This is a genomic window from Caproicibacterium sp. XB2 (assembly GCF_044880635.1).
In the GTDB taxonomy this organism is placed as follows: Bacteria; Bacillota; Clostridia; order Oscillospirales; family Acutalibacteraceae; genus Caproicibacterium; species Caproicibacterium lactatifermentans.
The window spans coordinates 415,515-530,857 of the sequence record NZ_CP173227.1 but is presented as its reverse complement, the minus strand read 5'-3'; the positions used below and the strand labels follow the sequence as shown (position 1 = coordinate 530,857).

The 115,343-nt window shown below is 50.5% G+C and carries 100 protein-coding genes, 5 tRNA genes, 2 pseudogenes and 2 riboswitches (2 of these 109 cut by a window edge); of the genes and pseudogenes, 34 read left to right on the top strand and 73 right to left on the bottom strand.

The window, feature by feature from the left end; translation table 11 throughout:
- From holA to thyX, 12 genes are all read right to left on the bottom strand, one after another.
- Positions 1 to 1,008 carry the 5' portion of a DNA polymerase III subunit delta gene (gene holA, locus ACIHKT_RS02440; protein ID WP_174193418.1) on the bottom strand. 45 nt of this gene lie to the left of the window's left edge, so the window shows 1,008 of its 1,053 coding nt (coding positions 1-1,008); its start codon is at positions 1,006 to 1,008; its stop codon lies beyond the left edge, outside the window.
- The gene (locus ACIHKT_RS02435; RefSeq protein WP_086035329.1) at positions 1,008 to 3,227 is read right to left on the bottom strand and encodes a ComEC/Rec2 family competence protein; all 2,220 of its coding nucleotides are present in this window, start codon (positions 3,225 to 3,227) and stop codon (positions 1,008 to 1,010) included. Before ACIHKT_RS02435 ends, holA begins: the two co-directional genes overlap by 1 nt.
- A 14-nt stretch (positions 3,228 to 3,241) precedes the next feature.
- Complete coding sequence (locus ACIHKT_RS02430; RefSeq protein ID WP_086036814.1) at positions 3,242 to 3,769, bottom strand: phosphoribosyltransferase family protein; 528 nt, start codon at positions 3,767 to 3,769, stop codon at positions 3,242 to 3,244.
- A 101-nt stretch (positions 3,770 to 3,870) separates the two neighbouring features.
- Positions 3,871 to 4,209 (bottom strand): histidine triad nucleotide-binding protein, encoded by a 339-nt coding sequence (locus ACIHKT_RS02425; protein ID WP_086035328.1) that lies wholly within the window; start codon positions 4,207 to 4,209, stop codon positions 3,871 to 3,873.
- Between the two features lie 118 nt (positions 4,210 to 4,327).
- Entirely contained in the window at positions 4,328 to 6,958 is a 2,631-nt protein-coding gene (gene alaS / locus ACIHKT_RS02420; RefSeq protein ID WP_404352685.1) for an alanine--tRNA ligase, read from the bottom strand.
- 310 nt (positions 6,959 to 7,268) lie between these two features.
- Positions 7,269 to 8,876 (bottom strand): penicillin-binding protein 2, encoded by a 1,608-nt coding sequence (locus ACIHKT_RS02415; protein ID WP_086035326.1) that lies wholly within the window; start codon positions 8,874 to 8,876, stop codon positions 7,269 to 7,271.
- Positions 8,877 to 8,954: 78 nt separating this feature from the next.
- Positions 8,955 to 10,184 carry a peptidase U32 family protein gene (locus ACIHKT_RS02410; RefSeq protein WP_086035325.1) on the bottom strand — a complete coding sequence of 410 codons (1,230 nt, stop codon included), beginning with the start codon at positions 10,182 to 10,184 and terminating at the stop codon, positions 8,955 to 8,957.
- Entirely contained in the window at positions 10,181 to 11,461 is a 1,281-nt protein-coding gene (gene mltG / locus ACIHKT_RS02405) for an endolytic transglycosylase MltG (RefSeq protein ID WP_086035324.1), read from the bottom strand. The genes ACIHKT_RS02410 and mltG overlap by 4 nt, the downstream gene beginning before the upstream one ends.
- Positions 11,454 to 12,086, bottom strand: coding sequence for a 5-formyltetrahydrofolate cyclo-ligase (locus tag ACIHKT_RS02400; RefSeq protein ID WP_086035323.1), 633 nt, complete (start codon positions 12,084 to 12,086; stop codon positions 11,454 to 11,456). Before ACIHKT_RS02400 ends, mltG begins: the two co-directional genes overlap by 8 nt.
- Complete coding sequence (locus ACIHKT_RS02395; RefSeq protein ID WP_086035322.1) at positions 12,077 to 12,619, bottom strand: DJ-1 family glyoxalase III; 543 nt, start codon at positions 12,617 to 12,619, stop codon at positions 12,077 to 12,079. Before ACIHKT_RS02395 ends, ACIHKT_RS02400 begins: the two co-directional genes overlap by 10 nt.
- Positions 12,620 to 12,647: 28 nt before the next feature.
- Positions 12,648 to 13,316: a dTMP kinase gene (locus ACIHKT_RS02390; RefSeq protein ID WP_086035321.1), complete on the bottom strand. Its 669-nt coding sequence runs from the start codon at positions 13,314 to 13,316 to the stop codon at positions 12,648 to 12,650.
- The gene (gene thyX, locus ACIHKT_RS02385) at positions 13,309 to 14,088 is read right to left on the bottom strand and encodes an FAD-dependent thymidylate synthase (protein ID WP_086035320.1); all 780 of its coding nucleotides are present in this window, start codon (positions 14,086 to 14,088) and stop codon (positions 13,309 to 13,311) included. Before thyX ends, ACIHKT_RS02390 begins: the two co-directional genes overlap by 8 nt.
- 185 nt (positions 14,089 to 14,273) lie before the next feature.
- Here thyX and ACIHKT_RS02380 point away from each other — a divergent pair, with 185 nt between their 5' ends.
- The gene (locus ACIHKT_RS02380) at positions 14,274 to 15,080 is read left to right on the top strand and encodes a hypothetical protein (RefSeq protein ID WP_236849671.1); all 807 of its coding nucleotides are present in this window, start codon (positions 14,274 to 14,276) and stop codon (positions 15,078 to 15,080) included.
- 42 nt (positions 15,081 to 15,122) lie between these two features.
- Here the strand turns inward: ACIHKT_RS02380 and ACIHKT_RS02375 are convergent, their stop codons facing one another.
- The gene (locus tag ACIHKT_RS02375) at positions 15,123 to 17,507 is read right to left on the bottom strand and encodes an ATP-dependent helicase (protein ID WP_086035319.1); all 2,385 of its coding nucleotides are present in this window, start codon (positions 17,505 to 17,507) and stop codon (positions 15,123 to 15,125) included.
- 327 nt (positions 17,508 to 17,834) lie between these two features.
- Here ACIHKT_RS02375 and ACIHKT_RS02370 point away from each other — a divergent pair, with 327 nt between their 5' ends.
- Together ACIHKT_RS02370 and ACIHKT_RS02365 are read left to right on the top strand one after the other, a co-directional pair.
- Positions 17,835 to 18,671 (top strand): AraC family transcriptional regulator, encoded by an 837-nt coding sequence (locus ACIHKT_RS02370; RefSeq protein ID WP_404352681.1) that lies wholly within the window; start codon positions 17,835 to 17,837, stop codon positions 18,669 to 18,671.
- 261 nt (positions 18,672 to 18,932) lie between these two features.
- Complete coding sequence (locus ACIHKT_RS02365; RefSeq protein ID WP_174193422.1) at positions 18,933 to 20,429, top strand: radical SAM protein; 1,497 nt, start codon at positions 18,933 to 18,935, stop codon at positions 20,427 to 20,429.
- A gap of 455 nt (positions 20,430 to 20,884) precedes the next feature.
- Here the strand turns inward: ACIHKT_RS02365 and ACIHKT_RS02360 are convergent.
- From ACIHKT_RS02360 to ACIHKT_RS02340, 5 genes are all read right to left on the bottom strand, one after another.
- Positions 20,885 to 20,959 (bottom strand) — tRNA-Gln (locus ACIHKT_RS02360).
- Between the two features lie 64 nt (positions 20,960 to 21,023).
- A tRNA-His gene (locus ACIHKT_RS02355) sits at positions 21,024 to 21,100 on the bottom strand.
- Between the two features lie 4 nt (positions 21,101 to 21,104).
- Positions 21,105 to 21,181 (bottom strand) — tRNA-Arg (locus ACIHKT_RS02350).
- A gap of 12 nt (positions 21,182 to 21,193) precedes the next feature.
- Positions 21,194 to 21,267, bottom strand: a tRNA-Gly gene (locus ACIHKT_RS02345).
- 98 nt (positions 21,268 to 21,365) lie between these two features.
- On the bottom strand, positions 21,366 to 22,421 hold the full coding sequence (locus tag ACIHKT_RS02340; protein ID WP_157658895.1) for a hypothetical protein: 1,056 nt from the start codon (positions 22,419 to 22,421) through the stop codon (positions 21,366 to 21,368).
- Between the two features lie 315 nt (positions 22,422 to 22,736).
- On the opposite strand from ACIHKT_RS02340, the gene ACIHKT_RS02335 reads away from it, so the two are divergent.
- The gene (locus ACIHKT_RS02335; protein WP_086035314.1) at positions 22,737 to 23,630 is read left to right on the top strand and encodes a DegV family protein; all 894 of its coding nucleotides are present in this window, start codon (positions 22,737 to 22,739) and stop codon (positions 23,628 to 23,630) included.
- Between the two features lie 89 nt (positions 23,631 to 23,719).
- Here ACIHKT_RS02335 and ACIHKT_RS02330 read toward each other — a convergent pair whose 3' ends face one another.
- The 13 genes from ACIHKT_RS02330 to ruvC form a co-directional block, all read right to left on the bottom strand.
- Positions 23,720 to 26,020, bottom strand: coding sequence for an ATP-dependent Clp protease ATP-binding subunit (locus ACIHKT_RS02330; RefSeq protein WP_086035313.1), 2,301 nt, complete (start codon positions 26,018 to 26,020; stop codon positions 23,720 to 23,722).
- Between the two features lie 171 nt (positions 26,021 to 26,191).
- Positions 26,192 to 26,818, bottom strand: a complete 627-nt coding sequence (locus ACIHKT_RS02325; RefSeq protein WP_086035312.1) for a CDP-alcohol phosphatidyltransferase family protein — start codon at positions 26,816 to 26,818, stop codon at positions 26,192 to 26,194.
- Complete coding sequence (locus ACIHKT_RS02320) at positions 26,808 to 27,440, bottom strand: CvpA family protein (RefSeq protein ID WP_086035311.1); 633 nt, start codon at positions 27,438 to 27,440, stop codon at positions 26,808 to 26,810. The genes ACIHKT_RS02325 and ACIHKT_RS02320 overlap by 11 nt, the downstream gene beginning before the upstream one ends.
- A gap of 78 nt (positions 27,441 to 27,518) precedes the next feature.
- Positions 27,519 to 28,751 carry a DUF5711 family protein gene (locus ACIHKT_RS02315; protein WP_404352677.1) on the bottom strand — a complete coding sequence of 411 codons (1,233 nt, stop codon included), beginning with the start codon at positions 28,749 to 28,751 and terminating at the stop codon, positions 27,519 to 27,521.
- Complete coding sequence (truA, locus tag ACIHKT_RS02310) at positions 28,723 to 29,502, bottom strand: tRNA pseudouridine(38-40) synthase TruA (RefSeq protein ID WP_174193426.1); 780 nt, start codon at positions 29,500 to 29,502, stop codon at positions 28,723 to 28,725. Before truA ends, ACIHKT_RS02315 begins: the two co-directional genes overlap by 29 nt.
- A 45-nt stretch (positions 29,503 to 29,547) precedes the next feature.
- Positions 29,548 to 30,363: an energy-coupling factor transporter transmembrane protein EcfT gene (locus tag ACIHKT_RS02305; RefSeq protein ID WP_086035308.1), complete on the bottom strand. Its 816-nt coding sequence runs from the start codon at positions 30,361 to 30,363 to the stop codon at positions 29,548 to 29,550.
- Entirely contained in the window at positions 30,360 to 31,229 is an 870-nt protein-coding gene (locus tag ACIHKT_RS02300; protein ID WP_086035307.1) for an energy-coupling factor transporter ATPase, read from the bottom strand. The genes ACIHKT_RS02305 and ACIHKT_RS02300 overlap by 4 nt, the downstream gene beginning before the upstream one ends.
- On the bottom strand, positions 31,226 to 32,098 hold the full coding sequence (locus ACIHKT_RS02295; RefSeq protein WP_174193428.1) for an energy-coupling factor transporter ATPase: 873 nt from the start codon (positions 32,096 to 32,098) through the stop codon (positions 31,226 to 31,228). Before ACIHKT_RS02295 ends, ACIHKT_RS02300 begins: the two co-directional genes overlap by 4 nt.
- 131 nt (positions 32,099 to 32,229) lie before the next feature.
- Entirely contained in the window at positions 32,230 to 33,093 is an 864-nt protein-coding gene (locus ACIHKT_RS02290) for a class I SAM-dependent methyltransferase (protein WP_086035305.1), read from the bottom strand.
- 58 nt (positions 33,094 to 33,151) lie between these two features.
- Positions 33,152 to 34,501 (bottom strand): phosphoglucosamine mutase, encoded by a 1,350-nt coding sequence (gene glmM, locus ACIHKT_RS02285; RefSeq protein WP_086035304.1) that lies wholly within the window; start codon positions 34,499 to 34,501, stop codon positions 33,152 to 33,154.
- 73 nt (positions 34,502 to 34,574) lie between these two features.
- Positions 34,575 to 35,594 (bottom strand): Holliday junction branch migration DNA helicase RuvB, encoded by a 1,020-nt coding sequence (ruvB, locus tag ACIHKT_RS02280; RefSeq protein ID WP_174193698.1) that lies wholly within the window; start codon positions 35,592 to 35,594, stop codon positions 34,575 to 34,577.
- Between the two features lie 85 nt (positions 35,595 to 35,679).
- Positions 35,680 to 36,285, bottom strand: a complete 606-nt coding sequence (ruvA, locus tag ACIHKT_RS02275) for a Holliday junction branch migration protein RuvA (RefSeq protein ID WP_086035302.1) — start codon at positions 36,283 to 36,285, stop codon at positions 35,680 to 35,682.
- Positions 36,286 to 36,295: 10 nt separating this feature from the next.
- Positions 36,296 to 36,805: a crossover junction endodeoxyribonuclease RuvC gene (gene ruvC, locus ACIHKT_RS02270; RefSeq protein WP_086036812.1), complete on the bottom strand. Its 510-nt coding sequence runs from the start codon at positions 36,803 to 36,805 to the stop codon at positions 36,296 to 36,298.
- 255 nt (positions 36,806 to 37,060) lie between these two features.
- Between ruvC and pap the strand changes: the two genes are divergently transcribed.
- On the top strand, positions 37,061 to 38,575 hold the full coding sequence (gene pap / locus ACIHKT_RS02265) for a polyphosphate:AMP phosphotransferase (RefSeq protein WP_086035301.1): 1,515 nt from the start codon (positions 37,061 to 37,063) through the stop codon (positions 38,573 to 38,575).
- An 82-nt stretch (positions 38,576 to 38,657) separates the two neighbouring features.
- Here the strand turns inward: pap and ACIHKT_RS02260 are convergent, their stop codons facing one another.
- From ACIHKT_RS02260 to ACIHKT_RS02200, 13 genes are all read right to left on the bottom strand, one after another.
- Entirely contained in the window at positions 38,658 to 39,134 is a 477-nt protein-coding gene (locus ACIHKT_RS02260) for a threonine/serine exporter family protein (RefSeq protein ID WP_086035300.1), read from the bottom strand.
- A gap of 3 nt (positions 39,135 to 39,137) precedes the next feature.
- Positions 39,138 to 39,902 carry a threonine/serine exporter family protein gene (locus tag ACIHKT_RS02255; protein ID WP_086035299.1) on the bottom strand — a complete coding sequence of 255 codons (765 nt, stop codon included), beginning with the start codon at positions 39,900 to 39,902 and terminating at the stop codon, positions 39,138 to 39,140.
- Positions 39,903 to 39,923: 21 nt separating this feature from the next.
- The gene (locus tag ACIHKT_RS02250; RefSeq protein WP_086035298.1) at positions 39,924 to 40,583 is read right to left on the bottom strand and encodes a DUF6320 domain-containing protein; all 660 of its coding nucleotides are present in this window, start codon (positions 40,581 to 40,583) and stop codon (positions 39,924 to 39,926) included.
- Between the two features lie 14 nt (positions 40,584 to 40,597).
- Positions 40,598 to 41,863 carry a hypothetical protein gene (locus tag ACIHKT_RS02245; RefSeq protein ID WP_086035297.1) on the bottom strand — a complete coding sequence of 422 codons (1,266 nt, stop codon included), beginning with the start codon at positions 41,861 to 41,863 and terminating at the stop codon, positions 40,598 to 40,600.
- Between the two features lie 54 nt (positions 41,864 to 41,917).
- On the bottom strand, positions 41,918 to 42,892 hold the full coding sequence (locus ACIHKT_RS02240; protein ID WP_086035296.1) for an alpha/beta hydrolase: 975 nt from the start codon (positions 42,890 to 42,892) through the stop codon (positions 41,918 to 41,920).
- 46 nt (positions 42,893 to 42,938) lie between these two features.
- A complete protein-coding gene (locus ACIHKT_RS02235) occupies positions 42,939 to 44,456 on the bottom strand; it encodes a DEAD/DEAH box helicase (RefSeq protein ID WP_086036811.1) in 1,518 nt (505 codons plus the stop codon).
- Positions 44,457 to 44,673: 217 nt separating this feature from the next.
- Entirely contained in the window at positions 44,674 to 45,999 is a 1,326-nt protein-coding gene (locus ACIHKT_RS02230; RefSeq protein ID WP_174193432.1) for a pyrimidine-nucleoside phosphorylase, read from the bottom strand.
- Between the two features lie 30 nt (positions 46,000 to 46,029).
- Entirely contained in the window at positions 46,030 to 46,692 is a 663-nt protein-coding gene (gene deoC, locus ACIHKT_RS02225) for a deoxyribose-phosphate aldolase (RefSeq protein WP_086035295.1), read from the bottom strand.
- Positions 46,693 to 46,774: 82 nt separating this feature from the next.
- Positions 46,775 to 47,695 (bottom strand): ABC transporter permease, encoded by a 921-nt coding sequence (locus tag ACIHKT_RS02220; protein WP_086035294.1) that lies wholly within the window; start codon positions 47,693 to 47,695, stop codon positions 46,775 to 46,777.
- Positions 47,685 to 48,812 (bottom strand): ABC transporter permease, encoded by a 1,128-nt coding sequence (locus ACIHKT_RS02215; RefSeq protein ID WP_086035293.1) that lies wholly within the window; start codon positions 48,810 to 48,812, stop codon positions 47,685 to 47,687. The genes ACIHKT_RS02220 and ACIHKT_RS02215 overlap by 11 nt, the downstream gene beginning before the upstream one ends.
- Positions 48,805 to 50,337: an ABC transporter ATP-binding protein gene (locus ACIHKT_RS02210; protein ID WP_086035292.1), complete on the bottom strand. Its 1,533-nt coding sequence runs from the start codon at positions 50,335 to 50,337 to the stop codon at positions 48,805 to 48,807. The genes ACIHKT_RS02215 and ACIHKT_RS02210 overlap by 8 nt, the downstream gene beginning before the upstream one ends.
- Positions 50,338 to 50,448: 111 nt before the next feature.
- Positions 50,449 to 51,549, bottom strand: a complete 1,101-nt coding sequence (locus ACIHKT_RS02205) for a BMP family protein (protein WP_086035291.1) — start codon at positions 51,547 to 51,549, stop codon at positions 50,449 to 50,451.
- Positions 51,550 to 51,659: 110 nt separating this feature from the next.
- Entirely contained in the window at positions 51,660 to 52,826 is a 1,167-nt protein-coding gene (locus ACIHKT_RS02200) for a phosphopentomutase (RefSeq protein WP_086035290.1), read from the bottom strand.
- A 540-nt stretch (positions 52,827 to 53,366) separates the two neighbouring features.
- Here ACIHKT_RS02200 and ACIHKT_RS02195 point away from each other — a divergent pair.
- From ACIHKT_RS02195 to ACIHKT_RS02175, 5 genes are all read left to right on the top strand, one after another.
- A complete protein-coding gene (locus ACIHKT_RS02195) occupies positions 53,367 to 55,103 on the top strand; it encodes a peptide ABC transporter substrate-binding protein (protein ID WP_404352669.1) in 1,737 nt (578 codons plus the stop codon).
- Positions 55,104 to 55,820: 717 nt separating this feature from the next.
- Complete coding sequence (locus ACIHKT_RS02190) at positions 55,821 to 56,774, top strand: ABC transporter permease (protein ID WP_236849672.1); 954 nt, start codon at positions 55,821 to 55,823, stop codon at positions 56,772 to 56,774.
- A 10-nt stretch (positions 56,775 to 56,784) separates the two neighbouring features.
- Entirely contained in the window at positions 56,785 to 57,777 is a 993-nt protein-coding gene (locus ACIHKT_RS02185) for an ABC transporter permease (protein ID WP_086035286.1), read from the top strand.
- Between the two features lie 4 nt (positions 57,778 to 57,781).
- On the top strand, positions 57,782 to 58,828 hold the full coding sequence (locus ACIHKT_RS02180) for an ABC transporter ATP-binding protein (protein WP_086035285.1): 1,047 nt from the start codon (positions 57,782 to 57,784) through the stop codon (positions 58,826 to 58,828).
- Positions 58,828 to 59,793, top strand: coding sequence for an ABC transporter ATP-binding protein (locus ACIHKT_RS02175; RefSeq protein ID WP_086035284.1), 966 nt, complete (start codon positions 58,828 to 58,830; stop codon positions 59,791 to 59,793). Before ACIHKT_RS02180 ends, ACIHKT_RS02175 begins: the two co-directional genes overlap by 1 nt.
- A 109-nt stretch (positions 59,794 to 59,902) precedes the next feature.
- Here the strand turns inward: ACIHKT_RS02175 and proC are convergent, their stop codons facing one another.
- Positions 59,903 to 60,697: a pyrroline-5-carboxylate reductase gene (proC, locus tag ACIHKT_RS02170; protein ID WP_086035283.1), complete on the bottom strand. Its 795-nt coding sequence runs from the start codon at positions 60,695 to 60,697 to the stop codon at positions 59,903 to 59,905.
- 176 nt (positions 60,698 to 60,873) lie between these two features.
- On the opposite strand from proC, the gene ACIHKT_RS02165 reads away from it, so the two are divergent.
- The 4 genes from ACIHKT_RS02165 to ACIHKT_RS02150 all read left to right on the top strand — a co-directional run bounded on the left by ACIHKT_RS02165 (position 60,874) and on the right by ACIHKT_RS02150 (position 65,452).
- On the top strand, positions 60,874 to 61,548 hold the full coding sequence (locus tag ACIHKT_RS02165) for a response regulator transcription factor (protein WP_086035282.1): 675 nt from the start codon (positions 60,874 to 60,876) through the stop codon (positions 61,546 to 61,548).
- A complete protein-coding gene (locus ACIHKT_RS02160; protein ID WP_086035281.1) occupies positions 61,545 to 62,534 on the top strand; it encodes a HAMP domain-containing sensor histidine kinase in 990 nt (329 codons plus the stop codon). The genes ACIHKT_RS02165 and ACIHKT_RS02160 overlap by 4 nt, the downstream gene beginning before the upstream one ends.
- 133 nt (positions 62,535 to 62,667) lie before the next feature.
- Positions 62,668 to 63,435, top strand: a complete 768-nt coding sequence (locus ACIHKT_RS02155; RefSeq protein WP_086035280.1) for an ABC transporter ATP-binding protein — start codon at positions 62,668 to 62,670, stop codon at positions 63,433 to 63,435.
- Positions 63,428 to 65,452, top strand: a complete 2,025-nt coding sequence (locus ACIHKT_RS02150) for an FtsX-like permease family protein (protein WP_086035279.1) — start codon at positions 63,428 to 63,430, stop codon at positions 65,450 to 65,452. Before ACIHKT_RS02155 ends, ACIHKT_RS02150 begins: the two co-directional genes overlap by 8 nt.
- Before the next feature lie 71 nt (positions 65,453 to 65,523).
- Here the strand turns inward: ACIHKT_RS02150 and ACIHKT_RS02145 are convergent, their stop codons facing one another.
- Both ACIHKT_RS02145 and ACIHKT_RS02140 read right to left on the bottom strand, forming a co-directional pair.
- Positions 65,524 to 66,345, bottom strand: coding sequence for a type III pantothenate kinase (locus ACIHKT_RS02145; RefSeq protein WP_086036808.1), 822 nt, complete (start codon positions 66,343 to 66,345; stop codon positions 65,524 to 65,526).
- A gap of 89 nt (positions 66,346 to 66,434) precedes the next feature.
- A complete protein-coding gene (locus ACIHKT_RS02140) occupies positions 66,435 to 67,106 on the bottom strand; it encodes an ECF transporter S component (RefSeq protein WP_086035278.1) in 672 nt (223 codons plus the stop codon).
- A 238-nt stretch (positions 67,107 to 67,344) separates the two neighbouring features.
- Between ACIHKT_RS02140 and coaBC the strand changes: the two genes are divergently transcribed.
- On the top strand, positions 67,345 to 68,544 hold the full coding sequence (gene coaBC, locus ACIHKT_RS02135) for a bifunctional phosphopantothenoylcysteine decarboxylase/phosphopantothenate--cysteine ligase CoaBC (protein ID WP_086036807.1): 1,200 nt from the start codon (positions 67,345 to 67,347) through the stop codon (positions 68,542 to 68,544).
- A 56-nt stretch (positions 68,545 to 68,600) separates the two neighbouring features.
- Positions 68,601 to 68,930, top strand: coding sequence for a DUF1540 domain-containing protein (locus ACIHKT_RS02130; protein ID WP_086035277.1), 330 nt, complete (start codon positions 68,601 to 68,603; stop codon positions 68,928 to 68,930).
- A gap of 85 nt (positions 68,931 to 69,015) precedes the next feature.
- Here ACIHKT_RS02130 and ACIHKT_RS02125 read toward each other — a convergent pair whose 3' ends face one another.
- Positions 69,016 to 69,735, bottom strand: coding sequence for an NAD-dependent protein deacylase (locus ACIHKT_RS02125; RefSeq protein ID WP_086035276.1), 720 nt, complete (start codon positions 69,733 to 69,735; stop codon positions 69,016 to 69,018).
- Between the two features lie 363 nt (positions 69,736 to 70,098).
- On the opposite strand from ACIHKT_RS02125, the gene ACIHKT_RS02120 reads away from it, so the two are divergent.
- On the top strand, positions 70,099 to 72,045 hold the full coding sequence (locus tag ACIHKT_RS02120) for an acyl-CoA dehydrogenase family protein (RefSeq protein WP_086036806.1): 1,947 nt from the start codon (positions 70,099 to 70,101) through the stop codon (positions 72,043 to 72,045).
- Positions 72,046 to 72,075: 30 nt separating this feature from the next.
- On the top strand, positions 72,076 to 73,281 hold the full coding sequence (locus tag ACIHKT_RS02115) for an FprA family A-type flavoprotein (protein ID WP_086035275.1): 1,206 nt from the start codon (positions 72,076 to 72,078) through the stop codon (positions 73,279 to 73,281).
- A gap of 67 nt (positions 73,282 to 73,348) precedes the next feature.
- Here ACIHKT_RS02115 and ACIHKT_RS02110 read toward each other — a convergent pair whose 3' ends face one another.
- The 7 genes from ACIHKT_RS02110 to larE all read right to left on the bottom strand — a co-directional run bounded on the left by ACIHKT_RS02110 (position 73,349) and on the right by larE (position 80,087).
- Positions 73,349 to 73,924, bottom strand: a complete 576-nt coding sequence (locus tag ACIHKT_RS02110) for a uracil-DNA glycosylase family protein (RefSeq protein WP_086035274.1) — start codon at positions 73,922 to 73,924, stop codon at positions 73,349 to 73,351.
- 160 nt (positions 73,925 to 74,084) lie between these two features.
- Positions 74,085 to 75,269 (bottom strand): iron-containing alcohol dehydrogenase, encoded by a 1,185-nt coding sequence (locus ACIHKT_RS02105; protein ID WP_086035273.1) that lies wholly within the window; start codon positions 75,267 to 75,269, stop codon positions 74,085 to 74,087.
- 156 nt (positions 75,270 to 75,425) lie between these two features.
- Positions 75,426 to 75,860, bottom strand: coding sequence for an RrF2 family transcriptional regulator (locus ACIHKT_RS02100; RefSeq protein WP_086035272.1), 435 nt, complete (start codon positions 75,858 to 75,860; stop codon positions 75,426 to 75,428).
- A 91-nt stretch (positions 75,861 to 75,951) separates the two neighbouring features.
- The gene (locus tag ACIHKT_RS02095; protein ID WP_086035271.1) at positions 75,952 to 77,151 is read right to left on the bottom strand and encodes an MFS transporter; all 1,200 of its coding nucleotides are present in this window, start codon (positions 77,149 to 77,151) and stop codon (positions 75,952 to 75,954) included.
- A gap of 178 nt (positions 77,152 to 77,329) precedes the next feature.
- Entirely contained in the window at positions 77,330 to 78,544 is a 1,215-nt protein-coding gene (gene larC / locus ACIHKT_RS02090) for a nickel pincer cofactor biosynthesis protein LarC (RefSeq protein WP_086035270.1), read from the bottom strand.
- Positions 78,541 to 79,248, bottom strand: a complete 708-nt coding sequence (gene larB, locus ACIHKT_RS02085; RefSeq protein WP_404352878.1) for a nickel pincer cofactor biosynthesis protein LarB — start codon at positions 79,246 to 79,248, stop codon at positions 78,541 to 78,543. Before larB ends, larC begins: the two co-directional genes overlap by 4 nt.
- Positions 79,249 to 79,304: 56 nt before the next feature.
- Positions 79,305 to 80,087, bottom strand: coding sequence for an ATP-dependent sacrificial sulfur transferase LarE (larE, locus tag ACIHKT_RS02080; protein ID WP_086035268.1), 783 nt, complete (start codon positions 80,085 to 80,087; stop codon positions 79,305 to 79,307).
- 493 nt (positions 80,088 to 80,580) lie between these two features.
- On the opposite strand from larE, the gene hydE reads away from it, so the two are divergent.
- The 12 genes and pseudogenes from hydE to ACIHKT_RS02020 all read left to right on the top strand — a co-directional run bounded on the left by hydE (position 80,581) and on the right by ACIHKT_RS02020 (position 90,752).
- Positions 80,581 to 81,627: a [FeFe] hydrogenase H-cluster radical SAM maturase HydE gene (gene hydE / locus ACIHKT_RS02075; protein WP_086035266.1), complete on the top strand. Its 1,047-nt coding sequence runs from the start codon at positions 80,581 to 80,583 to the stop codon at positions 81,625 to 81,627.
- A 151-nt stretch (positions 81,628 to 81,778) separates the two neighbouring features.
- Positions 81,779 to 81,997: pseudogene (locus ACIHKT_RS02070) on the top strand (DNA recombinase); the annotation flags it as partial.
- 284 nt (positions 81,998 to 82,281) lie between these two features.
- Entirely contained in the window at positions 82,282 to 82,839 is a 558-nt protein-coding gene (locus ACIHKT_RS02065) for a TetR/AcrR family transcriptional regulator (protein ID WP_086035265.1), read from the top strand.
- Between the two features lie 944 nt (positions 82,840 to 83,783).
- On the top strand, positions 83,784 to 83,984 hold the full coding sequence (locus ACIHKT_RS02060) for a hypothetical protein (protein ID WP_174193455.1): 201 nt from the start codon (positions 83,784 to 83,786) through the stop codon (positions 83,982 to 83,984).
- 336 nt (positions 83,985 to 84,320) lie between these two features.
- Positions 84,321 to 85,553, top strand: coding sequence for an AsnC family transcriptional regulator (locus ACIHKT_RS02055; RefSeq protein ID WP_086035263.1), 1,233 nt, complete (start codon positions 84,321 to 84,323; stop codon positions 85,551 to 85,553).
- The gene (locus tag ACIHKT_RS02050; protein ID WP_086035262.1) at positions 85,554 to 86,975 is read left to right on the top strand and encodes an acetate--CoA ligase family protein; all 1,422 of its coding nucleotides are present in this window, start codon (positions 85,554 to 85,556) and stop codon (positions 86,973 to 86,975) included.
- 228 nt (positions 86,976 to 87,203) lie between these two features.
- Positions 87,204 to 87,831 (top strand): annotated as a pseudogene (locus tag ACIHKT_RS02045) (type IV secretory system conjugative DNA transfer family protein); the annotation flags it as partial.
- 195 nt (positions 87,832 to 88,026) lie between these two features.
- Complete coding sequence (locus ACIHKT_RS02040; protein WP_086035261.1) at positions 88,027 to 88,356, top strand: PadR family transcriptional regulator; 330 nt, start codon at positions 88,027 to 88,029, stop codon at positions 88,354 to 88,356.
- A gap of 1 nt (position 88,357) precedes the next feature.
- Positions 88,358 to 89,056: a hypothetical protein gene (locus ACIHKT_RS02035; protein WP_404352658.1), complete on the top strand. Its 699-nt coding sequence runs from the start codon at positions 88,358 to 88,360 to the stop codon at positions 89,054 to 89,056.
- 391 nt (positions 89,057 to 89,447) lie between these two features.
- Positions 89,448 to 89,798: a DUF1648 domain-containing protein gene (locus ACIHKT_RS02030; protein WP_086035258.1), complete on the top strand. Its 351-nt coding sequence runs from the start codon at positions 89,448 to 89,450 to the stop codon at positions 89,796 to 89,798.
- 188 nt (positions 89,799 to 89,986) lie between these two features.
- Entirely contained in the window at positions 89,987 to 90,250 is a 264-nt protein-coding gene (locus tag ACIHKT_RS02025) for a hypothetical protein (RefSeq protein WP_174193457.1), read from the top strand.
- A 49-nt stretch (positions 90,251 to 90,299) separates the two neighbouring features.
- The gene (locus ACIHKT_RS02020) at positions 90,300 to 90,752 is read left to right on the top strand and encodes a GNAT family N-acetyltransferase (RefSeq protein WP_404352656.1); all 453 of its coding nucleotides are present in this window, start codon (positions 90,300 to 90,302) and stop codon (positions 90,750 to 90,752) included.
- A 604-nt stretch (positions 90,753 to 91,356) separates the two neighbouring features.
- Here the strand turns inward: ACIHKT_RS02020 and ACIHKT_RS02015 are convergent.
- A tRNA-Leu gene (locus ACIHKT_RS02015) sits at positions 91,357 to 91,443 on the bottom strand.
- A gap of 293 nt (positions 91,444 to 91,736) precedes the next feature.
- On the opposite strand from ACIHKT_RS02015, the gene ACIHKT_RS02010 reads away from it, so the two are divergent.
- The 3 genes from ACIHKT_RS02010 (at position 91,737) to ACIHKT_RS02000 (ending at position 93,442) form a co-directional block, all read left to right on the top strand.
- Complete coding sequence (locus ACIHKT_RS02010) at positions 91,737 to 91,955, top strand: cold-shock protein (RefSeq protein ID WP_086035256.1); 219 nt, start codon at positions 91,737 to 91,739, stop codon at positions 91,953 to 91,955.
- A 162-nt stretch (positions 91,956 to 92,117) separates the two neighbouring features.
- Complete coding sequence (locus ACIHKT_RS02005) at positions 92,118 to 92,939, top strand: ADP-ribosylglycohydrolase family protein (RefSeq protein WP_174193466.1); 822 nt, start codon at positions 92,118 to 92,120, stop codon at positions 92,937 to 92,939.
- Entirely contained in the window at positions 92,936 to 93,442 is a 507-nt protein-coding gene (locus ACIHKT_RS02000; protein WP_174193469.1) for a hypothetical protein, read from the top strand. Before ACIHKT_RS02005 ends, ACIHKT_RS02000 begins: the two co-directional genes overlap by 4 nt.
- A gap of 164 nt (positions 93,443 to 93,606) precedes the next feature.
- On the opposite strand, the gene tsf is transcribed toward ACIHKT_RS02000, so the two are convergent.
- The 4 genes from tsf to ACIHKT_RS01980 all read right to left on the bottom strand — a co-directional run bounded on the left by tsf (position 93,607) and on the right by ACIHKT_RS01980 (position 97,045).
- Positions 93,607 to 94,521, bottom strand: coding sequence for a translation elongation factor Ts (tsf, locus tag ACIHKT_RS01995; protein ID WP_174193471.1), 915 nt, complete (start codon positions 94,519 to 94,521; stop codon positions 93,607 to 93,609).
- 55 nt (positions 94,522 to 94,576) lie between these two features.
- The gene (rpsB, locus tag ACIHKT_RS01990; RefSeq protein WP_086035253.1) at positions 94,577 to 95,323 is read right to left on the bottom strand and encodes a 30S ribosomal protein S2; all 747 of its coding nucleotides are present in this window, start codon (positions 95,321 to 95,323) and stop codon (positions 94,577 to 94,579) included.
- A 250-nt stretch (positions 95,324 to 95,573) separates the two neighbouring features.
- Positions 95,574 to 96,173, bottom strand: coding sequence for a dipicolinate synthase subunit B (locus ACIHKT_RS01985; RefSeq protein ID WP_274379838.1), 600 nt, complete (start codon positions 96,171 to 96,173; stop codon positions 95,574 to 95,576).
- Positions 96,174 to 96,178: 5 nt separating this feature from the next.
- The gene (locus tag ACIHKT_RS01980) at positions 96,179 to 97,045 is read right to left on the bottom strand and encodes a dipicolinate synthase subunit DpsA (RefSeq protein ID WP_236849673.1); all 867 of its coding nucleotides are present in this window, start codon (positions 97,043 to 97,045) and stop codon (positions 96,179 to 96,181) included.
- A gap of 197 nt (positions 97,046 to 97,242) precedes the next feature.
- Here ACIHKT_RS01980 and murC point away from each other — a divergent pair, with 197 nt between their 5' ends.
- Complete coding sequence (murC, locus tag ACIHKT_RS01975) at positions 97,243 to 98,640, top strand: UDP-N-acetylmuramate--L-alanine ligase (RefSeq protein WP_086035251.1); 1,398 nt, start codon at positions 97,243 to 97,245, stop codon at positions 98,638 to 98,640.
- A 50-nt stretch (positions 98,641 to 98,690) separates the two neighbouring features.
- On the opposite strand, the gene ACIHKT_RS01970 is transcribed toward murC, so the two are convergent.
- The 13 genes from ACIHKT_RS01970 to rpoB all read right to left on the bottom strand — a co-directional run.
- The gene (locus tag ACIHKT_RS01970; protein ID WP_086035250.1) at positions 98,691 to 99,728 is read right to left on the bottom strand and encodes a rod shape-determining protein; all 1,038 of its coding nucleotides are present in this window, start codon (positions 99,726 to 99,728) and stop codon (positions 98,691 to 98,693) included.
- Positions 99,729 to 99,863: 135 nt separating this feature from the next.
- Positions 99,864 to 100,517 carry a ComF family protein gene (locus ACIHKT_RS01965; protein WP_086035249.1) on the bottom strand — a complete coding sequence of 218 codons (654 nt, stop codon included), beginning with the start codon at positions 100,515 to 100,517 and terminating at the stop codon, positions 99,864 to 99,866.
- On the bottom strand, positions 100,504 to 102,726 hold the full coding sequence (locus ACIHKT_RS01960) for an ATP-dependent RecD-like DNA helicase (RefSeq protein WP_086035248.1): 2,223 nt from the start codon (positions 102,724 to 102,726) through the stop codon (positions 100,504 to 100,506). Before ACIHKT_RS01960 ends, ACIHKT_RS01965 begins: the two co-directional genes overlap by 14 nt.
- A gap of 35 nt (positions 102,727 to 102,761) precedes the next feature.
- On the bottom strand, positions 102,762 to 103,115 hold the full coding sequence (locus ACIHKT_RS01955) for a hypothetical protein (protein WP_086035247.1): 354 nt from the start codon (positions 103,113 to 103,115) through the stop codon (positions 102,762 to 102,764).
- A 91-nt stretch (positions 103,116 to 103,206) separates the two neighbouring features.
- Entirely contained in the window at positions 103,207 to 104,388 is a 1,182-nt protein-coding gene (gene metK / locus ACIHKT_RS01950; protein ID WP_086035246.1) for a methionine adenosyltransferase, read from the bottom strand.
- Between the two features lie 93 nt (positions 104,389 to 104,481).
- Positions 104,482 to 104,591, bottom strand: a riboswitch (SAM riboswitch).
- Positions 104,592 to 104,720: 129 nt separating this feature from the next.
- Complete coding sequence (locus tag ACIHKT_RS01945) at positions 104,721 to 105,362, bottom strand: ECF transporter S component (protein WP_086035245.1); 642 nt, start codon at positions 105,360 to 105,362, stop codon at positions 104,721 to 104,723.
- 76 nt (positions 105,363 to 105,438) lie between these two features.
- Positions 105,439 to 105,576: riboswitch (FMN riboswitch) on the bottom strand.
- 40 nt (positions 105,577 to 105,616) lie between these two features.
- Entirely contained in the window at positions 105,617 to 106,873 is a 1,257-nt protein-coding gene (locus ACIHKT_RS01940) for a CapA family protein (protein ID WP_157658893.1), read from the bottom strand.
- 108 nt (positions 106,874 to 106,981) lie between these two features.
- Positions 106,982 to 108,184 (bottom strand): elongation factor Tu, encoded by a 1,203-nt coding sequence (tuf, locus tag ACIHKT_RS01935; RefSeq protein ID WP_174193475.1) that lies wholly within the window; start codon positions 108,182 to 108,184, stop codon positions 106,982 to 106,984.
- A 95-nt stretch (positions 108,185 to 108,279) separates the two neighbouring features.
- Positions 108,280 to 110,397 (bottom strand): elongation factor G, encoded by a 2,118-nt coding sequence (gene fusA / locus ACIHKT_RS01930; RefSeq protein ID WP_174193477.1) that lies wholly within the window; start codon positions 110,395 to 110,397, stop codon positions 108,280 to 108,282.
- Positions 110,398 to 110,433: 36 nt separating this feature from the next.
- The gene (gene rpsG, locus ACIHKT_RS01925; RefSeq protein WP_086035241.1) at positions 110,434 to 110,904 is read right to left on the bottom strand and encodes a 30S ribosomal protein S7; all 471 of its coding nucleotides are present in this window, start codon (positions 110,902 to 110,904) and stop codon (positions 110,434 to 110,436) included.
- 160 nt (positions 110,905 to 111,064) lie between these two features.
- Entirely contained in the window at positions 111,065 to 111,493 is a 429-nt protein-coding gene (gene rpsL, locus ACIHKT_RS01920) for a 30S ribosomal protein S12 (protein ID WP_174193479.1), read from the bottom strand.
- Positions 111,494 to 111,675: 182 nt separating this feature from the next.
- Positions 111,676 to 115,230 carry a DNA-directed RNA polymerase subunit beta' gene (gene rpoC, locus ACIHKT_RS01915; RefSeq protein ID WP_086035239.1) on the bottom strand — a complete coding sequence of 1,185 codons (3,555 nt, stop codon included), beginning with the start codon at positions 115,228 to 115,230 and terminating at the stop codon, positions 111,676 to 111,678.
- A gap of 17 nt (positions 115,231 to 115,247) precedes the next feature.
- A protein-coding gene (gene rpoB, locus ACIHKT_RS01910; protein WP_174193481.1) for a DNA-directed RNA polymerase subunit beta crosses the window boundary here: on the bottom strand, positions 115,248 to 115,343 show its 3' portion. Its footprint extends 3,651 nt past the window's final position; only the last 96 of its 3,747 coding nucleotides appear in the window; the start codon falls outside the window, past its right edge — the gene reads right to left on this strand; the stop codon is at positions 115,248 to 115,250.

The following is a 115,343-nucleotide window of genomic DNA, read 5'->3' as shown; positions in this document are numbered from 1 at the left end:
CGCCTTTTCCAAAATTAGCTGTTCCGCCGTGTGGGAACCTTTCAGGTCGAGGTCCGCCGCCAGCAGAATGTCCAGACTGGCACGCAGCCTTTGTGTGGAAAGACCGTGCGCGTCCCGCTCCGCATTGGTCAAACGGAACTGGCGATTTTTGTACTCCGGAAAATACTTGGCTGGTTCCATGGCGCTTTCGCCGCTCTGCAAGGCAGTACGCACACGGTATAAATCAACATAAGCACCCGTCAGCACCGCCAGAATGCGAACCGGCGGCTCGTTCTGCTCCAGCAGCTGATTTAAAATCCGGTACGCCTGCCCGCTGTGTCCCGCCAGCAAGGCACGACTTAGATTGTACACACGTGCCTCCAAATTGCGCGTAACCAATAGGTCAATGGTTTTGGGCGCAATCGGTCCGCTGCCGGTGTAGGCACAGACTTTTTCCAGCTCGCCGTGCAGTGCGGTCAGGTCGTCACCGACATAGCGCACCATCTTCCCCGCGTCCACCCGCTGCAGCACACAGCCGCGGCGGTTTGCAGCCGCCACCAGCGTTTTTTCCAGCTCCGGCCGGCTGTGTTTCCGGCAGGCAACGCACGTTCCGGATTTACTGCATTCTGTATATAACTTTTTCCACTTTTTGTCCTTCTGAAACGGCGGGTCACTCGCCGCAAAGGACAGAACCAGTACCGTTGTGTCCGGCACATCCGCAAAAAGCTGCAGCAGCTTTTTGTTTTCAGACGGCGTGCGGCCGTCCAGTGACAAATCAGACACCGCCACACACTTGCGCGACGCCATAAACGGCAGCGCCTGCACCGCATCGTCCAGTGCGTCCGCGGCGGCGTCACCAGAAAAACACTGTAGATTAAAGTCCAGAAACGTTTTACCCGCCGCTTTTTTTATCAGCCGCTTTGCCCAGTAGGCGACCATATACTTTTCGTCCCCGTACAGGACATACAGCCCGGTTAGCGTGTTCGCTTCTATCTGCTTTTTTAGGTCGCTTTCCCTGCATTCTGGCATCAGTCATTCCTCCTAAACTGCACCGCGCCGGTCTGTTCCGGCAGCAGCACCAGGTCCTCTTCCCCGCCCAGCACAACCGGCAGTCCCCGCTGGGCGGGCGCATAGGCCTTGTATGTATTGGGAGCACCACATAAAATAGTCATATTCGACGGCAGCTGTGCCGCACCCTTTGGCAGACTGCTGCACACCAAAATCTGCGTACCGACAAAGCCGGCCGCCGCAGGGTTGGCGCTGTCCCCGCAAAAAAGGATGCTCAGCCGCCCCATACGAAGCTGTGTCACGCCGTCTGCGTATGTCAGCAGTACAGAATTCCATAGGGAGGCCTCTGACCTGCTGCCGGAAAAACAGCGGCAGTGAATTGCTGCCAGCGTTTGCTCCAACAGGCCATCCAAGACGGGACCCGGCGGCAAAACAACCTGCGGTGGGTTCCACTCTGAAATGACCGCTGTTGCCTGCTGGCTTTCCCTATTAGACTGGCTCAAAAGAACAACCATGTCCAGCTGCCTAACCTGCTCCCGCCGCAAAATGCGCTCTATGGCATAGCTGCCCGCCCCAAAACCGACAACCGCGCCATGCCTGCCATACGTTAAGATTGCGCTGACGCCCTCACTGCTGGCCGCAATCGTAATTTTATACTTTTGATAATTCGTCAGCTGCCAAATGTACCCGTTTGCAAACAACAATACCGCCGCAAGCAATGCGGTCAAACGCAACGGCAGCTCCTTCCGGCGGCAGCACAGCAGACAGGCCGCCCCAAAAAGCAACAGTGCGGCACCCAACCATAGCCGCACAAACCGATATCCGGTCGGCACCTGCGCAAACGGCAGGGATGCACACCATGCCGTACTTGCAATTAGGTAATGTGCCAGCCATTCAGTCAGCTTCCACAAAACAGCGGCTGCTCCGCCGAGCACCGGACAGGCACCCACCAGCACGGCCAGCAGTCCTGTATAAATCATTAGACTGGAGGGCGTGAGCACCAGCAGATTTGCCAGCGGTGAAACCAAAGAAAGTTCCTCAAATGCAAGCAATGACACCGGAAGCGTAAATAATGTGGCGGCCAGTGACATCATAAGGGTGCCCAGAAAATAATTCAACAGTTTCTTTTGTACTTTATTTTTGCTGTATGTCCTTACAAATTTCTGTACCGGACCTGTCCACAGCAAAATCCCCAAAGTTGCCGAAAAGCTAAGCAGCAGGCTGCAGTCAGCCGCAGCGAATGGGCTAAAGAGGCACAGCAGCAGTACCGCAAAGCCAAGGGAATTAAGGCTGTCCGCACGGCGGTAAAAGCACCTGCCGCACAGCATGATTAGGTACATAATACCACTGCGCACAACAGAAGGCGTAAAACAGGTGACGCCCATAAATAAAATGACACCGGCTGCGGCCAAAACGCTGCGCCCTCTGCGGGAAAGTGGAAGCAGCGACAAAAACAACAGGAGAAGCTGTGCTGCGGCCGCCATATGCAGCCCAGAAACGCTTAGCAGATGGGATACTCCCGCGCCGCGGAAGGCTTCTTCCACTGCATCCGGTATCGCTTGTTTTTCGCCGGCCAATATGCCGCTGACCAATGCATTTTCCGGTGACGGCAAATTCCATGCAACACTGTCCAAAAGGTACCGGCGGGCACTGTAAAACACACGCTTCCAAACCGGCGGAGAACCGGTATTCAGGGTATATGGTTCTCCCGTCTGGATATACCCCTGCAGCACCGTTTTGTGGGCCAGCAGTCGGTTGCGGTTGGAAAAATATCCGCTGCCGCCCGACCGATACAAATGTACTGTCCCCCGAAAATCATCAAATGTTTCCGCCGAAAACGACTCATTCGCCGACAGACGCAGCTCTTTCCCAGCCAGCGGTGTCTGCCGACTGCCACCGCAGCTAGTAACCGTCAGCGTATAAAACGCCTTTCCGGAAGAATAGTCCGGTTCTTCGGACACCATTCCCTTTACCAACACATTTCTGCCCGCATATTGCTGTACTGCCTGCTCATATGAAAAGCTCATCCAGCAAAAGAGCAGACAGGCAGCGGCCGCCGTAAAAGCCGCCGCAGGCAGAACACAATCCTGCCCTGTCCGTTTTTTGCGCAACAGCAACAGCAGCAGCCCGGCTAATAGACAGGCAGCACCCAAGATACCTGCCGCCTGTCTTCCCAGAAAAATAGAAACCGCCTGTGTCAGCAGATATGTAAAACCTACCAACGCAAGCGGTCGTTTCATTTGGAATCTCCTAATTATTTCTCATGTGAAAACATCGGCAGCGGCTCCAGATAAATAATATCCTTGCGGTCCTTTGCGTCCCCTTCCGCCAAAACAGAAGCACGGCCGACAATGTTGCCGTCAAAGCGCTCAACCAGTTTTTCCATAGCGGCCAGTGACTCGCCGGTGCTGATAACGTCGTCCACAATCAGCACCCGTTTGTCCTTCAGACCTTTATAGTCGTCCTCCGCCAGATACAGTTCCTGCATATGGTCGGTCGTAATGGAATTGACCTCCACATGAATCGGGTTGCGCATATACGCCTTGACGCTCTTGCGTGCAACGATGTAACGGCCGCAGCCCTGACGGGCCATTTCATAAGCCAGCGGAATGCCCTTTGTTTCCGCTGTGACCACCACGTCATGTTCCGGGCAGCACTTCAGCAGTGCAGCAGCACTTGCCTTTGTGATTTCCACATCACCCAGCATAACGAATCCGGCAATGTCCATGGTATCGCTGATGGGGCAGATTGGCAAATCGCGCTCACAGCCCGCGATGGTCATATGGTAATATTTTAAGCCATTGATTGTAACAATTTGATTCACAGGTAACCGGCCTTTCTCATCTTATAAGTATAAAATTCTGCTTGCTGACCTTCAGCCAGTCAGCCGGGCGGCCACGCCATTGGGCGCCCTCCTAACAGATGAAAATGCAGGTGTTTAACGGACTGACCGCCTTCTTCACCAACATTGCTGACAATACGCCAGCCGCGGTCCAAATGGTTTTCTTTCGCCAGCTTGGCTGCTACCTCAAAAATATGGGCAACAATTGCGCTGTTCTTCGGCGTAATTTCCTCCGCAGAAGCAATGTGTTCCCGCGGGATAATCAGCAGATGAACCGGTGCCTGCGGCTCCAAATCTTTAAAAGCAACGCAGAGGTCATCTTCATAAACACGCGTGCTGGGGATTTCCCCGGAAGCAATCTTGCAGAATACGCAATCCATGCTGTCTTTCCTCCTTTCCCCGTTTTTCATGACAAATGTTCCGCAAAAAAGCACTTATGCAGAACTCCCACCAAAATAATATTATAATCAGTTTTTGGAAAATGCGCAAGTACAGAATTCACTTTACCATATCTGCAACAATTCCCGCGGCGGCCTGCAGGGCTGTATCCAGCTTGCTGAAGTCACGGGCACCAGCCATAGCAAAATCGGGCTTGCCGCCGCCGTTGCCGCCGGCGAGCTGTGCCACGGCCTTTGCAATCTTTCCGGCATGCGCGCCCTGTTTCAGGGCCTGCTTGCCAACAGCAACTGCCAAATTGGCCTTTGCGCCGTTCACACCGGCAAAAACCGCCACCAAATCATCTGCACTGCTGCGGGCCTGGTCGCACATGGTGCGCAGGGCAGCCGCGTCCGCGCCGTTCACCTTTGCGGTGCAGACACGCACACTGCCAGCCGTTTTGGCATTGGCAAGCAGGTGTTCCACCTTCTGAGCTGCCAGTTTCGATTTTTCTTTTTCCAGCTCATTTTCCGTCTGCTTCAGCTGTGCGGCGACCTGCTCCGCGTGTTCCGGCAAATCCGCAGCATTGTTAAGTTTTAAGGCAGCCGCCGTACGATTGATGACGGAAAGGCTCTGGTTCAGTAAACGGCTGACACCGCGGCCTGTCACCGCCTCAATGCGGCGCACACCGGCAGCCGCACTGGTTTCGGAAATGACTTTAAATAGTCCAAGCTTCGCTGTATTGTCCACATGGGTGCCGCCGCAGAATTCCTTGCTGAAATCGCCCGCAGAAACGACACGCACAATTTTGCCGTACTTTTCTCCGAACAGTGCCATTGCGCCCAGCTTTTTCGCCTCATCAATCGGCATCTCACGCACTTTTACCGGCACTGCCGCCAGGATAATGTCATTGACCATATTCTCTACTTTCTGCAGTTCTTCCGATGTCAAGGCTGCAAAATGCGTAAAGTCAAACCGCACATGCTCTTCATTTACCAACTGCCCGGCCTGCTCCACATGTGTGCCCAGTACACGGCGCAGAGCCGCCTGCAGCAAATGTGCCGCCGTATGGTTGCGCATGATGGACTCCCGGCGCTTCCAGTCCGGCTGTGCTGTCACCGTATCGCCGACACGAATGGTGCCTACCTGTACAGTGCAGTGATGGATAAAGTTTTTGGCATGATTTTTCGTGGTATCCTGCACCAGCAGCACCGCGTCTTCCGCACTGATGGAACCGGTATCGCCAACCTGTCCGCCGCTTTCACCGTAGAAGGTCGTTTTGTCGAGGACCAGTCCGATTTTATCGCCTGCGTCCACGGACTCTGCCCGTTTGCCATCCTTCACAATTGCCACGACTTTTGCCTGTACCGTCTTTTCGGTATAGCCATGGAACTCGGTTTCCGGCACACTTTCCAGGAGGTCACTTTCACCCGCCCAAGCATCTGCACCGGCGTTTTTACGGGCCGCACGAGCACGCTCTTTCTGCTCCTGCATACGCTTTTGGAAGGTATCCTCATCAACGGTCATATCGTGTTCGGCAGCAATCTCTTTTGTCAGGTCAATGGGAAAGCCGTAGGTATCGCTAAGCTTAAAGGCATCGTCACCGGAAATGACCTTATCCTTATTCTGCGCAATGATGTCGTCCAGCAGCTGCGAGCCCTGGTCAATCGTGCGGGAAAAGCTTTCTTCTTCTACGGAAATCAGCTTCAGAATCATGGCTTCCTTTTCTTCCAGCTCCGGATAAGCACCCTTATTTTCGTGGATGACCGACTCGGCAACCTTTGCGAGGAACGGTTCATGAACACCAAGCAAACGCCCGTGGCGAGCCGCACGACGCAGCAGACGGCGCAACACGTAGCCGCGGCCCTCATTGCTGGGCATAACGCCGTCACCTATCATAAAGGTTGCCGCACGTGTATGGTCGGTAATGACGCGTAGGGAAATATCCGCCTGCTTGTCTTTGCCGTACTCCACATGAGCAATGCTGCCGATGGTCTTCATAATGTTTTGTGCTGTATCAACAAGGAACATATTATCAACATTCTGCATAATGCAGGCCAGTCGATCCAGCCCCATGCCAGTATCAATATTCGGGTGCTCCATGGGCGGATAATGGCCATGGCCGTCACAGTTAAACTGGGAAAAGACAACGTTCCAGAATTCAACGTAGCGGTCGCAGTCGCAGCTGACACCACAGGTAGGTTTGCCGCAGCCGTGTTCCGGGCCGCGGTCAAAGTAAATCTCGGAGCAAGGGCCGCAGGGACCGGAACCGTGTTCCCAGAAGTTGTCCTCTTTTCCAAGGCGGACAATATGGTCCGGCGATACGCCGATTTCTTTGGTCCAAATATCAAACGCCTCGTCATCGTCCAAATAAATGGTAACCCACAGCCGGTCCTCAGGCATCTCCATTACTTTCGTGCAGAACTCCCATGCCCACGCAATGGCCTCATGCTTAAAGTAATCACCGAAGGAGAAATTGCCGAGCATTTCAAAGAACGTGCCGTGGCGGTCGGTAATGCCGACGTTTTCAATATCGCCGGTACGAATGCACTTCTGGCAGGTCGTTACACGGCGGCGGGGCGGTGTCACCTCGCCGGTAAAGTATTTTTTCATAGGTGCCATGCCGCTATTAATCAGCAGCAGGGAGTTATCATCTTTTGGAATCAGTGAAAAGCTAGGCAGCCGCAGGTGCCCCTTGCTCTCGAAAAATTCCAGATATTTTTCTCGGATTTCATTCAATCCCATCCACTTCATATTGCTGTTCTCCATCCTTTTATTCGTAAAATTTTGCGTTTATAGAAATAACAAAAAAAGAAAGGTGCCCCGTCCGCAATGGGACGGGAACACCCGTGGTACCACCCAAATTGCGCCTGAGGAGCGCCTCTCTTTGCCCTTAACGCGGGAAAACGCCGCCGCTCGCCGCGGGGAACTCTGGGCCGGCCGGCCGCCAGCAAAGAAGTCCGGCTTTCACCATATGCCAGCTCTCTGTACAATCCTGCTGGGGCTTCATGCCCTTCATCGTCTTTTCCTTATGGCATTATTATAAACAGGAAGACGAGAAATGTCAATCTTTCGGGTACAGTGTATCCGCAATGCGGCGGAAGATTGGGCCGCAGCTGACGCCGCCGCCGCTGCCGCCGTCCTCCATAATGACCACAACATACCGCGGCGAATCCACCGGAAAGAATCCCGCATACCAGCTGACTACGTCCTCTTTCCCCGCCGTGTAATGTCCGGTTTGTGCCGTTGCCGTTTTCACCGCTGCCTTAACATACTGCGGTTTTCCCGCGCGCCCGGTGCCTTTTTCGGCGCTCATCTCCATGCCGTCACGGATAAGGTCCGCCGTCCGCTGCGTAAAGGCCCGTGTGCCGGCCGGCTTTTCCGCTGGCACAACTATTTTCCCTGTGGCATTCGCAGTGCCCAGCGACAACGATGGCCGCGTATAAATGCCGCCGGAAGCAACAGCATTGACCATAGCTGCCACCTGCATGGGGGAAGCCGTCAGTGTTCCCTGTCCAAATGAAAAGTTTGCTAGCGCCCGCGGATTTTTGAGTTCCAGCAAACTCGGCAGCGTTCCGGCACCGCCGCAAAGCTGCGGTGCGATCTCTGTTTTCTGCCCAAATCCCAACCGCCGCGCCATCTGCAGAAAAGCGGTCGGCGGTACTTTCCGCATACAGGATACAAAATACGAATTGCAGGACTGTGCCAGCGCCTGCTGCAAAGTGATGCGGCCGTGCGATTCTCCGCCCGCACAGTGAAAGGCAAAGCCGCCGGCCGTTTCACTGCCGTGACAGGTATACACTGCGTTTGGGTCCAGCCCGTTTTCCAGCGCTGCCGCCGCGGCAGCAATTTTAAAGACCGAACCCACACTGCATGGTGCAAGGGTGCGGTCCACTAAGGCTCCATCTGCCTGCTGCACCGTTTTTGAAAGGTCCGCTGGGTCGAAGGACGGCAAACTGGCACTGGCTAAGATTTCACCGCTTCCGGCTTTTAGGATAACTACGGCGCCTTTTTCAAAAGCCGTTCCTGCCGCCGTTTCCGCCAACTTTTGCAGGCCACTGTCTATGGTCAGCACTTCGCTGGACGATGTGCCTGCCGCGGTGGAAGTGACCTGTGGCTGTTCCCCCGGCAGTGGGTGCCGCAGTGCATCCACCGTATAGGTAATGCGGGTTGTCGATGCGGCGCTGGAAAGGACCTTGTCAAAGGCTTTTTCGGCACCGCAGACACCGTGCCCGCTGCCGTCCAAATAGCCAACCAAATGCGGTGCCAGCGGATGTGAGGGACGGCGCTGCTGCTGTGGAAAGCTCAGCACACCTTCCCCTTTCACCCGTACCGGCAAATAGGTGAAAAATGGATACCCCTCTTTTAGCTGCGGATACAGTGCCTGCATTTGCTGCTTTGACAGTGACCGGCTAAGCGCCGCCGCCGACTCCCGCCCAGGCTCCACCGCTGTCAGATAGGTGATTCTACCGCCGGTCAACGCCTGCATATTCCGGTCATATACCGTACCGCGGCCCGCTGAAAAAGTGAGGGTAAGATGCTGCTGTGTGGCAGCCGTCTGTGCCAAAGTTCCCCGCCAAAGCGTTGCCTGCAGCAGCTGCGCCATACAAAAAGCGAACAGCAGCAGCATGACGCCCAACGTCCAGAGAACTCGTTTTTCCGTCTTCTGCATACAAAAAGCCCCCCGCTGAAAGTATTCCCAGCAGAGGACTTTTTCATTCCTTATTTTGGTAACGATAATTTTTTCTGTTCAGTCTTTTTGTTTGCGGATACGCAGCAGCGCACCGGGGGCAATCGGTGTATCTGTGTAAAGCAGTACACGCATAACTGCATGGTTAGCGGACTCAATTGGTTCCCCATCTCCGTTTTCAATATGGTCCATTTTTACAAGATAGGGTGCCTTTCCGGGCTCCAGCACATCGGCTGTATCGCCGCGGAAAAAGCGGTTGCGCTGTGACAAAACCGCTACGCCGTTGTGGTACGATTCGCACACAGCCGCAACTTCATAGTCACGCACATAGCTGCCCAGCGTCAAACTTTCATCCGGACGGCCAAAGTAAAAACCAGTACTGTACTGGCGGTGACTGATTTTATTCAGTTCCTCTTTGACCCACGGCGTCAGCGGTTTGCCCGCTATAGCGTCATTCAGTGCCCGGCGGTACGCGTTGGTTGCGGCCGCTGTGTAGTATGCCGACTTGGCGCGGCCCTCTATTTTCAGGCTGTCCACACCGGCCTGCAGCAGTTCCGGGATATGTTCGGACATATTCATGTCTTTTGCATTTAAAATGTAGCTGCCGTTGCTGTCCTCATCAATCGGCAGGTACACCCCGGGGCGGGTTTCTTCACACAGGGCATATTTCCAGCGGCAGGGCTGCGCACACTCGCCGTGGTTGCCGTCCCGTCCGGTAAAGTAGTTGGAAAGCAGGCAGCGGCCGGAAATAGAAACACACATGGCTCCATGCACAAAGCACTCGATTTCCAGGTCCTTCGGTGTTTTGGCACGCAGGGTTGCCACCTCTTCCAGGGAAAGTTCCCGTGCCAACACCACACGTTTGGCACCCAAATCATAAAGACGTCGTGCAGCCGCATAGTTGGTTACGCCGGTCTGGGTAGAAATATGAATGTCCACCTGCGGCGCTACCTTCTGTGCCATTTCCATAACACCCATATCCGTAACGATAAAGGCATCCACACCGGCATCCCGCGCCATGCGCAGGAACGGTTCCAAATGCTCAACATCACTGTTGTGCGGAATAATGTTGCAGGTCAGATAGATGCGCACACCGTGGCTGTGGGCAAAGCGGACGCCATCCGCCAGCTGCTGCGGTGTAAAGTTGGAGGGCGCACTGCGCATGCCAAACTGTGTGCCGGCCAAATAAACGGCATCTGCACCAAACTGTACGGCGGCCTGCAGCCGCTCCATATCCCCCGCTGGAGCCAGCAGCTCCGGCAGACGGTCGGGTATTTTTTCAAAGCTCATTTTGTCAGTCCTGCCTCTACTAAGTTATCGGTATGCTCTTCCTGTGTGGACGCATAGTATGCTTTTTTGGTCTTTGGATTATGACAGAAATATAAATACGAAGTCTGATTCGGGTTCAGCGCCGCGTTAATAGCTGCAATACCCGGATTGCACACAGCACCAGCAGGCAGCCCCTTCATTGTATAGGTGTTATACTTACTCTTATAGCTGCTGCCCAAACTGGACGGAACATCCGATTTGGAGCGGTAAGGATAGTACATGGTAGAATCACAGTCCAGCGTATAAATATTGTACTGGCTGCCATACTTCAGCCGGTTTTGCAGTACCGAAGAAACATTCAGCATATCCGCTGAATCCGCTGATTCCGCCTGGATAATGGAAGCCAAGGTAATCAGCTGGTCCAGCGTCATGTTCTTTGCCTTTGCCTTTTCACGGATTTCTTTGGTATAGCGTTCGTTGGAATCATTCAGCATCTTCTGCAGCACATTCTGCGGGTCCTCATTTTGGTAGAATTCATAGGTATCCGGGAACAGATATCCTTCAAATTTATAATACCGTCCCTTTAGGTTCTTTAAATCGGAAACCATCGTATAGGTGCTGTCAAAGGCATTGGTATTCAGCACGTCCAAGAACTTCTGGGAAGAAGAAATCACACCGTTTTTTTGCAGAAGGCGGGCAATCTCCACCGCATTCTGTCCTTCCGGAATGGTTACCTTAATAGTGTCTTTGCGGCCTTCGTTGGACTCCAGCGTATTGATAAGTTCTTCATAATCGGTTTTGGCGTTAATTTGCCAAGTGCCGTTGTGAAAACAGCCGTCCGCTTTGCGCAGACGTACATACATACAAAAAACATCCGGGTCGTCCACCAATCCTGCTTGGTGCAGAATATTTGCCACTTTGCGGGTAATTTCACGGTTAGAAGATTTTGCGCTCTGTAGTTTCTGCCCGTTCAGTTTTTTTAGGGCAGATGGTTTTATCGAATCCTCCGTTGTGCTGATGGGTATCTGCACGGTTACATTGGAACTGGTACGGTTTACCGCCAAAATATCATTCAGTCCCGTAATGAGGAACTGCCCCAGCACCAGCCCCACCAAAATAACCATGCACCACCATACAGCGAGAAAAAAATGACGATTCTTTTTTCGCTTCTCCCGGTTGCGCCGCTTATGGTTGCGGATTGCCCTCTTTTCATCGGCAGCTTCCCTTGCAGCTTCCGCACGCATTGCCGCATCTCCGCTGAAGCTGCTAAGGGACTGCTGATGTTCATTTTCAGCCATGACGTACCTCCTGACGGCTGGAAGCGTGCTTCCCTGCCCTGTGGATATTTCGGATATATTTTTCTGTAATTAAAAGGTCAACTGGACGATCATAGTAGCCGTGCGGGAGCTTCCACGGGGCACAGTTCCGGTAACAAATACCGATTGTGCTGCCGCCAAAAGCGGCCAAGAAACGGTCATAATATCCTTTTCCGTACCCCAGCCGATATCCCTGTGAGTCAAAGCTTAGCCCCGGCACAATGCACAGTCCTTGACTAAGGTCCGTTACGGGCTGACAGCGTTCGATATCCGGCTCCAATACTCCAAAGGTCCCCGGCGTAAGGTCGTCCAGGGAATGAATGAAGTAAAACTGCATCCGATGCGTGCCCGGGATACAGCGCGGCACAGCTACCTGCCTGCCATGCGTCAGTGCATGGCGAATAATCGCAATGGTGTCCACTTCAATTGGTTTGCTGACATATGTGAAAAGGATTCGGCTCTGTCGATAAACAGACAGACGAAACAGACGGGTGCGGATTGCCGCATCCATCTGCTGTTTCTGCTGCGGAGAAAGCGATTCCCGGTACGCCCGGCATTTTTGGCGCAGCCCCTGTTTTACTTCTTTAATATTTCCCTTTATACGCATTGAATTGATTCTTTAACTTCCTTTGCTTTTTCCGGTCCGCACAAAACCGCCGTGAGCTTCAGTGCGAAGTCTACCGCCACACCGGCACCACGGGCGGTAATCACATTTCCACTTTGCACCACAGATTCTTTGCTGACCGTACAGTGCAAGTCTTTTTCAAAGCCCGGGAAGCAGGTGGCTGTATGGCCGTTAAGCAGGCCCCAATGTCCCAAAACAGAGGGTGCCGCACAGATAGCAGCCAGATATTTTCCGCGCCGCACGCAGTCATTTACTGCCGCACGAACGGTTGCGGACCGCTCCAAATGAAGGGTACCGGGCATTCCACCGGGCAAAACCACCATGTCTGCCGGACGCTGTGCCATATTCAAATCCGCTTCCGATACATCAGCTGTTACCGGAATATGATGTGCACCGACAATTTCCCTGCCGCCCACACCGACCGTCAAAACTTCCTGGCCGGCACGGCGGAGAATATCGACCGTGGACAGTGCTTCTACTTCTTCAAAACCATTTGCTAAAAATACATATACCATACAAAAGGCTTCCTTTCGATGGGCTTTTTTACAGCAGACCGGCTTTCTGCACCGTCTGCCGAATTTGTTCTGCAATTTGCTCCGGTGTTCGTACAGCTCCACCGCTGCTGCAGGGAATCACTTTCCAGTGCAGCACATTGGCCGCATACAGAGCTGCCGCACGGCAGTCATGCTGAAAGGCGGTATCTTTTTCATGAATATCTTTTTGCCCCTCGTCCCCGTGGTAGCGCTTTTCCAGCAGCTCCTCGGAAACCGTCTCCGGCATATCCAAAAACAAGGTCAAATCAGGTATTGGCAGTTCCAGGCGATGATATTCATAATCCAGCAGCCATTGGGTGAAAGCGTCCCACTCGTTTCGCGGCAGCTTCGGCAGCTGATAAACCAGGTTGGAGGTTGTATAGCGGTCCGCCAAAATGCACTTGCCGTTGTCATAGTCCTGCTTCCAAAATTTTCGGTAAGAAGCGAAACGATCCACCGCGTAAAAAGAAGAAGCGGCATACGGGTTGACATCCTGCGGCTGTGTGCCGAATTCACCGTGCAGGTACATTTTCACCAGTGCAGAAGAGGGCTGGTTGTAATCCGGAAAAGACACGCGTCGGCTGGGAGCACCGGCTTCAGAAAATGCACGATCCAGCAGCGCTGTCTGTGTTTGCTTGCCGCTGCCGTCAAGGCCTTCCAATACCAGGAGTTTACCCATTCTGTGCCTTTTCTTTCGCCGCATAATGCGCTTTCATCTCCGCCTGCTTGCCGCAGCTCATTTTTCCTTCCGGGCAAGTGCCATACAGACAGGGCGGGCCAGCCTTTGCAAACAAATGGGGTGCAACCCCCTTCACCAGCCAAAGCATCTGTTCTGCAACCTCGCGGATTTCCCACTGTGCACGGCTGCAGCAGCGCAGAGAAAAGAAATGTAGCAGGCTGCGTGCGTCCATAGTGCAGACAATTTTTGTTGTGCAGGCGTTGGGCAGAACAAAGCGGGCATCCTCATTGGACATCTTCTGTGCCTTGCAGGCCGCGGCTTTTTCAGAAAGGCCCTCCTGCATTAGTTCCGCTTTATGCTTTTCCTGTAATAGCGCCGATAAATGGTCGTAGTGCTGCTGATCCTCTTCCATGGCACGCAGATACTCTTCCTTGGCGGCCGGAATCGCGGCAATCTCCGGTGGCACCACATAAGAAAAGTGGCTGGCAGCCACATAGCGCTGGCTCTGCACGCTGTAGCTGGCAATGCGGTGGCGGGTAATCTGTGCCAGCAGCGAACGTGACACGCCCTCAATGCCAAACGTGAAGGAAGCATGCTCAATCGGGCTTTCATGATGGTTTTCCACCAGGATGTCCATAAAATGATTGATTTTTTCCTCTGTCATATCCTTCTGAATCGCGTCTATATCGGACGGTGAATAGCACAGCTTTGCCGCCGAAGCGACCGTTTTTTCGGGAAACTTAGTGTAGGTAAGCAGCTCTACGTGTGGCATGACCAATGAAACCTCCTGCAAGGCAGGGTACGCCCTGTCGTTTTTTGTCACTCTATTATAGCAAACTTTCTCCTCGCTTTCAACCGCTGCAGCGGCAGAATAGCCTGCCGCTGGGAACGTTTTTCTCCATCCTCCATAAGATAGTACTGAACGAGAACCATTTTGCCTGATAGGGGGATTGCAATATGAGTGAAACAAATGACAGTACGCGTACAGAAAGTATGAAGAATGCTGTATGTATCGATGCCCAGCGGGTTTACGACTCCTGCAGCGCAAAGGATTGCCTGGAGGACCTGCAGGTATACTTTACCAAAGAAAAACGTCCCATTATCGAACGGAGCGTCAGTGTACGCCTGCACAGTGTCAATGTACTGACTGTGTACATGAATATGGAGCCGGTGCCCTTTAACAAAGGCTTCTACTCCGTTGACATGACCTTTGCCTTTGATGTCGGCCTGGATGTGTACACAGCACCGGCTACCTGCCCCATCGCTGTAAACGGCGTTGCGCTGTTCACCAAAAAGGCGATTTTGTATGGCAGCGATGGCGACGTAAAAGTTTTTACCAGCAGTGACGGTCCCTGCAGACCAGGGCACAATGTCGGCAGCCGTGCCCTGCCAAAAGCCGTATGCCAGGTGGCCCAGCCGGTCGGCCTGTCCGCACGGGTTGCGGATGCTCGTCCCGGCTGCTGCCCTGGCTATAAAATTCCGGATGAATTGTGCGAACATTTCGGCGGCGATTTCGACTTTGAGTGCGGACGCAGTGTATTCGTGACCATCGGCCTGTTCTCCATTGTGCAGATTGTGCGCAATGTACAGATGCTGATTCCCACTTGCGATTTCTGCGTTCCCAGCAAAGAATGCTCGCCCGCCAGCGATAACCCCTGCGAAATGTTCAAACGCATCGACTTCCCCACCGATTCCTTTTTCCCGCCGCGGGTGAGTGACTCCGGCTGCGGCAGCTGCGGGAAGCCACAACCAGAAAATGGCTGACAAAAAGGCAGATGCCGAAAAGCATCTGCCTTTTTTATATGCTTATGCGCGCTTCAGGTGGGCGAAGTTTGCCATAATTCTTTTGGTGCCTTTGCTTTCAAAGGCAATCTCCAGCAGGTGGTCGTTGCCCATCGGGGTGACGGACAGAACCATGCCCTTGCCAAATGCCCTGTGCTCCACCTGGTCGCCGGGGCGGAACTGCAGGGCCTTGTGTGCCTGTGCTGACTGCGGCGCGCCAAAGTGCAGTGCCGACTCCATGGCCGCCTCCCGCACCTCTTTGGAGGACACCGGAAGCGCCGTGCCCGGTTTGGGCTGCTTCCAGCTGCGGGCCGCTGTGTGCTCCATCAGCTCCTCTGGGATTTCCTGTAAGAAGCGGCTGGGGCGGTTCCGATTTGTGGAACCGAAAATCATGCGGCTCTGTGCGTTGAGGATATACAGCTGTTCGCGTGCGCGGGTAATCGCCACATAGGCCAGCCGGCGTTCCTCTTCCAGCTGTTCCGGACTGTAAATAGCCTGTACACCTGGAAAAATGCCGTCCTCAAAGCCAGGCAGAAACACGACCGGAAACTCCAGCCCTTTGGCTGAGTGCATGGTCATCATCACAACAGTATCGGCTTTATCGTCATAGTTGTCTATATCCGTCATCAATGAAACTTCCTGCAGGAAGCCGTCCAAGCTGGCCAGCTCACCGTTTTCCTCCTCGTACTGCTGAATATTGCTCTCCAGCTGGCGCAGGTTGGAAATACGGTCCTGTACCTCCAGGTTCGCGGGATTGCCAAGGCTTGCTATGTAATTGGTATCTTCCAAAACTTTATCGTAAAGTTCTTTCAGCGTATGGCTGCCGCTTTCGTTCATATCCATAAAGCCGCGCATAATGTGCGCAAACTGCAGCAGTTTGGGTGCGGTGCGCTTCAGCGGCTCAAACTCGTTCGCATGGTCAATTACATAGAACACACTCTCACCGAGCTGGTCCGCAATTTGGGAGGCAGCCGCCAGCGTTTTGTCGCCGATACTGCGCTTTGGCTGGTTGATGATACGGCGCAGGCGCATTTCGTCGCTGGCGTTGTTGATAACGCTCAGGTAAGCAATCATGTCCCGAATTTCCTTGCGCTCATAAAAGCGCAGGCCGCCGATAATGCGGTACGGAATACCGGATTTTACAAAATTCTTCTCCAGTGCGCTGGACTGTGTATTCATGCGGTACAGAATGGCATAATCGCTGAACTTTCTGCCATCCGCAACGCCTTCCAAAATCTGCTTGCCGATATAGTCGGCCTCGTCCTGTTCATTGATGGCCGTATGGGTCTGTATCTTGCTGCCAACGGGGTTCTTTGTCCACAGGGTTTTCCCCTTGCGTTCTTTATTGTTGGAAATAACGGCATTGGCCGCGTTCAGAATGGTCTGTGTGGAACGGTAATTCTGCTCCAGACGAATGGTTTTCGCGGTGGGAAATGTCTTTTCAAAGCTGAGAATATTTTCAATGGTGGCCCCGCGGAACTTATAAATACTTTGGTCGTCATCACCGACAACACACAGGTTACCATCTGTTCCGGCCAGCAGCTTAATCAAAACGTACTGCGCATGGTCTGTATCCTGATACTCATCTACCATAATATAGCGGAACTTCTTCTGGAAATGTTCCAGAACATCCGGATTCTCCTGCAGCAGCTGGACCGTACAGCTGATAAGGTCATCAAAATCCATGGCGTCCGCTTCCTTCAGGTGCTGCTGGTACATCTGATAGGCGCGGGCAATCGTTGCGGTGCGATTGTCGTCACCGGCTGCCTGCTGATAAGCCTTCGGTGTGGTCAGCGTGTCCTTTGCTCTGGAAATCTCGTTCAGCACAACCTTGCAGGAGAGGATTTTTTCGTCAACACCCAGCTCCTTCAGGCAGTTTTTCATCAGCCGTTTGGAGTCATCGGAATCATAAATGGTAAAATGGGTGCTGTAATCCAGCCGGTCACCAAACTGGCGGAGAATCCGCGCACAGGAAGAATGGAACGTACTGGCCCATACCTGGCTGCCGGCTTCCCCCAGCATATTTGCCAGACGCTGTTTCAATTCCCCGGCAGCCTTGTTGGTAAAGGTTATTGCCAAAATATGCCACGGCGCCACTGGGGACACCGCCAAATGGCTGCGTGTGATTTCCGACAGCGGCGTATCATGATGCAGGTATTCCTGCATATCCGCTATGTCCTGTTCGCTCAACTGAGACGCAGTATCCTGATAGGCGCTGCCATAACGAATTAAATTGGCAATTCGATTGACCAGCACAGTGGTCTTGCCGCTGCCGGCACCGGCCAGCACCAGCAGCGGTCCATTCACGGTAAAAACAGCCTCCCGCTGCCTGTCATTTATGCGGGAAAATTCTTTTTCCAAAACCTGTCGTCTTAACTGCAGTGAAGCTTCACTCAATAAACTCACCATCTAACTTTCATTTTTCAGGACTGGCCTGTACAAAAAGGCCCCGTGCCATCCTGTTGTGCGGGCGTACGGGGTGCTGCGGTGCTTTTTAGCGGGAATGTACACCGGCACTGCATTTGGGAATTTCCCAACCTGCAGGCTGTCCCCGCAAAGCGCTCCTGTCTGCTTTCCTGTGCCGACCAAAGGCCGGCACTCAAAAAACGTTACTTTCTTATTATAGCTTATTCTGTGGGCGATTTCAAATTCATTTTTTTATATGTTTCGACACGGAATTGCGCAATCTTTCGAAAAGTCATATACTGATGAAAATGGGAAAGGCGGCAGAATGGAATGAAAAAAGATGCTTTTCGGCGTTCTTACAAAGGAGAAAGCTATAACCTCGGTCTGGCTGTATACAGCTGCGGCATTCAGCGCTGTCCTCCCTCACACTCTTGGGGGCCGGGCATCCGCGACCATTACCTTATCCATTATATTGTCCGCGGCAAAGGCCGCTTCTCGACCGGCGGCAGGACCTGGCAGCTGCGGGCAGGTGATGCGTTTTTGGTGCGGCCAAAGATTATTGCCAGCTACCAGGCAGACCAGGAGCAGCCGTGGGAATACGACTGGGTTGGCTTTAATGGCAGCGATGCCAGCCATTTGCTGTGCCAAACTGGCCTGCTGGATATGGCACCGGTTTTTCACTGCCCGCCGGACAACCACTTTCACGAGCTTCTGACCAATATCACCTCCGTTTCCGGCTCCTCCTCCAGTGCGGAAACGCGTATGGAAAGCGGCCTGCTGCTGTTTTTGGCAAACTTGATGGATACTTTTGGCGGCCAAATGCCCCGCAGTGACGTTGGCTACAGTTATGTACAAAAAGCCATTCAGTTTATCGACCGCAATTATTCCAGTGATATTGATATTGCCCACATCGCACAAAGTGCCGGCGTTTCCCGCAGTCACCTGTACCGGCTGTTTATGACCTACATCAATATGCCGCCCAATGAGTACCTGACACGCTACCGTATTAACAAAGCTGCTTCCTTTCTACGGGAAGGCGGGCTGACCGTTGGGGAAGCTGCCTATTCTGCCGGCTTTTCGGACCAGCTGTATTTTTCCCGTGTCTTTAAAAAGTATATGGGCATACCGCCCAGTCAGCTGTGTCCAAGGAATTTTAAAAGGAAATAATGCATATCTTTATTGAGATTCATCTACATCCCTATCACACATTTCCTTTTTTTCTTCTTAAAAACGCCGTTATTTAACCCAAAAAGAAAAATCGTGTTACAATTTTACTGTTTTGTCACTTTTTTTTACAAAAAAACTTTCTTGTCTAAGGACAAAACCAAAATTTGAATTAAAATTTCTTATATACACAGAATACAGCGCTGCAAATTCTTACGCCCTTCTGCGTATTGAGAGTATCTATCTTTGTAGGAGGAATTATATATGGCAAATAGCAGTATAAAAGAAAGCCTCGAGAAATTTGGCATTAAAACCGCTCTCGGGTACCTGCGCAAGGATCCGGAAAAGAATGTTCCTAAACTTTTAGATATGATTGAAAAGGTAGATACAACCCATGCCTTTTCCGAAGCGCTCTACAATTTCCGCTGGGCAATGGATAACCCGGACTCCAACTGGTATAAACTCATTATGAAAGTCCTGAAGGAAACTGACCGGCACATTCTGGAAACATTCTTTACAAACTTCTTTATGAACGCTACCCTTATCGGCGGCAAAAAGCAGATGGAATACCGCAAAAAGTACGGCTGCAACGTCCCGTGGGCAATCCTGCTGGATCCCACAAGCGCCTGCAACCTGCACTGCACCGGCTGCTGGGCTGCTGAATATGGCAACAAACTGAACCTGACTTTCGATGAAATCGATGACATTATCAACCAGGGTACCGCAATGGGTACTTATATGTACATTTACACCGGCGGTGAACCGCTTGTGCGTAAAGATGACCTGATTAAACTGTGTGAAAAGCACAACGACTGTGTCTTCCAGTGCTTTACCAACTCTACCCTGGTTGACGACAAGTTTGCTTCCGAAATTCAGCGCGTAGGCAATTTCAGTCCGGTTATCTCCGTAGAAGGCTTTGAAGAAGCAACGGACAGCCGCCGCGGCAAAGGTACTTTCCAGAAGGTCAGCAAGGCAATGGATATCCTGACCGCGCACCATGTGCCGTTTGGTGTTTCCTGCTGCTATACCAGCCAGAACGTTGCCTCCATCGGCAGCGAGGAATTCTTTGACTGGATGATTGCAAAGGGTGCTTTCTACGCTTGGTTCTTTACATATATGCCTATCGGCGTAGATGCACCAACCGACCTGATGGCAACTGCGGAGCAGCGTGAATATATGTATCATAAAATCCGCGCTTACCGTGAAAACAAAGCAATCTTTACCATGGACTTCTGGAACGATGCAGAATACGTCTATGGCTGCATTGCCGGCGGTCGGTCTTACCTGCACATCAACGCAAACGGTGACGTGGAACCCTGTGTCTTTATTCACTACAGTGATTCCAACGTTCGCCAGAAGAGCCTTCTGGAAGCATACTGCAGCCCAATGTTCATGCAGTACCACAAGAATCAGCCTTTCAACCACAATATGCTGCGTCCCTGCCCTGTTCTGGATAACCCGTATCATCTGGAAAAAATGGTTGAAAAAACCGATGCGCACTGTACTGACCTTTTGAAGCAGGAGTCCGCACATGACCTGTGCGCAAAGTGTGCACCGATTGCAGAACGCTGGAAAGGATTTGCGGACCGTCTGTGGAAAGAAAGCGGTCCGGATGGCCGTCATCATATGCAGTGCGAAGACACAATTCTCCCTGAGAACCGTCTGAGTGAAGATGAACTGGCAACCATGCAGGAATCTGTAGACTTTGCGAATGCAAAGAAAGAGGAAAGAATTTCTGCTGGGAAAAAGAATTTAGAATAATAAAGAAACTGTCGTTTTCAAAACGGAAGCCATTGAAAAGGCTTCCGTTTTTTATATATGTATATAAACAGAAAAAAGGCACCCGCAAACAGCGGATGTCTCATAATATTTGGTCCCGTGTAACGCCCGGGTTATCGACTGCTATACCTGCTTTTGTTGATTGGCCTTTGGAACAGTTCATAAATGACTTCAACACCGAATTCGAAGCCTCCGGTTTGGCATGAAAAGATAGGCTTGTTGAATATTTTCAACTTATTTAGTATAACACACTCTGTTGCTCTTGTCAAGTTTCCTCACGGCCTGTCGAACACCGCAAGACACGCAAAACATATTAGAAAGTATTGTTTTCACAATAAAACTAATGGGGTACATCGATGGTGACAGTTTATTTCAATTTTGATAAAGAAGAATCCCCAAAAGCCTTAAGAACACCGGCTTTTGGGGATTCTTTTGTTTGGCTGGGCTGGCGGGATTCGGACCCACGCGTGATGGAGTCAAAGTCCATTGCCTTACCGCTTGGCTACAGCCCAATAAAATATTGATATTATAAAAATACGGAGCGTGGAAAATTCCACGCCCCGTAATCGTGTGCTGTGGGGTGGAAGATGGGATTCGAACCCACGGTCTCCAGAGCCACAATCTGGCGCTTTAACCAGCTAAGCTACATCCACCATTTGGCGCGCCAAAAGGGACTCGAACCCCTGGCCCACTGCTTAGAAGGCAGTTGCTCTATCCAGCTGAGCTATTGGCGCGTATCCCTTTTATGGAGCGAGTGATGGGAATCGAACCCACACTACCAGCTTGGAAGGCTGGAGTTCTACCATTGAACTACACTCGCAATTAGCAACGATTAGTAGTATAGCATGTGGGAACATATTTGTCAAGAAAAATCTACAAATTTCTGCATTCTCATTTCGTCGCTGCCAACGCTGTTTTTTACTGTACAGCACCCGTTCGGGGCGCAGATGCTTCCGGCGGATGGGGAAGCACTTCCGTCAGCAGTTCCTGCAGTGTATGGTCCCGCAAGCTGCGGGCTTTCATCGGATAGCAGCCCGGTGCCGCCTCGGAAATGCCATCTGCATTAAAAGTCAACACACAAGGGTCCGAAGAAATGACACCATCAATAAAGGCAAGATCCGCATAAAAATCGATGCAGAAGACCGGCTCACTTTGCGTCTGACGGCATTTTAGAATCTCACTGCGTACTTCCCTGCGTTTCTGAGAAGAGCATGTCCTGAGCGCTATAAAGAAAAAGAAAGGCGTTCTGGCCTGCAGAACTTGCGGCAGCAGTTCCCGCTGATAAAACGCCTTTTGGAAGGTATCATCGTACGGATACCATGCGGCAAAAAAGCAGTGTCGGCTGTTCATCTGTTTGGCTGTCTGTAAGAAGCCGTCGTCACAGTGCAGGCATAGAAGCGTATTTTTCACCTGCAATATTACAGTAATCAGTTCATCGGACACCTGCCGGTTTTCGCAAAACAAGACAAAAGCACAGTCAGGATGATTTTCCAGCACAGGGACCAGCTCCATGGGGGCCTCTTCCCCATTGCTGAAAATCATATAACTATAAATGCCAAGTTCTTCCCCCTGCTGAATGGCACGGTCCAACATCTGTGGGGTAAATAAGCCACTTTTTGAGAAATGAAAGATAAGCGTCCACGGGACATTGTAGCCGGCTGCCTTTTCCAATGTACGCACCGTGCGGGCACCGACCGTCCAGCCGTTGTAGGCAAGATTCATTCCGAACGTTTTCAGTTGCTTTTGGTCAGCGTTTACGACCAGGTCATGAATCCATTTATAATAAGAACTGTTTTCATTGTGCAGCATTTCACCAAAAATATCAAAAAAATAGCGCTGAAATCTGCCTTTTGCAAAATAAGTACCCAAATCCACCAACTGCCGCACACTGCGTTTCGGGTCCCGTTCAATATCTTTAAAGCCCTTCTCTACAGCAGCACTGATGAAGGACCGCAGCATTGCATCTGACCTCATCTTGCCACCCGCTTTCTTTCTTAACTTCCCTGTTCATACAGGTTTTCTATTTACAATATCATTTATTACTATAACCGTTTTCTACAGCAGTCTAAATAGACAAACTTTCGCATATGTCATAAAAGCAGACGCTTTTTTTCAGTTGTCGTATCACTTTTTGTAGAAAAATCCTTTAATGCCGATTCTTTTTTACAGTGCGGTAAAAAGAATATTTGTCAAAACAATTTTTTTCTGCTATTCTTATTAAAGTATCGTTTTGCACAGCGAAAGCTATGCCGTTTCCTTTTCGGCAGAACAAAGAAGGAGATATATTTTATGAAAAATTATTGTCTGATGACTGATGCTACAGCTGAGCTGACCCCAGAACTGGCACAGGAACTGGACGTGGTTGTACTGCCCATGCCGCTCGACCTTGATGGGAAAGCCTATCAGTTCACTTCTTTTGACGACAAGTTGAGCGCCCATGATTTTTACGACCATCTGCGTGCAGGAAAATCTGCACATACGTCCCAAATCAATGAAGCTACCTATATGGAATACTTTGAGAAATATTTGCAACAGGGCATCGATATTTTGTATCTGTGCTTTTCTTCCGGCCTTAGCAACACCTATTGCGCGGCCTGCCGCTGCGCGGAAGAACTGCGGAGAAAATACCCGGAACGTACACTGGAATGTGTAGATACGCTGTGTGCTTCCGCCGGCGAGGGACTGCTGGTATATACCTGTGCCAATATGCGCAAATCCGGCACGCCGCTGGAGGAAGTAAAGCAGTGGGCCTACGACCACCGTGATACGGTCTGCCAATGCTTCAAAGTGGACGAGCTGGAACATCTGCGCCGCGGTGGACGTATTTCCACAACCACGGCCGTTATCGGTTCTGCCCTGCAGATAAAGCCAATCCTTGTTGTGAACCATGAGGGAAAGCTGGAGGTTGTGGCAAAAGCGCGCGGCCGCAAGCGTGCCCGTGACTATCTTCTGCAGATTATCGAAAAACATCTGCTGAACACGCCGGAAAACGATACTATTTTTATTGGTCACGGCGATACGCTGGAAGAGGCGCAGTCTTTGGCGGCGGATATTCAGAAAAACCTGCCGCAGATTAAGCGCACCATTATTGTGCCGATTGGTCCTATCGTTGGCACACACGTCGGCCCCGGCATGATGGACCTGCTTTTCTACGGAACAGACAGAATGTGCCGTTTAAGGTAAATTTCCGCTTTTGCTTTTATTTTATAAGAAAAGGCAGACAGCCCGCACATAAAATGCAGGTTGTCCGCCTTTCTTTATTTTATCCGCTGTTACACCAATGTGCACAGAGAGAGTTCATCGTTCTGTACCGTCAGGCTGACACCGCTCAAACCGGTATCCGACGTCTCAATGAGAATCTCCGCCAAACGGTCCTCCACCTTGCGGCGAATCAGGTTGCGCAGGTCACGTGCACCACTCTTTCCGCCGTGGGCGTGCTCCGCAAGCCATGCGGCAGCCGCGTCATCATAGGTAAAGGTAACTCCGCGCTCCTTCAGCGTGCCCACATATTCATTGAGCATCAGCTTTGCAATTTCGCCGAAGTCCTGTTTGGAAAGCTGGCGGAATACGATAATTTCATCCACACGGCTTAAAAACTCCGGACGCAGGAACTCGGAAAGTGCCTTCATGGCATGTTCCCTGCTGACATTCTCTTCACTGCGGTTAAAGCCCAACGCCGACTCATGGACATTGCTACCCGCATTGCTGGTCATAATGATAACTGTGTTTTCAAAGTTGACATTGCGGCCTTGTGCGTCCGTGATATGTCCTTCGTCCAGAATCTGCAAAAGGATATTCATGACATCCGGGTGCGCCTTTTCAATCTCATCAAACAACAGCACACTGTACGGCTGACGGCGTACCTTTTCGGTCACCTGTCCCGCCTCGTCATAGCCAACATAGCCGGGCGGGGAACCGATGATACGTGAAACACTGTACTTGTCCATATATTCGCTCATATCCAAACGAATCAGTGTTTCCGGCTTATCAAACAGCTCTTTGGAAAGCACTTTGGCAAGCTCGGTTTTGCCGACACCGGTCGGTCCAACAAAGATAAACGATGCCGGACGGCGGCGCGGGCTGATTTGCACCCGGCTGCGGCGAACAGCCGCTGCCACTGCGGAGACAGCTTCTTTTTGGCCAATAATCTTTTGCTTCAGAATGTCCTCGATATGTGACAGTTTTTTCAGTTCGCTTTCCTGCACACGGCTGGCGGGGATTCCTGTCCACATCTCAATGACGTGTGCAAGGTCCTGTTCCTCCACCGGTGCGCCCAGCGCCTTCGGTGCCAGTTCCGCTGCACGCTGCTCGGAACGGGAAATCTCCGTACGGACCTCCGCCAGCTTTTCATAGTTGGTTTCATCCCCGGCCGTCAGCTCATCTTCCTGTCGGCGCAGTTTCTGAAGCTGCTGGTTCAGCGTATCATATTCAGTCATGGATTTGTTGCGCAGAGCCGCACAAGCACAGGCCTCATCCAGCAGGTCAATCGCCTTATCCGGCAGAAAGCGGTCATTGATATACCGCTCAGAAAGGACAACCGTGCGGCGGGCAATCTGGTCAGAAACAGTTACATGGTGGAACTTCTCATAGTATTCTTTTATTCCCAGAATAATCTGTGTTGCTTCCGCAATGGACGGTTCCTCAATGGTAACCGGCTGAAAACGGCGCTCCAAAGCGGCATCCTTTTCAATATACTTGCGGTATTCACTGAAAGTAGTTGCACCAATCACCTGAATTTCGCCGCGGGAAAGGGCAGGCTTCATAATATTCGCCGCATTCATACTGCCCTCGGCATCGCCCGTCCCCACCAGATTATGCACTTCATCAATAAACAAAATGATATTTCCGGCGTCCCGTACCTCCTGCAGCAGGCCCTTAATGCGGCTTTCAAACTGACCGCGGAACTGTGTGCCTGCAACCAGTGCGGTCAGGTCCAGCAGCATAATTTCCTTGTCCTGCAAGCGGGCTGGTACTTTGCCTTCCGCAATGCGTAGGGCAAGGCCCTCCGCCACCGCTGTCTTGCCGACACCCGGCTCACCTATCAGGCAGGGGTTGTTTTTTGTGCGGCGGGACAGTATCTGCACCACACGGTTGATTTCCCTGTCCCGGCCTATGATACGGTCAATTTCGCCCTTTCTGGCACGGGCAGTCAGGTTCGTACAATAGGTATCCAAATGACGGTGTTTCGTTTTCTTTTTTTCGGCTGGTCTCCGCCCCGACGGAGCCTGTCGGTCTTTGCTGTCCTCCCCGGCTGCCGCAGTGCCGTTTTCGCTGTTTGTGTCATACAGATTTTTTAATAATCCAGCGGGGAACAGTGCCGCACCGCCCGGCTGAAAGCCGTCGCTGTCGCCATCGTCGCTGTCCTCATTGGCTTCATCCATAAAAGCGTTCAGTTCATTTTCCATGGCTTCCATCTGGTCACTGGTCAGGCCCATTTTGTCCATCAGGTCGTTTACCGACTTAATTCCCAGTTCCCGGGCACAGGTCAGGCAGTAACCTTGGGGTTCGCCGCTGTCCGCTGTAGAGGATAAAAATACTACAGCAGGGCGTTTGTGACATCTGGAACACAACATATTAAAAATCACTTCTCTTTTTGAATTGGTAATCCATTTTATGTGCCGTGCCTATACTGTTTGGACACGGTCTCATTTTTATTATAGCTTATCCTGAAACGATAAAGGTAAATAAATTATAAATATTACAGAAAATATAAAAACCCCGGCAGAAAAATCCGCCGGGTTCTGTCATTTTTTCTCCCTGTACTTTTTCTTGTCCATCATTTTGTCCAGGTCCAGCTGGTCTTCCGGCGCAGTGCTGTTCAAGATGCGAAAAAACGCACGTCCGTACATAACCAGCGCATAAATCATAAAGAAAGCCGTTACAATCAGCAACACAACAACCGCCGTTATTGCCCACTGCCACACACGGAACATATCCACCATCAGAATAACTGCAAATGTAATGTAAAACAATACCGTAGCAAACTTGCCGTACCACTGCGCCGCACAGGGGCGCTTCCTCTTTCTCAGCAGCACTGCACCACCAACCAGCATGATGCCCTCTTTGATAATAAAAATCAAAAACAGCGGAAGCAGCATGGGGTGGCGAATGGCCAAACTGATAGCAACGGACCCCTGAATAATTTTGTCAGAAATCGGGTCCAGCAGCTGGCCCAGCTCCGTATACTGATGAAAACGGCGCGCAATAAGGCCGTCCAGCACATCGGTCAGTCCTGCAAACAGCAGCATAATGATAGCCGGCACAACCGCTCCATTTAAGTAGAAATACATAAAGGGAATGACCAGTATGATGCGCAGAACGGTCAGGGTATTCGGTACATTGAAGTTTTTGTTTTTGTCCTTATTTGACATTCGTTTGCACGCCCTCTCTCAACACCTTTTGATAAAACGTGTACACCGGGTTGCGCACATCTGCAGGCAGCTTGTCAACGAATGCACGTACTTTCTGTTCCGCCTCACTCTTCGTTGGTGAAGAAGTTCCCGATGAATGGGAGGACGCAGCCGAAGAAGAATTTTCCGGCATTTGCAGCACAACAGAGCTGCTAAAATCCTTCAGCTGTACTTTATCCGGATACTTAACCGCAAGCACCGGCAACAGCAGCCGCAGCACTGCACACACCAGCATGACCAGCAAAACACCTTTCACTCCGCCAAAAATGCCGCCAAAAACGCGGTTAATGGCATGTAACCCCGGCAGACGGCACAGGGCATCCAACAGACGGCACAGCAGGCCCACTGCAACCAGAATCAAAACAAACGCAAGAACTGTACACAGCACTTCACGCATCGCCTGACTCTGCCCTTTAAAAGCCGGCAGAACGCCGGAAAGCCACTTCCCAAGTTGTGGTGAAAGGAACACTGCCGCTGCCAAACCAGCCAAACCGGCCAGCGTGCGGACAGCTCCTCTGCAGGCACCGGAAATAATGCAGGCAATGAACACTACCAATAGAATAACATCCAATATAACGCCCATTTCGGCTGCACCTCCCTGTTTTTCCGCAATATTTATTGATTATACTACAGTTTACAAAATCCCGCAACCGAACCAGACCTATGCTTTTAGGCCCTCCAGCCGTACTTCCGAAACGTCCAATATGTACGCCTGCTTTTCTGTGCGCAGTGCCACCGCGCGGGCATTGGTTCCCGCACTGCAGGTACCCGCGGCACCGCCTCCGGCAATGGAATAAGCCTGTATTTTGCTGCCGCACAGCGCCGCCATTACCTGCCCCATGCGTGACACGCTGGATGGCGCACGGTCCACCTGCACAACGGCTGTCTGTTTGCCGTCCGTACCGACCGCCGCCAGCGTGCCCGCCACGGCATTATGAAACTTGGAAATGCCCAGAACAGCACCGCCTCTCTGCAGGTTCCAGGAGCAAAGCTCACCGTCACCATAAGAATAGGCAGAAAGCTTTTTGCCGCCTGCACTCAGTGCCGCTGTCTGTGTATCCCCAACCGCCAGTACACCGTTGCTGTCTGTATAGCAAATGTCCAGAAACGTAGTATCACTGTAAGAAGCGATCGGCTTTACTGTCTTATTGGAATTAAAGTCCAGCTCATAAATAACACTGGTCAGCACACCGTTGCTGGCGCTGACCGCTGTGACCGCGGCATGTGTACCAGAAGCATTCATCGCTACAGCAGTCGGCGAATACTCCGAGAATGAGTATGAGAAGGCGACCTGCCCGTTCGGCAGGTAAACAGTCAGCTTTCCGCAGTAACCGTCAGCCTGCGTCAGCAAAGCAAAACGTCCGTTGGCGCATACCGCACCGCCTAGAATTTTATTGTCCGCGTTCCCTGCCAGCAATGTGTTTAGCTGGTTGCCCAGCTGATAGCCCGTCCCGCCCAGATTATACACCAAAATGCGGTTTCCGTTCACTTTCATAACTGGTTCAGAAAAACTATGCTTGCGGTTGAACAGCTCCTTTGCGGAACTGTTGTAGGCACGGACTGCCGTATCGCTGGTAAAGAAAATATCTTTTCCGGACGACACAAAATTCCGCGTCATAACATTTTCCGTATTAAAATGCACCGGATATCCCTTACCTGTGCCGATTCCCAGCATTTGCGTCTGCACCCATTCCGAAATGTTGGCAGGTTTTAGGTTGTCACGGTTCACCCACACCGCCAGCACCAGCGCACAGGCCAGCAAAATAGCGATTGCCGTATAAATGCCGCGGCCGCGCTTTCTGCCCCTTTTTTTACGGGAAGAGGTTCTCAATGGCGGCAGCTCCCCCGGCAAAGGCTCCTGTCCGTCACAGGAGTTGTTTGGTTTGTCCTGCATTGAGATCTGCCTCCTCATAATAAACGTGGTTCAGGTAAAGCCCCTGCGGCGGGGCAGTCGGGCCGGCTTGGCTACGGTCTTTCGCGGCAAAGATGCGCGGAATGTCCCGCGGCATTAGCTTGCCTTGTGCCGCATATAGAAGCGTGCCGGTCAGGATGCGCACCATATTGTACAGAAAGCCATCGGCCGTAACAGAAAAGGTAATCATGCTGCCGCTGCGCTGCACTTCCGCCTGTGTAATGGTGCGGGTAAAATCGCCTTTTTCCCGTTTGTCTTGGGTACAAAAAGATGTGAAATTGTGCCGGCCGATATACTGCTCAGCCGTCCGGTTCAGCAGTTCCTCGTCCAGCGGATACCAATAGTGCAGCGCACGTCTGTACAGAAACGGGTCACGCACCGGTGCGTTCCATATCTGATACACATACTGTTTGCCCCGACAGGAATAACGTGCATGAAACGCTGGCGGCACTTCACGACAGGCTGTCACCGCCACATCCGGCGGCAGAAAATGATTGACTGCCTGCACAAGCCGTCCGCAAGGAATCTGCCGCTCAGTATGCAGGGAAACGCAGAACATACGCGCGTGCACACCGGCATCTGTGCGGGAGCAGCCCTTCAGGTTCGGCGTTTCCTGCAGCACATTCTGCAGGGCGGTCTGAAAGACCTGTTGGACGGTCACAGCATTCGGCTGTATCTGCCAGCCATGATAGCCCGCGCCATCAAAGCAAAGTGTAAAAAGAAGATTGCGCAAGGGACTGCTCCTTTCCGGAAAAGATTGCTGCGGACACGGCTGTTTTCAAGTAAGAGAAGCTGGCAGCAGAATATTCAAAAGGATAATCGCCGCCAACATCAAAATTGCAAAAACAACCGCGACAAGGTCAATCGTCTGCAAATGCAGGACTTTCATTTTGGTACGGCCCTCACCGCCGTGGTAGCAGCGGCATTCCATTGCCATGGCCAAATCATACGCCCGGCGGAAAGAGGAAACAAACAGCGGAATCAGCACTGGAATCAGTGCCTTAATGCGCTGCATCAGTCCACCGGATTCCATATCCGCGCCGCGGGCTTTTTGCGCAGACATAATGCGGTCCGTCTCGTCCAACAGCGTAGGCACAAACCGCAGTGCGATTGTCATCATCATGGAAATCTCGTGGACTTTGACATGAAAGACCTTCAACGGGGACAAAAGGCGCTCCATCGCATCGGTCAGCTCTGTCGGCGACGTCGTAAACGTGAGAATAGAGCTAAAGAGAATCAAGCTGACAATCCGCACTGCAATGAAAATAGCGTTGCGGATGCCATTTGCTGTAATCTGCATAAATCCCAGCTGAACCAGCACCGGTCCGGTTCCATAAAAGAGATTCAGAACAGCGGTGAACAGTACAATGAACAGAATTCCCTTCATGCTTTTAAAGTACAGCTTTATCGGTACGCCGGAAACCGCCATCAGTGCAAACGTGGCCACCACCAACAGCACCAGTCCCGCGAAATTCTGTGCTACAAAAATATAAACAATAAATGCGACGGTCAGCACAAGCTTAATCCGCGGATCCAGCCGATGCAGCAGGGACTTGCCGGGAATAAACTGACCCAATGCAATATCTCTGGTCATTCGGATGTGCCCCCTTTCCGCGGCAGCAGCGGCAGTAGCTGTTCCATTGCTTCCTCCAATGTCAGGCAGGTATGAACTGGATAACCATCCGCTTTCAGAATAGACATAATTTTGGTAATCTGCGGTACCTGCAGACCAATGGACTCCAATTCCTTATCTTGGGAAAAAACTGCCTGTGTGGTGTCAAACATCTGCAGATGTGAGGAATTCATAACCATCACCCTGTCTGCCACACGTGCCACATCTTCCATGCTGTGTGATACCAGCATAATGGTATTGCCGCGCTCCTCATGGTAGCTGACAATTTCACTTAAAAGGACATCCCGTCCGGCGGGGTCCAAGCCCGCTGTTGGTTCGTCCAAAACCAGCACATCCGGGTCCATGGCAATCACGCCCGCGATGGCAACACGGCGCTTTTCACCGCCGGAAAGCTCAAATGGGCTTTTGTCTAACAGCTCGTCCTGCAGTCCGACAAATTTTGCGGCATCACGCGCACGCTTTTCTATTTCCGCATCTGTTAGGCCCATATTGCGCGGACCAAATGAAATATCCTGCATAACCGTTTCCTCAAACAGCTGGTCCTCCGGATACTGAAACACCATACCCACCCGAAAGCGCACCGCGCGTATCTTCTTCGGTTCTTCCCAAATATCTTTTCCTGCCAGCAGCACGCGGCCGGAGGTCGGGCGGATAAGGCCGTTCATCATTTGTATCATGGTACTTTTGCCGGAACCGGTGTGACCAATGACACCGATAAACTCACCCTGCTGAATTTTGAAGTTGACATTCTGCACGGCCTTTTTTTCAAAGGGCGTGCCTGTTCCGTAGGTATAGCATAAATTCTGTGCTTCCAGAATCGGCGTCATGCTTCTGCCCCCTTCTGCGCAAGCAGCGGTTCCAGTGCAGAGACACACTCATCGATAGACAAAACGCAGTGCGGCATGGGACATCCCGCCCCGCGCAGTCGAAAAGCCAGGTCTGTAGCCTGTGGGACATCCAGTTTATGCGTTTTCAGCAGTCCCACCTGCGAAAAGACCTCCCGCGGTGTTCCCTGTGTTAAAATACGGCCGCTGTCCAGTACGACAACACGGCCAGCCTGGACAGCCTCGTCCATATAATGTGTAATTAAAATAATTGTAATGCCCTTTTCACGGTTCAGCTGCTGAATGGTGTGCATAACTTCCGCCCGGCCGCGTGGGTCCAGCATGGCGGTCGGTTCGTCCAGCACGATGCAGGCTGTCTGCATTGCCAAAATGCCTGCAATGGCTATGCGCTGTTTCTGCCCGCCGGAAAGCTTATACGGTGCGCAGGTTCGATATTCATACATATCCACTGCCTTCAGAGCCTCATCGACACGGCGGCGGATTTCCACCGGTTCCACACCCAGATTTTCCGGCCCAAAAGCAACATCTTCCTCCACAATGGAAGCAACCAGCTGATTGTCCGGATTCTGCTGTACCATACCGACCTGGCGGCGAATATCATAGGTTCTGGATTCATCTGCAGTATCCATACCATCCACATATACTTTTCCGGCGGCAGGGATTAACATGGCGTTGAACATTTTGGCCATGGTGGACTTGCCAGAACCATTGTGTCCCAGCAGCGCCACAAATTCGCCGCGGTCTATCGAGAGGGTAACTCCCTTCAACACATCATGCAGCGGCTTTTCAGGTTCCTCCGGATGCGTCTCATCATACGTAAAGTGCACATCTTCTGTTCTGATAAATTCCATTGCTGGCTCCTTCATGTGTCGTGTGGCCGGGCGGCGGCCTGCACGCACCTCCCCTTTCACGGGCAGAAATCAAGATAAATATAAGAGAAATAAGACTGACAAACCGGCAGTCCCTCTGTGAATTTTTGTATTCAGCCGAAATATGCAATCGCGGTGCTTCCGCAGGGTAGCGTGAAGCCCGTACTGCTGACACGCAGACCAATCTCTCCCGACTCCACTGTGCCGCCGAACTGCGGCTGCAGCATAACGCCCAGCAAGTACTGCATAACGGCCGGAGAAAGCCCTGTCGTATAAGAATTAAGCAAAAAGAACAACGGCTTTGCACTGAGGATAGGAATACATTGACTGACCAGCCCATACAGCTGCTCTTCCAGTTTCCAAACCTCCCCGCCGGGTCCGCGCCCATAAGACGGCGGGTCCATGATAATGGCATCATAGTGATGACCGCGGCGGTGTTCACGCTGCACAAATTTGGTGCAGTCGTCCACCAGCCACCGGACCGGCCGGTCCGCCAAACCGCTGGCAGCGGCATTTTCTTTTGCCCACTGTACCATGCCTTTGCTGGCGTCCACATGGCAGACAGAGGCACCCGCCGCCAAACAGGCCAGCGTAGCCGCGCCGGTATACCCGAACAGGTTGAGCACCTGAATGGGACGGCCGGCGGACCGGATACGCTGCATGGCATACTTCCAGTTGACTGCCTGTTCCGGGAAAAGGCCGGTATGCTTAAAGCCCATGGTCTTTAACCGAAACGTCAGTCCTTCCCAGTGAATGTCCCACACCGGCAGAACTTTGTGCAGCATCTGCCAATGTCCGCCACCTGAACTGGAACGGATATAATGTGCATCCGCCTGTTTCCAGCGGGGGTCCCTGCGCGGTGTATCCCAAATAATCTGCGGGTCCGGCCGGGTAAGCAGTACACTGCCCCACCGTTCCAGTCTCTCTCCGCGGGAAGTATCCAAAAGTTCATAGTCCTGCCATTCTGCGGTGCGCATTCTGTTACTCCTTTAATCTTTGCAGATATATAAAATATAAAAATACGGCAGACAGCGGTCAGGCAAGCTGCTCTTTTACAACCGCCGCAACGGATTCCGCAACAGTATGAATCAGCTTTTTGTCCAGCCCTTCCACCATAACGCGCAAAAGCGGCTCGGTGCCGGAGGGGCGCACAATAATGCGTCCGTCGCTGCCCAGCTGTTTGCGTGCCTTTTCAACTGCGGCAGCAACTTTCTCATCGGTGGCAAAACGTTTTTTGCCGTCCGGCTCCACTTCCACGTTAATCAGCACCTGCGGGTAACGTGTCATCAGTGTAGCAAGGGAGCTAAGCTTTGCCTGACGGCGCTTCATGATTGCCAGCAGCTGGGCGGCGGTCAGTTCACCGTCACCGGTTGTGGCATAATCCAAGAAAATGACATGGCCGCTCTGTTCACCGCCAAAGTTGTAGCCTTCCTGCTGCATTTTTTCCAGCACATAGCGGTCACCGACCTTGGTTGCCTCAAAGTGCATGCCGTTGTCCTCACAAAAACGGCTGAAACCCATATTGGTCATAATGGTACCGACCGTGGTATCCTTTGCCAACACGCCGCGGGATTTCATATCTGCCGCACAAATGGCCATAACAAAGTCGCCGTCCACCAGCTTGCCCTTGTCGTCCACCGCAAGGCAGCGGTCCGCGTCACCGTCAAAAGCCACACCGGCGTCCAGTCCTGCTTCCCGTACAAAAGCCATTAAGCTTTCCATATGGGTGGAACCGCAGCGGTCGTTGACATTTACGCCGTTTGGCTGGTCTGAAATCATGTGGCACTCCGCGCCGAGCTTGGTGAAAAGCTTTTCCGCTGTGCGGGAAGCGGCGCCGTTGGCACAGTCAATGCCAATATGCAGGCCATCCAAAGAATCCAGAACCGTTTCCGCAATATGATTGATATAGTCCTCCACAGCATCCGGTTCAACGGTCACGGTACCGATATTGCCGCCGACCGGAACCGGTACACCTTTGCCGCCGGAGAGGACAATCGTTTCGATTTTATCCTCCAGTTCGTCCGGCAGCTTATAGCCGTCGCCGGAAAAAATCTTAATACCGTTAAACTGGCAGGGGTTATGGCTGGCGGTCAGCATAACACCAGCATCTGCCTCATACTTGCCGACCAAAAAAGCAACGGCCGGCGTGGGGATAACCCCCAGCTGTACGACATCGGCACCTACGCTGCAAAGACCGGCCGTAATAGCAGCCTCCAGCATATCAGAAGAAATACGGGTATCCTTGCCAATCAGAATACGCGGGTGACGATTTTCAGCGTCCGTAAGAACCGTTGCCGCCGCACGGCCAATCTGCAATGCCAGCTCACAAGTAAGTTCTTTGTTTGCAATTCCCCGGACACCGTCCGTACCAAATAGTCTGCCCATTGTTTTTCACTCCTATATCAATCTGTCTGTCTATATTTTCTATCTATAAAATCCCTATATAGGGAAAGAAACCTTAGTAAATCTTCTGCTGCTGCGGGACGTCCTCTCCCGGCGGCTTCAGGCCCAAATGGCAATACGCCGCCTTGGTCGCAACACGGCCGCGCGGCGTGCGTGCCAGAAAACCAATCTGCATGAGATATGGCTCATATACATCCTCCAGGGTGACCGCCTCCTCCCCAATGGCAGCGGCCAGCGTTTCCAGGCCGACCGGTCCGCCGTTGTAGTAACGAATCATCGTGGTTAGCAGCCGCCGGTCATTGGCATCCAATCCCAATTCATCGACTTCCATGCGGTCCAATCCCAGCTTAGCGGTATTGTAATTGATAACACCGTCGTCACTGGAAACCTGCGCAAAATCCCGTACCCGTTTGAGCATTCGGTTGGCAATGCGCGGGGTACCGCGGCTGCGCGAGGCAATCTCCAGCGCACCATCGGCATCGATAGCAATGCCCAGAATTTTCGCAGACCGTGTGACTATTTGTGCTAACTCCTGCGGAGAATACATTTCCAGACGCAGCACCACACCAAAGCGGTCCCGCAGCGGTGCGGAAAGCTGACCTGCCCGGGTAGTGGCACCCACTAGTGTAAACTTCGGCAGCGGCAGGTGGTAGCTTGCCGCCATCTGTCCTTTGCCGGTAATAATATCAATGGAGTAATCCTCCATTGCCGGATACAAAATTTCCTCTACGGTACGCGGCAGGCGGTGCACCTCATCAATAAACAGTACATCCCCCTGGTTCAGGTTTGTCAGAATCGCCGCCAAATCGCCGGGCCGTTCAATGGCTGGACCGGAAGTGACCCGCAGGTTTACTCCCAGCTCGTTTGCAATAATACCTGCAAGCGTTGTTTTGCCCAGTCCCGGTGGCCCGTAAAGCAGTACATGATCCAGCGTTTCCTGCCGCTGGAGGGCCGCTTCTATAAAGACAGCGAGGTTGGACTTCACCTTTTCCTGCCCGATATAATCCGCCAGGTGGCGCGGCCGCAGCGGATTTTCCGTTTCTTCATCGTCCGGTGAATATTCCGGTGCGACCATTCGGTTCTCCAAATCAAAGTCGTCTTCCTTGTACTCCAAGCTGGCAGCCTCCTTTCCCCGGCGTTTTCACCGGCACCCTTTCCGCTTATCTGGCACTGCCAAAGCTTTTCAGTGCCAGACGAATCAGTTCTTCCACCGGCAGGCTGCTGTCCAGTTTGGCGACCGCGCTGTTTGCCTCACTGACAGAGTATCCCAATACCGTCAGGGCATTGACTGCCGCTTCCGCATTGCCCGCCGCCGAAAGAACGCCAGTCGGCTGCTGCAATAGGGACGGGTCGGCGGCCTGCATAGATTTTACTTTATCTTTCATTTCCAGCACAATGCGCTGGCCAAGTTTTGGTCCTACCCCGTTCGCACGAGTAAAGGCCTTGCTGTCACCCGTAGCGGCCGCGGCAGCGACCTGCTCCGGCGTCAGTACAGAAAGAATGGACAGCCCTGCCTTTGGTCCCACACCACTGATAGTTGTCAGCATTTTAAAGCAGTTCAGTTCTGCCTTGGTTGCAAAACCAAACAGCTCCAGCGCATCTTCCCGCACATTCAGGTGTGTATAAAGTTTTGCTTCCTGTCCAAGCTGCGGCAGTGCCTTTTGCGTGTTCATAGTCGTACGGCATAAAAAGCCAACACCCGCGCATTCTATCACTGCAATGTTAGGCTCTATGTGTGTTAAAGTACCTTTTAAGCTGTAAAACATTCTGTGCCTCCTACTGACGGAACTGTTCCAAAGTCTGGCGGCGCATGGCGCTGGCACTTGCCTGCCCGTGGGTAATGGCCATAGCCAATGCATCCGCTGTATCGTCCGGCCGAGGAACCTCTTTCAGGCACAGCAGGCGGCGTGTCATTTCCATGACCTGCGGCTTTTTGGCATTGCCATAGCCGGTTACCGCCTGCTTCACCTGCATGGGCGTGTATTCGTACACGGGGCACACGGCCTGCTGACAGGCCAGCAGAATAACGCCTCTGGCTTCTGCCACACCGATGCCGGTTGTTTTATTGTTCGTAAAATACAGTTTTTCAATCGCGGCGGCCTGCGGCTTCCAGCGTTCCAGCACAGCATTTAATTCATCATAAATTTGCTGCAGACGCAGACCGAACGGTGCACCTGCCGGCGTAGTGATAGCACCGGATGCCAGCGGAACATAGCGCCCTGCCCGCGTGCGCAGAACGCCCCAGCCAACAATGGCATAGCCCGGGTCTATCCCCAAAACAATCACGCCGGCGCCCCCTTTTCTGCCAAATTCTGCAGACATCAGTTACACGTCATTATAACACATTTTTATGCAAAAGCAAAACGGAAACGCGGCGGTTTTCACTTAGAATTTCTTCGTGATTTTTAATAAAATGATTGCTGAAAATAAAAAATCCGTGTATACTTAATACCGATTTTTGGAAGGTACCTCTCCTTTCTGTCAAATATCTGCAGTGGTGCTAGGACATACCGCCGTTTCTATGAACAGGAGGCCCCTCTTATGCTGGAAAAAGTAAATATGAAAGAAACCGTTTTCAAAGAAGACTACAAAAAGCGAATCAAGCCGCTGCAGGCATCGCTGTCCGCACTGGACGGCCCGATGAAAGCCGCCGGTCTGCCCGTTATCATTCTGTTTGAAGGCTGGGGCAGTTCCGGAAAGGGCCGTGTGATTTCCCGCCTGATTCTCAATTTTGACCCGCGCTGGTTTACAGTCGTCAACACACAGCCGCCCACCCCGCTGGAACGCCGTGAACCGGTCATGTGGCGTCACTGGCTGACACTGCCGGAGGCCGGACAAATGTCCATTATGGACCGCTCCTGGTACCAGGAAGTCAGCATTCTCCGACTGGAGGAAGCGGTGGATGACCTGACAAACCTGCGCCATATGAACGAAATCAACAATTTCGAGCGTAACCTGACCGACAACGGATATTTAATTATTAAGTTCTTTCTCCATATTACACAGAAAGAGCAAAAGGCACGGCTGGAAAAACTGGACAGCGACAAAAACACCGAATGGCGCGTCACGCCGGATGACTGGCGCCGCTGCCGTCAGTACGACAAATACTATAGTGTCTTTGATGAAATGCTGGAGTATACCAACACCCCCTATGCGCCGTGGCACGTCATCTCCGGCATGAACGATGAAGTGCGCACGCTTGCGGTGTTTCGCACAGTAAACGACGCTGTACACAAAGCGCTGAAACTTCATGCGGAAAAGGCCGCTGTACCGCAGACCGCTTCCGGCGCCATTGACCCCGGGCTGTATCACTTGCTGACCATGCCAAAAATACAGAATGTTGACCTTTCTCCAACCTTGAAAAAGGACAAGTATAAAAAACATCTGAAAAAAGAGCAGGCGCGCCTTTCGGAACTGCACAATATCATCTACCGCAGAAAAGTGCCCGTCATAATTGTATATGAGGGCTGGGACGCCGCCGGAAAAGGCGGCAATATCAAGCGTGTTTCCGAAGCGCTGGACCCGTGCGGCTACGAAGTTGTGCCGATTGCTGCACCAAGCTGGGAAGAAAAAGGCCGACATTTTCTATGGCGTTTCTGGCGGCACCTGCCAAAGGACGGCCATATTGTTATCTTTGACCGTTCATGGTACGGCCGTGTCATGGTGGAACGCATTGAGGGATTCTGCACGCCGGAGGATTGGCAGCGTGCTTACCGCGAAATCAATGAATTCGAGCGGCAGCTGCACGACTGGGGCGCCGTCATCATCAAATTCTGGCTGCAGATAGACCCAGACGAACAGCTGCGCCGGTTTGAAGCCCGGAAGAATGACCCCACAAAACAGTGGAAAATTACAGATGAAGACTGGCGCAACCGCAAAAAATGGCCGCAGTATGAAACAGCTGCCAATGATATGTTGCAGTACACTTCCACCGACTTTGCCCCATGGCACATTATTGAAGCAGACGATAAAAAATTTGTGCGTGTAAAAACGCTGGAACTCATCAATCAGTCAATTGTAAATCGGCTGGAAAAGGATAAAAAACATCATCTCTGATTTTTCCGACAACAAAAGAGGGCCCTGCCCACAGATTTCACCATCTGTAGGCAGGACCTTCTTGATTTTCGATGTGTCAAATCTATTTGGAAGAGGCGTCACTCTGTCTTCTGAGGCGTTCCTCTTCTTTTTGATGTTTTACCGTCGTGAACAAGCGTACTGTGGAGGAAACCAGCAAAACACCCAGTGCAATTGCACCTGCAATGCCAAAGGTATGCAGACCTGTACTTAAAAACCTGCTGTTGTCACCGGAAACCGCGTACTGCATAGTGTTGTAAATGCCGCCGCCTGGCACCATGGGCAGCATGGAAACCAGTAGGAAACCTGTGACCGGTGTTTTATTCAGCCGCGCCATCACTTCCGAATAAGCCGAAACGGCGATGGAGGCCATTAGGTATTGAAACAAATCATTATGGGAAAAGCCAAATAAAAGATAAATGCACCAGCCAATCGCACCGCCAAGTGATGCCCAGACCATTCGCCAGCCTTTCAGGTGCACACACATACAGTATGCCACACAAGCAACAAAGCCATAACAGCACGGAAGCAGGAACTGCATTTGTCACACCCCCCACAGAATTCTGGAAATGACCATGACAACGCCAACTCCCAGTGCAATCGCCATGGCAACCAGCATACTTTCCACAAAACGCAGCATACCGGAAAGGTAATCAGCAGAAAGGATATCCCGCATAAAGCTGGTAATCGCGATTCCAGGAACCAAATTCATAACACCGCCGATAATCATGTGGTCAATGCTTAAACTCGGGAAAAAATGTGCCGCGCTCAAACAGATAATGCCGATGCCCGCACTTTCCAAAATGGTAGAAAAGAAAGAATTGGCATGGTATTTTAAAAAGACACCCTGCATCCAACAGACCAGCAGACCGGTCAGAGCACTGACTGCCGCATCCGCTGCACTGCCGCCATAGAAGAGTGTAAAGCCAAAGGCCACACCCGCAAATCCGAGTGTGCGCAGCCAGCGGGGACTCCCCGAAGATTTTTCTATCTCCAGCACCTGTTCTTTCAGCTTATCCAGCGGTGGCCGCACATGACAGGCATGCCGGCACAGGTCATTCAAACGGTCAACTTTTTCCAAGTCCATGCAGCGGTCTTCTATTTGGCAAATACGCGTAATAGGCACGCCGTCTGGCCGCGAAATGGTCACATTGATGCAGGTCGTCAGGGCAAAAATATTGCTGTCCGCAACGTGATAGGCCGCAAAAAAACGATGCATAGATTCCTCTGCACGGTAAATTTCTGCACCATATTTTATCAGCAGACAACCTATTTCCATGCATACTGAAACCAGTTCATTATAGTCCATCCTCGTATTCCCCCGGCCAGATTATAAATGAAGCCTTCTGCGTAGTTCCTCTCTGACTTTCCTGCCGCGAAAAATCAGCATAGCCGCCAGCATAACCGTGCTTACACCTACACACAGCAGGCTGGGCAGCGGCACCGTAATGCAGCCTGTTAAAAGCAGAACCAGCTGAATAACACCCATCAGGGCATCCACCAGCAAATACACAATCAAGCTGCCAGCCGCCACATGGAACAGGCGGCTGAGAAACACAAGTACAACCATAACACCCATGCTGACGATTGGCAGTACATAATTGATGCTCCATCCCCGCCAACCGGTAAAATAATCCCACAGGACACTCAGCAGACCGACTAAAAAGACTTCCCATACCATGGTCTTTGGGATATTCCGCTGTTTATAAAGTGCCAGCCCCAGCGTCATCCACATACAGACAACACCGCCCAGCACAAAAAGACTCCACTGCCCATGTTTGCGAAACAAAAAATTCAGCAGCAGACAGATAATACACGCCGACACACTGGAAAGCGCCAGAATGGAAATCCACAGCTTATGTTTTTTATGTTCATTGGGCAGTCTTGGGAAGCCGCTCGGCTCCGCTTCACCGTGCAGAACTGCATTGCAGAGCGGGCAGTGCTCCCGATTTCCCCGAACACTAACTTTACACTTATCACAGTATTTCAATATCATGCGCCCCCTTACCTGTTTTCTGAAAGGTTTGTGTCAACCTCCACTGGAATTCCCTCCGCTGTCAGAAAGCGGAAAAAGCAGCGCTGAATATCTGTATCCGCAAAAGCGGAAGAAAAGCTGAATGTAATTTTGTCCTCATAGGTCAAACTGCATAGCTGCATCTTTTCTGTACTGACAAAGACCGCAAACTGGCGCAGATAGGGCGCAACCTGCGGCGGCATATGGATAATGCCAACATTAGAAACCGCGCTGGTCTCTTTTCGGCTGGTGGAACGGTAGCCCACACGCATGGCAAAATCCTTACAAGACAGCGGTGAAATCCGCGCAAACGGGTTCCGGATAAGCCCTATATACTGGTTAACACGGTACTGCAGCTCCGCCGGAGAAAGGCCCTTCTGAAACTGCTGTTCCAACGTATGCAGGATATCCTGCATACTGCCGTCTCCTTTGGAAAAGTTGTAGCCAACGTCCATAACACTGAAAAAGTTGCGCGCTGAAGCGGAACGGAAATGGTTGCGCAGATTGACTGGAACAGCCAATACAACCGGCCGCTTCAGGTCCCGCACCGGCATTTCGCTGCGAATGGCACGAATCACCAGCGCGCACAGCACCATCGTCAGGCTTGTTTTGCAGCGGTGACTGTAGTCCAACAGGGCTTTGACCGGCGCCGTTCCAATGACAACATTCAAATTTCCGTCCGGCTCTTTCGTTCCATGCAGGTGCAGAGCACGGTGCACATGGCGTGTTTTCGGCTTTTTTTGATGATTCGCATACCGCTCAAAACTGTCATCCATGCTTTGTGTTTCACTGGCATCATAGTCAAGGTCCGGCAGTCCCCCCAGTTCTTTGGGGTGTACAATCTGCAAATACCGAAAAATAAGAACCCGCAGAAAGTGCATAGCACCGGTTCCGTCCGAAACAGCGTGAAACACTTCCAGATTAACATGGCATTCATAGTAAGTTACTTCAAACAGCAGCGTGTGTACGTCACGGTCATAAAGCGGCGAACACGGCGGCCGATACTCTTTTCGTGCCACGGGGCGAATATCTGATTCCTCCAAGTAATACCAAAACATGCCACGTTTCAAAATGACTTGAAAGCCTGGGAACAGCTCCAGTGTCTGCTCCAGCGCCTGCTGCAGCGGACCCGGCTGTACCAGTTCCTTCAGTTCGCAGACAAAACAAAACACCTTGGGGTCGCGGCGGCTGCTGGTACATGGAAAAATTTTCGCTGCTGTATCCAGCCGTGCCCACCGAAACTTCGAATGGCTCAAGATTCTCCCTCCTTCGCCCGCCGAACAGGTTTTCACAATTCTTGTGTGAAACTTTCAGCTGCGTTTCTCCTCCCATTGCTGTACGGAATGTTCTGTAACATCCAGAAACGCATTGATATATTGATAGGCCGTCCGCACAGGCACCGGATACCCCGGCAAAGACAAAAAGCCGTGCAGACAGTCCGGAATGCGGTGCATTTCCACCACATTGCCGGCATTTTTCAGTTTTTGGCCGTACGCTTCCCCCTCGTCCCGCAGCGGATCGAACTCCGCTGTTAAAACCAATGTTTTCGGCTGACGAGAACAGTCCGTTTCATTCAGCGGTGCAAAATACGGATTGTGCAAATCCTCATCGCTGCTTTTATACAAATCGACATAGTCTTCTACCCGCTGGGAAGTGAGCATATTGTTCCACCCATTGGTACGGATAGACACATACGGGGAAGTTTTCGGATTGTGGTCATAATGGGTGCTGGGATAAAGCAAAATTTGGCGTGCGGGGACCGTTTTTCCTTGGTCGCGCAGAACCAAAGACACCGCCGCCGCCAAATTTCCCCCAGCGGAATCGCCAATCAAGGTAATGCGGGAAGCATCTACAGAAAAAGTATCCGCGTGCAGAAAGACACTGCTGACCGCAGCCAAACAGTCCTGCAGTCCTGCCGGAAAGGGGTGTTCCGGTGCCAGACGATAATCTACGCTGATGACCTGGCAGCCCGTCAGACGAGCCATCAAAATACACACATCATTATAGGAGTCAATATCCCCCAGCACCCAACCGCCGCCATGGAAAAACAGGAGTAGGTCCCCCGGGCGGCGTTTGCTGCCGTCCGGTGTAAAAATGCGTACAGGGACCTCATGTCCTTGGCAAAAAACCACTTGATTCCAGGGGCGGTACAGTGGCTGCAGCAAAGACGGATGTGCGGCACGGTCAAACCGCCGCGCCAGTTTATAACTTTTTTTAATGTTGATTTTACTGGTATTCCTTGTCAGTGCCGAAATGGCAAAGCGCATTGGCTTTGAGAATGCCATAGTATCCTCCTTCTGCAAGGGGTGTCATTTCGTTTGGGATGCTTTTTTACAGATGATGCTTCAGCGGCTGGTCAGCCGGACGGCTGCGCAGCGGTTTCGGCAGATATTTCATCAGGTCACGGCGTACCTGCCGATGTGCTGATTCCTTTGGCACAGGCACACGTGATTTCTCCACCGGACGACTGTGCTTTTTTGCGGCGGGAACAGATGCCTTCGGAAAGTTCTGCTTTTTCGCTGCGTCAATGCCAGCAGATGCTTTACCTTTGGCCCCATTTTTGTGGACGTTCTGATGTGCTGTATGTTTCTCCGGCTTTTTGGGCGCACTGTGTTTCTGTGCAGGTGCTTTCTCCATGCGGCGATTGCGTGCCGCCTGTGCTGCAGCACGGCGTTTCACCTGCTTCTTTTGGCGCTCCTCTTTACTCATGGGCACCAGATTCTGCATGGGATACGGGTGCTCTTTAATCTCCGGCACTTTTTTCCGAATCAGCTTTTCAATCTGTTTGAAATCCGCTTTTTCATCGATGCTGCAAAAAGAAATCGCAGTGCCGCTGCTGCCGGCACGGGCTGTACGGCCAATACGGTGGACGTACGTTTCCGGTACTTCCGGAATATCAAAATTAAAGACGTGCGAAATATCCGGAATATCAATGCCGCGGGCGGCAATATCCGTTGCCACCAGCACACGCACCTGATGGCAGCGGAACTTGGTCAGCGCTGCCTGACGGGCATTCTGGCTTTTGTTTCCGTGAATGGCTGCCGCTGTAATGCCGGCACGGGTAAGGTCACGCACCACACGGTCCGCGCCGTGTTTGGTGCGGGTAAAGACCAGTGCCGAAGAAATACGCGGGTCTTTCAACGCCCAAATCAGCAGCTTGCCCTTGTTGTTTTTATCGACATAACAAACTTCCTGCGCAATGGCGTCTACTGTAGTAGAGGGCGGCGTTACACTGATTTCTATCGGGTCCTGCAGGATGCTGTCCACCAGTGAACGAATCTCTTTCGGCAAGGTAGCGCTGAACATCAGGTTCTGCCGCTGCGCGGGCAGCTGTGCAATCACCCGCTTCACGTCACGGATAAAGCCCATATCCAACATGCGGTCCGCCTCATCCAATACAAAAATCTCCAGGTGTGACAGGTCGATATAGCCCTGCCCAATCAGGTCGTTCAGCCGACCAGGCGTGGCCAGCAAAATTTCGGCGCCTTTCTTCAGCTGCTGAACCTGGGCATTCTGGCTGACACCGCCGTAAATGACACAGCAGTTTAAAGGAAGTCCCTTTCCGTACAAGCGAAAATTGTCGTAGTTTTGAATGGCCAGTTCACGGGTAGGCGTTAATACCAATGCGCGGATAGGGTGACCGGAAACCGGCGCCTGTGCCAATCTTTGCAGAATGGGCACGGCAAAAGCAGCTGTTTTTCCGGTGCCTGTCTGGGCACAGCCAAACAGGTCGCGCTTTTGCAGCACCTGCGGAATGGCTTTCTGCTGAATCGGTGTAGGTTCAGTATAACCGGTACGCTTTAAATTTTTGAGAATTTCGGGCATAATTTGCAGTGATTGAAAATCCATAGTATTCTCTTTTCGTTCTTTTTTCTGCTGATAACACGGGAAAAACAAATTTTTCTCTTTTTCCGCATTTTTACAGTATCCTGTTTAATTGAATAGATTATACCATGCTTTTGCCTGCAAGACAAACGGAATTCGCCGTGCGGACATACAAGCGGCAAAAAGACGACATGAAAAAGCCGCAGGATTTTCCCCCGCGGCCGGAAATTAAATATATTTTTTAGGCAAATTTTTCTACACCATCCGCTGTTACTCTCGCATGAATCAACGGAACCGCGGTCGGCTTCTGGCTGCTAATTACAACCGCGCTGCGGAAAAGCTCCGCAGCTGCACGGCACTTTTCGTCCGTCGCGGCATATAGGACAGCAATCGGCTCCCCGCGCTGCACACGGTCGCCGGTTTTTTTCTGCAGCACAATACCGGCGCTGTGGTCAATGGCTTCCCCTTTCTTTTCACGTCCGGCACCCAGCTCAACCGCCGTAATGCCGCACTTTTCTGTATCCATGGCGGTCATCCAGCCATCCTGTTCCGCTGCAACGGTATACGATGCTCCAGCCTTGGGGAAACGGTCCGGGTTTTCCAACACAGAAATATCTCCGCCCTGCGCGGCAGCCATTTCCTCAAATTTACGAAAGCCTGCGCCGTTGCTCATTTGTTCCCGTGCCATTTTGCGGCAGACGTCCGGTTCGCCTTTTCCGGCAAGATACAGCATATTGGCCGCCAGCTCCTGACAAACAGTCGTCAGGTCATCCGGGCCCTCGCCGTGCAGTGTCTGACAGACTTCTTTTATTTCCAGTGCATTGCCAATACATCTGCCAAGCGGACGGTCCATATCGGTAATGAGCGCAACTGTCCTGCGGCCAACGTGTTCACCAATCTGCACCATTGCCTCCGCAAGACGAATGGAGTCCTCCTTGGTTTTCATAAAGGCACCGCTGCCGGTTTTGACGTCCAGCAGAATCCGGTCCGCGCCCGCCGCTATCTTTTTACTCATAATACTGGAGGCAATCAGCGGAATAGAACTGACGGTAGCAGTTACGTCCCGCAGGGCATACATCTTTTTGTCCGCCGGCACCAGGTTTCCGGTCTGTCCGACAACACAGCAGCCCACTTCCTGTACAATCTCAAAAAAGCGTTTCTGACTCAGCGCCGTGGACAGGCCGGGAATGGACTCCAGTTTATCAATGGTGCCGCCTGTATGCCCCAAACCGCGTCCGCTCATCTTAGCAACCCGCACACCCAAAGAGGCAGCCACCGGTGCAACAATCAGGGTAGTTTTATCCCCTACACCGCCGGTGGAATGTTTATCTACCTTAATGCCCGAAATAGCAGACAGGTCCACCATATCACCGGAATGTGCCATGGCCAGTGTCAGCTGTGCGGTTTCCGCTGCTGACATGCCGCGCAGATAAATCGCCATTAGAAACGCGCTGGCCTGATAATCCGGAATGTCTCCGTTTACATAACCTGTAATAAAATACTGAATTTCTTCTTGTGTCAGTGTGCCGCCGTCGCGTTTTTTTGCGATAATATCATACATGCGCATATCAAATTTCTCCCTTTCCACGCAAACCTATTAGCCCTGCGCTTCCTGCTTTTTCAGAATTTTAATGATGCGGCTGGTGCCAAGTCTGCTGGCACCCAGCTCAATGAATTTCTGTGCATCTGCAAGGGATGCAATACCGCCCGCGGCTTTAATACGCACCTGTGGGCCAACATATTTCCGGAACAGCGCCACATCTGCAAAGGTTGCGCCGCCCTCTGAAAATCCGGTAGAGGTCTTAATAAAGTCAGCGCCGGATTCAGTCACGACTTTGCACATATGGATTTTTTCTTCTTCCGTCAAAAGGCAGGTTTCAATAATCACTTTCAGGATATGGTTGCCGCAGGCTTTGCGAAGCTGCTGAATCTCGTCCAGCACTTTGTCATACAAGCCGTCCTTTACCCAACCGATGTTGATAACCATATCGATTTCGTCCGCGCCGTTTGCCAGTGCGTCCTTCGCCTCAAAAACTTTGGCTGCTGTGGTCGTGTATCCGTTTGGAAATCCAATTACCGTACAAACCGCCATGCGGTCCCCGACATAATCTTTTGCTTGTTTCACATAGCTTGCCGGTATACACACGGAAGCCGTGTGGTAATGCATAGCGTCGTCACAGATTTTCTGAATCTGTGCCCAAGTGGCATCCTGTTTCAGCAGGGTATGGTCCACCATACTGCATATTTTTTGTGTATCCATTATAAAATCCTTCTTTCTCAATTTTCCAAAAAAGCAAAAGCGGGGCGACCACACAAGGGAGTCGTCCCGGTTTTTACATTGTTCAGCGTGTACCCTTTTCGTAGGGCAGGCCGTCTGCCTTCGGTGCTACGGAACGGCCGACAAACAGGACCAGTACCACAATGCTTAAAATATAAGGCAGCATTGCCAGCACTTCGGTTGGAATCGGCACATTCTTTAAACCAAGGAACACCGACAGCGCTTCGGCAAAGCCGAACAGCAGGCAGGCACCATAGGCACCCTGCGGTGTCCATTTGCCGAAAATCACTGCGGCCAGTGCAATAAAGCCATGGCCGCTGATAGCGGTTGGTGTAAACTGCTGGATAACGGCCAGTGTCATAGAAGCGCCGCCCAAACCGGCCAGCATACCGGAAACAAGGACACAAATGTAGCGTGTACGGTCTACGCTGATACCCAGCGTATCCGCCGCCGCCGGATGCTCACCGACAGAACGAATACGCAGACCCCACTTTGTGCGGTACAGCACAAACCACATAATCAGCATAGTTGCCAGCGCCAGCACAACCGTAATGTCAAGGTTCAGGTTCTGTGCGACGGTATTTTCCTGTGCGTCGCCCAAAATTTTCGGCAGCTTGTGCGGAACTGGCTGGCTCATAGTCGCACCGGAGAAACACAGGCGGCACAGGAACAGCGCCAGCCCGGGTCCAATCAAATTCAGCGCAATGCCAGAAATGGTCTGGTCCGCTTTAAACGTAACTGCTGCAATGGCATGAAGCAGCGCAAAAGCCGCGCCCGCAATCCCAGCCGCCAGAAACCCAATCCACGCGTTTCCAGAAAAATAGCCAACTGCCGCACCCACAAAGGCACCAACGGTCATCATGCCCTCAATACCGAGGTTGACCACGCCGGAGCGTTCGGAAATGACACCCGCCAAAGCACCAAAAATCAGCGGTGCCGAATACATCAGGGTAATTCCTACCAATAAGGAAATGTTATTTAGCATTGCGCATCCCCCTTTTCTCCAGCCGCACAGCCAGCGCCGGAACTACTTTTGTCAGGGCAACAAAGAACACAATCGTGCCAATCATAATGTTGATAATTTCACTGGGGGCACCAATGTTGGCCTGAATGGACTGGCCGCCGTACAGTAGACCGCCGAAAAGCAGGCCCGCAAAAATACAGCCGATTGGTGAGCTGCCCGCAATGAAGGCAACTGACAAACCATTAAATCCGTTGTTTTCAAAGGCGGAAAGGATAGAAATGCGGTGCGGATTTGTGCCGGTAATGGCCATGGATGCTGCCAGACCGGAAAGGGCACCGGCAATCAGCATGGTAAGCACGATATTTTTAGTGACGGAAATGCCGGCAAATTCCGCCGCGTCCCGGTTAAGACCCACAGCACGCAGTTCATAGCCGCGGGAAGAACGGTACAGCAGCAGCCATACCAGAATGGCAGCGGCAATCGCCACCAGGAAGCCAAAGTTGACGTCCGTTTTCAGCAGCACTTCCTTCAGCAGCTTATGCTGACTGAGAAAAGCGATGCCCGCGTCGCTGGTTTTCCAGTTCGGCAGCAGCATGGTATAGCTGCTGGGATTCACCGGATAAGCAGCCGTTGTGTTCGGCTGGTGGAAGACAGAGGACTGCACCGCCAGATTGGAAAGGTACAGCGCAATCCAGTTCAGCATAATGCTGGTCAGCACCTCATGAATGCCGAACTTTGCCTTCAGGAATCCCACAATGCCGCCCCAAAGCGCGCCGGCAACCATGCCGGAAATCACAACCAGCGGAATTTGAATGACCGGTGGAAAATTGCACAGATAGCCTACAATATTTGCGGTCATCGCACCCACTATGTACTGCCCTTCTGAGCCGATATTGAACAGCCCCACTTTATAGGCAAACGCCACACTCAGGGCAGTCAGCGTAATGGGGGTTGCCTTGATAATCACGTTGGAAATGTACTTTGGCCGCCCCAAAATGCCGTTGAACAGGGCACCGAAGGACGCCCCCGGGTTGTAGCCGGTTACGGCCAGCACGATGGCTGCCACGAGGAAACCGCACAAAATAGCGATAATCGTAGAGGTAATCGGCTTTTTCAGGATTTTTACTGTTCTATCCATTCAGTTTGCCTCCTGCCATCAGCAGGCCTATTGTTTTCTCGTCCACTTCGCCCTGCTTAAAACTGCCTGCAATCTGTCCCTTGTACAGAACAGAAATCGTATCAGAAACGCTCATAATCTCGTCCAGTTCCAACGACACCAAAAGAATGGCACAGCCGTGGTCCCGTTCCCGAATCAGTGTCTTATGTACATACTCGATTGCGCCGACGTCCAGTCCGCGTGTCGGCTGCACGGCAATCAGCAAATCCGGCTCGTTCGCCACTTCACGAGCGATGATAACCTTTTGTTGGTTGCCACCGGAAAGACCGCGGGCCGGTTCGTCCACACAGTCCGCCGGACGAATATCATAGTCCTTAATGAGGTCCTTTGTGTAGGACGCAATTTCACCGCGGTTGAGCAGCCCCCGGTGACAGAACGGTTCCTGATTGTACTTTTCCAGTACCATATTTTCTTTTACTGAAAAGTCCATAACCAAACCGCGGCGCTGGCGGTCCTCATGAATCGTTGCGACCTTGTGGTGCACTGTATTGTACGGTGTGGTATTCTGAATTTCCGTACCGTTTATCCGAATGGTTCCGCTTTCCGTTTTGCACAGGTTGGTAATGGCCTCTACCAGCTCTTTTTGGCCGTTGCCGTCAATGCCTGCCAAACCGACAATTTCGCCTGCGTGCACCTTTAGCGACAAATCATTGACCGCTGGCAGACCGCGTTCGTCCTTAACGTGCAGATTGTCAATTTCAAAAACTGTCTTGCCCGGTTTTGCCGGCGTCTTCTGTACCACCAACTGTACCGCATGGCCAACCATTTTGGACGCTAAGTCCTCCTCATCACAATCCGCCACATTCACGGTATCGATATACTTGCCGCGGCGAATGATGGTGCAGGTGCTGGAACTTGCCTTAATCTCTTTCAGCTTATGTGTAATAATGATAATGGTTTTGCCGTCGGCAATCAGATTGTGCAGGATTTTAATCAGGTCATCAATTTCCTGTGGTGTCAGGACAGCTGTCGGTTCGTCCAAAATCAGCAAATCGGCACCGCGGTACAGCGCCTTCAAAATTTCCACACGCTGCTGCATACCAACAGAAATGTCCTCTACTTTTGCGTCGGGGTCCACTTCCAGTCCATATTTTTTTACCAGATTTTTAACGTCTTTCCGTGCTTTTTTCATGTTCAGCACACCAAAGTGGCTGGTCGTTTCGTTGCCGAGGATAATGTTCTGTGTAACCGTAAAATTATCCACCAGCATGAAGTGTTGATGCACCATGCCGATGCCGTGGGCAATGGCCACATTAGGGCTGGTGATATCTGCCTTTTTCCCGTTCAGGTAAATCTCACCCTCATCTGCCTGGTAAAGCCCGTACAGCACATTCATCAGCGTACTTTTGCCCGCACCGTTTTCGCCCAGTAAAGAGTGAATCGTGCCTTTCTTTACATTCAGGTCCACATGGTCCAGCGCACAAAAAGTACCAAAATATTTCGTTATGCCGCGCATTTGCACAGCATACTCGCTGCTGACCTCCATTTCGTCTTACCTCCGCGTAGGATGACTGAATTCCGAAAAAGGCGGAGCGCCCAAGGAGAGCGTTCCGCCCTTACAGGGAACTCAATGAGAGTATCCCGATTTTATTCGTTCTTACAGTGTTTTCTGGAACTTCTCGTACTCTGCCTTGTTTGCCGGAGGCACGATTTTGCCGCTCTTAATGTCGGATTCGACCTTCATAGCAGCATTATAAGTAGCGTCGCCCATCAACTTATGCTCGGTCGGAATGCCAACAGCATCTTCGGTCAGGCCGTAGGTGTAGGTCTTGCCGCCGATTGCCTCGCCCTTCATGGACTTTTTGGAAACGTCCTCAACCGCGGAATGAACCAGCTTCAGTGCAGAGGTCAGGACATTGTTCGGTGCCAGGTAAGCCTGGTCACGGTCAACGCCGATAGCGTATTTGCCACTGTCTTTTGCAGCATTGATAACACCAACGCCAACACCACCGGCTGCATGGAACACAATGTCGCAGCCGCTGGAGTACATGCTGTTTGCGATTGCCTTGCCCTTGGAAGAATCGGAGAAGCTCTCTGCATACTGTGCATTGACCGTAATCTTCTTATTCAGTTCTTTTGCCGCATAGGCAACACCGGCCTTATAGCCATACTCGAACTGGTCGATGATGTTGCTGTTGATACCGCCGACAAAACCGACCTTACCGGTCTTTGTAGTCTTGCCTGCAATGTAACCGACAATGAAAGAAGGCTCCTGTGCACGGAACATAACGCCCGTCACATTTTTCGGCATGCTGGAAGCATCATAGCCGTTATCAGCGATGGCATAATTGATATCCGGATTTGCCTTAGCTGCTGTGCTAATAGCCTTTGCCATAGCGAAACCGATGCCCCAGATAAGCTTTGCGTCATCGTCAGCAGCCTTGTCCAGGTTGGTGGCATAGTCGCTTTCCTGCTTGGATTCCATGTAGTTGATATCCGCACCGGCTTCTTTCTTCAGGTTCTGCAGGCCCTCCCAAGAAGATTGGTTGAAGGACTGGTCGTTGACTCCGCCGGTATCGGTAACCATGCGAATCTTATAGCCCTTTGCGCTGCCTGCTGCGCCGGAAGTGCTGGCTGCAGATGCGGCACCGCCCGCTGCTGCAGAAGAACCGGAACTTGCGGCACCACCGCAGCCTGCTGCCGAAACAGCTACGGCGCCGGCTAGAACAGCGGCCAGCAGTTTGTTCATTTTTTTCATTTTTTCTTCCTCCTGTAAAAACAGATGAGATAAAAGATTTTATGCAAACCCGCACGGATACACGGCACACTGCCGTACTGCAGGCTGTACAGCAAAATAAAAGTTCCAAGTCAGCCTAAAATCTGTGTTAAGCGGGAAGTGCCGGTAATCTTCTGCGGCACATCAAAAGCGTCCAGAATGGTTGCGCCAATATCCGCAAAAGTCGGCAGGGTACCCAAATTTGCGCCCGCCTTCACTTTTGGTCCAGCAATCATCCACGGCGTATATTCGCGGGAATGGTCGGTGCTGGGCGTGCTGGGGTCACAGCCGTGGTCAGCGGTGAACATCAAAAGGTCGTCCGGTCCCATATTCTCCAGCAGTCCCGGAATCGCTTTATCCACAGCAGTCAAGCCTTTGGCATAGCCCTCCACGTCGTTGCGGTGACCATACAGCATATCAAAGTCCACCAGATTGACAAAGCAGAGGCCGTTAAAGTCACGCTTTGTCAAAGCAAGCGTTTTCTCCAAGCCGTCATCATTTCCGGTTGTGCGGGTAAATTCCGTAATGCCGCAGCCCGCAAAAATGTCATTAATCTTGCCGACCGCTATGACGTCTTTGCCTGCGTCCGAAAGCTGGTCCAGCATGGTAACTTCCGGCGGCCGGAGGGAAAAATCGTGGCGGCGGGTTGTGCGGGTGTAATTCGGCCATGTGCCGATATACGGCCTTGCAATGACGCGGCCAACGCTGTTCTCTCCTGTTAAAATCTTACGGGCAATTTCACAGTCTTTATAAAGCTCTTCCACCGGAACAATATCCTCATGGGCAGCCACCTGAAACACACTGTCCGCTGAGGTATATACAATGAGGGCACCCGTGCGCTGCTGCTCCTGTCCGTAGTCCTTAATCACTTCTGTACCGGAATACGGCCGGTTGCACAGCACGCCGCGTCCGGTCCGGCGGCTGAACTCTTCCAGCAGGTCCAGCGGAAAACCATTGGGGTAGGTTGGCATCGGCTTTGTAGAGTTAATGCCTGCTATTTCCCAGTGACCAATCGTTGTGTCTTTGCCTTTTGAAACCTCTGTCATGCGTGCGAACGCACCGGTGGGATTTTCCGCCGCGGGGCGGCAGGAAACACCATCGATGTTAAAAAGGCCCAGTTTCTGCATATTAGGCATGGAGAAAGAAGGGCTGGTGGCAGCTGCTGCCAACGTATTGCTGCCCTCATCTCCGTACACGTTGGCGTCCGGCATTTCGCCGATGCCAACACTATCCAGTACAATTAAAAAAATGCGTTTCAAATCTGCATAGTACCTCCCTGTCAATGGATATGCAGAACTCCCCGGGTGAGTGAGTCTCTGCCTTTCTCTGCAACGACAATAACGACAATATTATAATACTTTTTGTATGTTTTTTCTACCCCTTTTTAGCAAAAGTATGTGAAAACGTTCTTTTCCTGTCACAAAGACGTGTTTTTTCCGCTTCTTTGGTTTCTCTCTCTTTATATATTGGTATGGGAAAATACTGCAGCAATGAATTTTGAAAATGCGGGAAAGCTTTTTTGTTAGGCAAAAGGTCTCCGTTTCCTTGTTAAGCGACGCCATTCTGATATCAGTTTATCAAGCTGCCTTTCTAAATTCCGGCTAACGAAAATCCCTTTTTCAGCAAATAAATATCTCTTCTGCACAAATATTTTGCAGGCTGAACTCACATGTTTGTGCATCTGGGAATTCTTATCAAGTGCCGTATGCTTGCAATTCCCCTACCTCAGAAGTATAATATGCGATGTAGCGTGTTGAGTACGAAAGAGTGAGAATGAACAATCGAATGGAGGAAATGTTATGAAGAATGCGCAAAAAGTCGTTGCTCTGCTTCTTGCGGGTACCCTGGCCGTTTCCATGGCTGCCTGCGGCAGCAGCGCAGGCGGCACTGCTGCTTCCGGGGCTGCTTCCGGAACCTCTGCTGCATCTACCAAAAATTTATACCCTGGCACTCCTGACAAGGACATGGTCACCGTAAACCTTCGTGCCGAGCCCCCAGAGCTGAACACTGTTCAGACACAGGATGTTGCCTCTTCCGATATTCTGCGTATGGTTATGTCCGGCCTGACACGGCTGGACAAAAACAACAAGCCGGAGCCGGATATGGCTACCCAGTGGGAAGTCAGCGCGGACAAAAAGACCTACACCTTCCACCTGCGGCAGGACGCAAAATGGAGCAATGGCGACAAGGTCACCGCAAAAAACTTCATCTACGCATGGGAACAGTGCATGGACCAGTCCAACGCCGCAGCCTATGCTTTCATCGTGTACACAAACATCAAAAACGGCCGGGCTTACTTTGATGCCACCAAGACACCGGCCACAAAGCGCACCGCTGCCGAAAAGGCAAAGGTCGCAGCTGCTGAGAAGAACCTCGGCTGCAAAGCAAAGGACGACTACACCATTGAGCTGACCTTTGAAAACCCGCTGCCTTACGCCCTGCAGATGATGGCCTTTACCGCTTATATGCCTTTGAACCAGAAGGCTTATGAGTCCATCGGCGCTGACAAGTACGCCAAGGACGCAACGAAAATCGTCACCAACGGTGCATATAAGCTGACCGAGTGGACACATGACGACCACATCATCGTAACCAAGAACCCTGATTTCTGGGATGCGAAGAACAACCAGATTAACAAAGTAAAGTATGTTATGATTAAGGACGCTAACTCCAACATCAACTCCTTCAAGGCTGGCCAGGTTGACTGCATCAACGTCAACGGTGACCAGCTGGACGCCCTGAAGACTCAGGGCCAGCCGATTGAAAGCTATGTTTCTGGTGCGAACTGGTATTTCCAGTACAACACCAAGAAGAAGGGCCTCGACAACGCCAAGATTCGCAAGGCTCTGGGCGAAGCAATCGACGTCAACAGCCTTGTAAAGAACGTTCTGCGCGACAACTCCGTCGCTGCTGACGGTCTGGTACCGACCAACATCAGTGGTGCCAACGGCAAAAACTATGCAAATGGCCGCGAAAAGCTGGTCGGCTTTAACGCTGCAGATGCAAAAAAGCTCTTTGAAGAGGGCCTGAAAGAAGCCGGCCTGACAAAGGATACCTTTAAGCTGTCCCTGATTACAGACGATACTTCCGGCGCACAAAAGCAGGCTGCTTTCTATCAGGAGCAGTGGAAGTCTGTATTGGGCATCAACGTGGAACTGAAGCCGATGGCTTTTAAATCCCGTCTTTCCGCTATGAACAACCACAACTTCGATATGGTCTTTGCTGGCTGGTCCCCGGACTACAACGATGCTATGACTTATCTGGATATGTGGACAACCGGCAACGGCAACAATAACGGCCAATATTCCAGCAAAGAATACGACAGCCTGATTACAAAAGCTACCAAAGAAGCTGACGAAACAAAGCGTCAGGATTACCTGCGCCAGGCAGAAAAGCTGGTCTGTTCCACCGACTGCGCTATCTACCCGCTGTACTTTGAAACCGTTCCGTATGTCGTTTCCTCGAAGCTTACCGGCATGACCCGTTCCGGCTTCCAGGAATTCGACTTTACGGACGGCGCAAAAATCGTTGGCTAATTTCTGTATACACACGCTGCGTATTTAAGATTCCCAGTAAAAGAACGAACGATAACAGACAGGCAACTGCGCTTGTTTCAGTGCAGCTGTCTGTCTGTTTTTCTTTGTCGTCACGCAAAAGTATACCTTCAAAAGAGAACAAAGTGTGTCGGGAAAATGTTGCTAATGTGGATTTTGGCTTGCAATATGCCGCTTTTTGCAGTATTATATGCAAGTAGTCTTTTTCTAAAATTCATATCTTGTTTTATGGGTATAAGGAGCGGAAAATGGTTTTTATACAAACCGGACAGTGTCCTCTCCCTGCCCAGCTGCAGCGGTACCGGAGCTTTCTGAAAGCGGCCGCTGCGGTTTTCCGCCACGCTTTATGAAAAGGGACAATGCTGAAGCAGTTTCCTGCAAACAGTTTCGGTATTTCACTCTATTGTGTCTATCTGCAAATAGAGCCATGGTCACCGTGGCTCTATTTGCTTATGAAAGGTGCAAAAGACAAACCGCCTTTTGCACCTTTCATAAGCAGGGGAAACCTTTTCCCCTGCGGATATTTTCAGGCTGCAGACGCCTCATGACCACTGGGTTCACGAAAATCTGCAAACACTATACTATTGCAGCGCTGTACCGCACGGGCAAATGGCTGCCACGGGAAGCGGGACGCTCTTGGCCCCCCCCTTGTGCCCAGACGGAAAAGGAATGCTGCTAATTCAAAGGAGTTGATTTCGCTTGCCAAAACAGGTTTCGTACATACTGAAACGAGTGGTATACTCCCTGATCACGATTTTCGTGCTCATCGCTGTCACTTTTATTCTGATGCATCTAATCCCCGGCGACCCATTCGTCGGTGCTAAGGCCATCCCCCCCGAAACCAAAGCGGCCATGAACGCAAAATATGGCCTGGACAAGCCGCTATTCACACAGTTCATTTTATACGTTGCCAACATTTTCCACGGTGATTTCGGCATTTCCCTGGCAGACAAACGCCCGGTTGCCGATGTTATTGGGCAGGCGTTCCCTGTTTCACTGGACCTTGGCATTCGTTCCCTGATTTTTGCCTTTGTTATCGGCCTGCTGCTGGGCATTGTCGCGGCAGTTCACCGCGGCAAAGCCGGAGATACCATTGCCATGCTGGTGGCGCTGATTGGTGTTTCGGTCCCGTCCTTTATCATCGGTGCTCTTTTGCAGTATTTCCTCGGCCTTAAGCTCTTTGAGGCAACTGGAATGTGTGTATTCGCCATTATGGGCTGGGACTCCGTCAATGCTAAAATTCTACCCGCTCTTGCCCTTGCGTTTGGCTCTATGGCTACCATCAGCCGATTGATGCGTACCAGTATGCTGGACGTACTTGGGCAGGACTACATTAAGACAGCAAAAGCAAAAGGCCTTTCCCGCAGCCAGATTATTTGGCGGCATTCCGTACGCAACGCGATTATGCCGGTGGTCACCGTTATGGGCCCGCTGGTCGCTGCTGTACTGACCGGTGCCTTCGTGGTGGAAAACATCTTCACCATTCCCGGCCTGGGCAAATATTTTGTTTCCTGCGTACAGACTAACGACTACACCATGATTTCCGGCACAACCATGTTCTACGGTGCATTCCTTGTGTTTGCAAACCTAATTGTTGATATTATTTACTGCCTGATTGACCCACGCGTCAAACTGACTGGCGGAAAGGAGTGAGAAGGACACGATGGCTAAAAAACAAACTGCACCACAGCCTGCGGCCGCTTTAAAGTATGACCTTTCCGGTCATATTGATGAGCAGGCATTTGAACTGGTTGGAACGGATTCCACTAATATGGAAGCAATCGCGCGGCCTTCTATCAGCTTTGGCAAAGATGCTTTTAACCGTCTGCGCCGCAGCCCAACCGCCGTGGTTTGCATGATTATTTTGATATTATTGATTTTGGGTGCTATTTTCCTGCCCGTATTTAGCGCCTTTAGTGTATCTCAGCAGAATGTGGCCTTTGCGAACCAGCATCCCATGTCAATTGATACAGTTACCCATAACCTGCATATCTTCGGCACAGATGCACTGGGCCGTGATATTTGGGTGCGTACCTGGGCTGGTGCCCGTGTTTCGCTGACTGTTGCCTTCGCCGTTGCTTTGATTGATTGTGCGGTAGGTGTCGTATACGGCGGCATTTCCGGATATTTTGGCGGTGCTGTCGACAACGTGATGATGCGTATTGTCGAAATCATCAGCGGCATTCCTTATTTGATTATCGTTATGCTTCTGATGATTGTTATGGACCGTGGCCTTGGCAGCATTATCATTGCCTACTCCATTACCGGGTGGACCGGTATGGCACGTCTGGTACGAGGACAAGTTATCAGCCTGAATGAACAGGAATTTCTAATTGCCGCAAAGGCAATGGGCGCAAAGCCAAACCGCATTATCGGCAAACACCTGGTTCCAAACATTTTAAGCGTGATTATTGTCAACGTTACACTGGATATCCCGAACATCATCTTTACAGAAGCGTTCCTGTCCATGCTGGGTCTGGGCATTGCACCGCCAAACTCTTCCTGGGGCATTTTGGCCAACGACGGCATTGCTGTATTCCAGCAGTATCCGTTTGAGCTGGTCGTTCCCGCCCTCTTCATCTGCGTCACAATGCTTTCGTTCAACCTGCTGGGTGACCAGCTGCGTGACGCCTTCGACCCGAAGCTGAGGAGGTAAGGAAATGGAACAAATACTGGATGTTAAAAATTTACATGTTTCTTTTGATACTTATGCTGGTGAAGTCCATGCCGTGCGCGGTGTTACCCTGCACGTCAACGCCGGTGAAATTCTTGCCATCGTCGGTGAATCCGGCTGCGGCAAAAGTGTAACGGCACAGACCATTATGAAACTGAACCCTATGCCGCCGGCCCGTATTAAGGAAGGCAGCATCAGCCTGTGCGGCAAAGATATTGTCGCAGCAAGCGAAAAGGAAATGCAGAATATCCGCGGCGCACTGGTCAGCATGATTTTCCAGGACCCGATGACCTGCATGAACCCGACCATGCGTGTGGGCAAGCAGCTGACAGAAACACTGCGCAAACACAAGCATCTTTCTAAAGCGGAGTGTAAAGAAGAAGCTATTAAGCTTCTGAAAATGGTGCAGATTCCAAACGCAGAAGAACGCGCTATGCAGTATCCGCATGAATTCTCCGGTGGTATGCGTCAGCGTGCCATGATTGCTATGGCGCTCTCCTGCAATCCAAAACTGCTGATTGCCGACGAACCCACTACGGCTTTGGACGTAACCATTCAGGCACAGATTATGCAGCTGATGGGTAAAATCCGGGAGGAACTCGGAACCGCCATTATTTTGATTACGCATGACCTTGGCGTTGTTGCCAATTTGGCTGACCGCGTTTCCGTTATGTATGCCGGCAAGATTGTAGAAAACGGCTCTTCGAAGGATATCTTTTACAATCATAAGCACCCTTACACTTCTGCCCTGCTGCGCAGTCTGCCAACTGTTGACACCGACCGCAGCAAGGCATTGGTCAGCATTCCCGGCACACCGCCGGACTTGTTTGCACCGCCAAAGGGCTGTGCATTTGCCAGCCGCTGCAAATATTGTATGCACATTTGCCGTGAACAGCAGCCGCCGGAATTTACCGTTGGTGAAAACCATACCGCTTCCTGCTGGCGTCTACACCCAGATTTCCCGGGCGACAAAGCGGAACCGTCTGCTGCTCCGGCAGCGGATACCGCCGCAAAGAAGGGGGCTGACAAGTAATGGCAAAAGAAAAGCTGATTGAGCTTGACCATATCTCCAAACACTTCCAGATAAGCAAAAAAGAAACACTGGTTGCTGTCAACGACATCACCATGGATATCTACAAAGGTGAAACACTGGGTGTCGTCGGTGAATCCGGCTGCGGCAAGTCCACTCTGGGCCGCGTTGTCATGGGCATTTATCACCCAACAAAAGGCACCATCAAATATCGTGGAAAGCCGGTTGACCTAAAGCGTACCAAGGACCGCTTTGCCTACTCGGAAAAAGCGCAGATTATTTTCCAGGACCCGTATGCTTCGCTGGACCCCCGTATGACCGTCGGCACGATTATTTCCGAAGGCATGGAAATTCACAATATGTATGACGCTCAAAAACGCCAGGAGCGTGTCTATGAGCTTCTGGAAACGGTTGGTCTGAACCGTGAACACGCCAACCGTTTTCCGCATGAATTCAGCGGTGGCCAGCGGCAGCGTATTGGCATTGCCCGTGCGCTGGCCATTGAACCGGAGTTCATCGTCTGTGACGAACCGATTTCCGCACTGGATGTTTCTATTCAAAGCCAGATTATTAACCTGCTGAAGGACCTGCAGAAAAAGCTTGGCCTAACTTATATGTTCATCGCCCATGACCTGAACATTGTCAAATACATTTCCGACCGAATCGCCGTTATGTATCTTGGCAATCTGCTGGAACTGGCCGACAGTGATGAAATTTATGCGCATACGCTGCATCCGTACAGCCAGGCTCTGCTGGCAGCTGTTCCAATTCCGGACCCGGACAAGGAAGCGCAGAAAAAGACACAGATTCTGCGCGGTGAAGTCCCAAGCCCCATCAATCCAAAACCGGGCTGCCCGTTTGCAAGCCGCTGTCCTTATGCAGATGATGTCTGCCGCAGCAAATCTCCAAAGCTGCAGGAAATACGCCCGAATCATTTTGTCGCGTGCCATAAGGTACAGCCTGAATAAGTCATTTCTTTTATCTTCTGTTCCAATATTAAAAAGAGCAGCGAAAGCCGTATGAAAATGGTTTTCGCTGCTCTTTTTATATAAATTGGTCGGCTGTCTTGGCCTACTTTTATACGGACTTTGCTTTATCGGAGCAGGCCTTCATGGCGTCCATAACGCAGCCACGCAGGCCTTTTTCCTCCAGTACACGCACGGCCGCTATGGTCGTTCCGGCCGGCGAGCACACCATGTCCTTCAATTCGCCCGGATGCTTGCCGGTTTCCAGCACCATTTTTGCGCTGCCCAAAACGGACTGTGCCGCAAATGTATACGCCTGACTGCGCGGCATTCCGTCCGCCACCGCGGCGTCCGCCATCGCCTCAATAAACAGAAACACATAAGCGGGAGAACTGCCACTGACAGCCACCACAGCATCCATCAGATTTTCCGGAATGACTTCTGCCTTGCCAAAGCTGCGCAAAACCTGCAGTGCAGTATCCAAAAGCTCCGGTGTCACATATTCGTTGGGGCTGGCTGCCGTAATGCCCTCCCCCACCATGGCAGGTGTATTCGGCATAGTCCGGACAATCGGGATTGGGCCGCTGAACTGCTCCGCAAGCCATGAAAGTGTTTTGCCCGGCGCAATGGTGATAATCAGCTTGCTGGAATCGACACAGCCGCGAATCTCCCGGATAATTTTCTCGTAGTACTGCGGCTTAACCGCCAGTACCAAAATGTCCGCCACCTGTGCCACTGCTGCATTTTTCTGCTGTGTGCAAACGCCGTACTGTGCTTTGGCTTTTTCCAGTGTGGCGTCCGTCTTTGCCGAGACAGTAATGTCTGCCGGTGCACATAGGCCGTTTTTCAGAATGCCGGCAATCATTGCCTTTGCCATATTGCCGCAGCCGATAAACCCGATTTTCATATGTCTTGCTCCTTTTCCCGCGCCGCGTAAACGCGTCCGCATTTTCTCAATTCTATTCTGTTTCTATTGTAAACGGATTGCGAAAAAAGAGCAAGTTCCGCCAAAAGTGTCCGGCTGCATTTTTCCCTTCGGTATGCTATAATAAAAATGATTAAACCGCAGGAGGGAAAATTGATTTGTATCGCATTTTCATTGTAGAAGACGACGCAATTATTGCGTCCGCTATTGCAAAGCACCTGGAAACATGGGATCTGCAGTGCGCCACTGTACAAGATTTTCAGCACGTGACTGAGGCATTTGTCAAGACCGCTCCGCAGCTAGTGCTGATGGATATTTCTCTGCCCTTTTACAACGGCTATCACTGGTGCCAGGAAATTCGGCGCATTTCCAAAGTGCCGATTATCTTTCTCTCTTCCGCTTCTGACAATATGAATATTGTCATGGCCATGAATATGGGCGGAGATGATTTTATTGCAAAGCCTTTTGACTTGAATGTGCTGACGGCCAAAATACAGGCTGTACTGCGTCGCACATATGATTTTGGTGCACCGGCAGACCTGATTGAAAACGGTGGCGCTATCCTGAATCTGTCAGACAGCACGCTGTCCTATCAGGACCAAAAACTTTCCCTAACCAAAAATGAGCTGAAAATCCTGCAGGCACTGATGGAAAAGAAAGGCCGTGTCGTCCGCCGTGATGACCTGATGACACGCCTATGGGAAACGGACAGCTATGTAGACGAAAATACGCTGACGGTCAACATCAACCGTCTGCGTAAGCAACTGGAAAAAATAGGCCTTAAAAACTTTATTCTGACGAAGAAAGGCCTTGGGTATATGGTGACCGTATGAAACTGTTTTTTTCGTATCTGCAAATGCACCACAAATCTCTGCTGTTGGTAGAAACCGCGGCACTTATTTTTATCGCTGTGTTCTTTTTGTATAACCTGCCGCTGCAGGCGGTCGGTTATGCTTGTCTGCTGTCCGCTGTGGCTGGTGCGCTGATTGCACTGGTTGATTTTCTGCATTTCCGCCAGAAGCACTTTTGGCTGCAAAAGTTACAGAAACAGGTTATGTTCGGTCTGGACATTCTGCCGGAACCGCGCACTTTGATGGAAAAAGATTATCAAGACCTTCTGAAATCCCTGTTTGCCTATATGTCCATGCAGACAACCACATATGACCAGAAGCACCGGGATATGCTGGACTACTGCACGCTGTGGGCACACCAGATTAAAACACCAATTTCTGCCATGCACATTCTGCTGCAGTCCGACCAAAGTGAAGACCATGACGCCCTGTGTGACAGCCTGTTTCACATGGAAGAATACGTTAATATGATTCTATCCTACATTCGTTTGGGCAGTGACAGTACGGACTTTGTTATCAAATTCTGTTCTTTGGACCGCATTGTCCGCAGTGCTGTGCACAAATACGCCCCGCTGTTTATCCGTCAGAAAATTGCCCTGCATTATCAGCCCATCTCCTGCCAGATACTGACCGATGAAAAATGGCTTTCCTTTGTCATTGAACAGGTCTTGTCCAATTCTCTGAAATACACACACGCAGGCTCGGTCAGCATTTATCTGGAACAGCCCGCTACCCTGGTCATCGCCGACACCGGCATCGGCATTGCACCGGAAGACCTGCCGCGTATCGGGCAGAAAGGCTTTACCGGCTGCAACGGCCGCATGGATAAAAAATCGACCGGCATTGGGCTGTACCTATGCCGCTGTGTCCTAAAAAAGCTCTCTCATACGTTTGCCATTACATCAACCGTTGGGAAAGGCACAACCGTAAAAATCGGCCTTGCAAGCAAAAACCTTCCTATTGAATAAATCTTGCGCTGATATGACAGGCAATCTTACAGGAATGTAAGGTTGCGGCACAAAGTGTAAGCTATTTCTATGGCAGCAGTTCCTCCTGTTCTGTTATACTTGGTATATCAACAGAGCAGGAGGAATTTTGATTATGTCATTCTTAGAAGTCAGCAACCTGAAAAAAATATATACAACCCGCCTGGGTGGCACCCATGTACAGGCACTACGCGACGTCACTTTTTCGGTGGAACGCGGTGAGTATGTTGCAGTAATGGGTGAAAGCGGCAGTGGTAAAACCACGCTGCTGAATATCCTTGCAGCACTGGACACACCCACTTCTGGCAAGGTTGTGCTGGACGGCAAAAACACAGCCGAGCTGCGGGAAAGGGAACTTTCCGCCTATCGCCGTGACAATCTCGGCTTTGTGTTCCAGGACTTTAACCTGCTGGACAACTTCAATCTGCAGGACAATATTTTTCTGCCGCTCGTCCTAGCAGGGAAAAAATATCCGGAAATGAAAAAGCGGCTGGACCCCATTGCAAAGAAACTGGGCATTTCTGACCTGCTGCAGAAGTTCCCCTATGAAGTTTCCGGCGGCCAGAAACAGCGTGCCGCAGTAGCCCGCGCAATCATCACCAACCCAAAACTGCTGCTAGCTGACGAGCCGACCGGTGCACTGGACTCCCGCTCCGCCGATTCACTGATGCAGATTTTTGACCACCTAAACGCCAGTGGCCAGACGATTGTGATGGTAACACACAGCGTGCGTGCCGCAAGCCATGCCCAGCGTGTTCTCTTCATCCGTGACGGCGAAGTGTTCCACCAACTGTACCGTGGTGAACATACCACGGAGGAAATGTTTTCCCTGATCTCCAACACTGCAACGCTGATTGCAACAGGCGGTGAGAAAAATGGGTAAGAATTTCTACATGAAGCTCGGTGCGCAGAATCTGCGTCTAAACAGTAAATTCTACATTCCGTACTTAGTTGCCAGTTCATTTACCGCGGCGATGTTCTACATTATGTCTTTCCTTGCTAACAACCGCGGCGTTGCAACAATTCATAGCACATGTACTATGATGCTGCAGTTTGGCACCGTCATCATCGGCATTTTTTCGGTGATTATCCTATTTTATATCAACAGTTTCCTAATGAAGCGCCGGCAGAAAGAACTGGGCCTTTACAATGTGCTGGGTATGGAAAAGCGCCATATTGGCCGCATCCTTGGCTGGGAAACCATATATGCGTATCTGATCACCATGGGCGGCGGCATCGGCGGCGGCATTCTGTTAAGTAAGTTGTTCCTGCTTATCCTCTGCAAAGTGACCAGCCTAAGCAGTTCCATTGAGTTTTATGTTGACCCAAACAGTATGCTGCTGACTGCCCTGCTTTTCGGTGCTGTTTTCCTTGTGATTTTAATTGTCAATCGTCTGCGTATTCATATTCTGCATCCGGTGGAACTGCTGCGCGGCGGCAATGTCGGCGAAAAAGAGCCAAAGGCAAACTGGGTGCTGGCAATTATCGGTCTCGTCTTAACCGGCATCGGCTATTATATTGCCCTGACAACGGAAAGCCCGATTGCGGCGATTAGCTTGTTCTTCGTTGCGGTCGTTCTTGTCATTATCGGCACCTATTTCCTGTTCACTTCCGGTATTGTTGCCCTGCTGAAGCTGCTGAAGAAAAATAAAAACTTTTACTATAAGCCCAATCATTTTGTTTCCGTTTCTGGACTAATTTACCGGATGAAGCAGAACGCAGCCGGCCTTGCCAGCATCTGTGTATTGGCGACCATGGTCATGGTCATGGTTTCCACAACCATTTCCCTGAATATCGGCGCTGACAACTGCATTGCAACACAGTGCCCGCAGGACTTCTGTCTTTCCATATCAGATGCAAACAACACCGCAGCAGATACTCTGCCGGCCTTTGTAAAAAAGATAGCCACCGAAAAAGGGCTGTCCGTGAAAAACCAAAGCAGCGGCCGCAGTTTGAACGTCATGGCAAAGGGCACCGCAAACGGAATTTTTAGCTTTACCAGAATTAACGATACCAATATATCCTCCAGCACTTTCTTCACTTTCCTAACCGAAACCGATTATGACGCCTCATCCGGCAAAAAGCTGAACCTTGCCGATGATGAAGTGGCTGTGCATACCTTTTACGGCAATCTACCGGACACTTTCCAGCTGAACGGGAAAACGTACCGTGTAAAAACCCGCCTGCAGACCGCTTCCCTCGGCCAAGATATGTCCGCTTTTATAGCGAATTCTCATACTGTCATTGTAAAAGATGAAAAGGTGCTGAACACGATTTATCAGGCGTACAAAGCCTATATACAGAAAAAACCGAGCGGCAGCCCCAATGCCTATGAATATCAGTATCTGCTGAACTTCGACACCGGCGGCACACAGGCGCAACAACTGGCGCTGCTCCATGAGCTGACGGGCAGCATCCCAAGCAATATCCGGACGAGCAGCAACGGCTCCATGCGGATTTCTGTACACAGCCGAGCGGATATGACCATATCCTACCGCGATATGTGCGGTGGACTGCTTTTCCTCGGCATCTTCCTGAGTGTGCTGTTCCTAATGGCCACTGTTCTCATCATTTACTACAAACAGATTTCCGAAGGCTATGACGATGTGGAACGCTTCGGCATCATGCGCAAAGTTGGAATGAGCACCGCAGAAGTAAAGAAAGCCATTCACAGCCAGGTCCTGATTGTTTTCTTCCTGCCGCTTCTCATTGCATGCATTCACATGGCTGCGTCCTTCAAGTACATGACAAAGCTGTTGGCGTGCCTGCAGCTGCAAAACGTGCCGCTGTTTGCCACATGTACGCTGTGCACCATTGCGGTTTTTGCAGCCGTTTATGTTATGGTCTATGCCATTACCACACGTACTTACTATAAAATCGTTTCGCCGCGGCAAAAATAAGATTATAACTTTTTTCTCCTACTGCTCCATATAAAAAAGTCCTCTGTCATTTCTGGCAGGGGACTTTCATTTTATCCTTTTTTTTGCGGCACACGCTTTTCCGCCGCACCACGCCGCGGTTCCGGTTTTCTGCTGTTTTTCTGGTACAGCAGCAATAGTCCCTGCAGCATAAGGGTATCATCCAAAATAATCTTATGCTTACACTCTGCGATAATAATCGGTGCCACACCGCCGGTGGCCACTACGGTTGCCTTCGTGCCGATTTCCTCCTCGGCACGGTCAATCAGACCGTCAACCATGGCTGCATGGCCATACACTGCACCAGAACGCATACAGTCCTTTGTATTATTGCCGATAAGTTTCGACGGTGCCTCCAAGTCCACATGGGAAAGCTGGCTCGCATGGTTTGCCAGCGCATTCATGGAAATGACCGGTCCGGGAATAATCATGCCGCCGATGTAGTTGCCCTTTTTGTCAATGACCGAAAGCGTTGTGGCGGTACCCATATCAAACACAAAAATTGGTTTGGGGTACTTTGCACTTGCGGCCACCGCGTCCACAACCAAGTCAGCACCCAGTGCGGCTGGATTTTCCATCAGGATATTAAGTCCTGTTTTCAGCCCGGAGCTAACAATGAGTGCCGTTTTGCCGGTTACCAGACAAATTGCCTGCTGCAGCGGCAGCGAAAGCGGCGGCACTACTGAGGAGATGATTGCACCTTCAATCGCGTGCCGGTCCACTCCATGCAGAGAAAACAGGCTGCGAATCATCAGTGCATATTCATCGCTGGTCTTTTTTACGTCGGTCGAAAGCCTAGCTGTAAAATAGGTTCTTTTGCTATCCAAACACCCTAATACAATATTGGTGTTTCCTACATCGATTGCAATAATCATGAAAATGCAGCCTTTCTTTTTGCAAAAAGCGCACACGAGAAACCCTGCCCGCCGTGCGCTTCTTTACCTTTATTGGATATTTTTTCTATTCAAGTATTCTTTCCAGCAGCTGGCGTGTTGCCGTGCCTGCCAGAGGACTGGGTAAACCGAAGCAGCACTTTACCCAGTGCCGCTACCAAAATGCCCGCGGCAATCGCTTCAATGACGCCGTTAAAACTGACAACACCCATAATAATGCCCGGAACTGCTTCCGGTGCAATGCCCTTTGCCGCCGCATAAGCGTCACGGAACAGGAAATAAATAAGCCCCATAACAAATACGGTATTGGTCAGTGCACCAACTACGCCGCTGACCGCCAGCGACGCCACATGCTTGTCCCGTCCTTTCAGCATCTTTTCCATGCCGCAGTACACGTAATACGGGAAAATGCCAACCAGAATACGAGGCAAGAAGCAGATGAGCAGTGCCACTGGTGTGCCGTGGGTCGTGCCCGGCAGCGGAATAAACGGTGAAAATGTAAAGGAGGTAATCGCTGGCATAAAGGTATTATTGATTAAACTGGTCATACCAAAAAGGGCACCCAAAAAAGCGCCATACCGCGGCCCTAACAGGATAGAACCCAATATGACTGGGATGTGTATAATGGTCAGTTTAATAAACGGCAGCGGGATAAATCCCAGCGGCGTCAAGCCCATAACCAGCGTAATCGCCGCAAAAAGGGCCGCCAACACAAATTTGTAGTACTTTGCATTTTTCTTCATTCTGAATAAAAACCTCCTGCTACCGCTCTTCTTTCAGATGCAGTGCAATATTTTAAGACAGGTTACATTATACCAGAAAGTCCGCTAAAATCAAGCGTTTTCGGCATATTTGTTACAAAAATCACAATATGCAGTTGCATTTCTGTCTGGTCTTCCTGTATAATAACAGAAGCAGACAAAACAAGATTTTTCGTGCTGCAAACGCATTCTGTGTAAAGAAAGAAGTCATTGAAAAATGCTGTTACAGAATAAAACCATCCTGCTGGGCGTAACCGGCAGCATTGCAGCCTACAAGGCCGCCGCCCTTGCCAGCCGCCTGACACAACAGGGCGCCTGTGTACACACACTGCTGACGAAAAACGGCGCGCAGTTCGTCACGCCGGTCACCTTTGAGGGTGTCACCGGACAAAAATGCGTGGTGGACACCTTCGACCGCACCTTTCAGTATAGTGTAGAGCACGTGGCATTGGCAAAACAGGCAGATTTGGTCCTCATTGCTCCAGCCACCGCAAACAGTATTGCCAAACTGGCAAACGGCCTTGCTGATGATATGCTGACAACAACCGTGCTGGCCTGCCGCTGTCCTAAAATGATTGCACCGGCCATGAATACCGGTATGTATGAAAATCCTGTGACACAGGACAACCTGCAAAATCTGCGCCACTATGGCTGGACTGTCATAGAGCCCGCCTGCGGGCGGCTGGCCTGCGGTGACACTGGCGCCGGGAAATTTCCGGAGCCGGCGGACATTTTGGAGGAAGTTCTGCAGGTGCTAGCCGAAGAAAAGGACATGGCAGGTGTGCGCGTATTGGTGACCGCCGGCCCGACACAGGAGCCGCTGGACCCTGTCCGTTTTCTGACAAATCATTCCACTGGAAAAATGGGATACGAGCTGGCGCGGAATGCCTCCCGCCGCGGCGCCGAAGTAACACTGGTAACGGGTCCCACAAACCTGACACCGCCGCCGTTTGTCAAAACGGTTTCGGTGCGCTCTGCTGCGGAAATGTTTGATGCCGTGACAGCCGCCGCCCCGCGGCAGGATATGCTGGCGTTTGCCGCGGCGGTCGCAGACTATCGGCCCGCAAAAACAGCTGCTGATAAAATTAAAAAAAATGGCAGCGACCTGACTTCTCTGCCGCTGTGCGCCACACAGGATATTCTGCAGTATGTCGGTGTGCATCGTCGGCCCGGTCAGCTTCTGTGCGGGTTTTCCATGGAAACGCGTGATTTGGTGGAAAATTCCCGCAAAAAGCTCGACAAAAAGCATGCGGACTTAATTGCCGCAAATAATTTAAAGGTTTCCGGCGCCGGTTTTGGCACTGACACCAATGTAATGACACTCATTACCCGCGAATTTACAGAAGAGCTGCCGCTTTTGAGCAAATATGAAACGGCCGGCAGAATCTGGTCCACTCTTCTGCAAATGCGCTGCACATAAAAGCAGCTTTCCCGTACAGACTATTGCCATACCCAAAATAAAAGAGGTGTGTGACAATGACAAAACTGCAATGCTCTGTCTGCGACTGCAGCAACAACAGTGATAACTGCTGCTGCCGCCCTGACATCATGGTCAGCGGCAAATGTGCCTGCGGCCACGAACAAACCAGCTGTGCCGATTTTGAAAAGAAGGACAGCTCCGGCAGTGCGCAGAACAGCCGCGGCTGCTCTATCCCCAACCCTCAGATGCACGTTCGCTGTGAAGCTGAAAAGTGCGTTTACAACCAGCACGGTGACTGCTCTGCTGAGAATGTAGATGTCAGCAGCTGCGACAGCCAGACAACCTGCAAATCTGATACAGAGTGCAAAACTTTCAAAATGAAATAAGCCGAACAATCCTTCAAAAAGGCGGTTCTTCCTGTGCTTTCCGTATAGGGCGAACCGTCTTTTTTTATTGCCGTAAAATGATATTTTACGCGTGCAGCTGGGATAGGACCTTTCCCACAGACGCGTGAATGACCAAATTGGCTGCCTTATCCGCATCTGTTTTGGATTTATTGATAAGCACCAGCCGGTCGCCCCTATAATAACGGATAAGTCCCGCCGCTGGATACACAACCAGAGAAGTGCCGGCAATAATCAGCATATCCGCCTGCATAATGGCCTGTACAGCACCCTCAATGACTGCTTCATTTAAAGATTCCTCATACAAAACCACATCCGGTTTAATGACACCGCCGCAGGAGCAGTGTGGTACACCGCTGCTGTGCAGCATCGTTTCAACCGAACAGCCTTTATGGCAGCGCTGACAGTAGTTGCGCAGCACGCTTCCATGCAGTTCAAAAACGTTTTTGCTGCCGGCAGCCTGATGCAGACCATCGATATTTTGTGTAACGACCGCAGAAAGCTTTCCTGCCCTTTCCAGCTCGGCCAGCTTTTTGTGTGCCGCGTTCGGCTGTGCATTCGGGTACAGCATTTTATCGCGATAAAAATCAAAGAATTCTTCCGGATGCCGTTCAAAAAAAGTATGGCTCAGCATGGTTTCCGGCGGATATTTGTATTTCTGCTGGTACAATCCGTCCGTACTGCGAAAGTCCGGAATACCGCTTTCAGTAGAGACACCTGCTCCGCCAAAAAAGACAACCCGGCTGCTTTTGTCCAGCATTTCCTGCAATGCTTTCACTGAATCCATTTTCGGCCCTTCTTTCTGTCATTTCCTTCATTCTACCGCTTTTGGAGACGGCACACAAGGGTTCTTTTCTGCTATAACAGTCCGAATACGGCCAAGAAAAATTTTCATTTTCTCTTGACTCGCATGGTGCACTTGTAGTGTAACGTTTTTAATCAGTTATACTTTTCATACTTTTATGATTTAGATGTTTACTTTACACGAAAACATATAACATTATATAAAGCAATTGACAATGTTGCCCATACTTATTATACTGAACATAAACGGTATAGGTTGCGCGTGCCGCATGAAAACAGGCGGATGCAAAAAACTATACAGTATGAAATCATCCGAAATTTCATTTGCAAAAAGGAGGTTTCCTATATGTTCTATCAGACAACAAACGAGCAGGAAGCACTGCGCACAAAGGTACGGTCTTTTGCCGAAAGTGACATCAAGCCGCAGGCTTTTCTGCTAGACAAAGGGAATACTTTTCCAAAAGAAACAGTTAAAAAAATGGCCGAGCTTGGCTTGATGGGACTGCCCTATGACACCCGCTTCGGTGGCGCTGGACTGGACATGGTCTGCTATGCCATTGCTGTGGAAGAACTTTCCCGCGTGGATGGCGGTGTCGGTATTATTCTTTCTGCGCACACCTCCCTGGGAACCTGGCCCATTGACGCCTTTGGCACAGAATCACAGAAACAAAAGTATTTGGTTCCGCTGTGCCGCGGTGACAAATTGGGCGCTTTTGGGCTGACAGAACAAAACGCCGGCAGCGATGCGGCTGGAATGGAAATGACCGCTGTACGGCACGGCGACTATTATATCCTAAATGGCAGTAAAATTTTTATTACCAACGGCGGTGAAGCCGATACTTACGTTGTCTTTGCCGTCACACAGCCCGGAAACGGTGTGCACGGCATTTCCGCTTTTATTGTAGAAAAAGGCTGGGAAGGCCTTACATTCGGAGAGCATTATGACAAAATGGGCATTCGCTCCTCCGCTACCTGTGAACTGCACTTTCAAAATGTAAAAGTGCCGAAGGAAAATCTGCTGGGCAAGGAAGGCGAAGGCTTTTCCATTGCCATGAAGACACTGGACGGCGGTCGCATCGGCATTGCCGCACAGGCATTGGGCATTGCTCAAGGTGCATACGAAGCGGCACTGGACTACGCAAAAGAGCGGGTACAGTTCGGCAAACCAATTTGTCAGCAGCAGTCCATTGCATTTAAGCTGGCGGATATGGCCACCAAGCTCCGTGCGTCCCGTCTGCTTGTCTACAGTGCTGCTGAGCTGAAACAAAGCCACGCTGACTACAGTAAAGAGGCAGCCATGGCAAAGCAGTTTGCCTCTGACGCGGCACTGGAAATCACCAATGACGCACTGCAAATTTTCGGCGGCAGCGGTTACTTAAAAGGTATGGACGTCGAGCGGTTCTACCGTGACGCGAAAATCACCTCCATATATGAAGGCACCAATGAAATTCAGCGTATGGTCATTGCTTCCCATATTCTTAGTACGGCAAAGAAAGAACCTCCGGCGGAAAAGAAGCTGACTGCTGCCCAGCGGCTGCTTGCCCGCGCCGCGAAATATGCACAGCCTGTGCAGACAGCTGGCACCCGCAAGTGCATTCTCCTGAAAAAAGGCACCGCAGAAGAACGTGTGGATTCGCTGGTAAAAAATCTGCGGCAGGAAGGCATTGACTTCACCGTTGGAATGCCAATAGATACACCGATAGCAAAAGCCGACCGTGTGGTCAGTGCCGGTTTGGGCATTGGTGCTCGGGAAAATATGAAGCTAATCGAAGATTTGGCCAAAGCAGCTGGTGCCGCCGTTGGTTCTTCTCGCCCTGTTGCCGAGTCGCTGAAATATGTACCGATTGACCGTTTTATCGGCATTTCCGGTCAAAAATTCCACGGCAGTTTGTATATTGCCTGCGGTATTTCCGGTGCCGGTCAACATTTAAAGGGCATTCAGGACGCCACTCTTGTAGTTGCCATCAATACAGATGAAGACGCCAATATCTTTAAAAACTGTGACTATGGTATTGTAGGCGACATAAAAGAAATCCTGCCTCTGCTGACCAAAGCACTGGATACCGGCGCACCCAAAAAGCCAGAAGCTCCTTTGCCGAAGGCGGCGCCCGCACCGGCACCCGCTCCCCGCAAGATTTACGTCTGCAGCGGCTGCGGTTACGAATACGACCCCGCCAAGGGGGACCCGGAGAGCGGTATCCTGCCCGGCACGCCGTTTGAGGACCTGCCCGCCGGCTGGACCTGCCCCTACTGCGGAGCCACAAAAGAAGAATTCATTGAAACAGTCGTTTAATTGGATACGATATAAGGAGGTCTTTCCACGATGTATTGCTTTCGAAAAGTGACAGACGACCTGTATTGGGTCGGTGCAGATGACCATCGTCTTGCCCTGTTTGAAAATATCCACCCACTGTACCACGGCATTTCCTATAACTCCTACCTGCTGCTGGACGAAAAAACGGTCCTGTTTGATACCGTGGACTGGGCCGTTGGCCGTCAGTTTATGGAAAATGTCCGTGCTGTCCTGCGCAACAGGCCACTGGACTATCTGGTTATCAATCATGTGGAACCGGACCATGCTGCGTCGATTGAGGAAGTTCTGCTTCGCTGGCCAAACGTAAAGATTATTACATCCCCCAAGGCTGTGCTGCTTCTGCATCAGTTTGGCTGCCCGATTGACGGCTGTTCTGTGGAGCAGGTAAAGGAAGGCGACACCCGCTGTTTCGGAAAGCACACCGTCACGTTTGTCAACGCACCCATGGTGCACTGGCCGGAAGTGATGGTGACCTATGACCAAACCAACGGTGTTCTGTTCTCTGCCGATGCCTTTGGTTCCTTCCATGCATTGGACGGCAAGCTGTTTGCCGATGAGGTGGATTTTGACCATGAATGGCTGGATGAAGCACGCCGCTATTACACAAATATTGTCGGAAAATACGGTCCACAGGTACAGTCACTGCTGAAAAAAGCCGACACACTAGACATTAAGATGATTTGCCCGCTGCACGGTCTGGTCTGGCGCAAAGACATTGGATATTTTCTGGATAAATATATGCACTGGAGCACCTATGAGCCGGAAGAAAAAGGCGTGATGATTGTTTATGCCTCTATGTATGGCAATACAGAAACCGCTGCGGAGATTTTGGCCGCCAAGCTTGCCGAGCGCGGTGTGACGAACACGCGCCTATACGACGTTTCCAGCACACACGTTTCCTATCTTATCTCTGACCTATTTAAATACAGTCATTTGGTACTGGCAAGCGTTACCTACAATCTGGGGATCTTTCCACCCATGCACAACTTTCTAATGGACATGAAGGCCCTGAACCTGCAGAACCGCACCTGTGCTATCATAGAAAACGGCTCCTGGGCCTGCCGCTGCGGCAGCCTGATGCGCACCTGCCTGTCCGAAATGAAGCATATGCGAGTACTGGAAGACGGCGTCGTAATGGCTTCGTCTCTGCATGAGCAGGACCTGCCGGAACTGGATACACTGGCTGACAGCCTTACTGCCTCTCTCAAAGAATAATCGCTAACGCATACAAAAAGGTGCTTTCCCCTGTTACGGAGGAAAGCACCTCTTATTGTCTATCACATCAAAGTTCCAGCGACAGACCCAGTTCTTTTATTTTGTCGCGCAGACCGAGAAAATCCGAAAAGGCGTCCTCTTTTTTGCGCGGGTCACGCAGCAGTGCCGCCGGATGCAGCGTGGCCATCATCCAAATGCCGCCTTTTTGTATCCACTGGCCGTGCTGTCGGGTAATTTTTATTTTGGGGTCCATAATCCGCATAGCGGCAATGCGTCCCAGGCAAACGATAATCTTCGGCCGCAGCAGGCGTGTCTGCTCCCGCAGCCAGCCAATGCACTGTTCCTGCTCCTCCGGCAGCGGGTCACGGTTCTTTGGTGGACGGCACTTTATTATATTGGCAATATAAATATTTTTATGCCGGTCCAAATCAATGGCATCCAGATATTTGTCCAGCAGCTGACCGCTGCGCCCAACAAAAGGTTTCCCCTGCAGGTCCTCCTGCTCACCAGGGCCCTCGCCGATAAATAGGACCTTTGCCTGCGGATTTCCTTCCCCAAAGACCAAATTGGTACGCGTTTTGCCCAGCGCGCAGCGTTCACAGCCGCGGCAGGCCTCCTCCAGCTGTTGCCAGTCTTGATACATATTCTTTCCCCCTGTCGCAGCTGAAAGCTGCTTCCTAATTATACTTTTTAGTATAACGCAATCAGGAAAATGTGTAAACATGCAAAACGCTTTTGCCTTTTCTTCGATAACCTAGGAGGCCCTCTCTTTTGAGAAGGCCTCCTCTGCTTTATATTTGCTTTTAAAAATCGACGGGCGAACCATAATAGCAGGCTGTCAATAGCTTTTCCATGTCCTCCTGACTTGGCTGGCGGGGATTGGTGCCGGTGCAGGCGTCGCTGATGGCAAGCTCCGCCACATGATGCAGCTTTTCCTGGAACTCATCCTCCGGCACCATGCCATTTTCATAGTCTTTCAGGGCGTGCGGAATGTGCAGCAATTCATTATAACTGTCAATTTTTCTGCACAGTGCCTGCACAAGGCCCTCTCCGCTGCCGGTAAGTCCCGCTGTGCGGGCAATCGTCGCATAGCGTTCCCGTGCTTCCGGCACTTTTGCATTGTACTGAATCACCTTCGGCAGGTACATGGCGTTGGCACAGCCGTGCACAACATGGCCGTTCCGATAGGCTGCGCCGGTCTTATGCGCCATAGAGTGGACAATTCCCAGCAGAGCATTAGAAAAGGCCATGCCGGCAAGGCACTGTGCATAGTGCATTTGCTCACGAGCTGTCTTGTCACCCTTGCAGGAGGACGGCAAATACTCAAAAACCATTTGAATCGCCTGTAAAGCCAGCGGGTCCGTAAACGGTGAATGCAGGGTGGAAACATAGGCTTCCACTGCGTGTGTCAGTGCGTCCATGCCTGTATAAGCGGTTAGCTTCGGCGGCATAGTTTCCGCCAGCTCCGGGTCAATAATTGCCACATCCGGCGTGATATTAAAATCTGCCAGCGGATATTTAATGCCCTTCTGATAATCGGTAATAACCGAAAAGGCGGTCACTTCAGTAGCTGTTCCGGAAGTGGATGGAATCGCCAAAAAGTGGGCCTTTCGGCGCAGAGTCGGAAAGCTGAACGGCTGCAATAAATCTTCAAACTTTGTTTCGGGATATTCATAAAACACCCACATCGCCTTTGCCGCATCAATAGGGGAGCCGCCGCCCATTGCCACAATCCAGTCCGGCTGAAAGTCCTGCATGGTTTTCACACCGCGCAGCACCGTTTCCACGGACGGGTCCGGCTCCACGCCCTCAATTAAACACGTTTCAATATCGGCTTCTTTCAGGTTCTGCAAAACGCGGTCCAAAAAACCGAAGCGCTTCATGGAGCCGCCCCCGATAACAACAGCGGCCTTTTTGCCGGAAAGTTTCTTCAGTTCCTCCAGCGCCCCATGGCCGTAATAAATATCTCTGGGAAGTGTAAAACGCATATTATTTCCTCCTGTCGGCCGTCCCCTACGCAAAGATACGGCCTTTGTTAAGGATTGTTTGCAAAACTTTCCAAAATATGTGTGCAGCAGAGGAACGGTCCATTTTGGACATAAAAAATTGCTGCCCAACGGGCAGCACCAAAGTTTTTTCTTCGGTCAGATGAAAAACATATAATTGCCTTGACTGCGGGCCGCTTCTTCCTGCAGGTCCACAAGCGTAATGCCAGCCAGCACTTCTTCCACTGCTTTTTGCAGACGAGCAGCGACCAAATCCAGCGCCGCTTCCGCGTCCTGTGCATCCGGCCCCAGTGTTTTTCCGGGCCGCTCAAACAGGGCGCTGTCCGTTGCCCGCAGAATGTCCAGCACCCGTATCTGCTCTGGCCGGCAGCTCAGGCGGTAGCCGCCCTGCGCTCCTTTGATAGAAACGACCAGCTGAGAACGCTTCAGAAGTGAAAATACCTGCTCCAAATAAATGTGAGAAATTCCAAGGTCTGCGGACAACCGTGTAACATTTACGATGGTGTCGCTTCCGGCCTGTGCCATACGCAGAAGCGCCGCAATGGCATAGCGTCCTTTTGCAGAAATGCGCATACGACTCCTCCCCTCTATATATTACTATTTCACTACGGTTAATATATTATACAGGATTTTCATATTTGTCAATCATCTTTCCCGCCGATGGTCAATCTTCATTCGGCGTTTTCTCCTGCTGGCGTACGGCTTTATAACAAAAGCAAAGCATTCCTACCACCATGACAGCCGGAAAAGCCGTCGCAGCAAGCAGGCCCTGCCGCAGGCCAAACTCACCGGAACCAAACAGGCCGGTCAGCCATGGGCCCGCGGAACAGCCAATATCGCCGAATACCGCCAAAAGTCCGAACATAGAAGTTCCGCCGTGCGGAAACGAATGAGAAGAAAGTGAATACATTCCCGGCCACATTAGTGACACAGTAAAGCCGCACAGCGCACAGCCCATCAGTGACAGCAGCGGCAGCCGTGCCAGCGCCATCAACACATAACAGCCAGCACAGGAAACACTACACCACAGCAGCACCTGATGCAGGTTCCATTTATCCCCGTACAGGCCATACAGCAGACGTCCCATTCCCTCCAGCAGGGCAAACAGGCAGGGCCCAAGCAGGTCGCCTGTCATTTTTGGCACACCAAGCCCACGCTCAGCGAACAGAGAAGACCACTGGCTCATAGAAAGTTCCGCCGCGCCGGCACACAGCATCAGCACCAAACACAATAGGTACAGCCGGGAATGCAGCAGACTGCTGATGGGCGTTTTCTCTTCCGGCGGAAGTGCCGGTGCCAGCGGCACCCGCAGAAAGCGAATCAAATTGACCGCTGGAATCACTGCCCAACAGATGGGCAGCAGGTACCACTGGCTGCTTCCCAGAAAATGCAGTGCCAGTGTCGTACCGGCAATCACTGCGACCTGCCCCCAACAGTAAAAAGAATGCAGCATACTCATAGAGGAAGACTTGTGCTCACCTGGCAGCGAATCCAAAATCGGACTGACCAGGTCCTCTATCAGGCCGCTGCCCATGCCGCAGCAGACCACAGAAAAGGCGATTCCGCCAAACGGAGAAACCACACGCGGTAAAATACCCATCAGGACCAAACCGCCCGCCGCCAGCAGGTGCGAACCCGTCAGGCAGCGGCGCATACCAATTCGGTCGACAAAAAAGACAGAAAAAATATCCATACATAGCTGTGTCCCAAAATTCAGAACAATCAACTGACTAAGCTGCGCAAAATTCAGGTGATAACTGTCTTGAAACACGGTGAAAAGCAGCGGCGTAAGGCTGTTAATAATCCCCTGGGTAAGATACCCGGAGTAACAGGCCCTTTTTGTTTGCCGCCAGGACCCTTGCATAGGCTTCCCTCCTTCCATAATAAGTATTATACCATATTATTGAAGGCGGTGCCGTTTTGTTACCTTAGAAAATAAAGAAGAGTGGATAAAATTCTATCTTTCCGCAAGTAGCAGACAGCAGAAACAGCCGACAAACTCCGGCCGTTTCTGCTGTCTGCTGTGCGGAAAATTATTTATTTTATTCCAAATTGTTTTGTACCAGCTTGCTTGCCTCGGTCAGGGAACAGCCATGTTCCCGCGCAATGCGTGCCAAATCCTCGTACTCTACTTTTTGGCGATGGACGCCCCAGCCCGTTGCCGCTTTCACGTGCACAGGACCATACACAGTATTGGCGGCCCGCTCCGTACGAGACAGCGTACAGCGGCGGCACAGTGTTTCCCTCACCCCCAGCGTTGTCGTATATTCAAACAGCAAATGTATCATTTCGCTGCGCATTTCCGGACGGCACAGGCAGGTCAGCAGCACCGCAGAGCGGTTTTTCTTCATTCCGATGGCTGTTGTATAGACGTCAAGCGCACCGCCTGCCAGCAGACGTTCCTGGGCAAAACCGAGTGCTTCCGGTGTCATATCATCTAAATTGCAGCGAAGCTCCAGCACTTCTTCCTTGCTGTCCGCCGCTTCACCCAGCATGGCACGCACACAGTTTGCCTGTGAAAAGTCTTTTGTGCCCATGCCGCAGCCAATTTTACTGACCTGCATAACTGGCATATCGCCAAAATCGTTGACGAAGTATTTCAGCAGGGCTGCTCCAGTTGGAGTACACAGTTCCCCTTGTACACTGCCTCCGTATATCGGAATGCCACGCAGCAAAAACGCGGTTGCCGGTGCCGGGACCGGCAGAATGCCGTGTGCACAGTGTACCTCCCCACTGCCAACGTGCACTGGTGACGCTGTAACATGGTCCGGCGCCAGCATATGCATCAGCAGACAGACGCCTATAATGTCCGCTACCGCGTCCATCATGCCAACCTCATGGAAATGGATCTCACTAACCGGCTGACCATGCGCATGGCTTTCCGCCTCTGCCAGCAGGTCATATACTGCCAGCACGTCTTTTTTAACCGCCGCCGGCAGGTTCAGCCCATTTATCATTTCCTGAATTTCCTGCAGCCTGGTATGATGATGATGTTCTTCCTGTGAGCAGTGTGTGGCCGGTGTACTGCCTGCCGGAACATCTTCTGTTTTTTCCTCTTCACCATGAATGGTTACCCGCATATGAGTGCCGGTAATCCCGCACTTTTCGGCTGGAACAGCTTCCACATGTACACCGGGCAGCCGCAGGCTGTTCATCTTGTCCAGAAACTTCCGCGGCTCCGGCAGCAGTTCCAGCAAAGAAGCCACAAGCATATCTCCCGCCGCACCCATTGTGCACTCCAAATACAGTGTTTTCATTTGTGTCCTCCCATATGATTTATCATACTGGCAAGATAGCCTGCACCAAAACCGTTGTCAATATTGACAACACTGACACCGCTTGCACAGGAGTTCAGCATAGACAGCAGTGCAGAAAGTCCGCCAAAAGACGCCCCGTAGCCAACACTGGTAGGCACGGCAATAACTGGGCAATCCGCAAGACCGCCAATCACGCTTGCCAGTGCCCCCTCCATACCGGCAACAGCGACAATGACATACGCGCTCATAATTTCATCCAAATGTGCCAGCAGTCTGTGCAGTCCGGCAACGCCGACATCATATAAACGGTCAACATGGTTTCCAAGGACCTCAGCTGTCAGAGCCGCTTCTTCTGCAACCGGCATATCGCTGGTCCCACCAGTTGCCACAAGCACGGTGCCCGTTCCGTCTGGTTCCGGTAGTTCCCCAAGGTAGCCGATACGGCTCATTTCGTCATAATGCAGAGGAAGCGTCTGGCTTAAAATTTCCGCTTTTTCTTTGTCTAGGCGGGTAATCAGAATGTTTTTCTGCCCCGCTTTCAGCATTGCCTCAGAAATGCCGGCAATCTGCTCCGTTGTCTTTCCGGCCCCGTAAATGACTTCTGCGATTCCCTGCCGCAGACCGCGGTGATGGTCCAACTTGGCAAATCCCAAGTCCTCAAACGGTTCCATTTTCAACTGCAGCATGGCTTCATCCACACTCATGCTGCAGTTTTGGACATCATGTAAAATGCTTTGTATCTTTTCTTTGTCCAAAAGTCTCACCTTCCCGCGAGGTCCAGCAGGACAGTCTGAAAATATGGATTCAGCTGCCGGCGAATATCCGCTCGCTTCTGTACCGCACGCGTCATCTGGTCCTGCGGGAACTGCAGGCGGGCAGCGTCCGCATACAGACGGACACGAAAATCTGTAAAGCCAAGTTTAAACAGCGCATTTTCAGCCCCCTCCACGCGCCGCAGCAGTTCGGCTGTAATCTGCCGGCCGGCCGGAAAGCGAGTTGCCATGCATGCATATGCCGGCTTGTTCCAAGTGAAAAGTCCCGCTTCCCTAGAAAGCTCCCGAATCTCCGGCTTCGTCAGTCCACACGCCCGCAGCGGGGAACAAACGGAAAGTTCCTGCAGTGCCTTCATGCCCGGACGGTCCGCTACCTGATCCGAAGCGTTTGTGCCGTCTATCAGCAGCGGGCAGCCGTCCGCTTTTGCCCGCTCTTTCAGCACTGTAAACAAAGACTTCTTACAGTAATAACAGCGGTTCTTCGGATTGTCCGTTACCTCCGACCGGGAAAGCAGGTCCAAATGCAGCACCGTAAGCGGTACGTTCAGCTGCTGTGCCAGCCGCTCAGCATCGTCCACCTCAAACTGGGGCTGAAATGCCGTTTTTATAAAATATGGGTGTACTTCCGCACCCGCCTGCACGGCCGCGTACAGCAGATAGGAAGAATCGGTTCCCCCGGAATAGGCCAGCGCGCACTTGGGATGTTCCTTGAAGAACTGCTGCAGTTTCCTGCTTCCGTCTTGTTCCGTCTTTGTTTGCTCGTCAATCATTTGTAACTCCGCCTTTCTTTTTTGCAGTGATTCAGCGGATGCAAAGAGCTGCTTTTTCGTATTCCGCGGCCGCATAAAGCAAAAAAACCATACCCGTTTCTGCGGATATGGCAACCTTCCTGGTTACACACGTGATGAAAAAGCAATTCTTTCTTTTCCATGGAAACGGCTTCTGCCATTTGCAGCTGATTCTTTCAGCTATCTGCGAGTATAGCATTTTGTTGCGGTTTTGTCAATAAAATTTACAGAACAGATCACAAATTCCTGTATAAATTCACCGATTTTAAAGAAGGTCTTTTCGCTGCTCCTGCTTGTGTTTTCCTGCAATCCATGCTATGATTTTATTGTACTGTAGTATGTAAATAAAATAAAAAGCCGTTTCTGACGCCAAAACAAAATTGAGGCGAAAGCAGGGCATTGCTACTCGGAACGATAGCCATATCCTGCACACTGGAGGATATGGCTATTGTTAAAACAAGGAGTACGACAGGACATGACAAATCGGGAGCGAATTGATAATCTAAACCAAAAAAAAGCACTGCCGCGGACAGCATGGGTCACACTTCTGTCCACCTTTACGGCGGAAGACCAGGAATATGCGCGCACGCTTGCCCAGACACTTGCCGTCCAAAAATTTGGGAAACAGATTTTTTACCGCGGCATTATCGAATTCACAAATATCTGTAAAAATGACTGCATTTACTGTGGCATCCGGCGCTCCAACACGGCCGTTTCCCGCTACCGCCTGACCAAAGAGGACATTCTCGCCTGCTGTGCGGCGGGGTACGAATATGGGTACCGCACCTTTGTCCTGCAGGGCGGCGAGGACGTCTACTTTAATGACGACCGTATGACAGATATTGTCAGCAGCATTCATAGTGCTTACCCTGACTGTGCCATTACGCTTTCGCTGGGAGAACGCAGCCGTGAAAGCTACCAGAAGCTTTTTGACGCGGGTGCCGACCGCTATCTGCTGCGCCATGAAACGGCCAATAAAGCCCACTACGGCAAGCTGCACCCTGCACAGATGTCCTTTGACCACCGAATGCAGTGCCTGCGGGAACTCAAAGAAATTGGCTACCAAACCGGCTGCGGCATGATGATTGGCTCTCCATACCAAACTGCAGAAGACCTTGCGGAGGATATGGCATTTCTTTATGACTTTCAGCCGGAAATGGTGGGTATGGGACCGTTCATTCCTCACAAGGACACGCCGTTCCGTGACTATCCGGCGGGCCGGCTGGACTTGTGCCTGTTTTTGCTGAGCCTTACTCGTCTGATGCTGCCGGACGTCCTGCTGCCCGCCACAACAGCGCTTGGCACCATTCACCCACAGGGTCGAGAACTTGGCATTCTCTCCGGTGCCAACGTCATTATGCCGAACCTCTCTCCCACTTCTGTGCGGAAGCAATATATGCTTTACAACAATAAAATCTGTACCGATGAGGGCAGCGGACAGTGCCGTTTCTGCCTTGGCAGACGGTTTTCATCCATCGGTTATCAAACTGTTGTTTCCCGCGGCGATTATCAAAAGCAATAAAAGGAGCTGCCTTTTGTGGGCAGCTCCTTTTATTTTATATTGGTTGCAATCAGCGGCAGATACAAAGAAAGGCCGTACACAGAAACACGTTCTGCTGTACAGCCTTTGCCTTGATGTGAGTGTCCTTATGGCGTTTATTCAAAAAGGCGGCGGCGGTAAAATGTACGTCCACCGCACCAGCAATGGTAAGCATATTCCGCAGTACACTTGCGGAGCGTACAGCAAAACCTCCGTTGGTACGCGCTGCCCCACCCAGCACCGCATTAACGCCTAGGTTGTGACAACCCTCATTTCCGATACGCTCCGCGCTATCGCGGACTACTCCAAAAATGACCAGCCCGAGTTTATTAAGGCTATGCAGAAAACGCAAGGCCAACGGAGCACAAAAACGATATGAGGACCAAAATCAAGGCGGTGAAAAAGGCCGTTCTACGCGCCGAGGATACGGCAAAAGGGGAATTTATCCCTGTTGGTAGCCTGCCTTAGGGAACCACAAATAGCCGCAAATCACCCCCCATGCCGCCACCCTGCACGTTCTTTGTAATTAAAATGCTTCAAAGTAAATGTAAATTTTATACTCCCCCATTGACATAGATGTTTATTTGCGATATACTAAACGCGTATTAAACGTGTTTAGTATGGAGGGAGCTTTTTGTGGAAAACGAGAGCGTAAAAGAACAGCTTATTCAAGCAACTGTCAAGTTGCTGCTTGAAACAAATGATGCAAGCAAAATAACGGCACGGCAAATTGCATCAGAGTCCAAAGCAAACTTAGGAATGATAAACTATTACTTCACCTCTAAAGATGCACTTGTGCATACCGCAGTCAATCGTCTGATAGAAGAAAGAGGAATTCAGTTAAAGGAGATTATGAACGGCGATACCCCATCCAAGCAAAAACTAATTGATTTCTTAATAAAATTGTCTGATATAACCATTGAGTATTCACAATTTACCAAGGCAACGATTCCTTATACTTTGTTGAAACGTGAGATTGAGGAACCATACTATATTCTTCCGATGATTAAGGATTGCTTTGGTGACAGGAAATCAGAAACAGAGTGCAGAATTATTGCTTATCAACTAACGTCATTTTCTCAAGTGGTTTTTTATCGGTCAACTGATTTTAAGAAATATACCGGCATCGACATTATGGATAAAGTACAAAGAGATGCTTTGTTTCATTCACTTATCAACATTTTCGGTCTTTAAAGAGAACTAATTATTATGAAAAGTATGGGTATTATTTCAATTCTTTTGATTGCGTGTGCAATGCTATGTGGACTTTGGATGAAATTCGGTCCTGGCGAAAAAGACGCAAGTTTTCATGGGTTACTTTCGATTGGAACACTTGTGTTTTGCCTTGTAACAATCATTCTTTTTATGTTTAAAAGATAGGAATCAATCTGGAGGTGTGCCATGAACGTAGATGATATGTCAGTTATCCAAGAGCCAGACGCACAGACACAGAGCCGATAACCAATGAGAATGATACTCGTGGTTGTCGGCTCTTTTTCGTAGAAGGATTGCCATGTTTTCAATGCTTTCAAAAACTGTCCAATTGAAAAAGGACTATATTATCACAATTTGCCTGTAATGCGGTAACTTTTTGTTACGGCCAAATACAAAAATACAGCTATGCCCGATTGAGATTTAATGAATTTCAGTCGGGCATAGCTACATATATAGACCCTCGTTGCCGTTCCCCCATTCAGACCCAAAAATCCGAATGGAGGAACGGTTATGGAGATAACCATAAAAATTGACGGATAAGTTCTGTCCGTAGAAGTATCCGTTAAGGTCTATGAATATCTTGACCAAACCAAGCACAAACAGCGCCGCCATTGGGACGGACGCGAGTTTGACGAATACATTGCCGCCTATGAGTGCAGCCAGAGCTACTACGAAACACCGGAGGATTGGTTCTATCGGAAAGAAGCCATGCATGGAAATTCAATGCCAACGTTTTCCACTTTTTACTCTGGACGGACTAAGCTATTCTGATATTGGGAAGCGGTACGAAAGAAGTGTAAAGATTTTTTTTGAAAACACGGCTCCACAGAACATAAGTTTTAGGGCTAACCAAGTGAAGGACATTTGCCCTATCACATAAACAAACGAGGCAGACAGTTTTAAGCTGTCTGGAGGTTTGCCGTATGCCCACCATCAATCCGCGCAAGCATTATCCGTTTCTCAATGAGGACTGTTTCGTTGAGGTCAGCGACGAAGTTACCGAAGCCTTTCTTTTAAGCTACTCGTCAGGAAAACGATTACCACCAAAGGACATATCGGCACAAAGCCTACTATTCTCTGGACCACAGCGACGGTATATGGTAATTTTTCGCTGGGCAAGTTGAATATATCATGTAAAGGAGCATATTCCTTTCCACAAATCTGCCGTTTAATAAAACGACATCATTCATAGACGTGGAATTACGGCTGAAGAGCGGAAAGGCTATTAGTAGAGCTGGAACATATAAAATTATGCAAAAAACATGCTTAGCTTACTATTGATTTCTTTGAGCGATAATACTATAATTATGTTAATCTTCCATAATTAAATAGGCATTTTCCCTAAAATCAAGCCAAAAATTATTTAATTTAAATCGGGTGTACTCCTGAAAATGTGGCACACTGATAAATGCCGCAAATCTGGATTACCATAATAGATCCTTTTAAAGGAGGTCAAATTTATGAATAGTCCCGAAAAAAGCAAAAAGTATCTGCTTGGCACGGACGAGTCACAGCAATGGATGAAAAAGTATTTTTTCAATCCAAGAGGTATCGGCTTCCTTGAACCCGGTTTGGATGCATTGGACAGTGCAGCGCTAAGTGCCTACAACATTGCCAAATCGTCCTATCAGATTCATCCTGAGGTTTTCAACATGGAATACCTATCTAAAACCCTTTCAATTAGTAAGGACGAAATCATCAAACGGATGAAGCGAATGTATCAGGATCGCCTGATTATGTTCGTGATGAATCCGGCTGTTCAGGTCAGCGGTTGGGGCTTGTATTATTGGATCGTAAAGCTGCACGATGGCACTTCTCCGGAAACAAAAGAAAAATTGGCCAACTGGTTTCAGAATAAAGATGATATCTGCACAGGGTATCAGACAAAAGGCGACTTTGATTTCTTCAACGGCAATCATATGAGGGTATTGGACAATCTGCTTTCCGATGTTATTGAGCCGTGGAGGCATAATCCCGAAGTCGAGTACGTGCATCTTTGTCCGGTCAGAAGAGACTTGAGAGAAAGTCATATCAACATGTGGGATGCACCGGATGACGATTACCGTGAGTGCGTATTCGGAGACGGGCAGCTCGAAAAGTTAGCGAAAATCCAGAATAAAATGGATCTTACCGATCTCAAAATAGTGGCGGCGTTGAATGCCAAGAGACCAATGGAGCAGGTCTATGATTTCAATGTACTGTCGGAGATTTCCGGGCTTGATCCTAAAGATATGCTCACCGGCATCAAATCGATTGTCGAGGACAAACGTACTGTTCTTCCTCTGTTCTATCTGGATTATGCCAACCTCGGGCTTACAAATCATATGTTTGTAATTCGTACGTTCCAGAATCTCCCGTGCGTCCGCAAGGCCGAAATAGCGGACGAACTGTCGAAGATTAAGGAATTCAATACGGTGCTTGAATTTACGGATTCGTTCTATGATATATCCGTTTGGGCCTATAACGAGATATCCGATATCAAGGCACTCCGAGAAAAGCTGTATTCTTACAGCGAGATTGAAACCGTATTGGAAGCCGACAGCGACAGGCAATTCAGAAGATGGGTCTGCAGGCTGGATAATAAAGACGACCTTTGGGAAGAGTGCGTTTTCACCGATGATTTTCTTGAAGACAGGACAGTTAAAAATAATAATTGTGCCTGCCGCTTTCTAAGCAAAGAGGAGGAAAAGTAAATGAAAATCGAGAATGCGCGCAAATATGTTGTTGACAACTTGAAATATGCGTTGAACCCTTCCTCTATTGCGGTTGTCGGTGCCTCAAGGCATACAGGCAAGGTCGGTTATAAAGTGATTGAAGGCCTTCAGAAATGGGGATACAAAGGAAAAATCTTTCCCGTCAATCCCAGGGCCAACTACATAGCGGGATTGAAGGCGTATCCGACCGTTTCCGACATTCCCGAGCCGGTGGACTTGGTATTTGTCGCAGTGCCGGCGCATCTTGTCAAAATGATCCTTGAGCAAACAGTTGCTAAAAAAGCGAAAATGGTAGTTATTGCTACCAGTGCATTCAAGGAAATTGGAAGAGGTGATATGCAGAATAACCTCACCGAATACTGCCGCACTAATAAGCTTCCGATGATAGGTCCTAATCTCGTCGGCATGGGGAGTCCGTATCTGCACTTTAACTGCGGCTTTATTCCTTATCTTCCGGTGAAGGGCCCGGTGGCAATGATTTCACAGTCGGGAGCCAACCTGCTGGCGGCGTTGGGTACATCCCAGATGCTTCATTACGGAATGAGCTTTTTCGTAGGCCTTGGGAACAAAGCGGATGTCGATTTCTCCGAATTTATCATGTATGCCAAGGATGACAAGCAGACAAAATGCCTGGCAACATATATTGAAGGGCTTGATTCCCCTGAGGCTTACATCAAGGCCTGCAACGAGGTCGTACCATACAAACCTGTCGTCGCGATAAAAGTCGGCGGATCAAAGATTGGTGTCAAGGCTGCGTTTGCTCATACGGCATCTGAAAATGAGGGTACAAATGACGAATACTATGATAAAATCTTTGAAAAGGCAGGTGCCATTCGGGCGACAACATGGCAGGAATATCTTGATATTTCGCTGGCTCTCGGATTACAACCTGCGCTAACAAGCGATAACGTCGTGATGATTACAAACGGAGGCGGTTCCGGCCTGCTTTCCTGCGACCACTTTGAAAGATGCGGCATGCCGATGCGGGAGCTGAAGGACATCTCACCCATGCTTGTGGACCGTATCCGGGCTTATATGCCGATGTTTGGCTCACCGCTCAACCCTGTCGATATCTCAGGAACCGCTTCTCCAAAGCAGTATAAGGGCGCTATCACGCAGGCAATTTGCGACCCGAATGTCAGTTGCGTATACGGCTCCATCTGCCCTACCGCTGTAACGGACGTCGACGCCGTGACGGATATTTATATCGATATTTACAAACAGTATAAGCATTTGGGCAAGCCACTTATCATGGAGTGTCAGGGCGGCGAAGAATGCAGCAAATCTATTATAAAACTGAGAGATAACGGAATTCCTGCTTATCCAACTGCTGAGCAGGCGGTTAATGCAATCGTAGCGCTTCGGAAATATGCAAAGATCAAGGAACGCTTTGCAAAATAGCGGTTTAGTGCTATGGGCAAACTGAACATTTCGGAGATAAGCTTGATTGTTCATTATGCCTATACCCTGTTGCTGCTGAGTTTTTAACTGTCTATAGGTTTGGCTAGGTCTACAAATAAAAATACACAAATACAAAGCTCTGTAACGGCAATGCTTTTATGCCGTTGCAGGGCTTTATATTTTGATAAAAAAGTCCTTGACAATTCGTCTCTGGCAAGACAGTAAAGCGGCGCAAGAATAGCCCCGTTCGACATTCAGGAGTTGCGTGACCTGGCGGCTTATAACGAGTCGGATCTGGACACGCTGGGCGACCGCAAGACCACCCTGTTCATCATTATCTGAGATAACGATGACACCTTTAATTTTTTAGTTTTGATGGCCTATACACAGCTTTTCAACCTGTTATGCGAAAAGGTGGACGGCGTGTACGGCGGGCGCTTGCCCGTCCATGTCCAGTGCCTGCTCGACGAATTTGCCAACATTGGGCAGATCCCCAAGTTTGAAAATCTGACTGCCACCATCCGCAATCGTGAAATCTCGTCCTGCCTTGTTTTGCAGGCGCAGAGCCAGCTCAAGGCCCTGTACAAAGACAACGCCGACACGATCATTGGAAACTGCGACAGTACCATCTTCCTCAGCGGTACGTGCATTCTCCAGCTTCGCGGCGTCCGGCTCTTCCTTTCGGACAAGTACGACATCACAAAGCATCCGAACTACAAGTACCTGTCCGACTATGATCCCCACAATGCTTTTCCTATCGAAAAGTTTCTGTCCACCCAATTAAAAACCGAAACCGGACGATGTGTTCAACACGTATTCCGTTGACCTCTCCGGGCACCTGAAAGCCGCAGAATAGCGGCTTTTTCATATATGCAACTTAAAAAAAGAGGTAATATAATGGGCAAGTTCTATAGGGAAACAAGTAATAGTCTAAAGACAGACAGTCAACAGAGTGGTAATGGTCAGGAAACGAGGCTAAAAGGACTTGACATCCGCACTACAATAAGCTATCCTACTATGCAGTGCAATGTAGTTGAAAGCAGGTGGTAAAGTGTTTGACAAATCACAGCTTATGCGGGGAACATTGGAGGGCTGTATCTTAAAGATTACCAGCCTCAAAGCGACATACGGATATGAGATAATGGAGAATTTACGTTCTTTTGGTTTTGATGAAATAAAGGAAGGTACAATATATCCTTTACTCATCCGATTGGAAAACAAAAGCTATATTACATCTGAATTTCGGTCATCTCCGCTGGGGCCAAACAGAAAATATTATTCCATTACATCGGAAGGCGTTCATTATTTGCATGACTTTGAAAAATATTGGGGTCGCGTTTCTATATCAGTCAATAAAATATTGAATTGGGAGGCAATGTAATATGAATCTGGAAAAAGAGCTTAGAAAAGAAAATAACAAAAAAGATAAGCTACTGACGAAGGAGAACGACAGATTATTAACAGATATTATTGTTTATCTCCATTCGGGAAATCTATGCGAATACGACATTGAAATCATTCGCAAAGAGCTACTTGGAATGGCCTTGGAGGCACAGGTGCGAAATGACGATTTAAGAAATGTTGTCGGGGAGAATTACAAAACATTTTGTGATGAACTCATGAAAAGTGGACGGCAAAAAACAAAATACGAAAAAGCGTTAGAATGGTCATATATTTTAGTTTCCGGTATTGGTATCCTGTTCCTGTATGAATTTATTTCTGCTGGAATACTGGTAGGAATAAAAACAGGATGGAACAATCTTACTTTGGAAATGCCTGTATCATGGGGCTTTGCATTATCTACCGCCTGCTGCGTGCCTGCCGCGTTCATGATTTTCTACTTTATCAGCAGAAACTCGTTTGATATGAACTTATGGAAATATAAGATTCTGTTTGGCTGCCTTGTGGGGTTCTCCTTTGCCGCTATCCTGCTCATCAGAATTTTTATGGGTAAAATGCTTTTATGCACAGTCAATGTTATTTATCCGTTAATACTAATCGCCGCCCTATATGTTCTAGTCAAAATTCTGGAAACAAGGCATACCAACTATCTGGCACAAACGCATAAATACTGCAGTTGAAAGGAAAATTCCACTTTCCGCGGACAGTCAGGGACAAACAGAGGAAATCGGTGAAGGCTTTCCGGATATAACTATTCTTCCGGCTCTTGCGGAAGCTCTAAAATGCCAAGTTCAAAAAACAAATTAAGCAGTAAGAGACGAAAATCACTCAGGACATGGCAAATATAAGAGTATGTCTTGTCAAACAAAAAGCACAGGTTTGGTGGGATACTTTCCCTATTGTAAAAGTTGCAGACATGATCCTCCAAGCTTGTGGACCTTTTCCAGAAAGACACGGAGCTGCACCGCGTCATGACCGCCAAGCCGCAGGAAGTAACAAAATAGTCTATCCGTGTATTCTGTTTTTCATGCGAGAGTGATATAATGGAAAAAATCACTGCGAGGTGTTTTTATGCCATATCCAGAATTGAAGCATTGGAAAGCGCTGCTTATCGTTACATCCATTCTTTGTGTCATTCCTTTGATTTTAAGCCTATTTCTTTGGAATCAGCTCCCCGACCCTTTACCGACCCATTGGTCAAGCACCTGGGTTCCCGATTCGTGGAATGCAAAAGCTCCCTATCTGTTTCGAGTTTCGGCAGCTATGCTCCTTTTCAATGTGCTGTTTAATCTCGGAGCCAACCAATATTATAAAAAAGGAGATTTTTCAAAGGTACTCGCTTACATTTTCTGCTTTATAATCCCGGTCGTTTCCGTCATGCTCGTTGGCAGTACGCTATATTTCTCTTTAAAAATCACATAATTTCAGATTTGACCCGCCTATTGTGGCGGGTTTTTTCATGCCCAAAAGGAGGGACGTGCCGACCCTGTATTAAAAGAGTCTATCTGCAGAGTGCAAAAAGAGGCGGTAAAAGCTGATCGCACACAGGTGAAAATCCCGAAAAAGACTGTTTTCAAGCGACACGCTGTTGACCCAGCGGCAAGGTCACGATGCACCTGAAACTTGAGGAAGATTTGTCCCATCTTCCCATTTCCATTATGAACGAAGATCAGGTCGGCGTGTACTCGATGTACATGTCCACGCTCTGCAACCGGCCCGACCTGTTCCCTTCGTTGGTCTATCCGAACGCATCCACCGTCAAGAAACCCACGGAGTACGACATTCCCCCGGATGCGACGGCGGATGCGCGGTTTGCCGCCATGGTCATGGACACGATAGCATACCGGCTTGTTTTGAATAAGTCGGTATGTTAAAATATTTCATATTACGGTTTTCCGTTTATGGACGAGAAGGTGAATTAATTTGAATTTGAGATTGGCTAATATTAGCGATTTACCGAAACTCAAAGCTGTGTATGGAAACATAATTGATAATATGAACAGAAACAACATATCAATTTGGGACGATATCTATCCATGCGAGTTTTTTAGCGATGATATTGAAAATAATCGCCTTTATCTATTGGTCGAGGAGCATGACATTATAGTTGCAGCGTTCGCATTGTGTGAATCAAATGCCGGAGAAGGTTATGTGAAATGGGAAAACACCCATAGCAAAGCATTATATCTTGATCGCCTTGGAGTCAATGTTGATTATTCAAGGCAGGGAATCGGCAGCATGATGCTTAAGCACGCTATTATGCTCACTAAGCAAAAAAATGCACTGGTACATCCGGCGCGTCAGCAAAGGGAGGGCGCGGTTGCGGCGGCGCTCTCCGACCAAAACCGTGTTATCCTCGCAAAGTTCAAGAAATAAGGTGGCATATTATGGTTGACATGACCCTGCTTGGGCAACTTAGAATGCTGTGCAGCTGTCCGGCATGATCATCCCCGATACTTCACGCTATTGGCTGCGGCTGGCGGCTATGGTGCGCCCTACCGCTTCCTATATTGTCAAAGGAGGGTGGACCATACCATGCTGACATAAAGCGCTTATACGCTGGCACAGGCCATAAAACGTTGGGGCAAAGACTTCACCATCGCACGCTTCGGCACAAACGAATACGGGTAGCCCATCGGAAATATTCCGGTGGGATTTTTTCGCGGGCTCTAAGTTATGAGGCCCCGTCCACACAAGATAAAAATATGTGGTGAATATTCACATTAGAGGTAATACAAAGTAACCCCCAGCAGGCAACTGTTTTCAAGCCGTCCACTGAGGGCATTTTTTATGTATTTTTTCAAAAAAACCCTGTCCCGACCTCCCCGGCGGTGTCAGAACAGAATTCGAGTTGCATTTGATGTTTAAAACGGTGTATTCGTGGTATTGATGCGAGTACTAAAGTACAGCATTCTGTACTCAAAAAGGCAGAAAAAATGCGGCCTCACGGGAAAATCCCATGAAACCGCACTTTCTATCTTGGTGCGAGGGGAGGGACTTGAACCCTCATGAAATTGCTTTCACATGGACCTGAACCATGCGCGTCTGCCAATTCCGCCACTCTCGCATCTTATTCGCCCTTCGTGCCGACGACTTATATATAATATCACAGGCTTTTTGTATTGTCAACTATTTTTTTGAAAATTTTTGTCGCAAATTCTTTTTACAAATTTTATGAAAAAGGCTTTACAAATGTTAAAACACGTGGTATAGTAAATCCAGTATTTTAAAGCACGATTTGATTCACATGGTATTGTAAATCAACGTTCGTTTTTGATTTACGGTCCATGTGTTTTTTTCTTTGCAGAGAAATACAGACGCTAATTAACTAGTCAATTTTGTCAAGGAGGTACCTCAATAATGGGTGCAAACACTGGTACAGTAAAATGGTTTAACGAAGCTAAGGGCTATGGTTTCATTTCTAACGACGACGGCAGCGGCGATGTATTCGTACATTTCTCCGCTATCCTCGGCGAAGGATTCAAAACTCTGACCGAAGGCCAGAAGGTTTCTTATGACATCGAGCCTGATCCGAAGAACAGCAGCAAGTCCCGCGCTGCTAACGTTCAGCCTCTGTAAGGTCGACACCATTTACGGCGGAAGGCGAAAAGCTTTCCGCCGTTTTTTTGTGTTTTTTCCAGCAAAGCACTACAAAAGCAATCCCTCTTTTCTTTTTTACAAAAATCCAGTATACTAAGAAGAAACAGCAGACGAAGTCCGTCCTGCAAAGGGGAAAAAGAAATGGTTGGTTCTATTCTGGGGGATATTGCCGGCTCCCGCTTTGAGTTCAGCCGTCCCTCCGGCTTTAACTGGCGCACGGAAAAACTGTTCGTTCCGGAGTGTCGCTATACAGACGACACCGTTATGACCGTTGCCAGCAAATACGCAATTTTAAACGGCTGCAGCTTTTCCAGCGCATACCACACCTTCGGAAAACGGTATCCGCACGCCGGTTACGGCGCTATGTTCCAGGACTGGCTCACTTCCGCCGCACGGCGTCCCTACCTAAGCTGCGGCAATGGCTCCGCCATGCGTGCCGGTGTTATCGGTGAATTTTACGATACTCTGGAAGAAGCAGAGGCCAAGGCCGCCGAAAGCGCCGCCTGCACCCATAACCACCCGGAAGGCATTAAGGGCGCTGAAGCCGCTGCCGTCGGTGTTTTTCTCGCACGAAAAGGATTTCAAAAATCGGAGATTCGCCGCACGATTCAAAAGCGATACGGCTACTGCCTATCCATTCCGCTGGCTGTACACCGGCCGTTCAGCCGCATTCGTCTTACCTGCCAAGCCACCATGCCGCTGGCTTTTACCTGCTTTTTGGAAAGCACCAACTATGAAAGCTGCATTCGGAATGTATTCAGCTGCCTGTGTGATACGGACACCGTTGGCTGTATTGCGGGCGGCATAGCAGAAGCCTACTATGGCACAACCGGCTTTGATGACAGCCGCCTGCTGCGCCAATACCTGCTGAAACCCGGGCGAGACGGACAGATTGACACATTCCTGTATCACTGGGCAGTTGCCGCCCTGCCCGGTGGCCCAAAGGAGGACCAAACATCTTGATTATTAAAACCTATCAATCTGAGGCAGTCCTCAAAATACTGCAGCAGGGCCGCACCTACCACGCGCATAGGAACCTGCGGCTTCAGGCCGCCTATCAGGGACTGATTCACCTGCTGGGTCTGCACTGCGAAGCACCGGTGTTCGGCTATCTAAGGGGGCACAAAGGCTGTACAAACGGGAAAATCAGCGGCAGTATCCTGCTGACACTGAAAGTACCGGCCGACTGCGTATGGCTGACCGAATACAGTGTCTGGGCCGACTATATGTATTGTGTTCTGCACTATGCCTCCCAGAATTACACGCACTTGCTTCCAAATGAAGAGTTTACAGCACGTCAGTTTCATGACCTGCAAATACAGCTGAAAACGCAGCGCAGTCCCTCCAATTATCAGGTGCCGCAGGCGATTTTGGAAAAAATAAAGCCGGAGTGGCTGGTCAGCTATATTGACTGTCGCCGGCTGCCGCCGCTGCGTCGTTTTTTGCTGAAATTGCTTCACCGCTGATGAGATGATTTGTTTGCTTTAAAATTTTGACAGCAGCTTTTTAACTATGTCACCATTTTTGGTGCAAAACTGCTGTTCCCCGTTTTCACCCAACAAAAAAGGGCACCCAGCTGCCGTAACGGCAGCACCGGGTACCCTTTTTATTCTGCACAAGAGACAAAAATTTATTTTACCATGCTTGCAACTTCTGCTGCAAGGTCATCTTTGCGCTTTTCAATGCCTTCACCTGTTACAAAGCGGGCGAAATCACTGATTGCAATCTTGCCGCCCAAAGTCTTGCCAACGGAAGCAACATACTTGCTGACAGAGGTTTTGCTCTCCTTGACATATTCCTGGTCAACCAGGCAGATTTCCTTGAGAGCCTTCTTCACCTTGCCGGTAATCATTTTTTCAATGACATTGTCCGGTTTACCAGATTCAGCAGCCTGCTCACGGGCAATCTTTGCTTCACGGTCCAGAACGCTCTGTGGAACATGGGCGTCGTCCAGGAACTGCGGATTCATAGCAGCAATCTGCATACCGATGTTCTTGCCCATTTCGGCGAATTCCGGCTTAGCAGCAATTTCATCTGTCGTGTCAAAGTTGACAAGAACACAAATCTTACCGCCTGCATGAATATAGGAAGCAACGTGTCCCTCCATGCGGACAAAGCGGCGGACCTTGATGTTTTCGCCGATAGTCAAAATCTTTTCTTTCAGGATTTCATCGACTGTCTGGTCGCTGCCAGCAGCCTTGCACTTCATCAGAGCATCCACATCTGCCGGATTCTCCTTCAGAATGGTATCCGCGCAGATATTGACAAACTCCTGGAAAGAAGCGTTCTTAGCCACAAAGTCGGTTTCTGCATTTACTTCAACAGCGACACCGGTTTTGCCGTCTGCACTGGCCTTGGCAAAAGCCATGCCTTCAGCAGCAACACGGTCCGCTTTTTTGCTTGCAGTTGCCAGTCCTTTTTCACGCAGGAAATCCAGCGCTTTTTCCATATCTCCGTCGGAAGCGGTCAGTGCCTTTTTGCAGTCCATCATGCCGCAGCCGGTTTTATCACGCAGTTCTTTTACGTCCTTTGCTGTAAAAGCCATATTGATTCATCCTCCGATTGATTATTGAGAAAATAAACGGTTCCAAAAAGGAATTTTACTTTTCAGCAGCCTTGGAGGCCTGTGCAGCCGTATCCTTGTCTTCTCCGTCCTTGCCCTGCTGGCCCTCGTGGCCTTCCAGAATGGCGTTGGCCATCGTCGCGGAAATCAAACGAACCGCACGGATAGCATCATCGTTGCCCGGGATAACATAGTCAATTTCGTCCGGGTCACAGTTGGTATCAACAATAGCGATAATCGGGATATGCAGCTTGCGTGCTTCTGTAACAGCAATATGCTCTTTGCGCGGGTCAACAATAAACAGGGCACCCGGCAGAGTCTTCATATCTTTAATACCGCCCATAAACTTTTCCAGTTTAGCGATTTCCAGTGTCAGCTTGGCAACTTCCTTCTTCGGCAGCAGGTCGAAAGTACCGTCTTCCTTCATAGCCTGCAGCTGATTCAAACGGTCAATGCGGCGGCGAATGGTACGGAAGTTCGTAAGCATGCCGCCCAGCCAACGGGCATTCACATAGAAAGCGCCGGCACGCTCTGCTTCCTCGCGGATAGAGTCCTGTGCTTGTTTCTTTGTGCCGACAAACAGCACACTCTTGCCCTGTGCGGAAAGCTCACGGACAAAGTTGTAAGCTTCTTCCAGCTTGCGAACGGTTTTCTGCAGGTCAATAATGTAGATACCATTGCGCTCGGTGAAGATGTAAGGCTTCATCTTTGGGTTCCAACGACGGGTCTGATGGCCGAAATGGACACCGGCTTCGAGCAGTTGTTTCATAGATACGACTGACATAATTTGTTTCCTCCTTGGTTATTCCTCCGCTGCGCTTTTCGTGCAGAGTATCTGCCGACCGGCAGACACCGCTCCACACAGCGTACAGCGTGCGAATTAAAAAAATTTTTCTGCATTCGCAGACAAAATATAGTATAACAGAATCCGGCAAAAAATACAAGAAAAATGTGTGTTTGGTTCCACCATGCAAATAGAAAAAAGGACAGCGACAAAAGATACTGTCCGCCGCCCCCTGTCATGCTCTCTTTGTTTAGGTTGTACATCCATCTTTGACTGGTGCCAGCAGAATCGGCTCCATTTGGCGGCCGTGCAGTGCCGCTTCCACCGCCCGCGGCAGCAGTGTAAAATCCGCCACCACGGAAGATGGTTTTTTCTCGTGGTCATCCTGCCGGAAAGGTGTAAAATACACATATTTTACGTTCAGCAGACGACCGATATTTTGTGCGGAGGCCGCCAGCGCGTCATTGGTTGCAATGGTCAACAAAACCGGACGGTGCACCCGCAGATTAGACTTTGCTGCCATGGTAACCGCTGTGTCGGTAATTCCGTTTGCCAGCTTCGCCAGCGTATTTCCTGTACATGGTGCTATAACCAAAAGGTCCGCCATCTTTTTCGGCCCAATTGGTTCCGCAGCCGGAATCGTGCGAATCGGTTCCCTTCCGGTAATGTCCTTTACCTGCTGCAAAAAGTCAGTGGCTTTTCCAAAGCGGGTGTCCGTGCCGGCTGCTGTTTCACTCATAATGGGCAGAATTTCATATCCCAATTCCTTTAAAACACGCATCTGTTCCAAAGCACGGCTGAATGTGCAGAAAGAGCCGCACATGGCGAACCCTAAAACAGTCTTCCCCACTCCTCTCACTCCCTCATCATCTGATAAACCGTCTGTTTGATAATCTCTCCTGCGGCACGCGGTGCCACCTTTGCCGGCAGGGAGAACGCATGGAGCGCGCGCAACCCTAATTTTTGTGCTGCCGGCATATCAACACCGCCCGGCGACGAAGACAAATCAATCAGAAGCATACCGTGTGGAAAAGCCGAAAGCACATGGCGGGTAAAAATCAGTGCCGGAACCGTATTGAATACAATGTCATAGCTACCGCCGTCCTCCAGCTTTTCAATCGGCACAGGACGGCAGCCGGCGGCCTCCACCAGCGCGGCTGTTTCTGACCGGCGAACCGTCACGGAAACCGTGGCTCCCAGCGCCCGCAGGCGCGGTGCCAGTTGGCTGCCGATGCGCCCAAAACCGGCCACCAGACAGCGGCTGCCGCAAAGCGTGCCTGGATATTCCCGCATAGCAAACTCCAGCGCACCCTCAGCCGTAACGGCCGCGTTGCGCAGGGCAAAGTCCTCCCTTGCATAGTAGTCCTCCATAGGAACGTCCTCCAACTGTGGGCAGGCGGCCAGTGCGCGCCCCAGCATTCCTCCATACACCCGGTGTCCTTCCAGTGCTTCCACAAAAGTTTCGTCCAGTGGAATCGGATACTCAGCGTATTCGGCTTTTACATTCTTGCCGTCAATCGTGACCGGCAGGGGCAGCAGCAGTGTACCGCACATGGCTGCTGTACGGCGCAGGTCTGCCTTTTTGATATCTGTATCTAAAAATTCTGCATTCTCAAATCCGCAGGTCACAACCGTGAATCCATCGCCAGCGATGGATTCCGCCAGAGCAAGCTGCCGCCGGTCGCCGCCCAGGATACCAAAACTGCTACTATTAATTCTCATAACGGATTCCCTCCAGATTCATGTACCATAGTATGGAAACAGCAGAAGGATTGTGCCCAGCGGAAATAGGAAAACCGCATTTTCCTGCAGATTGTAGCTTGCAAAAAGGGTGGAAAATGGTTATGATAAGAAAGGTTTTTGACCATGTTCGCAATCCATGTTTCCCGCTTACATATTTAAAGGAGTTGTTCATTCCCATGAAGGAGATTCACGATATACTTTCTCAGGTTAAAAAAGTCCATTTTGTCGGCATCGGCGGCAGCGGCATGTGCCCGTTGGCAGAAATTCTCATTCACCGCGGTTATGAAGTTTCCGGTTCTGACAACGCGGAATCCGATACCCTGCAGCGCATTCGCTCTTATGGCATTCCGGTATATATGGGACAAAAAGCGGAAAATGTGCAGGGAAAAGAATTGGTCGTCTATTCGGCAGCTATCAAGTCGGATAATCCGGAACTGGCCGCTGCCCGCAAGCTGAACATTCCCTGCATTGAGCGCAGCGTTCTGCTGGGCATGGTAACCAGCCGCTACCCTAAAAGCATCTGTGTGTCCGGCACACACGGCAAAACGACCACCACGGGACTGATTACCTCTGTTCTGCTGGATGCAGGAGCGGACCCATCCGCTGTCATTGGCGGCAATCTGCCGAAAACCGGCACCAATGGCCGTGCCGGTTCCTCTGATAAAATTGTTGTCGAGTCCTGCGAGTATGTCAACACTTTTCTGCAGCTGCACCCCTACCTTGCAGTTATCCTGAATATTGACAATGACCATCTAGATTACTTTAAGACGGTTGACAACATTATCCACTCTTTCCGTCAGTTTGCAAAGCAAACCTCCGATGTACTGGTTGTCAACGGTGATGACGCCAACACACGCAAGGCAGTCGAAGGCCTGACGCATGCCAAAATCATCACTTTTGGCAAGGGGGAACACTGCGACTATCGCGCCGTCAATATTCAGGACACCAAAGCCGCACGGGAACGTTTTGATGTCATGAAGGACGGAAAAATCATCAATGAAATTACGCTCTCCATTCCCGGCAAGCACAACATTTATAACGCACTGGCTGCCTACGCCGTGTGTGACCTAATGGGCATTCCGGCTGAACAGCTGCAAAAGAGCCTGAAAGCCTTTACCGGTGTGCACCGCCGGTTCGAGATGCTGGGTACATATGAAGGTGTCACCGTTGCGGACGATTTCGCCCATCATCCCACAGAACTGACCGCTACGCTGACTGCTGCTATGCACATGGGCTTCCACAATGTATGGGCGGTTTTTCAGCCGCACACCTACAGCCGCACGGCGCTGTTGTTGGACGACTTTGCCAAGGCACTGACCATTCCTGACCATGTGATTATTTCCGAAATTCTGGCTGTACGTGAAACCAACACATACAACATCTATGCGGAAGACCTTGTGAAAAAGGTACCGGGCGCTGTCTACCGTAAAACATTCCCGGAAATCGCCGACTATGTGATGGAACACGCAAAGTCCGGCGACCTGATTCTCACTATGGGCGGCGGGAATGTCTATCAGTGTGCAAATTTGATTGTGGACCGCTATAAATCCCGCCAGACAGCTGCAGAAAAATAAAAGAAAAGAAAAGGCCGGCAGGAAATAATATTTCCTGCCGGCCTTTTCTTTTAGTAAACGATTGTCAAAGGGTTAATCACACCATATACTTTATGTTCGGCAGCATCGATAAACTCAATTGCCTGTCCCGCGCCAATCGCCACACAGGTGGCTGGGTCCGACGCAACATGAACCGGCATTTTTACCTTATCTGCAATCAAATCACTCAGGCCATACAATTGTGAAGTACCGCCGGTCATAACAATGCCATCCATATAGATATCCCCCAAAAGTTCCGGAGGTGTTTTCTCCAGCATTTCCTGCAGGACACGCGCAATCTCCGTTGCGGGGTCCAGCATTGGCGCAACCAGCTCTTCACTAGTGATATCCACCCATGCGGGCAGGCCTGTGTTGGCATCTCGGCCTTTAATCCGGCAGGTCAGCGGTTCCGGCCGCTGCGCAACGCCGCCAACCGCAATCTTACAGCTTTCCGCCATACGTTCCCCAATAATCAGGTCGTATTTATTGCGTACATAATGAATAATTGCCTGGTCGAAGGCAAAACCTGCCACTTTAATAGAGCGTGCAATCGACAGCCCACCCAGCGAAATAACGCCCATATCCGTGGCGCCGGCACCAACATCAATAATCAGTGCACCGTGCGGATTCGCAACATCAACACCCGCGCCCATTGCCGCTGCAACCGGTTCATCAATAGAATACAGCCGGCGCACACGGGCACTGATAATGGATTTGTTGACTGCCAGCCGCTCCACACCGGTAATCTGGCAGGGCACACTTTCCACCACACGCGGCATAACACGGGAATGCAGGAACCGGCCGCTGCCAAGCTGCTGAAAATAATAGTCCACCAAATAGCTGGCCCACCGGAAATCGGAAATAACGCCTTTCACCAGCGGCCGAACAACCTTTACGTTGTCACTGGTACGACCCAGCATGGCAAATGCCTTACTGCCGACCGCCATCACTTCTTCTGTTTCCCGATTAACTGCTACAACAGAAGGTTCATTTACGACAATGCCTTTACCGGCTACAAAAATTTTAATCGCGTATGTACCAAGGTCGACTGCAATATCGATACCAAGCACATGACCACATCCATTTCTCTAATTTAAAATCGAGCCTATTTTGCTTTAGAAATTTGCAGGTAAATATGGAATAATATGTATTCTTTTATCCTTGTACAGTTCATTATAATATAAACCCGTGCTTTTTTCAATGCTTTATCTGTCGGGTTCTGGTGCAAGGGCAACTGCCGCACACAGTACACTCTGTGCACCCTCCCGCAGCAGTACACGCGTACATTCAGCCAAGGTAGCACCCGTAGTGGCAATATCATCTATCAGTAAAATTCGTTTCTGCTTCGCAGCTGGTTTTGCCGCAAAAACGCCCTGCACATTGCGGAACCGTTCCACCGCCGACAGCCGATGCTGGGTACGGTTTTTCTTTGCCTTATACAGCAGTGTCCGATACGGCAGCCCCAATTCCGCGGCCGCCGCCCGGGCTATACGCTCGCTTTGATTATAGCCGCGCTTCCTTTTATGCAGGCGGGACATTGGCACCGCTGTAACAACGTCCGGCTGAACTTCTGTCGGCAGCTGCTGTGCCAATTTCCGCCCAAAAAAGGGCGCCACAGACGGTTCATCTGCAAACTTCATCCGCAGGATAGCGTCCCGTACTCTTCCCTGATATACATAAATTGCATAGCAAAACGGTGCACCGCCATTTTTCAACGGCAGTGCCTTTTTCATCAGTTTCGGCTGAAGGTCCGCACAAGACGGACAGGTTTCTTCTCCATGACGAATAACCTTTCCACAAAATGGACAGCACGGTGGAAAAAAGAGGTCCGCCAAAAAGGACCACTCAGGATGCATCATTGGGAACAGCCTCTCCCGTCAGGAAATCGCGCAGACCAGAGTAGCGGCGCATACGGCGGTCGTTGCTCACCATCATCTGCACTGTGCGCTGGGTGCCAACCAAAATCAACAGTTTGCGTGCACGGGTAATCGCTGTATAAAATAAGTTGCGGTAATACAGCGGCCGCGGGCCGGGGTACATGGGCATGATGACTGCCGGGAACTCACTGCCCTGACTTTTATGGACCGTCAGTGCATAAGCAAGCTCCAAATCTGTCGCCGTTTCCAATTCATAAGAAACAATGCGGCCGTCCATATCCACAGTGATTGTGGAACCGCCGCGGTCAACTTGCCTTAAAATACCAATGTCTCCATTAAAGACGCCTTCCCCCTCGGAGCCGTCCTCTTTTTCCCATGTCAGTGTATAGTTGTTTCTCGTCTGCATAACTTTATCGCCCTCGCGGAACAGACGGCCGTTTATCTTGATTTCTTTCTTTCCGTGTTCGCGCGGATTGAGGGCATTTTGCAGCAGCGTATTGAGCTGTACTGTGCCCAGCTGGGTTTTCCTTGTCGGCGAAAGTACCTGAATATCCGTCATTGGCGACAAATCATAGCTTGCCGGCAGACGCACCGCACACAAGTCCCGAATGGTCTGCGCAATCTGTTCCGGCTGGGAGCGCTGCATAAAGAAAAAGTCGTGGGTACAATCATTAAGTACCGGCATTTCACCGGCCAAAATGCGGTGTGCGTTGGTTACAATTAAACTTTGCATGGATTGACGGAAGATGCGCTGCAGCTGCACCACCGGCAGCATTCCGGAAGCAATCAGATCCCCCAATACATTGCCTGGCCCGACACTGGGCAGCTGGTCACAGTCGCCTACCAGCACCAGCCGGCAGCCCATGGGCAGCGCCCGCAGCAATGCCTCGAACAAGGAAATATCCACCATAGAAAGTTCGTCAACAATCAGTGCATCGCACTCCAGCGGTTTCTGTTCATTGCGGGCAAAAGTCGGGCTGTCTGTTTCGTCCCACTCCACCTGCAGCAAACGGTGCAGTGTTTTGGCCTCTTCTCCTGTCAGCTCGCTCATTCGCTTAGCCGCACGGCCGGTCGGTGCCGCCAGCAGGACCTTTTCCCCTTTTGCCTGCAGAATACGAATAATTGCATTCAGGGTGGTCGTTTTGCCTGTGCCCGGCCCGCCGGTCAAGACCAGCATACCGTGCGTCAAAGCGGTAATAATAGCTTCTTTCTGTTCATCTGCATAGGAAATGCCGATTTTGCTTTCGAACTCCTCCACTGCCTGCTGTGCATCGGGAATCGGCTGTGAGGGGTAATCCATCATCATCTGCAGCCGCTGTGCCGCAAACACTTCCGCCCGGTACAACCGCGGCAGATAAGCGGCAGTACGGTCCTGTATGGTACAGATAATGACGCTGCCCTCCTGTACCATTTGTGAAAAGACCTCATCCAGCAGCTCCTGCGGCAGGCCAAGCATACGCGCGGCGGTCGGCAGCAGTTTTTCTTTTGGCAGACAGGTATGTCCATTGTTTACATTATGCTGCAGAACATACAAAATGCCTGCGCGCACACGACATGGGTCGTCAGCTGGATGCTCCAGCGTTTCAGCAATGCCATCCGCACGCTGAAAGCTGAGGCCCACGTCGTCTTCACACAGGCAGTACGGGTCACTGCGTACCTGAGAAACAGAATCTGGACCGAACGTGCGGTAAATCCGTACAGATTCCTCCGGTTTCATGCCAAATTCTTTCAGGCCCAGAATCACCTCACGAATGCCAAGCTTTTTTCGGTACTCCTGCCCGATTTGTTCCGCCTTTCGCTGCGAAATGCCACTGATTTCAGCCAGCCGCAGCGGTTCCCGTTCCATAATCTGCAGGGACTGACTGCCAAAGATGCTGACAATTTTTTTTGCCATCGCCCGCCCAATTCCGCGTACCGCACCGGACGAAAGGTACAGCAGAATGGACTCGGTTGTCGCGGGCGGCATTCGCTCATAAATGCTGGCACTGAACTGCCTGCCAAAGGAGGGGTGCTCCGTCCACTGTCCCACTACATGAAGCTCATCTCCCGGCTCCGCTGTAGGCATGGAACCGACCACTGTCACCAGCTCTTCCCCGTTGTTCAGTTCCAGTACGGTGTACCCGTTGCACTCATTGCGAAACGTAATATGTTCAACCGTACCCGTCATTTCCAGCAGCGTCTGCGCTTCCATTTCTCTTTCTACCTCCGGCCCCGGATTGACATTCCTTAATCTATTTCAGTATACTGCAATGCCTGCATATTTGCAAATTCCTCCCTGCTGCAGTAGGATACGCCCGGCGTTTTGTACAGAAAGCACCGGCACAGTTCCCGTGTCTCGCTGTCCATGCCGTCGTCCACCAACAGCAGGCGCTTCTGCTCAAATCCTTCCGTTTCACGCAGGCGGTCGCGGGCACAGCGCAGCTCATACTCAATATCTTCCCTGTGCCCAGAAAGATGCAGTACCAGTACCAGTGTGCCAAAATCTTTGCCAGAGCGGTACAGCATATGCAACATCAGCTGCATCAGGGCACACAGGCCCAGAACAGCCAACAAAATAATAATTACCTGACCTGCGCCCATAAAAAATCACCTCTTTACAGAATATGCAAAGAGGTGATGGACTGCGCACTTTATTTTGGCACAGCAGAATATTTTTAACGAATGGGAACCTTTAGACCAGCGCTTTCTTCAACTCGTCCGCACGGTTAGTCTTTTCCCACGAAACGCCGAGGTCCTCACGGCCCATCTGGCCATAGCTTGCCAGCTTGCAGTAAATCGGCTTACGCAGGTCCAGTGTACGGATAATCGCTGCCGGACGCAGGTCAAAGACTTTTTCGACCGCCGCAGCCAGCTGCTCATTGGTATAGGAAGAAGTACCGAATGTTTCTACCATGATAGATACCGGATGCGCCACACCAATTGCGTAGGCCAGCTGTACCTCGCAGCGCTTTGCCAGACCGGCGGCAACGATATTCTTTGCCACCCAGCGTGCAGCATATGCTGCTGAGCGGTCAACCTTCGTCGGGTCCTTGCCGGAGAAAGCACCGCCGCCGTGACGGCCATATCCGCCGTAGGTATCCACAATAATCTTGCGGCCAGTCAGTCCGGAGTCGCCGACCGGGCCGCCGATAACAAAACGGCCGGTCGGATTGACGTAATACTTTGTATTTTCATCCAGCCATTTTGCTGGAATTGTCGCCTTAATGACCTTTTCAATCATATCTTTCCGAATCTGTTCCAGTGTGACATCCGGGTCATGCTGTGTAGAAAGAACCACTGCATCCACACGCACCGGTGTGTCCCCGTCATATTCAACGGTAACCTGTGTTTTTCCATCTGGACGCAGATATGAAATACTGCCATCTTTACGCACAGCGGCCAGCTTCTTTGCCAGCTTGTGTGCCAAAGAAATGGCAAGCGGCATTTTTTCCTTCGTTTCGTCACAGGCATAGCCAAACATCATACCTTGGTCGCCCGCACCAATGAGGTCATCCGCATCGGAAGCGCCATTTTTTACTTCATAGGACTGGTCAACACCCATTGCAATATCCGGGGACTGTGCATCAATGGAGGTCAGCACGCCGCAGGTGTCGCCGTCAAAACCATAAGCCGGATTGTTGTAACCAATCTCGTTAACAACACGGCGTACGGTAGCGGGAATGTCCACATAGCACTCCGTGGAAATTTCGCCCATAACGTGCACAATACCCGTACAGGCTGTTACTTCACAGGCAACATGTGCCTGCGGGTCTTTGGCAATAATATCATCCAGAATGGCATCTGCAATCTGGTCACAGACCTTGTCGGGGTGCCCTTCGGTAACGGATTCAGATGTAAAGAAATGCTTTGCCATAGAAAAAAGCCTCCTGTGTAAATTCCCCCTATCTGCGGCGGACTAACAAAAAAACGCAGCCCGGTGAAATGCGGACAGCGTTTATCTCTCGATACCTCATCTATCGGCTTCACCGCAGGATTTGGCACCCTACCCAGCCAAAACGGGCTGCGCGGGTTGCCGGACATCATCGGGCCTGTTCCCTCCGCCACTCTTGATAAGGGGTGATATGTAGTTTTTGTTTACGCCTGCTAGTATAGCATAGCCGCCCGACAGCGTAAATAAACAAAAACAGGAATTTGTCTAAAAAAGCGACAAACTCCTGTTTTTACCTAAAAAGAATTTTCTGTATTTCAGCGCCTGCGGCCATGCAGCACCGGGCTGACATATTTGTACAGCGCAAATGTAATAATGGACACCAATACCGCCTTAATCAGGTTCAGCGGTGTTGTAGCGAACAAAACGAATGTTGTCATGTTGTTGATGCTCGCGTTGATTTTTGTGCCCATCCCGATAATAGCATTCAGCGGCATATGGAAAGCGGCTGCGTAAATCGGCAGCAGCAGGAATGCGTTCATCAGTCCGCCGACAACTGCCATCAGCACTGTGCCGACACCCATGCCGACAACCGCTGTTTTCCGTGCTTTATGGTAGCGGTAAATGAGAGCTGCCGGTACGACCAGTGAGCATCCAATGATAAAGTTCGCCAGTTCACCAATGCCGGCTGTCTGTGAGCCGCCGCCAATCAGCATATGCAGAATAACTTTCATGGCTTCTATCACGGCTGCAGCAGCGGGGCCAAGTGCAAAACCACCCAACAGTACCGGAACTTCACTGAAGTCCAATTTGTAAAACGCCGGAAGGAACGGCAGCGGGAACTCGAACGCCATAACAACGGCTGACAGCGCCCCTAAAATGCCAATGACGGCAATGCTGCGTGTGCTGGTCAATTTTGCTGTTTTTTTCAGGGTAGTAGCTTGCGTTTGTGTCGCCATAATTTCTCCTTTTGAGACATGGAATGGATTTAAAAAGCGCCCCAGTGCACAAAACGGCACAGGGGCGCAGTTCTTTCCATATCTTCTACCATCCGGACTATACCGTCGGCTCCGGAATCTCACCAGAATCTTGCGGTTTGACGACCGCTCGCGGGCTAACAGCATCTGCTGCATCACCGCCGGTGGGGAATCACACCCCGCCCCGAAGAATTATTCAATTCTATTACTAAGTATATGAATATTTGCAGGAATTGTCAAGTCCAATCCTGATATTTTTGTGGAATACTCTTATTAACGACCTTTTTCGCATAATTCGGTGTAAATTCACCGCTGGTGATTTCCCATGTCCGGCTCTTCTGCGCCATGGCATTTGAAAAGTCTTTCAGCATGACAACATGGACATTTTGTCCGCCCGCCTCGTAGTACGTAACTGAAGGCTTAAATTTCATGCCGGAGAATGTGACTTTTCCCTTTTCATCTTTTTTATAGGTTACTGTCAGCTGGCCGCTGACCAGATTTTGGGATTTGCGCTGCGTGGAAATCAGGTTGCCGAACGCGTACATGACTGGACACACCGCACCGTCACTTTTGCGTGTCAGCGTGGTCAGCTGCTGCAAAACATGCGGGTGATTTCCTAAAATAACGTCCGCGCCCCAGTCCACCATATCTTGTCCCAGCTTTTTCTCGGTATCCGAAAGAGTATACTGGTCTTCTTCCCCCCAATGGGCTGAAACTACAACAACATCTGCCAAAGAACGTGCCTTTGTAATCAGTTTTTTAATCTCATCGCGCTGGGAAGTGTAGACAATCTTCATCGGGCTGTCGGACGGCAGCGAAATATCATTCGTCATTTCCACAACACCAATCCATGCTGTTTTAATGCCGTTTTTCTCCACAATACGGATATTGTCAAGGTCAGCCTGGTTGCGATAGGCACCAACGACCTGAATTCCTTTTTTACTTTTCCAGTAGTCCAATGTGGCCAGCAGTCCCTTTTGTCCCATATCCAGCATATGGTTGTTGCCTTGGCTGATAACGTCAAATCCGGTATCTACCAGTGCGTCGCCAACTTGTGTGGGAGAATTAAAGCACGGATAGCCGGACAGTGCCCCAACAGATGGTGCCATGACTGTTTCCTGATTGACAAAAGCGACATTTGCCGCTGAAACATTTGATTTGATTTGCTTATAGACCGGACGGAAATCGTATCCGCCGCTAGAAGTAGCGCAGGATTTATAAATGGAACTGTGAATCAAGTCATCGCCTGTACCGAGAATGGTAATTTGTGACGATTTTGTTTCTGCCTTCGCAGATGATGCACTAACAGAGGAACCGCTGCCCGAAGATGCTGCTGTCTTGGGGTGCAGGTTCTGCAGAAGGGCAGCCAATCCCATTGTCAGCAGGCAGATTACCAATACGCTGGACGTTACTATAATGATGCGGTTACGCATCATACGATACCGTCTGGAACGGTGTTTTGGATGTGGTGTACCATGATTATCTTTTTGCATACACATTCCTCCTGTTTTCCTGCTGTATTGTATCTAAGTATAGCAGAAAAACAAAAATAAGCAATAAAAAAGGTCCTGCCCAAAAGGGCAGGACCCGTAAAAGACAAATTAGTCACAGATGTCGGAAACAACGCCGGAACCAACGGTATGACCGCCTTCACGAATGGAGAAGCGGAGGCCCTTTTCAATAGCGATTGGGGCAATCAGTTCAACGGACATTTCAACGTTATCGCCAGGCATGCACATCTCAGTGCCTTCCGGCAGAGAGATAACGCCGGTGACATCAGTTGTACGGAAATAGAACTGCGGACGGTAGTTGTTGAAGAAAGGAGTATGGCGGCCGCCTTCATCCTTAGTCAGAACATAAACCTGACCTCTGAACTTGGTATGCGGATGAATAGTGCCAGGCTTTGCAATAACCTGTCCACGTTCGATGTCTTCACGCTGAATACCACGCAGCAGAGCACCGATGTTATCGCCAGCCTCTGCGTAATCCAGAGTTTTGCGGAACATTTCCAGACCGGTGATAACGCTCTTCTTACGCTCATCAGTCAGACCGATGATTTCAACTTCATCGCCGATTTTAGCCATACCACGCTCAACACGGCCAGTAGCAACAGTACCACGGCCGGTGATGGTGAATACGTCTTCAACAGGCATCAGGAACGGCTGATCAGACTTACGGTCAGGAGTCGGGATGTAGTCATCGACAATGTTCATCAGGTCAACAATGCTCTTGTACTCCGGTGCATTGATATCTTTGGAATCGCACTCCAGAGCTTTCAGTGCAGAACCGCGTACGATTGGAGTAGTGTCTCCCGGGAAGCCGTACTCGTTGAGCAGGTCACGAATTTCCATTTCAACAAGGTCCAGCAACTCAGGGTCATCAACCTGGTCGCATTTGTTCATATAGACAACGATATAAGGCACACCAACCTGACGGGCAAGCAGGATATGCTCACGGGTCTGCGGCATCGGGCCATCAGCAGCGGAAACAACCAGAATAGCACCATCCATCTGTGCAGCACCGGTAATCATGTTCTTGACATAGTCAGCATGGCCGGGGCAGTCAACATGAGCGTAGTGACGCTTATCTGTGGTGTACTCAACATGAGCCGTGTTAATGGTAATGCCGCGCTCACGCTCTTCAGGAGCGGAATCGATGCTGGCATAATCCTTGAAGCTTGCTTCACCTTTCAGTGCAAGCACCTTGGTAATCGCAGCAGTCAGGGTTGTTTTACCATGGTCAACATGGCCGATGGTACCAATGTTCACGTGTGCCTTAGATCTGTCGAATTTTTCCTTCGCCATTGGAAGTATCCTCCTTTATTTTTCAGTTCAGTTTCCCTATTTAACGCAAATTTATTTTAGCAAGAATACAGGGAAAAATCAAGCAGTATTTACGTTTACTCGCCCTTCTTGGTACGAGTGGAAACAATCTTTTCAGAAATGTTCTTCGGTACCTCGGCATAATGGTCGGGTTCCATGGTGAACTGGCCACGACCCTGCGTTTTGGAACGCATATCCGTCGCATAGCCAAACATCTCTGCCAGCGGGACCATTGCATGAATCTGCTGTGCACCATTAATAGCATCCATGCCACCAATCATGCCGCGGCGAGAGTTCAGGTCACCGATAACATCGCCCATATACTCATCCGGAACCGTAACGGTAACTTTCATGACAGGCTCCATGATGACCGGGTCAGCCTTGCGCATAGCATCCTTAAATGCCATGGAACCGGCAATCTTAAATGCCATCTCGGAGGAGTCAACTTCATGATAAGAACCATCATACAGCTCAACCTTGACATCGACTACATTGTAGCCGGCGACAACGCCGCTCTGCATAGCACCCTGGATACCGGTATCAACAGCCGGGATATATTCCTTCGGGATAGAGCCGCCGACGGTGACGTTGTCAAATTCGTATCCCTTGCCGGGGTTCGGGAATATACGAATCTTAACGTGGCCGTACTGGCCTTTACCACCGGACTGGCGAACATACTTGCAGTCCACATCAGCTGGCTTGCGAACGGTCTCTTTATAAGCGACCTGCGGCTTGCCAACATTCGCTTCCACGTGGAATTCACGCATCAAGCGGTCAACAATGATTTCTAGATGAAGTTCGCCCATGCCAGCGATAATGGTCTGGCCGGTTTCCTCATCGGTATAAGCCTTAAAGGTCGGGTCTTCTTCAGCCAGTTTTGCCAAAGCGACAGTCATCTTTTCCTGACCAGCCTTTGTCTTTGGCTCAATGGCAACACGGATAACCGGGTCCGGGAAGTCCATGGATTCCAGCACGACCGGATGCTTTTCATCACACAGAGTATCGCCGGTCGTAGTGTTTTTCACACCGATAGCAGCGGCGATATCACCTGCATACACGGTTTCCAAATCCTGACGGTGGTTTGCGTGCATCTGCAGGATACGGCCAATACGTTCGTCACAGTCCTTGGTGGAGTTATACACGGTCTGGCCTGCGTTCAGCTTACCGGAGTAAACGCGGAAGTAGCACAGTTTGCCGACAAACGGGTCAGTTGCAATCTTAAACGCCAGTGCAGAGAAAGGCTCATCATCAGAAGCATGGCGGTCCTCTTCCTCACCAGTATCCGGATTGGTGCCGCGGATAGCCGGAACATCAGTTGGTGCCGGCATATAGTCAATAATAGCATCCAGCAGTTTCTGTACGCCCTTATTGCGGTAAGAAGTACCACAGGTGACCGGAACCAGCTTGTTGGCAATGGTTGCTTTACGCAGTGTAGAAACGATTTCATCGTGGGTCAGTTCTTCACCGGAGAGATATTTCTCCATCAGTGCGTCATCCTGCTCGGCGACCGCTTCCAACAGCTCGGTGTGGTATTGTTTTGCCTTTTCAAGCATATCCGCAGGGATTTCTTCCACACGCATATCATTGCCCATATCATCATAATAGACATCTGCCTTCATGGTGACCAGGTCGATAATGCCATGGAAAGTATCCTCAGCGCCAATTGGCAGCTGAATCGGCACCGGGTGACAGTGCAGACGGTCCTTCATCATGTCGATAACTCTGTAGAAGTTAGCGCCCATGATATCCATCTTGTTGACATAAGCCATGCGCGGCACGCCAAATTGTTCTGCCTGGCGCCACACGGTTTCGGACTGAGGCTCAACGCCGCCCTTTGCACAGAAAACGGTTACAGAGCCGTCCAGCACACGCAGGGAACGTTCCACCTCAACCGTAAAGTCAACATGGCCGGGAGTATCAATAATATTGATACGATAATCTTTGTTCTTTTCAGGTTCGTTAAAATATTTGCTGTGGGTCCAGAAACAGGTGGTAGCAGCAGAAGTAATGGTAATACCACGTTCCTGTTCCTCAGCCATCCAGTCCATTGTGGCCGCGCCGTCATGTACCTCACCAATTTTATGGTTAATACCGGTGTAGTACAGGATACGCTCGGTCGTAGTCGTTTTACCGGCATCGATGTGTGCCATGATACCGATATTACGGGTTTTTTCAAGTGGTACCTGCCTAGGCATACTTTTCCTCCATTCGTTCGGCACAAACTTGCCGCATTACCATCTGTAATGAGCAAATGCGCGGTTAGCCTCAGCCATCTTATGCGTATCGTCACGCTTCTTGGCTGCGCCGCCGGTGCCGTTTACAGCATCCATAATTTCAGCTGCAAGCCGCTCCTTCATTGTGCGCTCGGAACGCTGGCGGGAATACGTTGTCAACCAGCGCAGGCCCAGTGTCTGGCGCCGCTCAGGACGCACTTCCATAGGCACTTGGTAGGTAGCGCCGCCAACACGGCGGGCTTTTACTTCCAGCGAAGGCATAACATTCTCCATGGCAGCCTCAAAGACTTCCAGGGGTTCCTTGCCGGTTTTTTCTTTAATAATATCGAAAGCGCCATAAACGATCTTCTGGGCAACGCCCTTCTTACCGTCGATCATGATATTATTGACAAGGCGTGTGACTAATTTGGAATTATACATTGGATCGGGCAGAACGTCCCGCTTCGCAATATTGCCTCTTCTTGGCACTTTACTTCCCTCCTTCACAATTAAAATGATATCATCGGTACTCGAAAATAAAACTTCCCGTCAGGCCAGCAAAAGGCGTTTATAAAAACGCCGCTAAAAGCCCCCACTTTTCGGCGGGGGCTGCAGCCGTAAGGTTTTTGTCAGATTCTCGGTTCCTATCTTACTTGGCAGCCTTTCCTGCCTTGGGGCGCTTTGCGCCGTACTTGGAGCGAGCCTGCATACGCTTGTCAACGCCCTGGGCATCCAATGTGCCGCGGATGATATGATAACGTACACCAGGCAGGTCCTTTACACGACCGCCGCGGACCATGACAACAGAATGCTCCTGAAGGTTATGGCCGACGCCGGGGATATAAGCGGTAACTTCCATTCCGTTGGAAAGACGCACACGTGCAATCTTACGCAAAGCAGAGTTTGGCTTTTTCGGGGTAGCGGTCTTTACTGCGGTGCAGACACCACGCTTCTGCGGGGAGTTCTGGTCAATGGCAGCGCGCTTCTTGGCATTCCAGCCTTTCAGCAGTGCCGGGGCCTTTGCCTTCTTTTCGGCAACTTCACGGCCTGTGTGAACCAGTTGGTTAAATGTGGGCATAATACACCTCCTAACTCAAATTTATAGAATTTATGTTATGCGGCAGTGCCGCCTAACAGCAGGGTTAGACATACTGAATCCCACCCCACCCGCAAAAGCTGGGCAGAGGTGGGAAAAGTATGCGGTTTTATGTGAAAGCGGCGGCGGACTGCCGCAGACTATCACAATTTGTAATTATACAGCTATACCGCTGTATTTGTCAAGTCTTCCTTTTTTTCGTCCGACGCTGTTTTTTCCAGCTGCACGTTTGCATAATGTTTCATGCCGGTGCCGGCAGGAATCAGCTTGCCGATAATGACGTTTTCCTTCAGGCCCATCAGCGGGTCAACCTTGCCCTTGATAGCGGCATCGGTCAGTACACGGGTTGTCTCCTGGAAAGATGCGGCAGACAGGAAAGATTCTGTTGCCAAAGCCGCCTTTGTAATACCCAGCAGCGTAGGCTTACAGGTTGCTTCCCGCAGTGTCTTTTCGCCGTTGGCAATGCGGTCGCAAATCTGCTGATTGGCCGCCTCAAATTCGGTCTTTTCCACCATAGAGCTTGGCAGGAAGTCAGTATCGCCGGCATCGTCAATGCGCACTTTCTTCATCATCTGGCGCACAATGACCTCGATGTGCTTATCGTTGATATCCACGCCCTGCATCCGGTATACACGCTGTACCTCTTCAATCAGATAATCCTGCACAGCCTGCACACCGCTGATAGCCAGCACATCATGCGGGTTGACAGAACCCTCGGTCAGGCGGGTACCCGCTGTAATGCGCTGTCCCTCCTGCACGGTTACGCGGGAACCGAACGGAATCAAGTAGCTCTTGGACTGACCGTCGTCGCTGGTAACTACCACATGGTGGTTTTTCTTGATTTCTTCAAAGCCGACAACACCGTCCAGTTCGCTCAGGATAGCCAGATGTTTCGGTTTGCGTGCCTCAAACAGTTCTTCGACACGCGGCAGGCCCTGCGTAATATCTTCAGCTGTTGCAACACCGCCGGTATGGAAGTTACGCATGGTCAGCTGTGTGCCAGGTTCACCAATAGACTGTGCAGCCACAATGCCAACCGCTTCACCGACGGATACTTCTGTGCCGGTAGCCAAGTTCAGTCCATAGCACTTCTTGCACACACCGTGCTTGGAATGGCATGCCAAAATAGAACGAATCTTAATGCGTTCCACACCATGGTTCACAATAATATCCGCATCGTCGTCTGTCATCATCTTGTGTTTGCTGACCAGCACTTCACCGGTCTTATCATCCACAAAATTGTCAACCAAATAACGGCCAACCAGACGTTCATGCAGTGATTCGATAACCTGATTGCCTTCCTTAATGTCGTAAACTTCCAGACCATCTGTAGCATCGCAATCGTCCTCACGAATGATAACTTCCTGCGATACATCAACCAGGCGGCGTGTCAGATAACCAGAGTCAGCGGTACGCAGTGCGGTATCGGTCAGGCCTTTACGGGCACCACGGGAAGAAATGAAGTATTCCAGAATGTTCAAACCTTCACGGTAATTTGCACGGATTGGAACTTCAATAGTTTCACCGGACGTATTTGCAATTAGTCCACGCATACCGGCCAGCTGACGAATCTGGCTCATAGAACCACGGGCGCCGGAATCCGCCATCATAAAGATTGGGTTATAGCGGTCGAGGTTCTTCTGCAGAGCAGTGGAAACATCATCGGTTGCTTTGTTCCATGTAAAAATGACGGCTTGATGACGTTCTGCATCAGACAGAAATCCGTTCTTATATTCATCGGAAATCAGGTTGATTCTCTCATCAGCCTTTTCCAGAATTTCTTTCTTCTGCGGTGGGATGGTCGCATCGGATACAGCTACGGTAATGCCGGACAGGGTGGAATACTTATAGCCCTGTGCCTTAATGCAGTCCAGCACTTCACTGGTCTTTGGCGTACCGTGCACTTTAATGCATCTTTCTATAATATTGCCCAGTTGTTTTTTGCCAACCAGGAAATCAATTTCAAACTTAAAGAGGTTCTCCGGTTTGCTTCGGTCAATAAAACCGAGGTCCTGCGGAATCGGCCGGTTGAAAATAATCTTACCGACAGTTGTATCCACCAGTGCATGGATCTTTTCGCCGTTAATCACTTTTTCGCGGCGGACCTTAATCTTGGCGTGCAGCTCAATGACTTTGGCGTCATAGGCCATAATTGCTTCGTCAATATCTTTAAAGACTTTGCCCTCGCCCTTTTCGCCATCGCGGTCCAGTGTCAGCCAGTAGGAACCCAAAATCATATCCTGTGTCGGCACCGTGACTGGCTTGCCGTCAGACGGTTTCAGCAGGTTGCCAGCGGCCAGCATTAGGAAGCGGGACTCCGCCTGTGCTTCACTGGAAAGCGGCACATGGACAGCCATCTGGTCACCATCGAAGTCGGCATTGTAAGCGGTGCAGGCCAGCGGATGCAGCTTCATGGCACGGCCCTCAACCAGCACTGGTTCAAATGCCTGAATACCCAAACGGTGCAGAGTAGGCGCGCGGTTCAGCATAACCGGGTGATTGCGGATAACAATTTCCAGCGCATCCCAAACTTCCGGTTTTGCGCGTTCCACTGCTTTACGGGCAGCTTTGATATTGCCTTCCACGCCGGTTTCGACCAGCCGTTTCATGACGAAAGGCTTAAAGAGCTCCAGGGCCATTTCCTTCGGCAGACCGCACTGATACATTTTTAGTTCCGGACCAACAGCAATAACAGAACGGCCGGAATAGTCAACACGTTTGCCCAGCAAGTTCTGACGGAAACGTCCCTGTTTGCCCTTCAATAAATCAGAAAGGGATTTCAGCGGGCGGTTGTTCGGCCCCGTGACTGGGCGGCCGCGGCGGCCGTTATCAATCAGGGCATCTACAGCTTCCTGCAGCATCCGCTTTTCGTTGCGGACAATAATGTCCGGTGCATGCAGTTCCAGCAGACGGGACAGACGGTTGTTTCGGTTAATGACACGGCGGTAAAGGTCATTCAGGTCAGATGTAGCGAAACGGCCACCGTCCAGCTGAACCATAGGACGCAGATCCGGCGGAATGACCGGAATGACATCCAAAATCATCCACTCCGGGCGGTTGCCGGACTTCCGGAATGCCTCAACGACTTCCAGACGTTTCAAAATACGGACACGCTTCTGGCCGGAAGCGTTGGTAAGCTCTGCCTTCAAATCTTTGGACTCTTTGTCCAAATCGATTTCCTGCAGCAGTGTTTTAATTGCTTCGGCACCCATGCCAGCCTGAAAATCATCGTCGTACTTTTCACGCAGGTCACGGTATTCTTTTTCAGTCAGCAGCTGCTTTTTCTGCAGCTCCCGCACATTGCCGGAGTCTGTTACAATGTAACTTGCAAAATACAGAACTTTTTCCAGCATACGCGGAGAAATATCGAGCATCAGTCCCATACGGGACGGAATTCCCTTAAAGTACCAGATATGAGATACCGGCGCGGCCAGCTCAATGTGTCCCATTCGTTCACGGCGGACCTTAGCGCGCGTAACTTCAACGCCGCAGCGGTCGCATATCTTGCCCTTATAACGAATACGCTTATATTTGCCGCAGTGACATTCCCAGTCCTTTGTCGGCCCAAAAATGCGTTCGCAGAACAGACCATCGCGTTCCGGTTTCAGCGTGCGGTAGTTAATGGTTTCCGGTTTCTTCACTTCGCCGTGGGACCACTCACGGATTTTTTCAGGAGAAGCCAGGCCAATTTTAATTGATTCCAGTGTATTAAATTCCATGCAGCACAATCCCCCTGTCAGTCTGCCGAATCGGTATTATCCAGTGAACCGTCCGGTCCATCTGTGTCCGGATTATCCGTATTTGCCGTGTCTGCACTGGCTTCGTAATTGTC

Coding starts and splice junctions, on each gene's coding strand:
- ACIHKT_RS02435 (WP_086035329.1), bottom strand. CDS start 3,227: ATGAAACGACCGCTTGCGTTGGTAGGTTTTACATATCTGCTGACACAG.
- ACIHKT_RS02430 (WP_086036814.1), bottom strand. CDS start 3,769: ATGACCATCGCGGGCTGTGAGCGCGATTTGCCAATCTGCCCCATCAGC.
- ACIHKT_RS02425 (WP_086035328.1), bottom strand. CDS start 4,209: ATGGATTGCGTATTCTGCAAGATTGCTTCCGGGGAAATCCCCAGCACG.
- alaS (WP_404352685.1), bottom strand. CDS start 6,958: ATGAAGTGGATGGGATTGAATGAAATCCGAGAAAAATATCTGGAATTT.
- ACIHKT_RS02415 (WP_086035326.1), bottom strand. CDS start 8,876: ATGCAGAAGACGGAAAAACGAGTTCTCTGGACGTTGGGCGTCATGCTG.
- ACIHKT_RS02410 (WP_086035325.1), bottom strand. CDS start 10,184: ATGAGCTTTGAAAAAATACCCGACCGTCTGCCGGAGCTGCTGGCTCCA.
- mltG (WP_086035324.1), bottom strand. CDS start 11,461: ATGGCTGAAAATGAACATCAGCAGTCCCTTAGCAGCTTCAGCGGAGAT.
- ACIHKT_RS02400 (WP_086035323.1), bottom strand. CDS start 12,086: ATGCGTATAAAGGGAAATATTAAAGAAGTAAAACAGGGGCTGCGCCAA.
- ACIHKT_RS02395 (WP_086035322.1), bottom strand. CDS start 12,619: ATGGTATATGTATTTTTAGCAAATGGTTTTGAAGAAGTAGAAGCACTG.
- ACIHKT_RS02390 (WP_086035321.1), bottom strand. CDS start 13,316: ATGGGTAAACTCCTGGTATTGGAAGGCCTTGACGGCAGCGGCAAGCAA.
- thyX (WP_086035320.1), bottom strand. CDS start 14,088: ATGCCACACGTAGAGCTGCTTACCTACACTAAGTTTCCCGAAAAAACG.
- ACIHKT_RS02380 (WP_236849671.1), top strand. CDS start 14,274: ATGAGTGAAACAAATGACAGTACGCGTACAGAAAGTATGAAGAATGCT.
- ACIHKT_RS02375 (WP_086035319.1), bottom strand. CDS start 17,507: ATGGTGAGTTTATTGAGTGAAGCTTCACTGCAGTTAAGACGACAGGTT.
- ACIHKT_RS02370 (WP_404352681.1), top strand. CDS start 17,835: ATGAAAAAAGATGCTTTTCGGCGTTCTTACAAAGGAGAAAGCTATAAC.
- ACIHKT_RS02365 (WP_174193422.1), top strand. CDS start 18,933: ATGGCAAATAGCAGTATAAAAGAAAGCCTCGAGAAATTTGGCATTAAA.
- ACIHKT_RS02340 (WP_157658895.1), bottom strand. CDS start 22,421: ATGAGGTCAGATGCAATGCTGCGGTCCTTCATCAGTGCTGCTGTAGAG.
- ACIHKT_RS02335 (WP_086035314.1), top strand. CDS start 22,737: ATGAAAAATTATTGTCTGATGACTGATGCTACAGCTGAGCTGACCCCA.
- ACIHKT_RS02330 (WP_086035313.1), bottom strand. CDS start 26,020: ATGTTGTGTTCCAGATGTCACAAACGCCCTGCTGTAGTATTTTTATCC.
- ACIHKT_RS02325 (WP_086035312.1), bottom strand. CDS start 26,818: ATGTCAAATAAGGACAAAAACAAAAACTTCAATGTACCGAATACCCTG.
- ACIHKT_RS02320 (WP_086035311.1), bottom strand. CDS start 27,440: ATGGGCGTTATATTGGATGTTATTCTATTGGTAGTGTTCATTGCCTGC.
- ACIHKT_RS02315 (WP_404352677.1), bottom strand. CDS start 28,751: ATGCAGGACAAACCAAACAACTCCTGTGACGGACAGGAGCCTTTGCCG.
- ACIHKT_RS02305 (WP_086035308.1), bottom strand. CDS start 30,363: ATGACCAGAGATATTGCATTGGGTCAGTTTATTCCCGGCAAGTCCCTG.
- ACIHKT_RS02300 (WP_086035307.1), bottom strand. CDS start 31,229: ATGACGCCGATTCTGGAAGCACAGAATTTATGCTATACCTACGGAACA.
- ACIHKT_RS02295 (WP_174193428.1), bottom strand. CDS start 32,098: ATGGAATTTATCAGAACAGAAGATGTGCACTTTACGTATGATGAGACG.
- ACIHKT_RS02290 (WP_086035305.1), bottom strand. CDS start 33,093: ATGCGCACCGCAGAATGGCAGGACTATGAACTTTTGGATACTTCCCGC.
- glmM (WP_086035304.1), bottom strand. CDS start 34,501: ATGGGCAGACTATTTGGTACGGACGGTGTCCGGGGAATTGCAAACAAA.
- ruvB (WP_174193698.1), bottom strand. CDS start 35,594: ATGGTCGCACCGGAATATTCACCGGACGATGAAGAAACGGAAAATCCG.
- ruvA (WP_086035302.1), bottom strand. CDS start 36,285: ATGTTTTACAGCTTAAAAGGTACTTTAACACACATAGAGCCTAACATT.
- pap (WP_086035301.1), top strand. CDS start 37,061: ATGCTGGAAAAAGTAAATATGAAAGAAACCGTTTTCAAAGAAGACTAC.
- ACIHKT_RS02260 (WP_086035300.1), bottom strand. CDS start 39,134: ATGCAGTTCCTGCTTCCGTGCTGTTATGGCTTTGTTGCTTGTGTGGCA.
- ACIHKT_RS02255 (WP_086035299.1), bottom strand. CDS start 39,902: ATGGACTATAATGAACTGGTTTCAGTATGCATGGAAATAGGTTGTCTG.
- ACIHKT_RS02240 (WP_086035296.1), bottom strand. CDS start 42,892: ATGGCATTCTCAAAGCCAATGCGCTTTGCCATTTCGGCACTGACAAGG.
- ACIHKT_RS02235 (WP_086036811.1), bottom strand. CDS start 44,456: ATGGATTTTCAATCACTGCAAATTATGCCCGAAATTCTCAAAAATTTA.
- ACIHKT_RS02230 (WP_174193432.1), bottom strand. CDS start 45,999: ATGCGCATGTATGATATTATCGCAAAAAAACGCGACGGCGGCACACTG.
- deoC (WP_086035295.1), bottom strand. CDS start 46,692: ATGGATACACAAAAAATATGCAGTATGGTGGACCATACCCTGCTGAAA.
- ACIHKT_RS02220 (WP_086035294.1), bottom strand. CDS start 47,695: ATGCTAAATAACATTTCCTTATTGGTAGGAATTACCCTGATGTATTCG.
- ACIHKT_RS02215 (WP_086035293.1), bottom strand. CDS start 48,812: ATGGATAGAACAGTAAAAATCCTGAAAAAGCCGATTACCTCTACGATT.
- ACIHKT_RS02210 (WP_086035292.1), bottom strand. CDS start 50,337: ATGGAGGTCAGCAGCGAGTATGCTGTGCAAATGCGCGGCATAACGAAA.
- ACIHKT_RS02205 (WP_086035291.1), bottom strand. CDS start 51,549: ATGAAAAAAATGAACAAACTGCTGGCCGCTGTTCTAGCCGGCGCCGTA.
- ACIHKT_RS02195 (WP_404352669.1), top strand. CDS start 53,367: ATGAAGAATGCGCAAAAAGTCGTTGCTCTGCTTCTTGCGGGTACCCTG.
- ACIHKT_RS02185 (WP_086035286.1), top strand. CDS start 56,785: ATGGCTAAAAAACAAACTGCACCACAGCCTGCGGCCGCTTTAAAGTAT.
- ACIHKT_RS02180 (WP_086035285.1), top strand. CDS start 57,782: ATGGAACAAATACTGGATGTTAAAAATTTACATGTTTCTTTTGATACT.
- ACIHKT_RS02175 (WP_086035284.1), top strand. CDS start 58,828: ATGGCAAAAGAAAAGCTGATTGAGCTTGACCATATCTCCAAACACTTC.
- proC (WP_086035283.1), bottom strand. CDS start 60,697: ATGAAAATCGGGTTTATCGGCTGCGGCAATATGGCAAAGGCAATGATT.
- ACIHKT_RS02160 (WP_086035281.1), top strand. CDS start 61,545: ATGAAACTGTTTTTTTCGTATCTGCAAATGCACCACAAATCTCTGCTG.
- ACIHKT_RS02155 (WP_086035280.1), top strand. CDS start 62,668: ATGTCATTCTTAGAAGTCAGCAACCTGAAAAAAATATATACAACCCGC.
- ACIHKT_RS02150 (WP_086035279.1), top strand. CDS start 63,428: ATGGGTAAGAATTTCTACATGAAGCTCGGTGCGCAGAATCTGCGTCTA.
- ACIHKT_RS02145 (WP_086036808.1), bottom strand. CDS start 66,345: ATGATTATTGCAATCGATGTAGGAAACACCAATATTGTATTAGGGTGT.
- ACIHKT_RS02140 (WP_086035278.1), bottom strand. CDS start 67,106: ATGAAGAAAAATGCAAAGTACTACAAATTTGTGTTGGCGGCCCTTTTT.
- ACIHKT_RS02130 (WP_086035277.1), top strand. CDS start 68,601: ATGACAAAACTGCAATGCTCTGTCTGCGACTGCAGCAACAACAGTGAT.
- ACIHKT_RS02125 (WP_086035276.1), bottom strand. CDS start 69,735: ATGGATTCAGTGAAAGCATTGCAGGAAATGCTGGACAAAAGCAGCCGG.
- ACIHKT_RS02120 (WP_086036806.1), top strand. CDS start 70,099: ATGTTCTATCAGACAACAAACGAGCAGGAAGCACTGCGCACAAAGGTA.
- ACIHKT_RS02115 (WP_086035275.1), top strand. CDS start 72,076: ATGTATTGCTTTCGAAAAGTGACAGACGACCTGTATTGGGTCGGTGCA.
- ACIHKT_RS02110 (WP_086035274.1), bottom strand. CDS start 73,924: ATGTATCAAGACTGGCAACAGCTGGAGGAGGCCTGCCGCGGCTGTGAA.
- ACIHKT_RS02105 (WP_086035273.1), bottom strand. CDS start 75,269: ATGCGTTTTACACTTCCCAGAGATATTTATTACGGCCATGGGGCGCTG.
- ACIHKT_RS02100 (WP_086035272.1), bottom strand. CDS start 75,860: ATGCGCATTTCTGCAAAAGGACGCTATGCCATTGCGGCGCTTCTGCGT.
- ACIHKT_RS02095 (WP_086035271.1), bottom strand. CDS start 77,151: ATGCAAGGGTCCTGGCGGCAAACAAAAAGGGCCTGTTACTCCGGGTAT.
- larC (WP_086035270.1), bottom strand. CDS start 78,544: ATGAAAACACTGTATTTGGAGTGCACAATGGGTGCGGCGGGAGATATG.
- larB (WP_404352878.1), bottom strand. CDS start 79,248: ATGAGTGTGGATGAAGCCATGCTGCAGTTGAAAATGGAACCGTTTGAG.
- larE (WP_086035268.1), bottom strand. CDS start 80,087: ATGATTGACGAGCAAACAAAGACGGAACAAGACGGAAGCAGGAAACTG.
- hydE (WP_086035266.1), top strand. CDS start 80,581: ATGACAAATCGGGAGCGAATTGATAATCTAAACCAAAAAAAAGCACTG.
- ACIHKT_RS02060 (WP_174193455.1), top strand. CDS start 83,784: ATGCCCACCATCAATCCGCGCAAGCATTATCCGTTTCTCAATGAGGAC.
- ACIHKT_RS02055 (WP_086035263.1), top strand. CDS start 84,321: ATGAATAGTCCCGAAAAAAGCAAAAAGTATCTGCTTGGCACGGACGAG.
- ACIHKT_RS02050 (WP_086035262.1), top strand. CDS start 85,554: ATGAAAATCGAGAATGCGCGCAAATATGTTGTTGACAACTTGAAATAT.
- ACIHKT_RS02035 (WP_404352658.1), top strand. CDS start 88,358: ATGAATCTGGAAAAAGAGCTTAGAAAAGAAAATAACAAAAAAGATAAG.
- ACIHKT_RS02030 (WP_086035258.1), top strand. CDS start 89,448: ATGCCATATCCAGAATTGAAGCATTGGAAAGCGCTGCTTATCGTTACA.
- ACIHKT_RS02025 (WP_174193457.1), top strand. CDS start 89,987: ATGCACCTGAAACTTGAGGAAGATTTGTCCCATCTTCCCATTTCCATT.
- ACIHKT_RS02010 (WP_086035256.1), top strand. CDS start 91,737: ATGGGTGCAAACACTGGTACAGTAAAATGGTTTAACGAAGCTAAGGGC.
- ACIHKT_RS02005 (WP_174193466.1), top strand. CDS start 92,118: ATGGTTGGTTCTATTCTGGGGGATATTGCCGGCTCCCGCTTTGAGTTC.
- tsf (WP_174193471.1), bottom strand. CDS start 94,521: ATGGCTTTTACAGCAAAGGACGTAAAAGAACTGCGTGATAAAACCGGC.
- rpsB (WP_086035253.1), bottom strand. CDS start 95,323: ATGTCAGTCGTATCTATGAAACAACTGCTCGAAGCCGGTGTCCATTTC.
- ACIHKT_RS01980 (WP_236849673.1), bottom strand. CDS start 97,045: ATGAGAATTAATAGTAGCAGTTTTGGTATCCTGGGCGGCGACCGGCGG.
- murC (WP_086035251.1), top strand. CDS start 97,243: ATGAAGGAGATTCACGATATACTTTCTCAGGTTAAAAAAGTCCATTTT.
- ACIHKT_RS01965 (WP_086035249.1), bottom strand. CDS start 100,517: ATGATGCATCCTGAGTGGTCCTTTTTGGCGGACCTCTTTTTTCCACCG.
- ACIHKT_RS01960 (WP_086035248.1), bottom strand. CDS start 102,726: ATGGAAGCGCAGACGCTGCTGGAAATGACGGGTACGGTTGAACATATT.
- ACIHKT_RS01955 (WP_086035247.1), bottom strand. CDS start 103,115: ATGGGCGCAGGTCAGGTAATTATTATTTTGTTGGCTGTTCTGGGCCTG.
- metK (WP_086035246.1), bottom strand. CDS start 104,388: ATGGCAAAGCATTTCTTTACATCTGAATCCGTTACCGAAGGGCACCCC.
- ACIHKT_RS01945 (WP_086035245.1), bottom strand. CDS start 105,362: ATGGCGACACAAACGCAAGCTACTACCCTGAAAAAAACAGCAAAATTG.
- ACIHKT_RS01940 (WP_157658893.1), bottom strand. CDS start 106,873: ATGCAAAAAGATAATCATGGTACACCACATCCAAAACACCGTTCCAGA.
- tuf (WP_174193475.1), bottom strand. CDS start 108,184: ATGGCGAAGGAAAAATTCGACAGATCTAAGGCACACGTGAACATTGGT.
- fusA (WP_174193477.1), bottom strand. CDS start 110,397: ATGCCTAGGCAGGTACCACTTGAAAAAACCCGTAATATCGGTATCATG.
- rpsL (WP_174193479.1), bottom strand. CDS start 111,493: ATGCCCACATTTAACCAACTGGTTCACACAGGCCGTGAAGTTGCCGAA.
- rpoC (WP_086035239.1), bottom strand. CDS start 115,230: ATGGAATTTAATACACTGGAATCAATTAAAATTGGCCTGGCTTCTCCT.